Origin of the sequence: Pseudomonas sp. SWRI22, from assembly GCF_014268395.2 — a bacterium.
Lineage (GTDB): Bacteria > Pseudomonadota > Gammaproteobacteria > Pseudomonadales > Pseudomonadaceae > Aquipseudomonas > Aquipseudomonas paracarnis.
This window is the reverse complement of sequence record NZ_JABWQK020000001.1, coordinates 980,143-1,093,396: the sequence shown is the minus strand read 5'-3', so window position 1 is coordinate 1,093,396 and position 113,254 is coordinate 980,143. Positions and strand designations below refer to the sequence as shown.

The window sequence follows — 113,254 nt, the reverse complement described above, 5'->3', positions numbered from 1 at the left end:
TGATGAGATGGAGCAGATCGCAGGTTATCGGCCAGCGGTTGTAGTTGATCCTGCCTTTGTCAGAGAGGATGAAGTTAAAGAACTTTACGGCAGTCCAGCCAAACTCTTTGATACGGTAGGTAAAATTGATGTGCCTAGCTTGCACGATACATTGCTATCAATGTATCAGCAGAAGGCATTTGTTTAATATCGTGGCTGGTAACAGGTCGGTGCTCTAGTGCGCATATGTTTTTTTGCTAATATGTCTGCTCATGCTAATTGGCGCGAGATGTTTGACAAAGTCGAGTTTTATCGGGTGGATATCCGAATTCTCAAGGAGCTTGGGCATGAAGTTGTTTTGTCCGGGACGCCAGGCACATTAGACTGGAAGGCGGATCTTTATTTTTGTTGGTGGTGGGGGCACTCGCCGCTTCCATTGCTCGCCGGGAAGCTACGCCGTCGGCCGGTGATAGTGACTGGAGCTTTTGATTATTCTACCTGCCGGAAGGAAATTCCGGGTCTCTGTTACCTAGATCGGCCTTTGTGGCAGAAGGCGGTACTGCGTACCTCTTTGTTGTTAGCTGATCGAAACCTGTTTATCTCAAGATCAGAGTGTGAAGAGGTTACCGCTAACCTGCGTGTCAGAAATCCAGTGTACGCAACGCTAGCGATTGACACCGATTACTATTCTCCTGGCGAGGCTCCAACTGTTGAGTCGGATTATTTTTTCACGGTAACTTGGACGAGCCGTACCAATGCCATTCGCAAAGGGCTCATTCCGACGATAGAGGCGTTCGCGCGGGTTTCGGCTAGTGCCAGCCATCTTCGACTGGTTGTTGCTGGTAAGCATGGTGATTATCTGCAGGAGCTAAAGGCCCTGACACAGCGCTTGGGCATAGAAGAGAAGGTAGAGTTTGTCGGAATGATTTCTGATGAAGAGAAACTGCACCATTATCGAAATTGCCTGGCCTATGTTCAGCCAACGCTTTACGAAGGTTTCGGGCATGCAATCGGTGAAGCACTGGCGTGTGGGGCGCGAGTTATAACTTCTCCACGGGGGGCGGTGCCAGAAGTTGCGGGTGACTTCGCTTACTGGGTCCAGCCAGACAGCCCAGAGGAAATTGCATCCGCCATGGAGGCTGTTGTCGCAACGCCGGTTTGTGCTGAAGACGCCAAAGCCAGACACCAATGGATTTCCTCGAACTATTCCATCGCAGCTCGTCGTTCGGCGCTGAAAAGTGTTCTGGATTCCTTGTCGCTGGCGAAATAAGGAGAGTTCCAGTGAGAGTACACATAAAAGTCGATGGTGGTACCGCGTGTTGAGTCGTCTGATCGGCATGTTTGAAAACTCGAGGCTATTACAGCTTGTTGTTATCACCGCCTGCATTCAAGGTGGGGTAATAATAAGTCAGTTTTTAATCACGCCTTGGGTTGACCCATCAGTTGTTGGCATGGTGCGCTCGCTGGAAACAATTATTGCTCTTGTTATCCTTGCAGGTAGCTTGGGTATGCAGAGTATCGCCATTCGTGATACCGCGGCAAGTAATGGCACTACTGATAAAAATGAAGTGCTTCGACAGGTTTTTCTGCTAGTAGTTATAGCATCAATCGGTGTCATTGCCTGTATATATGTTGCAAATAAGTTCGTGTGGAACTCTGTAATGAGCTCCTACGTGTTTACCACCTGTGGCTTAGTGCTGTTAACTAACTTGCTCCGTGTAACTACGGGGTTTGCGCAGGGTGCGAAGGTGATACGTGAGATTTACTTCGCACTGATGTTGGTTACGGGTGTCAGCATTGTTCTGCATGTTGTGTTGACCAAGTTTTTTGGTATCGAAGGCTGGATGACGGCTCGTTATATTGGAGAGTTGCTCTGTCTTGTTGCTGTGTGGTGGAAGCTGCGGTCGTATATTTTTAGCGCGCTGGATTTTCGCTTGGTAAACAGGCGTGAGTTGATGATGACCGCGAAGTCCGGGGTGACTGTCAATGCAAGTCTATTTGTGCGTTTGATGGTCGATAGTTTGCCCGTACTTATGTTGACTGCTTATCATGTGAAAATTGATGAGATCGGTTTTTTTGGTATAGCTTTGTTGAGTCTTAGTCTTGGTTTGCTTCCACTGACAATCATCGCGCAAAGGGCTATCCCAGATTTGGTGGAAGTAGTCAACGATAAAGAGATGCTGCGTGAAAGGCATCATGCGTTCTTCAGAAGTATGTTGAAGATATCCTCTTCGGTTGCGTTGTTGTTGATAGTGATTTCCCTTGTATGGTTTTTGCTTGTGGGAGGTGTTTACAAACAGGCAGCTATCTATATGTTTGTGCTGGCATTAACGCTGCCGTTGAAAGCTATTGCTCTTGTGAGTGGTACTATGTTGCTTGCATTGCGTGTATTTAGTTTGAGTTTGAAAGTCAATATAGTCGAAGGGCTGAGCGTTGCTTTGATTTTATACTTGAGCATTATGCCTTTTGGGGCGTGGGCGGGTGTTTTGGGGTATGCAACGGGTGTTGTTTTGTCCTCTATGCTGCTTTTGGTTGCGGTGAGACTCCGTCTCGCTGATTTATGACTCTAGAGGATAATGCCTTGGAAGATAAATATTCGGAGCAAGGGCGTTTACGAACGCCTATTGGAAAGAGAGTATTTGATTGTTTTGGTTTTGGTTTTTTCTTTATGGTGATCTGGTTTGCCGGCGTGATCGTTCCGCTGTATCCATTCATTATGGGGTTCGATGGGTTTAGTCTGTATTGGAATTTCAACTATTCGGATAAAAGTAGTTCTATAGATTATGCTGTTTTGTTATATGTTCTGGCTTTGGTTTTTGTTTTAATGGGCTGTTGGTTAGGGCGAAAGACTCACTTGAATTTTCCCGTTAGGGTTCGCTACATAGTGAGCTCCAGAATCTTCTCTCAAAGGTCTACAATATTTACGTTAATGGCACTGCTGGCCTTTGCAGCCATTCTTATAATCCTCGGAGGGGTATGGGGGCTGCTTTATGGCGCGAGCGATAGAATAAGAGCATTTGCAGGGTTGAACGGCCTGTTTCTTCTTCAGAATCTGTTTCTGTCTGTCTCGCTTGCCTGGTTTATACGCCTGACGGGCAGTAAAAAAAGAACGCTGTCCGAACGCTTTTGTTTTTGGTTATATTTTTTTAGTGGTTTGTTTATTTGCGCGCTTCAAGGTCAGAAGTCGACAATTTTCATTATTGTATTGGCGATGATTGTCGTTAGGCATTATCGTGTTAAACGTGTCAACCTCATAAAAGGGGCTGTGCTTGGCGGAGTGATGTTTGTCTCTTTAATGGCGTATCATCTTTTTAAGCAAGAATTTCTTGTGGCTGGCAAGTTCTTTTTTATTAACGAAGAGCAAGGTGTTTTTCTATCCTTCATTCACTTTTTGGCGACTCAGTTCACAGGCAACCTAATGCAGTTGCAAACAATGACTGTGCTGGTAGATGCGATGCCTGAAAGGCTTGAATGGCAAAACGGAACAACTCTGTTGATGCTCGTGTTGATTTTGATCCCTTCGGGTCTTTTTCCCGATAAGCCGCTCACTGCCGCGGGTGTATTTACAGAAGCCTTTTGGCCAGATAAATGGCTTTTGCAGGGCACGACAATGCCACCGGGTATTTTTGGTGAGCTTTACATGAATTTTGGTACCTTAGGTGTACTGTTTGGCGGTTTTTTCCTTGGGCTTATAGGAGGACGGCTTTATGGCGCGGTTATCTATAACCCTCAAAGTGATCGAGCGCTAGGTCTATATGCATTGGCGGTGGCTTCCCTGCTTCACCTTTTTCGAGGCGAATTGGCTTCGGTCGCTCTTCTCATAGCGTCTATATTAATACCTTTTTTGTTCTTGAGCTCAAAGCGCGACGAGCCTGTTAACAACCCAATTTAGAGAAATTGATATGTGTGGAATTTTGGGCTACATCCATAACGGAACGCGAGAGTCTATTGATTTCTCTTCAGCGCTTTCGTTTATTCGACGTCGCGGGCCAGATGATCAAGGTGTTTGGTCTGATACCGACGTTGGTGTATGGCTGGGTCAGGTGCGCCTTTCCATTCTTGATACGACTTCAGCCGGGCATCAACCGATGGTCTCTGCCGATGGGCGAGTGGTGATGGTGTTTAATGGTGAAATCTATAACTTTCGTGAGTTAAGAGCTCATCTCGAAGCTGCGGGAGATCATTTTTCCAGCCAGTCAGATTCCGAAGTATTGCTCGCGCTCTTCTGTCGCTACGGAATCGAGTGTTTGAATCGGTTAAACGGGATTTTCGCGGTCGTATTCTGGGAACGTGATACTCAAACACTTTGGGTGGCCCGGGATCAGCTCGGTGTCAAACCGCTTTATATCCATTCCAATAATGGTTGCTTTGCATTTTCAAGTGAAATGAAAGGCTTGATCAGAGGAGGCTTCAGTAAAACTGAAATTGACCCGCAAGCCGTGCTCGCGCACCTTGGTTTTCTTTGGTCGCCAGGCGATCGCACGATTGTGCGGGATATCAAAAAAGTTTTACCTGGCCAAGCCTTATGTGTCCGTAATGGGCATATCGAGAAGAGCTGGTTCTATTATGAACTGCCTATTTCAGAGAAACCTCTGAAAAAAACGGTTGCCGATGTCGCTGTCGATGTCGCCGATGCAGTCAGGACTGCCGTCCAGCGTCAGTTGGTGTCTGATGTACCGTTGGGTTCATTCTTGTCAGGCGGGTTGGATTCCAGCGCCATAGTTGCGTTCGCCGCACAGGAAATACGCGATAAAGGGCGGTTGCAGTGCTTCAGTATTCGTGTCGACAATGGATCCACTGCAAACGAAGGCTTCGCGGATGACCTTCCGTACGCACAGCGCGTTGCCAAGCATCTGGACGTCGACCTACATGTTGTAGGCGTCGGTGATGAGATGATGGATCGTCTACCAGAAATGGTTTATCTGCTTGATGAGCCTACGCCGGATCCAGCTGCATTGAATGCGTTGTTCATTTCCGAGCTGGCAAGCCAGAACGGCATTAAGGTTCTGTTGTCCGGTGCTGGGGGGGATGACATTTTTACCGGCTATCGCCGTCATTTCGCTTTGGCGCAAGAGCGTTGGTGGGGAGGGATGCCTCGCCCGCTGCGCTCGGTACTGGCCCGTAGTTCAAGTTTGCTTCCGGCATCCTCTCCGCTGTCTCGCCGTCTCGGGAAGGCTTTTCGATACGCGGACTTGCCGGCAAATGATCGCTTGATCAGTTATTTCCTTTGGCTTGAGCCTGATCAGGCTTATAGTTTGTTAGCCCCGGACTTGCGACGTGAGTTGGCAGCAGATGATCTGTTTGCCCCCATGCGAGAAACACTCTCGCGGCTACCTTCGGATGCTACGCCCATGGATAAAATGCTTACCCTGGAGTGCAAGCATTTTCTCACCGATCACAATCTCAATTACACCGATAAAATGGGTATGGCGACGGGCGTTGAAGTGCGTGTACCGCTGCTGGATCTTGATTTGGTACGCCTGGCAGGTTCATTGCCTTCGGATATCAAACAAAAAGGTCGGGAGGGGAAATGGATTTTCAAGAAAGCCATGGAACCCTATCTGCCTCACGATGTTATCTACCGACCCAAGACCGGCTTCGGTGTGCCGCTTCGCAACTGGTTGCAAGGACGTTTGAAGCCTTTGGTCGATGAGGTGCTTTCTCCTGCATCCCTGCTTAAGAGGGGGATTTTCGACCCTAAGGCAGTGGCGCATCTGATCGATGCAGATCGTTCTGGTCGAATAGACGCTGCCTATACGTTGTTCGGCATCGTTTGCATGGAACTCTGGTGCAAGCAGTACCTGGACGGCAATTTCGCCCTCGACGGTTGAGTGGGCGCCGACGCCCCGACCATATCCGATGGTAGGATAGACAGCTCTATACAAGTTTCTCAGTGATGAGTGAATTTTTAACTTTATTGGTGTGAATGCATGAAGCAGGTTGTTCAGAACATGGCTAGCGGTGAGACGTCATTGGTTAACGCGCCGGCTCCCGCTGTTCGCAGTGGCGCGCTAAAGATCAATACAACCAATACGCTGATTTCTGCCGGCACGGAACGCATGCTGGTAGGGTTTGGGCGGGCCAACTGGTTGGAAAAAGCTCGCCAGCAACCTGACAAGGTTCGTATGGTTCTGCAAAAGGTTCAGACTGATGGCTTGGCGACAACCGTCGAAGCCGTTCGCTCGAAGCTTGCACAACCGTTGCCCCTTGGATATTGCAATGTAGGTGTCGTGGGTGCCGTCGGGAAGGATGTGACCGGCTTCAAGCCCGGCGACCGTGTTGTTTCCAATGGTCCTCATGCCGATATCGTTGTTGTTCCCAAGAATCTGTGTGCCTTGATTCCGGACTCGGTGAGCGATGAAGCCGCCTCGTTTACGGTGTTGGCCAGTATTGGCTTGCAGGGTATCCGGCTCGCTCAACCGACACTGGGGGAAACCTTCGTAGTCACCGGCGTTGGTCTGATCGGATTGATGACGGTTCAACTGCTGCGGGCTCAAGGCTGTCGAGTACTTGCCATTGACTTCGATGAACAAAAGCTGGCTTTGGCTCGCAGTTATGGTGCCGAAACATGCAATCCCGGCAAGGGAGAGGATGTCGTTTCTGCGGGGATGACGTTCAGCCGCGGAAGAGGAGTGGATGGCGTCATTATCACGGCATCTACCAAGTCTTCCGATCCTGTCACCCAAGCGGCACATATGTGTCGCAAACGGGGACGTATTGTTCTGGTCGGGGTAACCGGGCTTGAGTTGAGTCGAGCTGACTTCTATGAAAAGGAACTGACATTTCAGGTTTCATGTTCTTACGGGCCCGGGCGCTATGATCCAAGTTACGAAGATCAAGGCAACGACTTCCCGATAGGTTTTGTCCGTTGGACTGAACAGCGCAACTTCGAAGCCGTCCTGGATATGCTCGCCAGCGGCCAATTGGAGGTCAACTCGCTGATCTCCCATCGGGTTGCATTCGAAGAAGCAGCGGATGCCTATCAGACGCTTACGACGGATAATTCGGCGCTGGGCATCATTCTTCAATACACCTCCCAAGATACCGAGCGAAACATCAAGGAAGTAGTACTGGCACCCGGTGCGGCGGCCAGTTTCGACCCCGTCAAACCTGTTGTTGGCTTCATTGGCGCAGGAAACTATGCATCAAGAATGCTGATACCGGCATTTAAGGCCGCAGGTGCTCAGTTCCATACGATTGTTACTGCCGGCGGTATCAATGGTGTCATTCACGGTAGCAAGGCAGGATTTGCACAGGCCTCGACTGATATCAATGCGATGCTTGGCGAGCGTACGATCAACACCGTCGCAATTGTCACTCGTCACGACAGCCATGCTCATTTTGTCAGCCAGGCGTTGGAGGCAGGTAAACATGTCTTCGTCGAAAAGCCTTTGGCAATTGAAGCCCAGGATCTGGTAACGGTTGAAGAAGCCTATCGAAATGCCGTTGAAAAAGGGCTCAAGCCACATTTGATGGTTGGGTTCAATCGACGTTTTTCGCCTCAGGTACAAAAGATGAAGGCGTTGCTTGCGGCTGTCAAAGAACCCAAGTCTTTCATCATGACGATGAATGCCGGAGCGATTCCCTCGAATCACTGGACCCAGGACCCCTCAGTCGGCGGTGGCCGTATTATTGGCGAAGCGTGTCATTTCATTGATCTGATGCGCTTTCTGGCAGGTAGCAAAATTGTTTCGATCCAGGCCCGTAGAATGGGGGATACGCCAGCTGTAGCAATTACTGAAGATAAAGCGGCAATTACCCTCGGGTTTGAGGATGGCTCTTTCGGCACAATCCACTATCTGGCCAATGGCGCTTCAAGCTTTCCAAAAGAGCGGGTTGAAGTCTTCGCTGCTGGACGTGTCCTGCAATTGGATAACTTCCGCAAGTTGAAAGGTTTCGGTTGGCCGGGCTTCAGCAAGCTGAATCTCTGGAAGCAGAACAAGGGGCAAAGCGAGTGTGCTGCGGCTTTCCTGGCCGCGGTGGAAAATGGGACTGTCACGCCGATCACCTCTGATGAAATATTCGAAGTGGCACGCGTGAGCATTGAAGTTGCCCGGATTCTGCGCGAGCAATGAGCCTTCTTCTTGTTAAGGCCAAAACTGCGCTAGCTCTCGGTTTTGGCAATCTGGCGCGTGCATTGGGCTACCGGCTTGGGGTCAAGACGGGCTTGAACCCGGTCCGACGCCTTCGGGCTGAAGTTCCCCTGGGGCCGTTTTTTGCGGAAAGTGCTAGACAGGCCGCCTCGTTACCATGTGCATCCCAATGGGATTCCCAGGTCCGATATTTCGGGGCATGGGAATGCCCGATATCTGACGCACATCCTGATTGGCATTTGAATCCTCTGAATGGAGTTCGAGTGCCTGATCCTGGACGGGAATGGTGGCGGATTCCTGATTTTGATGCCGCTGTCGGTGATATAAAGAATATCTGGGAAGCGTCGCGCTTTGACTGGACGTTGACCTTTGCCCAGAAGTCCTGTGTTGGCGGCTCTGCGGGAACTGTACAGTTAAACGCTTGGCTGGCGGATTGGTGCGTCAATAATCCTCCCTATTGCGGTCCTAACTGGAAGTGCGGCCAGGAGGCGTCCATTCGAGTCCTGCACTTGGCAATGAGTTCGGTCATTCTCGAACAGTTTGCCAGCCCATTACCAGGTCTCGTGGACCTGGTTCTGCTGCATCTCCAGCGTATTGAGCCGACGCTGAGCTATGCGATGGCTCAGGATAATAACCACGGGACTTCGGAGGCGGCTGCGCTTTTTGTCGGCGGCAGTTGGTTGACGTTAAGTGGTCGCCCTGAGGGCGAACGCTGGCAGCGTTTGGGGCGCAGATGGCTTGAAAATCGTGCCGCTCGGTTGATTGAGCAAGACGGCAGCTTCAGTCAGTACTCCGTCAATTATCACCGAGTGATGCTCGACACGTTTTCCATGGTTGAAGTCTGGAGAAAAAAACTGGCGCTCCCGGCGTTTTCTGCCACCTTCGAGCTCAGGGCTCGCGCAGCCGCGCATTGGTTATTTTCGTTAGTCGACGAGCATACGGGTGATGCTCCGAACATTGGCGCAAATGATGGCGCCCGACTGCTCCCACTGACGGATACGGACTATCGCGATTTCAGGCCTGCCGTCCAGTTGTCCATGGCGTTGTTTGCCGGAAAGAGAGCCTACGAAGCTGCAGGTGAGTGGGATCTGCCACTGCGCTGGCTGCTGCTGCCGAGTCCATCGGCTGTAGCGGCACGGCCAGCTAGTCAACTGTTTGATCATGGTGGTTATGCATTGTTACGGCGTGAGCAGACCTACGCCGTATTGCGCTATCCGCGATTCCGATTTCGGCCCAGCCAGGCAGATGCCCTGCATGTGGATCTATGGCGTGCAGGTATTAACTTGCTCCGGGACGCAGGTACTTTCAGCTACAACACCTCAGCGCAGTGGCTGAGTTATTTTCCTGGAACCGCCAGCCACAACACGCTTCAATTTGATGGGCGAGACCAGATGCCCAGGCTCAGCCGGTTTCTTTTTGGGGAATGGCTGCGAACGCGCGAGGTCGAAAGCCTGGTTGACCAGGTTGCCGCCAGCTCATGTGGCGCCACGTATGTCGATGGTAGCGGAGTCCGTCACGAGCGGCACGTCAGTCTGACGGATGTCGGCTTGCAGGTCAGAGATGAATTTACCGGGTTCAAGGATCGTGCAGTTCTACGATGGCGCTTGCAGCCGGGGGACTGGCGGCTTGAAGGCGACGTTCTGACCAACGGCTCGCATCGAATATCGGTCATTGGCAGCATGCCTATCGTTCGTCGAGAGCTCGTCCAGGGTTGGGAGTCTCGTTACTACTTACAAAAAACTGAAGTGCCGGTGCTAGAGGTTGAGGTGACTTCGGCGGGCGTTTTGACTACGGAGTATCACTGGTAGACATGAAAGTCCTTTATTTTCATCAGCATTTTTCGACTCCGAAAGGAGCGACCGGTATTCGGTCTTATGAGATGGCTTGTCGTCTGGTTGCCAGGGGGCACCAGGTGACAATGGTCTGTGGCAGCTATGGTGGTGGCCAAACCGGGCTGGAAAGCCCTTTCGTTGGTGGAAAACGCCAAGGTATGGTCGATGGTATCGAGATCATTGAATTTGACTTGGCGTACTCCAACAGCGATGGCCTGTTTGTCCGAGCGCTGAGCTTTTTGAAGTTTGCGGTGCGCAGTATCGGTATTGCGTTAACCGAGCGTTACGACCTGGTTTTTGCGACCACTACGCCGTTGACAGCTGGTATCCCCGGGATATTCGCCCGGTGGTTTCGCAATAAGCCTTTTATATTCGAGGTTCGGGATCTCTGGCCCGAGCTGCCGAAAGCGATGGGCGTCATTCGTAATCCAGTGATCCTTGCTGCCATGTCTTTCCTTGAGTGGGCGAGTTATCGTTCGGCTCACCGCCTCATTGGCTTGTCACCCGGTATTGTGAAAGGTATTGCGCACCGCGGTGTAGCACATGATCGAATCGAAATGATTCCAAACGGTTGTGACCTTGATATTTTCAATACGCATGCTGAGCCATGGTTGCCGGCTGGCGTGGATAAAAATCATCTGGTTGCGGTTTTTGCCGGCACTCACGGGGTGGCCAACAACCTGGATGCGGTACTGGATGCAGCTCGAGAACTGAAACTGCGAAAGCGCGATGATATCCGGCTGGTTTTGATCGGGCAGGGCAAGCTTAAACCCGCGCTTCAAAAACGCGCAGCGCAAGAACACTTGGACAATGTGATATTTCACGACCCGGTGAACAAGGCCCGGTTGTCAGGTTTGATGGCCAGCGCAGATCTGGGCCTGCAAATATTGGCAAACGTACCAGCCTTTTACTACGGTACGTCGCCTAACAAGTTTTTCGACTATATCGCTTCGGGGTTACCTGTTTTAAATAACTATCCTGGCTGGCTTGCTGAGATGATCGCCAAGGAAAACTGCGGTTTTGTCGTACCTCCCGACGATGCTGCGCTGTTCGCAGATGCTTTGATACAGGCGGCAGATGATCGTAACGACCTGCTGGACAAGGGCGCACGCGGTAGAGAATTGGCGGTCAGAGAGTTTGACCGACGCAAGTTGGCCGATCGATTTGTGGATTGGCTGGAGGGTGTTGCCAGATGATCAAGCGTGGGTTTGATTTATTTGCGTCCTTGCTTGGACTAATTCTGCTTTCCCCGGTCATAGCAGTAATTGCATGGAACATCCGCAAGAAACTGGGATCTCCCGTTCTGTTTCGTCAGGTACGTCCAGGTCGTCATGGCAAACCATTCGAAATGATCAAGTTCCGCACGATGCGAGATGCTCATGATGCGAACGGCGAGCCTTTACCAGACTCACAACGCATGACAGTCTTTGGGAGTTTCCTGCGGTCCAGTAGCCTGGATGAATTGCCCGAGTTGTGGAATGTGGTTAAAGGCGATATGAGTCTTGTGGGCCCTCGTCCGCTGCTTATGGAATATCTGCCTCTCTACAACGCAGAGCAGTACCGTCGTCATGAGGTGCGCCCGGGCGTGAGTGGTTGGGCGCAAGTCAACGGGCGCAATGCAATCGAATGGGAAGAAAAGTTCAAGCTGGATACCTGGTACGTTGATAATCAGTCTTTTTGGCTGGATATTAAGGTCATTTTCCTGACAATCAAAAAAGTTCTGGTACGTGACGGTATCAGTGCCGAGGGCGAAGCTACAGCATCGAAGTTTACGGGCTCCAAGTCATGAGCCGCCTTGCGGTATTAGGTGCAAGCGGCCATGGCAAAGTCGTCGCGGATACAGCCGAATGCTGTGGATGGGACATCATTGAGTTCTTCGATGACGCGTGGCCTGGCTTGGTGCGAAATGGTGCCTGGAATGTCGTAGGCAACACCGAGAGGCTGATGGCCGCTGTGCATGAATATGACGGAGTGCTGGTGGCGATCGGCAACAATCGGGTCCGCCAAGCAAAACTGGGCCAACTAAAGGCGGCGGGCGCTAAACTGGTTACGCTGCGCCATCCGGGTTCAACAGTCAGCCGGTATGCCACGGTTGGTGAGGGATCGGTGATTTTTGCTGGAGCGGTTGTGAATGCCGATGCGAGAGTTGGCAGTGGCGCTATTCTCAATACGGGCTGCAGTGTTGACCACGATTGTCTATTGGGGTCGTGTGTGCACATCAGCCCCGGCGCCCGGCTTGCAGGGGGCGTCTGCGTTCAGGATATGAGCTGGATAGGCATAGGCGCCTGCGTACGACAACTTGTGAGCATCGGTTCAAAGGTCATGGTTGGCGCTGGAGCCGTAGTAGTCAGAGACGTGCCAGACGAGGTTACAGTCGCCGGAGTACCGGCCAGGTTATTGCACGGTTCTTGAAAAGTCGTCGCTGCGTGAACAACGTGTCGAGCGAATTGCAACGGGGCTCATGTTGACGAGTCTTTCATATTTTCGAATGAAAACTGACGGGTACTGGTTGTGTTGAATTCACCATTTTCTCCTTGGCCTTCTTTTACTGAAGAAGAGGCTGATGCCGTACGTGATGTGGTTCTGTCCAATAAGGTTAACTACTGGACCGGTACACAGGGGCGTGAGTTTGAAAAGGACTTCGCGGCATGGGCGGGAACCGAATTCGCCATCGGGCTGGCCAACGGAACGGTTGCCCTGGACCTTGCCTTGAAGGCCTTGGGCATTGGTGCCGGCGATGAAGTAATTGTCACCTCACGCACTTTTCTTGCTTCTGTTTCAAGCATTGTAAATGCCGGGGCTGTTCCGGTTTTCGCTGATGTGGATCGCGATTCTCAGAACTTCAGCGCGCAGACTATCCGCGCTGTGCTGACTCCTCGCACCCGAGCCCTAATCTGTGTGCATTTGGCCGGCTGGCCTTGTGACATGGATCCGATCATGGCTTTGGCCGAGGAGTTCGATCTTAAAGTGATCGAAGATTGTGCCCAAGCTCATGGTGCTCGTTATAAGGGGCGCCCAGTGGGGTCAATTGGCCACATCGCAGCCTGGTCCTTTTGTCAGGACAAGATCATGACGACAGGCGGCGAGGGCGGAATGGTCACAACCAACGATCGTAAGCTCTGGTCGGATATGTGGTCGTTCAAGGATCATGGCAAAAGCTGGGAGGCAGTCTATGAACGTGACCATCCCCCTGGCTTTCGCTGGTTGCACGAAAGCTTCGGTACGAACTGGAGAATGCTAGAGGTTCAGGCCGTAATCGGTCGGATTCAACTCAAACGCATGACAGATTGGCAAGCCAGTCGGCTTGCGAATGCGGGTCAGATATGGGAGTGCGCCAGCCAACTCAAGGGTTTGCGTGTGCCAATCGCGCCTGAGGGTAGTGTTCACGCGGCGTATAAGTGTTACGTGTTTGTCGAGCCTCAGGCACTCAAGGCCGGGTGGGATCGTGATCGTATTCTGGCGGAGATTTCGGCGCGAGAAGTTCCGGTATTTTCTGGGTCCTGCTCCGAGGTCTATCTCGAGAAGGCGTTTGACAATACTGGCTGGCGGCCAGCGAGCCGGTTGCCGGTGGCGAGGGAACTCGGCGAAACGAGTATGATGTTTCTTGTGCACCCAACGCTGACGCGGTCTGAAATTGAAAAAACATGTTCGGTCCTAAAAGCGGTCATGCAGCTAGCTACCGAGGAGTAATCGGTTAGTACATGGGTAGTGGCGTGTGTTTTTCCAATGCTTAAGGATTTTCTTAACGTCTTGGTCAACGAGAATCCTCCAAAAGTTTTCTTGCCGTTACCCAACAAGGCGCAGGTGTGATCTTAGGAGTAGCAGAAGTGTTTCAAGGTGTTATGGATAAGTTAAGAGTCTTTTTATTGGGGCTGACGCGACGGCAAAAACGCGCCTTTCAAGTAGTGACCGACGTTTTTCTCGTCTGGTTTGCTCTGTGGATGGCCTTTGTTGTTCGCTTAGGGGTTGATGAGTTGATCAATCCGTTCAAGGAGTACCTTTGGTTGTTCTTGAGCGCCACAATCGTTGCTATTCCTCTGTTTGTGCGTTTTGGCATGTACCGCGCGGTAATGCGCTACTTCGGCAACGACGCATTAATTGCTATTATTAAAGCGGTGAGTTTGTCGGCATTAATTCTCGCTCTGATAGTTTATTGGAACAACAATCAGCAAGCCTTCGTTCCGCGCTCGGTCATCTTCAATTACTGGGGATTGAGCATGATTATGATTGGAGGCCTACGTCTTGCGATGCGTCAATATTTTCTAGGCGATTGGTTTGCTGCTGCACAGCATGTTCCGTTCACTAGCCGAGACGATGGATTACCGAGGGTGGCTATTTATGGGGCTGGCGCAGCGGGTAATCAATTGGTTGCGGCCTTACGAATGGGTAGACTCATGCGTCCTGTCGCGTTTATTGATGATGATAGCAGTATTGCTGATCGGGTCATTTCGGGGCTGCATGTTTATAAACCCAAGCATATCCAACAGATGGTTGATATGACTGGCGCTCAGCAAATACTTCTTGCAATCCCTTCTGCCAATCGTGGGCGCCGCCGAGAAATATTGAGTTTTCTTGAGGGTTTTTCCCTTCACGTACAAAGCGTACCCGGGTTTATGGATCTGGCCAGTGGGCGAGTGAAGGTTGATGATATTCAGGAAGTTGATATAGCCGACTTGCTGGGTCGAGACTCCGTGCCTCCGCAAGATGATTTGTTGGAACATTGTATCAAGGGGAAGTCGGTTCTGATAACCGGGGCCGGCGGTTCGATAGGATCGGAACTTTGTCGACAAATTCTTGCTCTTCAGCCGACAACATTACTGCTTTATGAACATAGTGAGTTCAATCTCTACAGCATTTTGCAAGAGTTGGAACAGCGGGTTTTACGCGAGTCTTTGACTGTAAGATTATTACCTATCCTAGGGTCTGTCCGTAACCAGGAAAAACTCTTGGATGTCATGAATACTTGGCATGTTGATACGGTATATCATGCAGCAGCCTATAAACATGTACCTATGGTTGAGCACAATATTGCTGAAGGAGTAATGAATAATCTGATAGGCACATTGAGCACTGCGCAGGCGGCTTTAAGAGCGAAAGTAGCGAATTTTGTGCTTATTTCTACTGATAAGGCTGTGCGTCCAACCAATGTAATGGGGAGTACCAAGCGTCTTGCTGAAATGACGCTGCAGGCATTGAGCAAGGAGATGGCTCCGGTCTTGTTTGGTGATAAAGCCAATGTTTCCTATATTAATAAAACCCGCTTCACAATGGTGCGTTTTGGGAACGTTTTGGGTTCTTCCGGGTCAGTGATTCCGTTGTTTCACAAGCAAATCAAGTCGGGTGGGCCAATAACAGTTACACATCCAAAAATCACTCGTTATTTCATGAGTATTCCCGAAGCCGCCCAATTGGTTATCCAGGCCGGCTCAATGGGACAGGGCGGGGACGTATTTGTTCTGGATATGGGCGAGCCAGTGAAAATCGTTGAGCTGGCAGAAAAAATGGTTCATTTATCGGGTCTGAGTATTCGCTCTGATAAGGCCCCTCAAGGTGATATCTCCATCGAGTTTACTGGGCTGCGACCGGGCGAGAAGCTCTATGAAGAACTTTTAATTGGTGACAATGTTGTAATGACGTCACACCCGATGATTATGAGTGCTAGTGAGGACTATTTGTCTTGGGATATATTGAAGGCACGTCTGACAGAATTGCTTAATGCTGTTGAGAAGGACGATTACAGCCGCGTACGTCAGCTTCTACGTGAAACAGTCAGTGGTTACTCTCCTGACGGTGAAATCGTCGATTGGATATATCAGCAACGACGACTTGATCCCTGATTTTTCCTCTAATTCAGGCGTTCGTGGTGACTTCATAAGTAAAATTTTTTTGTTTGCTTAGAGCCAACTCTCCTCCAACCTCTTCGATCTCTTGGGATTGTCGAGAGGTTGGGGGGCATTGATTTGATTCGCAGCGCTTGGGTGATTCTCTCACTAATTCTAGTTTGATCGGCCTGGTGCAATTTTATGACCTGACTTTTAAACACACCCAGTTACTTATCAGTTTTTGACAGTCTCTAGCAATCACCTAAGTTAGAAAAGCAGCTTCGGAAAAGCTGCTTTTTTCTCTTACCGATATCATGGAGCGTCACCAATGCAAAACCTGTACATCTCATCCCTCATCTTCGCCTTCCTCACCAGCCTCTCCGTCGCCACCACCGCCGCGCCGTCCATCAAGCCGGAACCTCCGACCCCCATCTCCACCCAGATGACCAAGACCGAGCAATCCACCAAGGTCAACCTCAACGCCGCCGACGCCGAGACCCTGCGTCGCGATCTATTCGGCATTGGTGCTTCCAAGGCGAAGGCAATCATCGCCTATCGCGAAAGCAACGGCCCGTTCACCGCGGTGGATGAGTTACTGGAAGTAAAAGGCATCGGCAAGGCACTGCTGGAGAAGAATCGCGACAGGTTGGTTATTGATTGAAGATGTAATAAAAACGCAGAAGGCCGGTCATTGACCGGCCTTTTCTTTATCGGACCTAGCGCCTGGTAATTCGCAGGCAGCATTGGCACGAAACGTGGTTACCTCTTACTTAGTGATTGTTCAACAATCTTGAGGTAACGATGACTCTCACTTTGTCTTTAGCCGATCAGATCGCCCTGGAGCTTCGCGCCGACATTATCGGTGGACGGCTATTGCCAGGCATGCCGCTGGTCGAGGTTGATCTGGTCAAGGCCTACAACTCATCACGCAATACGATTCGAGAGGCGCTGCATCGTCTGGGCCAGGAGGGCCTTACTCGCTATATCCGCAATAAGGGCGTGATGGTTCGGCGCCTGGAGCGGGCAGAAGTAAGTGACCTCTTCGTCGTCCGCCGCACCCTGGAGTTGCAGGCGATTGCCCACAGCAGGCCGCTGACGGACGTTCAATCGACACGTATGCAAAGCGCCATTGACGCCACCCACTTGGCCCGGGAGCGCGAAGATTGGCGAGCCGTGGCCACCCACAGTCTTATGTTCCACCAACAGATCGTCGCCTTGATGGGCAGCCCATTGTTCGACGATTTTTTCGCCCAGGTGATTGCCCAGTTGCGCCTGGTGTTCTGCGCCGCGCCTGACGAGCAATGTTTCCAGTCACCCTGGCTGGAGCGTGACCATGAGATATACACATTGCTAACCCGCAACCAAACCCAGGCCGCCAGCGAGGCGATGAGCCTGTACCTGGACGATTCAGAACACCTTTCCCTCGCCCTGTTTGATCACCCTTGATAGAGGACATGCCCCATGTACAAAGACTACCCGGCCGCGTACCAGGTCAGCAAAGGTTCGGCGTTGCAGGTGGATACGGCGTTCTATGAGCGTATTCGTGATCAGAAAAGCCAGCGCACGTTGATCGAACAGTTCGAGGTGCCGATCCGCACGGGAAGGGCGTGGAAGGTACCGGCCGGGCATGTGTTTCGTGTGACCACGCCGGTGGGGCCTCAGGTGGGGGATTTCAATGTGTGGAACGCCAACGACCCGCGCGAACGTTTGTGGGCCGCGCGCACTCGGCAGCTTCAAGGCGCCCATGTCAGCACCCATGATCGGTTGTGGTCGAACCTGCCCTTTTTAAGGCCCTTGGTCACGATCACCGATGACAGCCTGGCCAGCTACGGCATTGATGAGCACGGTGGGCGTTTGCATGATTTGTTGGGCACGCGGTGCGACCCCTATGTGAACCGTATGTTGACCGGTGAGGACTTTCATCACCATTGCCACTCGAACCTGACCCGTGCGGTATTGCCCCACGGACTGACGGAGTTCGATGTGCATGACGTGTTGAATATTTTCCAGTGCACCGGGCTCAATCACGATGACATGTACTTTATGAAGGCCTGTCCGGCGCAGAAGGGCGATTACCTGGAGTTCTTTGCCGAGATTGATTTGTTGTGTGCATTGTCGACGTGCCCGGGTGGGGACTTGTCGTTGCCGATGTGGGGGCCGGAGGCGCAGGACCCGTTGACGGTGTGTCGTCCGTTGGGGATCGAGATCTATAGGCTGGAGGATGAGTTGCTCAGTGGCTGGAGCCAGCCGGAGCGTGCTGCCTATAAGGGGCAACATGGGTTGCATATTGCCAAGGCGGATTGGGAGTAGGGGGGGCTGCTTCGCAGCCCAGCGGGAGCAAGCTCCCTCGCCACGGGGTTACACGCGTTTTATCTGTCTTGCGTATCCTTGGCGTCCGCCTGCGCATTTCGCTCGGCCACGCGTTTGCGTTGTTCGTCGGTGAGTTCGACTTTGTTGGCGCTGTCACGCAGCATCATCAGGCCACCGACGATCGACCCGATCGCTACTACCATAATCAACCATGCATACCACGGCATAAGGCTCTCCTTGAGGCAGATGTCCGTGGGAAAGCTTCCCACGGTAATGACTGCTTTGAGTCACGGGCTTTCTGAGTAGTTCAGTGTAGGCCCGTTCTGCCTCATAGGCGCTATTGTCCGGTCAACATCGCATCTGCCGGCGCATCGACACGGTCTTGTGCGGTCAGCTGGAAGTAGATGAAGCCCACTGCCATAAAACCCAGGAAGATCAGCCCGATCAACGCATTGAACCAGGCCATCGCCACCAGGCATACCACCGCCAGCACCAGCGCAATGCCTGGCACGATGGGGTAACCCGGCGCGCGGAAGGTGCGTTCCAGCAACGGCTCGGTCTTACGCAGTTTGAACAGGCTGAGCATGCTCATGATGTACATGACGATGGCACCGAACACCGCCATGGTAATCATCGCGGCGGTCAGGGTCATGCCGCCCAGGTTGATCAGGCCGTCGCTGTAGATGGCGGCGATACCCACCACGCCGCCGGCGAGGATGGCCCGGTGCGGTGTCTGGAAACGTGAGAGTTTGGCCAGGAAAGACGGCAGGTAACCGGCACGGGCCAGGGCGAAGAACTGGCGCGAGTAGCCGAGGATGATGCCGTGGAAGCTTGCCACCAGGCCGAACAGGCCAATCCATACCAGCATGTGCAGCCAGCCGGAGCTGTCGCCCACCACGGTTTTCATCGCCTGGGGCAGTGGGTCGTTGATGTTCGAGAGGGTGCGCCAGTCACCCACACCACCGGCGAAGAACATCACGCCCATGGCCAGGATCACCAGGGTGAGGATGCCGCTGATGTAGGCCTTCGGAATGGTGCGCTTGGGGTCCTTGGCTTCTTCGGCGGCCATGGCAGCGCCTTCAATGGCGAGGAAGAACCAGATGGCGAAGGGAATGGCGGCAAACATCCCGGCAATCGCCGGGGCGCCGAAGGTGTCGGAACCGGCCCAGCCGTTGAGGGCGAAGTGGCTGAAGCTGAACGCAGGGGCGACCACCCCCATGAACACCAGCAGTTCGGCGACGGCGAGCACGCAGACGACCAACTCAAAGGTGGCGGCGAGTTTCACCCCGAGGATATTCAGGCCCATGAACACGATATAAGCGCCGACGGCGGCGTGCTTGGGGTCGAGTGCCGGGAACTGCACGTTCAGGTACGCACCAATGGCCAGGGCAATCGCGGGCGGGGCGAAGACGAACTCGATCAAGGTGGCCAAGCCGGCAATCAAGCCGCCTTTCTCACCGAAGGCGCGACGGCTGTAGGCAAAGGGGCCTCCTGCGTGGGGAATCGCAGTGGTCAGTTCGGTGAAGCTGAAGATGAAGCAGGTGTACATCGCGGCGACCATCAACGAGGTCACCAGAAAGCCCTAGGTACCGGCGACGCCCCAGCCGTAGCTCCAGCCGAAATACTCGCCGGAGATCACCAGCCCCACGGCAATACCCCATAGATGCAAGGTACCCAATGTGGGTTTGAGTTGTGTGTTCATTGTGCTGCGCTCCTTGAACTGTTTGGAATGATTCAAGGTGTTGCAGTGGCTATGCCAAGCCTCAGAACTATGTCGTAAAGCAATGCCTATGTCGCCGAAGGGACGGTTTGGCGTTTGAATGCGGCATGAGTTGCACCACATAAGTGCGGTGGTGCCTTGGCGGGCGCTTTCGCGGGCAAGCCCGCTCCCACACTTGACCGAGTTTTAACTGAAAGAACGCAGTCGAATGTGGGAGCCGGGCTTGCCCGCGAAGAGGCCCTCCCAGCCACGGCAAACCCCGCTGTAAACCCCGCATAAACCCACTCTTTACGCCATCTTTACGCCCCACCCAGTCCCTCGCTCTCGTTCCTTTACACCGCTCCTGCGGACAATGCCCCCACACGCGGCAATCGCCGCAAGACGGGGAAATTTCCATGAGCGTTCTGGACGGAGTGTCACTGCTATTGGCCGTGGCGCTGTTCATTTATCTGCTGGTTGCGCTGTTACGCGCGGATCGGAACTAGGAGCGGGCTATGCACAGTTATGACTATTGGCTGATCATCGCCTTCTTTGCCGTGGTACTGGTGCCGGCACCCTTTTTGGGGCGGTTCTACTACAAGGTGATGGAAGGCCAGCGCACTTGGCTCACCCCGGTACTGGGGCCTGTCGAGAAAGCCTGTTATCGCCTCTCGGGTGTGGATGCGCAGCAGGAGCAGAGCTGGCAGAAATACATGCTGGCCTTGCTCGCATTCAATCTGGCGGGCTTCTTTTTGTTGTTCTCGATCCTGTTATTCCAGGGCTCCCTGCCACTGAACCCGCAAAAACTGCCGGGCCAGGAATGGACCCTGGCGTTCAACACCGCCGTCAGTTTCATGACCAATACCAACTGGCAGAACTACAGCGGCGAAGCGTCCCTAAGTTATCTAAGTCAGATGGCCGGCCTCACGGTGCAGAACTTCGTCAGTGCGGCGACCGGTCTCGCCGTTCTGGTCGCCTTGTGCCGTGGGATCGGGCGCAAATCTGCCCAGACCCTGGGCAACTTCTGGGTCGACATGACCCGCGCCACCCTCTACGGCCTGCTGCCGTTGTGCCTGGTGCTCGCACTGTTCCTGGTATGGCAGGGCGTGCCGCAAACCTTCGCTCACTATGTGGATGCCATCACGCTGCAGGGCGTGGACCAGGTGATTCCGCTGGGGCCGGCCGCCAGCCAGATTGCGATCAAGCAACTGGGCACCAACGGCGGTGGCTTCTTCGGCGTGAACTCGGCGCATCCGTTTGAAGACCCGACAGCCTGGGCCAACCTGTTTGAAGTGGCCTCGATCATCCTGATCCCGGTAGCGTTGGTGTTTACCTTCGGCCATTACGTCAAAGACCTGCGTCAGAGCCGGGCGATCCTCGCGTGCATGCTGGCGTTGTTCCTGATCGGCGGCGCGACGTCGCTGTGGTCCGAGTACCAGCCCAACCCAACCCTGAACAACCCGGCGGTGGAGCAAACCGCACCGTTGGAAGGCAAGGAAACACGCTTCGGCACCACCGGTACCGTGCTGTGGTCGGTGACCACCACTGCGGCGTCCAACGGTTCGGTCAATGGCATGCAGGACAGCCTCAGCCCCCTGAGTGGGATGGTCGCGCTGGTCAACATGATGGTCGGCGAAGTGATCTTCGGCGGCGTGGGTGCCGGTATGTACGGCATGTTGCTCAACGTGTTGATCGCGGTGTTCCTCGCCGGCTTGATGATCGGCCGCACCCCCGAATACCTGGGCAAGAAACTCCAGGCCAAGGAAGTGCAATTGCTGGTGGTGACTCTGCTCGTTATGCCGGTCGGCGTATTGGTCTTGAGTGCCATCGCCGCCAGCCTGCCCGGCCCGGCAGGTGCCATCAGCAACCCTGGCCCCCATGGCTTCAGCCAGTTGCTCTACGCCTATACCTCGGCCAGTGCCAACAACGGTTCGGCGTTTGCCGGCCTCGGCGCCAATACCCCATTCCATAACCTGATGCTCGGCCTGGGCATGTTGATCGGCCGCTTTGGCTACATCCTCCCGGTACTGGCCCTGGCCGGCAGCCTGGCGATGAAGAAGGCCGCACCGATTGGCCAGAACAGCTTCCCCACCCATGGCGCGCTGTTCGTGACCTTGTTGACCGTGACCATTTTGTTGGTGGGCGGCCTGACTTTCCTGCCGACGCTGGCGTTGGGCCCCATCGCTGAACACTTGAGCATGGGCTTCTAGTTAAGGGATATGAAAATGAATATGCCTGCAAAAAACGCGGCCCCGGTCAAACCCCTGGAGCCTGCCAAAACCGCCATCTCGGCCCTGTGGCGCCCGGCGCTGGTCCAGGCGTTCGTCAAGCTGGACCCACGCCAACTGCAACGCTCGCCAGTGATGCTGGTGGTCGAACTGACCGCCATCCTCACCACCGTGTTGTGCTTCGTGCCCGACACCACCGTGCCCACTTTTGTAGCGGTGCAAATCGCCGTGTGGCTGTGGTTCACCGTGCTGTTCGCCAACTTCGCCGAAGCCCTGGCCGAAGGCCGCGGAAAGGCCCGCGCCGACAGCCTCAAGGCTGGCAGCGAAGGCTTGAGCGCCCGACGCCAGGAAGCCGATGGCAGCTTCAAGGTGGTGCCGGCCACCAGCCTGCGCAAGGGCGATGTGGTACGTGTTGCCGCCGGGGAAATGATCCCCGGTGACGGCGAGGTCGTCGAAGGGATTGCGGCGGTCAACGAAGCGGCGATTACCGGCGAATCCGCCCCGGTGATCCGCGAGTCTGGCGGCGACCGTTCGGCCGTCACCGGCAACACGCGGCTGGTGTCGGACTGGCTGCTCATCCGCATCACCGCCAACCCGGGCGAGTCCACCCTGGACCGCATGATCGCGCTGGTGGAAGGCGCCAAACGCCAGAAAACCCCCAACGAAGTCGCGCTGGATATCCTGCTGATCGGCCTGACCCTGATCTTTCTGCTGGTGGTCGTGACCCTGCAGCCGTTCGCCCACTTTGCCAATGGCAGCTTGCCGCTGGTGTTCCTGGTCGCACTGCTGGTGACGCTGATTCCCACCACCATTGGCGGCCTGTTGTCGGCCATCGGGATTGCCGGCATGGACCGCCTGGTACGCCTCAACGTGATTGCCAAGTCCGGCCGCGCCGTGGAAGCGGCGGGGGACGTGCATGTGTTACTGCTGGACAAGACCGGCACCATCACCTTCGGCAACCGTCGTTGCTCGGCCGTGGTCGCTGCACCTGGTGTCAGTGGCCGCGAATTGGCCGAAGGCGCGTTGCTGGCGTCCCTGGCCGATGACACGGCGGAAGGCAAGTCCATCGTTGAATACCTGCGCGCCTTGCACCCCCAGGCCGAGCCGAGCCTGGATGCGTTGACCGCCGTGCCCTTCAGCGCCGAGACCCGTTTGTCCGGTGTCGACTATCAGGGCCGTGTGTTCCGTAAAGGCGCGGTGGACTCGCTGCTGGCGTTTATCGGCCAGCAACGCAGCGACCTGCTGCCTGCGTTGTCGCGGGAAATCGACAAGATCGCCCAAAGCGGCGGCACGCCCTTGCTGGTGTGCGCCGATGGCAAGTTACTGGGGGCGATCCATCTCAAAGACGTGGTCAAGCCAGGTATTCGTGAGCGTTTTGCCGAGTTGCGCAAGTTGGGGATTCGCACCGTGATGGTCACTGGCGACAACCCGCTGACCGCCGCCGCGATTGCCGCTGAAGCGGGTGTGGACGATGTGCTGGCCGAAGCCACGCCAGAGAAGAAACTCGCGCGTATTCGCCATGAGCAGAACGATGGTCGCCTGGTTGCCATGTGCGGCGACGGCGCCAACGACGCCCCGGCGCTGGCCCAGGCTGACGTCGGCATGGCGATGAACGACGGCACCCAGGCCGCGCGCGAAGCCGCCAACATGGTCGACCTCGACAGCGACCCGACCAAGCTGCTGGACGTGGTGCAGATCGGCAAGGAGTTGCTGGTGACTCGCGGCGCGCTGACGACCTTTTCCATCGCCAACGACGTGGCCAAGTACTTCGCGATCCTGCCGGCGCTGTTCGCCTCGATCTACCCGCAACTGGGCGTGCTCAACATCATGCACTTGCAGAGCCCACAGAGCGCGATCCTCTCGGCTATCGTGTTCAACGCGCTGATTATCGTGGTGCTGATCCCGTTGGCCCTGCGCGGCGTGCGCGTGCAGGCCGCGAGTGCGGCGGCGTTGTTGCGGCGCAATCTGCTGATCTACGGGCTGGGCGGATTGTTGGTGCCGTTCGTGGGGATCAAGGCCATCGACATGTTGCTGACCGCGCTGCACCTGGTCTGACCTGATCGTTCCCACGCTCCGCTGATTGTTCCCACGCTCCGCGTGGGAACGCCGCCGCCCCGGACGCTCCGCGTCCCACCGCACCACTGAATTGAGGAGTCTGAAATGTCCAACATCATCCGCCCAGCCCTGAGCTTGCTGGTACTCATGACCCTGATCACCGGCGTGGCCTACCCGCTGGTAGTCACTGGCGTGGCCCAAGTGGCCTTCCCCGATCAAGCCAATGGCAGCCTGGTGCGCGACGCCAGCGGCAAGGTGCGCGGCTCCAGCCTGATCGCCCAGGACTTTACCGGCGACAGCTGGTTTCACCCACGCCCGTCAGCCGGTGCTTTTGCCACAGTGTCCAGCAGTGCCAGTAACCTGGGCCCCAGCAATCCGGCCTTGGCGACACGCATATTCGAGGATGCCGGCAAACAGTCAGTGCCTGGCCAGGGCCCGGTGCCACTGGCCTCGCTGACAACCTCTGGCAGCGGCCTTGATCCACACTTGCCACCGCAGGCGATTGCCTATCAACTGGCGCGAGTGGCGGCGGCGCGAAATATGCCGGTGTCGACCTTGCAGCGGTTGCTGGATGAGCACATCGAAAGCCCTCTGGTAGGCCCGCCTGTAGTAAACGTACTGGCCTTGAACATGGCTTTGGAAGCGTTGTAAGCCAGGCGATCGCCATCGCGGGCAAGCCCGGCTCCCACAGTGGAATGCATTCCAAATGTGGGAGCCGGGCTTGCCCGCGATGGCGGCCTTGAAGACTCTCTATCAATACCTGAAGGAACCCCCGAGCATGAGCGACGCCGGCCGCGCCGATGCCCTGTTAGCCGATCTGCCCCGGGACGGCCGTGGCCGGCTCAAAGTCTTCCTTGGCGCCGCGCCCGGTGTGGGCAAGACCTACGCCATGCTCCAGGCGGCCCATACCCAACTGCGCCAGGGCGTGCGCCTGATCGCTGGGGTGGTTGAAACCCACGGCCGCGCCGAGACCGAAGCCTTGCTCAGCGGCCTGCCGCAACAACCGCTGTTGCGCAGCGAATACCGTGGCGTGATGCTCGAAGAAATGGACCTCGACGGCCTGCTCGCCGCCAAGCCAAAGCTGGTGCTGGTGGACGAACTGGCTCACAGCAACGCTCCCGGCAGCCGCCATGAAAAGCGCTGGCAAGACATCCAGGAACTGCTCGCCGCCGGCATCAACGTGTTCACTACGGTCAACGTCCAGCACCTGGAAAGCCTCAATGACCAAGTGCGTGGCATCACCGGCGTGCAAGTGCGCGAAACCCTGCCGGACTGGGTGCTGCAAGAGGCCGACGAACTGCTGCTGATCGACCTTCCGTCTCGCGAGCTGCTCGAGCGCCTGCGTGACGGCAAGGTGTATGTGCCCGAACAGGCGCGTGCGGCCATCGATGCGTTTTTCACCCAGACCAACCTCATGGCCCTGCGCGAACTGGCCATGCAAACCGCCGCCGCCCACGTCGACGATGACCTGGCCCAGGGTTACCGCCAACTCGGCCAGGCCGCGCCGGCAGTGCGTGGGCGCCTGTTGGTCGGTGTGGATGGCGATGCCCAAGCCGAACGCCTGGTGCGCCATGCCAGCCGCGTGGCTCAGCGTCGGCATTTGCCCTGGAGCCTGGTGCACATCGACAACGGCCGTGCGCGGGATGAGCAATCGCGCCTGCGCCTGCAAAACGCCCAGCAACTGGCAGAGCGGCTGGGCGGGGAAGTGGTGTTGCTGCGCGCCGGGGAAGTGGCCAAGACCCTGATCCAGCACGCCGCCGAACGCCGTGCCAGTTTAGTGCTGGTAGGGCAGTCACGGATGCGCTGGCGGCGGCGCCTGTTCGGCGGCGGCTTGGCGGCACGCCTGTTGCGCAATGCCCGCGGCTTGGAAATCAACGTCCTCGACAGCGATGACATGCCTGCACCGCCACGCCTGCCGGAGGTGCGCGGGTTGGTGTGGTTCGATTACGCCTTGGCGGTGGTGGCGACCCTCGCCGCTGCCGCAGTGGCCTGGGCCGTGTCCAGCGCGTTGGCGCTGCCGAACATCTCGCTGGTGTTTCTTGCCGCCGTGCTGTTGGTGGCGGTGCGCAGCAGCCTGGGGCCGTCCCTGGTGTGTGCGGCACTGTCGTTTTTGACTTACGATTTTCTGTTTATTCCGCCGAATTTTTCCTTCGCCATCCAGCGCGAAGAAGACGTGTTGACCCTGTTGTTCTTCCTGTTGATGGCAGCGTTGACCGGCAACCTCGCCGCACGCCAGCGCCGCCAGTTGCAGGCGTTGCGCGATACCCAGGAAGAAACCAGCGAACTGCTCGACCTGTCGCGCAAGCTCACCGCTGCCACCGACCGCCAAGCCGTCATCAGCGCCGCCGCCCACCATCTGCAAGGTTGGAACGAACTCGACCTGTGCCTGGTCAATCGCGATGGACAGGGAGGCTGGAAGGTCGAGACCGGTGGCTCGTTGACCCTTACCGAAGCAGAACGCGCCGCCGCCGACTGGGCCTGGCAGCATGATCAGCCGGCCGGCATGGGCACCGGCACCTTGCCGTTTGGGCGTTGGTGGTGGTGGCCGCTGTCGGGTGAAGAGGGGCCCTTGGGGTTGCTGGGTGTCAGTGCCAAGCCTGGCCTGGAATTGAGCGGGCAACGTCGTCGCTTACTCACCGCGTTGAGCCAACCGCTGGCCCAGGCGCTGGCGCGGGCACAACTGGGGCAGGAGCTGGAATCGGCGCGCCTGCACGGCGAAACCGAACAACTGCGCAGCGCTTTGCTCGCGTCGGTGTCCCACGACTTGCGCACGCCATTGACGTCCATGCGCGGCAGCATTGACAGCCTGCTGGCCCTGGGTGAAGCCATCCCGCTGGAGGATCGCCGCGAATTGCTCGAAGGCACTCGCGATGAGGCCGAGCGCCTCGACCGTTATATCCAGAATCTGCTGGACATGACACGCCTGGGCCACGGTGCGCTGAAACTGGCACGCGATTGGGTGTCGCCCGGCGATATTGTCGGCAGTGCCCTTGGGCGATTGCGCGCCGTGCTGGCGCCGTTGCAGATGAGCACCGATGTGCCGCCGGAACTGCCCTTGTTGTATGTGCATGCGGCGCTGATTGAGCAGGCCCTGGTCAATGTGCTGGAAAACGCCGCACGGTTTTCGCCGCCCCAGGGCCGCTTGCAGTTGCGCGCGGGCGTGCAGGATGAGCAGTTGTTTTTTGCCGTAGCGGATGAAGGGCCAGGCATTCCCGAGGAGGAGCGTGCGAAGATCTTCGACATGTTCTACACCGCTGCCCGCGGTGATCGAGGCGGGCAGGGCACCGGCCTCGGCTTGGCGATCTGCCAGGGCATGGTCGGTGCGCACGGTGGGCATATCAGCGTGGCCGATGGCATTGACGGGCGGGGCACCTGCATCACCTTGTTTTTACCGCTGCCCACACAACCTGCCTTGGAGTAAACCTTGTAGGAGCGAGCTTGCTCGCGAAGGTCGTTAACGATAATGATGGCTTCCTGAATGCACGCGTTGCCTAGAGGTTTTTCGCGAGCAAGCTCGCTCCTACAGAGAGGGTGATTTTTTAATGGGTTTTAATGAGACACCATGAGCCAGACCGCGACGATTCTTGTCATTGATGACGAACCGCAGATCCGCAAATTCCTGCGCATCAGCCTGGCTTCCCAAGGCTATAAGGTAATCGAAGCCGGCACCGGCAACGAAGGCCTGGCGCAGGCGGCCTTGAGCAAACCGGATCTGCTGGTACTCGACCTGGGCCTGCCCGACATGGACGGCCAACAGGTGCTGCGCGAGTTTCGCGAGTGGTCGAGCGTGCCGGTGCTGGTGCTGTCGGTGCGGGCCAGCGAAGGTCAGAAGGTCGAGGCCCTCGACGGTGGCGCCAATGACTACGTGACCAAACCGTTCGGCATCCAGGAGTTTCTTGCCCGGGTGCGTGCGCTGTTGCGCCAGGCACCGGCCGGAGAGGCTCAGGAAGCCGCCTTGAGTTTTGGCCCGCTGACGGTCGACCTGGCCTATCGCCGCGTTTTGCTGGACGGTGCCGAAGTGGCGCTGACCCGCAAGGAATACGCAGTGCTGGCGCAGTTGGCACGCCACCCGGGGCGGGTGATTACCCAACAGCAACTGCTCAAGGACATCTGGGGGCCAACCCATACCGAGGACAGCCACTACCTGCGGATCGTGGTGGGGCACTTGCGCCAGAAGCTGGCGGATGACCCGACCCAGCCACGGTTTATCGTGACTGAGGCGGGGGTGGGGTATCGGTTGCTAAGTGCCTGAACGTTTGGTGCCTGTGCTGGCGCCATCGCAGGCAAGCCAGCTCCCACAGCTGAAATGCATTTCCCTGTGGGAGCCGGGCTTGCCCGCGATGAGGCCATCCGCAACACTTACACGCTCAACTCTGCTCACTCTCATACCGATCCAACGTATCACTGGCAATCTCCCGCCCCAAAGCGATCAATTCCGGCGCTTTATAGAACTCGAAAAAGCGGCACACCCGCTTTGGCACGTTGATCAGCACATCGGGCGGATACCCAGCGATCTTGTACTGTGCCAATGAGGTTTGCATCACCTCGAAACTCTGGTTGATCAGATCCAGCAACGAGGCAGGCCCGACGTTGTCGATGATGAACGAGCCGGTGGCCGACTTCGGTGCACCGGCTTTCTCGGGCGCCGCGGCAGGTTGCTGGGCTTCGGGTTCGGCAGACTCCAGCCACGGGTTGATTTCGGCGGCCTGGGCCTGCAAGGCTTCTTGTTCCAGCTTCATCAACTGCTCGGCCTGCTTGCGGCGAAATGGCAGGTGGGAGCCCAGTGACTTGGCCAGGCTGTTGAAGCGGCTCTTGAACGCCGGCGGGCGCGGAATCACCGGCAATTGGTAGTGTTTCTGGTTGGTGGCATTGAGGTTGACCGCAATGATCAAGTCGCAATGGCTCGACACCACCGGAACGATGGGCAGCGGGTTGAGCAGGCCGCCGTCCACCAGCATGCGGTTGCCCTGCATCACCGGTGTGAACAGGCTGGGGATGGCCGCTGAGGCGCGCATGGCCTGGTGCAGGCAGCCTTCCTGAAACCAGATCTCCTGTTGGTTGGTGAGGTCGGTGGCGACGGCGGTGTAGGGGATGCGCAGCTCCTCGATATTGATATCGCCGACAATCTTGCGGATTTGCCCGAACACCTTCTCACCGCGAATCGCTCCCAGGCGAAAGCTCACATCTACCAGGCGCAATACGTCGAGGTAGTCCAGGCTTTCGATCCAGTTGCGGTACTCGTCGAGCTTGCCGGCGGCGTAGATTCCACCCACCACGGCGCCCATGGAACAGCCGGCGATACAGGCGATGTCATAGCCGCGTCGTTCGATTTCTTCGATCACCCCGATATGGGCGTAGCCCCTGGCCCCACCGGAGCCCAGCACTAAGGCAACACGTTTCTTCATGGCCAGATCCTTCGCAAAACAGGGGCCCACAATGCACCCATCAAGGGGCCTGCTTCAATCCTTGCTGACAGCGCGCAATATTTTTCCAGGCTGGCGATCAGCCTCGGGTATGCTCTGGCAATAGGTACTACTGATTTCAGGCTAAGGACAAGGCACTTTTCCCTGTAGGCAACGTCTACAGGCTACGACTGAATTTGTATATTTGAGGTGTCATCAATGAAAGCCTGGATCTGTGTGCCTGTGATCGTGTTGGCCTTGGCTGGCTGTGCCGGGAAAACCGCGTATCGCGACAGCTGTGGCTCGCAATTGGACGCCGCCTGGAAAGAGCTGGACCTGGCCAAGGCCGAAGGTTTTGCTGGCACTGTCAGCTACTCCAAGGCTTTGTCGCTGTTGACTGGCGCCAAGACTCAGCAGCAGTTTGAAGCGTTCGAGGGTTGCTCCAACAAGGCCGAAAAGGCGCGGTTCTACATTCGTGAGTCTCGCGCCGGGCGATGACCCTGCGGCGGATAGGATTTTTCATCGGAAAGTGAGGGCAGGATGTCAGCGTTGGTCAATCAGTTAGTCGCTCAGGTCATTGGCCTGGAAGTAGGGTTACTGAGCTGCCAGGCTCGCCTCGCCGCCGTCACTGACGATGAAGCCTTGCATGATTTGCGCACCACGGTACGCCGCCTGCGCAGCCTGTTGCGCCCTTTGCGCGGGCTGCCCGGTGTCGAACAGCTTGAATTGGCCGCCAGCACGGTTGGCCAACTGACTACGCCGCTACGCGACCGAGAGGTGCTGGCGGCGTATTTGCATCAGCACGGTTATCACGACGCGGCTGATCGACGCCTGCGTCTGCAGCCCGAGGCTTATCGCCAGGTGGCGCAAAGCCCGGAGTTGGCGCACTTGCTGCTGATTCTGGATGCGTTCCCACGGTTTATCCGCGCGTCCCAGCATCAGAAACTGCTCAAGGGCTTGCGCCCGCGCATCCAGAAACGCCTGGCCAAGCAATGGCAGGCACTCGATGGCGCCTTGAAGGACCCCGATCATGACCGCCACCGGCTACGGTTGCTGATCAAACGTGTGCGCTATGCCGCCGAGGCGTATCCCGAGCTGGACAAATTACCCACCAACGCCCTGTCGCACTTGAAGAAGGCCCAGAGTGCGCTGGGTAACTGGCATGACTGTTGGCAGTGGCTGGCCCAGGCCGGCCATGAGCCAGACCTGCAACCCTGCGTAGCAGTGTGGCAGCGCACCATGCTCAAGGCGCAAGGCAAGGCCGACCGTGTGCTGGACACGCTCAGCTCCGAGTGTTTTTAAACCGGTCCGGTTTTTGGCCGGAATGGGCGCTGTGCCTGTGCAATTCGATGGTTAAGATTCCTCCACGATTTTCTTGATGTGAGGTCGCCATGCGCTTTAGTGATTTGCTCGACGCTGCCCGTAGCAATCCGCTGGATGTCACCATCCCTGCCGAATGGGCCCAGGGCCGGGCCACCTTTGGCGGGCTGGTCGCTGCCTTGCAGTACGAGGCGCTGCGCGCCCAGGTGCCGGCGGACCGACCGCTGCGCTCGCTGGCCATCACCTTTGTCGGCCCGGTAGCGCCGGATGTAACTGCCAGCTATCAAGTCGAAGTGCTGCGCGAAGGCAAGGCGGTCAGCCAGTTGCTGGGGCGCGTGGTGCAGAACGGTGAAGTGGCGACCCTGGTCCAGGCCAGTTTTGGCGCCTCTCGCCCCTCCGAAATTGACGTGGCAAGTGAGCCGCCACCGGTATTCAAACATTGGGATGAGTGCCAGGAACTGCCCTATATCAAGGGTGTTACCCCCGAATTCATGCGGCATCTGGCGATGCGCTGGAGTGTCGGTGGCCTGCCGTTTACCGGCAATAAATCCCGCGACATGGGCGGCTGGGTACGGTTGCGGGGGGATGTGAAAGAGGAGCCATTGACCGAGGCGCATATCCTCGCCCTGGTCGACGCCTGGCCACCGGCGTTGCTGCCACACCTGAAAAAGCCCGCGCCGGGCAGCACCCTGACCTGGACCATCGAGTTCATCCAGCCGCTGCAAGACCTGACTACGCTCGACTGGTGCCAGTACCACGTCAACATCGAACACGCCCGCGACGGCTATGGCCACGCTGCCGCTGCCTTGTGGAGCCCGACCGGCGAGTTGATCGCCCTCAGCCGCCAGACCGTGGTGGTGTTCGCCTGAACCCGCCGGTCAGTGGTGGTGCCGCTGCCGCCAGGCGCGCCACCAGCCACCGCTGAGCACAAAGCGCGGGAAGGTCACGAACTGCTCAACCACCAGGCGCTGCACCGCATCTTTGCGATCACTGAACGGCTCACTGGCCTGGGCTTCCAGGCTATGGCCGTGACGCTGCAACGCCAGGCCCGCGACAATACCAATCACGCCGACGGCGAAGCTGGCCAGGCTAAGGCTGAACACGCCCGACACGATCAGCAGAAAACCGACGATAAACAGCGGCACGGCAATCAGGTGCAACGCCAGGTTGGTTGGGTGCTGATGGTTCTGTGGGTACTGACGCCATTGCCAGGCGGGGAGATTGGGGTGACGTTTGCCCATGGTGGTGAGTCCTCTGTCCGTTGAAACAACTTGGACAGAGTTTAGGTGGAGGTGGGCGAGGTGGCGAATTGGGGCTGGCTATGGGGCTCATAGTAATTATGCGATTTTTGCTCTATCTAGAAAAAATAATCGTCTGGACCATTTATGTATACATTCGGATCGCAAAGTGAAATGAATTTAGCCTTGAATTCAATTAGAGAATTTTCATTCTTTGCTTGGAAATGAAAAAGATCATTTTGCTTAGTGATATCAACAAGAAACACCTCTTTAATGGGGATGTTGTGTATTTTTAATTCGCGAATGCCATGACAATCGATGCCCATTCTGCAGGTGTTATAGCCTTTCCCTTCCCATTTTTTTGGCAAAGTATCTGGAAATTCGGGTATGTCGAATCCTAATCCCACAGAAGGTCGATCATTTTCTATTTGCAAAGAAAAAAGAGCAATTTGGCCGATTTCTACAGGCGTGCTAAAAATTTTTTCAAAAAAAATATTATGATCAAGTTCGTTCCAGTATTTCATCGACTTCTCCTAAAGTTGTAATGGTCCTTGCCGCCGTCTACGGTTCCGTTTCGAGGCTTGTCTATTGGTCGCAAATTGAAATGCGCTTTTTGGTCACCTATGCCGTCTGGTCTGCCGAATTTATGCCCGGCAGAATGGTCCTGAATAAGAACCTTCGAGCCGTCTGCTCTCGTGAATTGATAAACCCTTGAATTTATGGTTCTACCGCTTTCATCCAATATATTGTCATCATTCAAATCAGTCATTTTTTCTATTTTGTACTGTGTCGTTCTTCCTGAGCTCGGGTGTGTCATCACATCGGGGTTTTGAGTCATAGGTACATTGGCATCCCTTTTTGCTTGCCTGAACGCCCCTTTACGAGAGACATCAGGTATATCCGGTTCTGCAGGCAAAGAGCAGATCGGTTTTTTCTTTCCTGAGCCAGGACAATTTGCGCTCAACCCTAGAGGATCAACCCACCCCGTAGGGTTGGGCACATATTGGTACCCGTTGATCCCACCCGCCAACCTCACCGGGTCCGGCGTCAGGTAGCGACCAATATCCGGATTGTAGTAGCGATGGCGGTTGTAGTGCAGGCCGCTTTCCGCATCGAAATACTGCCCTTGAAACCGTAGTGGATTGTCGACTTTGCCCACGTCGAGCCGGGCGATCTGGCCGTAGGCGCGGTAGTGGGCGGACCAGACGATTTCGCCCTCGGGGCGGGTCAGCTCTTGCGGGGTGCCGAGGTGGTCGAGTTGGTAGTGGTAGGGCTTGGTTTCTTTTGGGCCGAAACCGTCCAACAGTGCCAGTGGGCGGAAGCTGCCGGGTTCGTAGAGGTAGCTGCGATGGCGTTCTGCATGGTGTTCGGCAATTAGCTTGTCGCCTTGCCAGAAAAACTCTGTGGTTATGTCATCCACGGTCTTGCTGATGCGCCGCCCAAATGGATCGTAGCGATAGCTGGCGGTCTGGCCGTTGGGTTGCGTGACGCTGATGAGCCGATGCTGGCAGTCATAGCGGTACTCAGTAACAAGTTGCTGGCCTTTGCCGCGCCGTTCGCGGATGAGGTTGCCGAAGGCGTCGTAGTCGTAATGGCGGTCGCCCTGGATCATCAGACGATTCGCCGCGACGATGTCCGGGCCGGGGCGGTCTTGCATCAGCAGGTTGCCGGCGGGGTTGTGGCCGAAGCGTTCCTGTACGTCCTGGGAGTGGTCGGCGCGGGTCAGGCGATTAAGCGGGTCGTAGCGGTAAAGCTGTTCGCCTTTGCGGGTGTCGAGCAGGCGGGTAAGGTTGCCGGTTTTGTCGTAGTCATATTGGCGTTGGTAGAAATAGTTTTGCTGCTGCGTAACGGCGTGGGCGTGCAGACGATTCTGGTCGTCGTAGTGGTAGTGGCTGAGCAGTTGGCCTTGCTGGCGTTGGTGTTCACGGCCGCTCTTGAATAGGTGCGAGGTAAGCACTTCACCGTTGAGTTCGACGGTGGCGAGGTGGCCGCCTTTGTCGTGGTTGAAGGTGAGGCGGTTATTGTCCGGCAGGCACAGGTTTTTCAGTTGCCCGCAGGCGTCGTAGCCGTAGCGCAGGGTGCCCCAGCCTTGGTGTTCGGCGGTGAGGCGGTTTTGGCGGTCGTATTCGTAGGCCAACGCCCAGTGGCCGTCCTCGACGCTGAGGAGGTTGCCTTGGCGGTCGTAGGTATAGTCGACAACGTTGCTGTCGGGCAGGGTTTTTCGTACGAGGCGTCCGGCGTGGTCGCGCTCGTAACTGGTGATTAGCTGACTGTTATCGTCGCCGTATTCGGTCTTCTCCAGCAGGTTGCCGTTGAGGTCGTAGGCATAGGCGGTGCGCTGGCCGTCGAAGCCGGTTTCCTGGCGGATCAGGCCATTGAGGTGGTAGTCGAGTTGGTAGGTTTCGCCGGCTTCGTTTTCGATCTCGGTGAGCAGCAGCCGCACGTTGTCGTAGCGATACTTGACCTGGGTGCCGTCGGCGTTGAAGCGGCGGCTGATCAGGTGCAGGCCGTCTGCGTATTCGTAGCGGGTGACGTGGCCGAGTTCGTCGCGTTCGGCGATGATTTTGCCGTAGGGGTTGTAGCTGAATTCCCTACAACTACCGCCTGGCAATACAAGACGAATCAACCTGCCGACGCTGTCCCATTCATAGACTGTCTGCGCGCCGTGTTCATCCTCACGGGCAACTTGCCGCCCCAGATCGTCATAGCGATAACGCTTGATCCCGCCATTGGGCAATTGCTCCTCAAGCAGTTGCCCGCGTTCGTTCCACACCAGTCGATGGCAACTGTGATCCGGGTACCAAATCCCAGTCAGTTGCCCGTGCTTGTTGTAGCTGTAGTCAGTAACCTCTCCATCGGGATCGGTCCTACGCGTAACATCGCCTTGTTCATTACGCTCGTATTTCCAGACCGCCTGCCCACGCCTGACAACCCTTACAAAACCGTTGTCATGCTCGTAGGACGTTGGCTCATCATCCCCCGGAAACAGCGCCACCAAGCGTCCGGCGTCGTCATATTGATAGGCCGTCACCGCGCCCATCGGGTCTTGCTCGACGGTCAGCCGGCCCTTGGCATCGTAGGATTTGTAATGCTGAGCGCCATCCGGATCGATGCGCTGCACCAAGCGCGTCCGGTCGTCATGGACATAGACTTCCTGGCTACCATCGGCGTTATGCACGGTGACGTGGCCGTCATCGCCCCAGGCATAACGCGTGTCCATCTGCGAGAAGCTCGCCCAATGCCGGACGCAACGCGCCGCCTTGCCAGACCGTTCCCACGCCCAGAAGAAACTCGCCCCACCGGCCAACTGCCGCTCAAGAATGACGTGCTGATCGTCGTACCGATAACGCTCGCTTTCCCCGACAGCATTGGTCGCGCAGACCAGTCGTCCGTGTTCGTCGTAGGCGTAGGAAACAAGGTTCTGTTCGGTTTCCCAAACGTAGGGCTCACGCCCTTTGGCGCGATGAACCTGGTAGTCCACCGCGACGATGCGACCCAACTCATAACGCAGCAGCAACGAACGACCGGCGCCATTATCCAACCGCTCAATCCGCCCAGAACGATCCCGGCAAAGGCGCAGCCGGTTGTCATATGCATCGCTGATGGTTGTCAGTACACCGTCGCGAAAGTGATAAAAACGCGAGGCCTGGGCCAGCACCAGTTCATCAGGAGCCGAGCCTAAATAGATCGCCGCTTCGGCCAGGCTATTGGTGATCGCGGGCCGAGAATCGGTGGGCAAGGGCAGGGTGGTCGAGCGATTCTCATGGTCGATCCACACCACCGAATCGCCCGACACACAAAGCCTGTGAGCCAGCGCATGGCTCCAACCAAACCCCAACCCACAATCGACCTCCACCGCGCTAGTGCGATACAGCCGCGTCCACTCAAACGGCAAAATCCCGTCCAGCGCGCCGTCGGTGAGTGTCAGCAATTCCTCGCCGGTGACCATCGACACCGGGCAGCCGTGAGTGACTGTTTTATCCGCTGGCGCCGCCGCATCGCCCTTCGGATTCGACGCCACAGCTGGCACATCATCGACAGGCTCCTGACGGACCAACGTCGTGCGCTGGGTCTTGCCACGCACCATTGGCACCGGGTTCGAAACCAGCGTGTCGCCCGCCTTCAACGGCACAGCCGGCACTGCCTTGACCGGCGTCGCCGCACTGCTCAGCAACACCGGCTTGGCGGCCTCGACATGGGTTTCCAGCCGAGGCCCCGCCACCTGCTTGACCAGCAACTCCAATAACGCCCGCGCCCGCCCGGATTTGACGTGACTGAGCGTCTGCGCGCCCAGGCGAAGCTGGACCCCAATGCCTCGCGTGGCCCAGATCAGCAACAGATTGATCAAGACTTCGCCGGTGATTTCACCCAGCAGTTCGTACATATCGGGTGGCGGCAGCATGCGTACCCAGGCCACCAGCGCCGACAGGTAGATAAACAACAGCGGCTCGTCACTGAGTACCAGCAACCCCTTGGCCAGCGTGTCTCTGCCCAGTTTGAGCAGCGCGTTCAGCTCGGTCTGGGACAGGTATTTCAGCAACGTTTCGCTGTTGGTCTTGAGGTTGGCGAGCAGGTCGTACAGCTCGGTGATGTTGTCCCACAGGTTATAAAGCGCGTTGCCCAGCCCGGCAGCAAAGGCCACGCCCTGTAAGGCACTGCGCTTGTAAGCCGGCGCTTTGGCAAAGTCTGCCCATCGAGGCTTGAAGTGCTCGGCCCATGCCGTGCGCAAATCCGTTTCCAGCCCGGCGATCACAGACTCATAGGACGCATACAGCGCCTGGACGTGAACCTTGGAAACAGTGGGATAAAAGGTGATTTCGTACTGTTGGTCGCGGCTACAGTCGCTGACTTCAAGAATGCCGCTGGGGCCAATGGTCCGATGCAGTGGCGCGCCTACCGGGCTGCCGTCCTGTGCAACGGCTTGCAGCATCACGGGCGTGTTGCCGATAGGCACGAACTGTGTGCTTTCGAACAGGTGCACCAGGGTCAACCCGCCCTGGGCTTTGCATTGAGCGACCGTGCGACTGGGTTTTTTGGAGGAAATTGGCGCGACCAGTGCGACGTCTTCCCCAACCTTGAACACCTGATCCACGCTAAGTGCCGACCCACTTAAAAAGCTGTCGGCCCACTTATCAAAGATATTCAGGCAGGTGCGAAAATCCGCGAATACGCGCTCGATGTTCGGCGCTTCGGGATCCATGGGCACCAGCACCAGGTTGGCCAGCACCGAGATCAAGAGACAGCCCCATTCATCAGGGCTCTAACGAACACCACCATCAGCAATCCCTCGCACTGTTTGATCAGGCGAGGGACTTTGCAGCGGTTGTCAGGTAAAAGAAGTCGGCGTTATTCGCGGGGATGGCGAGGAAGTTTCGTCTTAACTTCAGGTAAACCGAGGCTTGGTCGTAGGAGTCGGATTACAGCTGGAACAGTCTTACAACTTCAACTGCCCAATCGCCTTGCTCAACTCCCCGGCCAACGTCGCCAGTTCATTGCTGGTAGTCGCCGATGCCACGGTTTGATGTACGGTGTTTTCGGTCACATCGCGAATGCTCACCACGGCGCGGTTCATCTCTTCGGCAACATGGCTTTGCTGCTCGGCGGCCACGGCGATCTGGGTGTTGCTTTCGCGCATCTGTGCCACGGCCCCGGTGATTTCAGCCAAGGCCACACCAGCTTCCTGGGCCTGCTGGACGCAGTCATCGGCCTTGAATGAGCTTTCCTGCATAAAGTCCACGGCGTCGCGGGTACCGGCTTGCAGCGCCGAGACCATGCGGGTGATTTCGTCGGTGGAGCTTTGCACACGCTTGGCCAGGTTGCGCACTTCGTCGGCGACTACCGCGAAACCGCGACCCATTTCCCCGGCGTGGGCGGCTTCGATGGCGGCGTTGAGGGCAAGCAGGTTGGTCTGTTCGGCGATGCTGTGGATCACCCCGACCACGCCGTTGATTTTCTGGCTGTCTTCGGCCAGTTTCTGGATCATTTCGGCGGTCTGCTGTACCCCACTGGACAGCCCGGCGATCGAACGCTGTACCCGGGTGACCACTGCCTGGCCGCTGCCGGCGAGGGTGTCGGCGGACTGCGACAAGTCACGGGTGGCGCCTGCGTGCTGGGCGATGTGGTAGACGGTGGCGGTCATTTCGTTGATGGCGGTGGCGGCCTGGTCGGTTTCGCTTTGCTGGCCCAGCATGCCGTGTTGCACCTCGTTCATGCTGCTGGCCAGGCGTGCGGCGCCGTCGTCCAGTTGCCGGGCGGTGCGTGCCACGGTATTGACCACGCGCTGGTAACCGGCTTGCATGGCGTTGAAGGCGCTGGCCATCTGGCCGACTTCATCCTTGCAGGCCAACGGCACTCGCGCCGACAGGTCACCAGTTTTTTCAACGTGCAGCATTACATCCTTGAGGGTGTTGAGCTGACTGAGCAGGAAGCGGATCAACAACTGCGAGGCGCCGAGCATGGCCAGCATCAGGACTGCCACGGCAACGGCGTAATTGGCGAAGCGTTCACTGAACACCTGGCTCAGGCTCGGCGCGTAGGCGAGGACTGCGACCTGCTGGCCGTCGGCCCGGCTGATCACCTCGGCGCCGATCAGCGGGTTTTCACCGAACAACGGCATGGGGTTGAGTTCAGTCCAGCCGTTGGCAGTGTTCAGGGCGGGCAGGTCCTGGGGGATCTGGCCTTTGGAAAATGCGAGCCAGTGCTCACCAGTGGGCAACGTTCTGTCGGCTGGCCAGGCGCTGAGCAAGCGTCCTTGGGCCTGGGCCGATGCTTGCGACGCCTGGCTGCGCGCCTGTTGTTCAAGCTGTACCGCGTACAGCACCAGCAGCAGGGTGGTGATGAAGGCGACCGCGTTGACGGCCCAGAATTTGTATTTGAGCGAGATATTGCTAAGCCAGGCACCCATGGAAGGTTTTCTCTGATAGCGGAAACATTATTGGCAAGGTGCCATTATTGTGCCGCTATTCAGAAAAGCGCTTTTGACATGGGTCAATGCGCCGCATCAGTCGATGGCAGGCAAGCCAAAAAAGCGCCGGGCGCAGGCGGTGCTGTGCAACGCCAGATCTTCCATCGTTTCGTTACGGTGCAGGGCCACTTCGCGCAGTACTTCGGGCAGGTACGCCGGCTCATTGCGACCATTCTTCGGCTTGGGGCGCAGGGTGCGTGGTAGCAGATAGGGCGCATCGCTTTCCAGCATCAGACGGCCACCGGGAATTTCCCTGACCAGCGAATGCAGGTGGGTGCCACGGCGTTCGTCGCAGATCCAACCCGTGATGCCAATGTGCAAATCCAGGTCCAGGTAGCTGAACAGCGCTGCCTGTTCGCCAGTGAAGCAGTGCACCACGGCGGCTGGCAGGTGGTCGCGGTAGTCCTTGAGGATCTCCAGCAGACGCTGGTTGGCATCGCGCTCATGGAGAAACACGGGCAGTTGCAGCTCGACGGCCAGGGCGAGGTGTTCTTCGAGGACTTTTTCCTGCTGGGGGCGAGGGGAGAAGTCCCGGTTGAAATCCAGGCCGCATTCACCCACGGCGCGCACTCGGCTGTCGCCCAGCAAGCTGCGCAGGCGTTGGGCGCTGTCGCTGTTCCAGTCGCTGGCAGAGTGAGGGTGAATACCGGCGGTGCTGAACAGGCGCTGGCCGCTTTCGTCGAGCTTTACACACAGTTGCAGGGCCTGTTCGCTGCCCTCGACGCTGGTGCCGGTGAGTACCAATTGCTGCACGCCAGCGGCGTAAGCGCGTTCGAGAACGGCCGTGTGCCTCTCGTCGAAACTGGGGTTGGTCAGGTTGACGCCAATATCAATGAGTTGCATGGTGCTATCTCCGCCTGCGGCCGGAAAGCATATCAGAGCTGTAGATTGATAAGAAAAACCAAGAACTACAACGCGTTAACGCTGTCTTTGAACGTCGCAAGCGACATTGTGGTGGGCCGATTGCCTACCACCGTGGCGCCGTTGCACGCCTTGCCAGCGCATAAAGCGCTCTGTTTCTGACCACCAGCACGTCGTTATTCGCGAAGGTGCTGGCCAGTTTTCTTTTCGGAGAGCGGATGATCCGACCCTCGGCGTTGCTTATGTTGTGCCTGACGTTGCTGCTGCCCATGGCGGCGGTCGCACGTCTGGATGGGCCGCTGCAAGTGGCCAAGCCCGGCAAGGTCCGCGACCTCGCGCAAATTCGCTCCAGCCGCACTCTGCGCGTATTGGTCAACCAGAGCCGCAACAGTTCCGGTGAAGTGCAGGGCCAGGCCATCGGTGTCGAATACCATCGGTTGCGTGCCTTCGAGCAGTACCTCAATGGCCATGCCCGTGATGGGCAGGCCATCAATCTCAAGATCATCCCCAAGGCCAAGGACCAGTTACTCGGCGCGCTGGCCCGTGGCGAGGGCGACCTGGTGGCGCCCGGTGAGTTGCTGGACGTGAAGGGCGTGCACAAGGTCAGCGCCAGCGACCCGATTGTCAGCGATGTGCCGTTGTGGCTGGTGGGCGTCAAGGGTGAACGACGCTTTACCAGGCTGGAGCAACTGTCAGGTCGCACGCTGACGCTGACCACGGGCAGTGCGGCGGCGGATGCCATCAGTCAGGTCAATCAAAAACTGGCTCTGCACAAGCGCCCCCCCGTGAAAGTCGAATGGGTTGACCCCAGCCTGGCGGTGGAAGACGTCCTGGAGATGGTGCAGGCCGGGATTTTTCACCTGACGATCGTGGAAAAACCCATTGCCCAACGCTGGTCGAAAATTCTGCCCAAGTTGCGCTTTGACAAGCAGGTGGTGATCAGCGAGCCGGGCGACGAGTTCTGGTTTGTGCGCCAGGATGCCTCGATGCTGCGCGCCAGCATTGATCGGTTTCTCAAGACCTATCACACGCCTTCCGACCAGGATGTGGCATTCCAGCGTATCTATCGACGCCTCTACCAGGTCCGTAACCCGTTGGCGCGGGCTGACCGCCAGCGCCTGGAAAAACTGCGCCCGGTCCTGCAAAAACATGCACGTGAGCAAGGTATGGACTGGCTGAACCTGGCGGCGTTGGCGTTCAAGGAGTCTTCCCTGGACCCAGGCGCACGCAACAGCGGCGGCCCTACCGGCCTGATGCAGATCACGCCGTCGGCGGCCCAACGGGTGGGGGTCAACAATATCGAGACGCTCGACAATAATGTGCAAGCGGGGGCACGTTACCTGGCGATGATCCGCCGCAAGTTTTTCGCCAGCCCCAAGCTCAATGAGCGTGAGCGCATGGCCTTTATGCTAGCGGCGTACAACATGGGGCCGGAGCGAGTACAGGGCATGCGTACCGAGGCCAAGCGCCGTGGGCTTAACCCCAATCAGTGGTTCTTCCAGGTTGAACGCATTGCCATGGAGCAGGTAGGGATGGGCGGCGTCAGCTATGTTAATAGCGTCAACAAGTATTATTTGGCGTTCGATCGGCAGCGGGAGTCTCTGGAGCCGCCCGCGGCTAAAATTGCATCGCGTAAATAATCGAATTTTTAGATGTCAATTAGGCAATATTTTGGCTTTTATCATTGCTTAAACTGATTAATATAGCGGCCAACCAACCCCTACCTGGAAAAGGATTTACCCCCATGAGCCCAATGATTACCCGTGTACTGTCCACTCGCGCCGGTTATGGCCTGACTATTCTGCGCATTTTCGTCGGCATCATCTTCGCTGCCCACGGTTCGCAAAAACTCTTCGGCTGGTTTGGCGGTGGTGGCCTGGCGGGCACCGCACAATGGATGGAAAGCATCGGCCTGGCGCCGGGCACGCTGATGGCGCTGCTGTCGGGCGGTACCGAGTTCTTCGCCGGCCTGGCCCTGATCATCGGTTTGTTGGTTCGCCCTGCCGCATTGGGCCTGACCTTCCTGACACTGGTGGCGATTTTCTCTGTACACATCCACAACGGGCTGTTCATGGCCAACAACGGTTATGAGTTCGCACTGGCGTTGCTCGGCGGCGCGTTGGCGGTGTTGTTGGAAGGTGCGGGCAAATTGTCTCTCGACCGCGCGATCACTCACTGATCGTTTAGCAAGCTGCACAGAAGGCCCGCTGATGCGGGCCTTTTCGTTGCCCGGGATTCTTGACACTGCCCCACCGGCTTCTCTAGGATGCTGCTCATGCGCCGATTTAAACAGCTAATTGCGGGGCGCCACTGGGACTCAATGCAGCCCGACAGAAGCACGCTTGCTCACGCAGGGCGTTCTTCGAAATACCGCTAAAGCGCTGGTTCGGTGTTGCCTCTCACCTGCCCGCAGACTTTTGAGGCAGAGACACGACACGATGAATGCACTGCGCCCTCTCATACGCTTGGCCCCGATCACCGCGGACCTGACTCAACGCAATCCGAAAATCCTTCTGGGCGGTAAGCACCAGCCGACGCTGCTGCGTTATCTGGACGGCTGGCCACGCCGTTCCGGTCGACCTTCGGCGTTCCTGATCCAGTTTGTTGAAGACGGCGATTCCCTGGCCCGTTTTGCCAGCGATAGTTTCGACCTGGCAGTGATCCAGGCACCGAATGCCAGCAATGCCGTTGAGGTGATCCATCAACTGACACGCATTGCCCGCCAAGGCCTGATTACCCGTCGCTGAGCGAGTGGTGATAGGCCGCCAACGTAAATGTTCGACGCCTTCGCTGGTATAGGAAAAGTACCCAGGCAATCAGGCACAGCAGCAGCGGTATCGTGGCGACCATCAGCCATTGCAGATATCGTTCGAAACGCAGCAGCGGGGCGTATGCCTGGGTCTTTAGCGCCTGCAACTCGATGGGCAATTGCAGGCGCTCTTTGTTGAGTGCCTGCAATTGGGTAGTGGTATCCACCGCTTGAGTCATGAGGCTGGTGTGGGGTGGGTTCAACCTGCGCCATGCTTGTTCTGTCTGCTCAAGTCGTCGCTCCATCGCAGTCGCACTTTTGCGATAAGCCTGTGCGGCTTCGTCGCGCATGTGTTCTAGCCTGCGCAATGGTTGGCGCATCACACGGGATTGAATATTTCTGAGTGCCTCGGGCGCCGCCAGATTATCCAACGTGTTCAATACAAACTGCGCGTTGCCGTTGGGCAGGGCGTTATTGAGCGTGTCCGCGAGCAAGTCGGTGTCGGCGACGATCACCATCTGGATCTGTTCTGCCCTCTGCAGCCCGGGCGGCTGGTCCTCCAGGCCGTCGGGAAACGCTGAATAAGCAGGCCCTTCAAGGCGGGCGGCGATGACATGACGCTGCCCTGAAGTCGCTGATTCATCTATGAGTGAGTCGAACGTGGTAGCGGAAGCAAAGCGTTCTGCGTCCACCAATGCCGATTGGCGTGAGCTCAGCAGAAGCGGGGTCAACAGCGAGCGGCTTTTGGGGGCCAAGGAGAGCGCGCCGCTGCTCGATACGATGACCGAATGCAGTCCCCAGGTACTGATATCCGTCCTGGTCATTGCCTGCCTTGGCAGATGTAGCCTGGCCGGGTGCAGTACCGCGGGCATTCCGGTGTCGGGCGTTGCTGATGAGGCATAAAGATTATCGACCAGCAACTTGTCCGCAGGCATCTGGATACCCCATGCGGTCAGCAGCGCATCCAGCCTGGCGTTTGTGGATATGGCGTCGGCGCCTATCTCGCTCACCGGGTCGATGAACATCATCAGCTTGCCGCCTTTGAGTACCCATTGCTCAAGGGCATATAGGGCTCGACCAGATAGAGCGTGTGGCTGTACAACCATCAGTGTGTTCACGGAGGGCGGTACTTGGGTGATGTTCGCTGCCAATTCCACCACATTGAATTGCTCGCGCATCAACTCCAGTAACCCTCCGGCCGATTTGCCCAAGGGCAGTCCCGACAGTAGGCCAACAGTGGGGCGGTCAGGGTGCATCAACTTGTAGATCAGGTGGCTGATTTCATACTCGAGCAATGATTCATGCTCAGGGTTGAACGCTTGGATGCGTTGGGCGCCCTGGCCGGCACGCGTACCGATAAGGCCAAGGAATCCTTGTGTGTCATCAAGGCCAAACAAGCTGGCTTTATAGGCGTCCTCAGAGAACGGGGTGGGGTTGATAATATGTAAGTTGATCATGCCGTTGGCAGCTTTTTCGAATTCCTTGAGCAAGTCTTCCACGCGCCGGCCATAACGTTTCAATACCGGTTTTTTTTGCGGTGCATTGAGGGTGTTGAAGAAATATAAGTCCAGTTGGCTTTCAAGTGAAACGAGTAATTGCCGCGCCGATGGCGATAGGGTGTGGGTGTTTTCTTGGGAAAAGTCCCAACGGACAGTTGGCAGTTTGGGTACCCAGACTAAATTGAATGCCAGAAACAGTAGTGATATGACAATCAATGTCATACCCGCGCGAAAAGCGGATCCCATCAGTGGCGTTCCTATGTCAGCTGTTTCTGTAGTTGAGTGTGAGGGTGGTCGCAAACAGAAAAGCCAAGATCATGCTTATGAAGTACAGGCAGTCATGCAATGTCAACTTGCCGTTATCCATCGCGCTGAAGCGGGAAATCGGATCAAGGGATATCAAACTGTCGATAATCCATATGGGGGTCTGCTGTTCCAGCGCATCCAACATTGAAGATATCCCACTGGCGGCCAGCAACAAGCACAGCGTCAAGAGGGAAATCATAACGCGTTGGTTCGTCAGCACACAGGCAAAGCAACCCACAGAGAGATAGCTTCCCGCCAACAACCAACTGGCGAAGAACTGTGATGCGATAACGGTATTGTCGGGGGTGCCAAGATAATTGACAGCCATTACCAAAGGAAAATTAAGCATCAAAGCGATGCCACAGACGATCCATGCCGCCATAAACTTTCCAACCACTCGCTGCGTCGGAGTGACAGGTAAGGATTTCAATGTGTCGCAAAAGCCAACGTTGGATTCGTCGGACCATAACTGCGTCGATAAAATCGGTACCAGTAGCAGATAGAGCCAAGGATGCAGTTCGAAGAATGCCTGCAAATCGCTGCTGTTTTGTTCCAGCCAGTGATGGCTGTGCAACCCCAGCGTCGCACCCAGCACGAGAAAAACCGCCACACTCATATAAGTGCTCGGTGATGAGGCAAAGCTGGCGAGTTGTCGTTTGAAAATGATGGTTAGCAGTCTCAAGTATTTACCTCATGGCTCAGATGGTGAACGACATCGTTCAGGCGACCCGGCTCCAGATTCATTGACGTTATGTTCCAGCCACGGTGGGTGATGAGCGCGTTGATTGAAGGGAAGATGGAGTGCCCGGGCATGGCCAGAACAGTCACCTTGCCGGGGGCATGCCGGTCTTCTTCGATGCCTGCGACGCCAGGTAATACGGCAAGCGCCAGCAAATCCAGCGGGGTGTCCGCCGCCAGGGTCACCGCTTGGAAATGCCGGGAGCTGCGTTGCAGATCCGGCAGTGAAGCGTCGGCCACCAGGCGGCCGTCGGCGATGACCAAGGCACGGGTGCAGGTATCCGCTAACTCTTGGTAACGGCGGGAGGCGATGATGATCGTCATTTCCTCGGTCAGGGATTGGATGAGTGCCCTGAACTTGAGCCGTTGATCAGGGCATAGTCCCTCCGTAGGCTCATCCAGCAGAAGCAGGCTTGGGGAGTGCAGGAGTGCCTGGGCCATTGCGACTCTGCGCTTCAAGCCAAGTGGAAGCACATCGATCGGGCAGTTGAGCACGGGCAGCAGTTCCAGTCGCGTGACTACTTGCTCGACTCGACTGCGCTTTTCAACACCGCTCAAACCGCGAATAGCGGCAATAAAATTGAGCATATGCCTGACGGACATCCTGTGATGATTGAGACCGTCCTGGAGTTGATAGCCAACGACTTTTTTGGCTTGGAGTGAATGGGTCTGGGTACTGAAGCCTTGGATAGTGATTTGTCCTGAAGTAGGTTTGATTGCCCCGGCAATCAAACTCAGCAGTGCTGTTTTTCCTGCACCACTCTCTCCCAGCAGGGCCACACACTCCTGGCGCTGGGCGCAGAAGGAGAGGTTGGTGATAACGCTTTTTTTGCCCAGCTGTTTTGTCAAGTTGCTTATCTCGATCATATTTTTACCGAATAAGTTTTGCAGGGCGTGTGAGAGGTGCCGGCCGTATGGGAGAGAGCTTTAAAAAGGGTACGTTCAATAAAGTGGCTTGGGAACGCGAGACGTAACTAATAAGAAGAATCCTACGTTCGGCTCGATAATTCGCTGAAACAATTGTTTTGTTTGGAAGACTTATTAAAGCTCGGATGTTTATCTGGTGTTTATATAAGGTTTTTTCTTTTGTAATGAGGCCTGATTGCCATGATGCTTCTACGTACTCTTGTTCTTGAACGTAACGACGAAGACGCGCCCGTTAACGGCGCGTTGCTGTGTGGGTTCGCTGTCACGCAAACCGGGTCCAACTTTCTCGTGTATAGCCTGGATGAGGAGACCGAACCCGGTCACTCCCGGGTCTATATCGCGGTATTACGTAAAAAGCTCGAACGCTATTTTCTGGGGGGGGTTGATTCAAAAGAGGACCTGCAATCAGCGATGCAGGTCTTCAAGCAGATCCTGATGATGGCGGCCGCGTCAGGTTCGAAGGCAAGCTCGATTGGCGACGCTGAGGTTCCCTTTCACTTTATTGACTTGAAGGGCTGCCGGCTGCCGCCTGCCAGGCCCGAGGATCATCACTCGGTGATCATCAAGAAGGCATTGGTCATGAAGGTGATCACCTTGGGTATGTCTGCGCCGGCGTTGCCTGCGATCGAAAGCAGCGCAGTGATCGTGCCGTCCATTCGCTTTTCGTCGCAAATGGTTGCGCCTCCCCGAAATCCGCGCGCACCCACGGCTGTGCCGCAGCCTGTGGATGAAGACACCTTTGAAGAGCCGACGCAGTCGCTGGCCGCGATACCGCAGTTGCAGGTCAAGACCAGTGCGCCGCCTGTCCCGGATGAACAAAATGACAGCCAGTTTGAGCCAAACAACCTGCGGCTGGAGCCACCCGAGCCCGACCACTTGGACCCGCCTGCCCACCTGGAGCATACCTCTTTGCTTGAAATGGACAGCGCGCTGAGCAATCTGGCCAAGGTCGCCCAAGAGTTGACGCAAAAAAAATGCGCCGTCCTCGAGAAAGAACAAATGCTTGAACAGTGGCAGGCGTCCCTGCAACAGCAGCAGAGCCAACTGGATGAAAAAGGCCGTGAACTTGAGCAGCGCCATACCTATTTGCAGAAGCAGGGGTTGGAGGTCAGTCAGAAAGCCGAAAAGCTGACAATGATGATGTTGCAGTTGTCCGGCATGCGCCAGCGCATGCAGGGCATGCTGCTTGAGTTGGATCAAGTCCTGGAGGGCCATGGGTGAGGTTACAGGGGGCGCCGGCCTGGATACTTTCCAGGGTTCATTTATCATCAGTCCCAGCCAGCCGCTGCCTGGGCATGATGCCCTGGCGTATCGGCACCATTAGACATTGCCTGGGGATGTGAGCGTTTGAGTACCAAGCTGATTACCAAAGAGGGTCATGAAGCGCTGAAAAAAGAGCTGGATTACCTATGGCGTGAAAAACGTCCGGATACCACGCGTAAAGTGACCTGGGCAGCCTCCCTGGGAGATCGCAGTGAAAACGCCGATTACCAGTACAACAAGAAGCTGCTGCGCGAGATCGACCGACGGGTGCGTTACCTGCGCAAGCGCCTGGAAGACATGCGGGTGGTGGAGTACATGCCCGAGCAGGAGGGAAAGGTGTTTTTCGGCGCATGGGTCGAAATCGAAAACGAACAGGGCGAGGCCAAGCGTTTTCGCATCGTGGGTTATGACGAGATCTACGACCGTATGGATTACATCTCCATCGACTCACCCATGGCACGGGCCCTGCTGCGCAAGGAGGTGGATGACGAGGCAGTCGTACAGACCCCAGGCGGAGAGGTGTGCTGGTGGATCACCAAGATCGAATATGTAAAGCCGGCCTGATGGCACGTACCCTTGGCAGAGTACGCGCCATCGGGGGTCAGCTTTCGCGCAGAACGGTCAGCGGGCTGGCATTCAGTGCGCGGCGCGTGCCAAATACCCCGGCAGCGCCAATCAGCAAGGCACCGATTACGGGCAGCAGTAACAACCACGGGTGGGGATGCCACGCCAGGTCAAATGCATAGCGGTACAGCACCCAGGTCACCAGTTCGGTGCCCAGTGCCGCCAACAAGCCGCTGACGGCGCCCAGCAGGCCGAACTCAATGCGTCGGGCCTTGACCAGCAACTTACGCTCGGCACCCAAGGCGCGTAGCAATGCACCCTGGCGGATTCGTTCATCCAGGGTGGCCTGCAGGCCAGAGAACAACACCGCCATGCCCGCCGCGAGGACAAACAACAGCACGTATTCGACTGCCAGCGTTACTTGGGCAAGGATGCTGCGCAACTGCTCCAGCAGGGCCTCGACCTGCAGGATAGTGACCGCCGGGAAGGCCCGTGACAGGTCGACGATCTGTTGGTCATGGCCGGGAGCCAGATAGAAGCTGGTGAGGTAGGTCGCGGGCAGATCCTTCAAGGTGCCCGGTTGGAAAATCATGAAGAAGTTGGGCTGGAAGTTATCCCAGTTGATGGTACGCAGGCTGGTGACCCGCGCTTCACGGTTTTCCCCGCCGATGGTGAACAACAGATGGTCGTTGAGCTTGAGCTTCAAGCTCTCGGCCACTTTGGCTTCCACCGACACGCCAGGAACCCCGTCAGTGGGTTGCGCCGACCACCAGGTACCTGCCGTCAGGACGTTACCCGCTGGCAGGTCGGCTGCCCAAGTCAGGCTCAGGTCACGTTGAGTGGCACGGTCGCCACTGGAGTCCTTGCTGACAATCTCCTGCACGGCTTCGCCATTGATGCTGATCAAGCGCCCTGGCACCACCGGGTAGAGCGGCGCTGCTTGTGCCTGGACGTCCAGCAGCCGGGCGCCAAAGGCGTCCTTGTCGGCTGGCAGGATATTCAGCGCGAAGTAGTTGGGCGCATCCTTGGGCAACTGGTTTTGCCAGGTGTCGAGCAATTCGCCCCGCAACAGCGCGATCAACCCCATGGACAACAGGATCAAGCCAAAGGCCAGGGATTGGCCCGCTGCCGCCAACGGGTGACGCAACAATTGGCCCAGGCCCAGGCGCCACGGCAGGGAGGCGCGAGCCAGTAACCGCCGCAGGCTCTGTAGCAACAACAGCAGCAAGCCACCCAGGAGCAGCGCAGCGACTACACCGCCGCCGAGTAATGCGAAGGTCAATACCAGGTCCAGGCTCAGGCGCCACATGATCAGGCCCAAGGCAAACAGTGCCGCGCCGTAGACCATCCAAGTGCTTGAAGGAATAGGCAGTAAATCGCGACGCAATACCCGCAGCGGCGGTACCCGGCCCAGTGCGGCCAGCGGTGGGAGGGCGAAGCCGGCGAGGGCGACCAGTCCGGTGCCGATCCCGGCAACAGCCGGCAGCAACCCGCCTGGCGGTACGTCGGCGGGCAACAGGTCGTGCAGGAAGTAGAACAGGCCAAATTGCGCCAGCCAGCCGAGCAGGGCGCCGGCCAGGCTCGCCAGCAAGCCCAGCACGCTCAGTTGTAGGCTGAACAGCAGCATGGCTTCACGGCGCGACAGGCCCAGGCAGCGCAGCAACGCGCTGGCATCGAACCGTCGACTGGCGAAGCGGTTGGCCGACAGCGCCACGGCCACGCCAGCCAGCAGCACGGCCACCAGGCTGGCCATGTTCAGGTAACGTTCGGCCTTGCCCAGCGCGCCGCCGATTTGCTGGTTGCCATCGCGGGAGTCCTGCAGCCGCTGGTTGGAAGCCAGGCCCGGTTTGACCAGGTCGCGATAGGTTTGCAGCGCAGTGCTGCCTTGTGGCGCACGCCATAGTTCGCGGTAGCTCACACGGCTGCCTGGCTGGACGACACCGGTGGCGTCCAGGTCCGCCAGGTTGATCATGACCCTGGGCGTGAGGCTGTAGAAGTTCCCGGCCCGGTCGGGCTCGTAGGTCAGGATGCGCGCCAGGCGCAGGGTCTTCATGCCGACATCGATGCTGTCGCCGATTTTCAGGTCCAGCGCCGTCAGCAATCGTGCTTCCACCCAGGCGTCACCGGGTTTGGGACCACCGCCAGGGGTTTGCGTACCGAATGGCTCGGTGCTGCTTTTAAGCTCGCCGCGCAAGGGGTACTGCTCGTTGACCGCCTTGATGCTGGAGAGCTGGATGCCATTATCGGTGGCGATAACGCTGGAGAACTCCACGATACGAGCGTGATCCAGGCCCAGTTCGGTCCCGGATTTGATTTGCTCGGGCCGGGCCGGCGAGCTGCCTTCGAGCACCAGGTCGGCGCCGAGGAATTCGGTGGCGCGCAGCAGCATGGCGCCGTTGAGGCGTGCACCAAAGTAGCCGATGGCGGTGCTGGCAGCCACGGCCACCAGCAGGGCAAAGAACAGCACGCGCAATTCGCCGGCGCGGGCATCGCGCAGTAACTGACGCATGGCAAGGCTGAACAGACGCAATAGCGGCAAACGTGCCATCAAGGCTCCAGGGGCGCGACCATCAGGCCGGCTTCAAGGCGGATCAGGCGTCGGCAACGGTGGGCCAGGCGCTCGTCGTGGGTGACCAGTACCAGGGTCGTACCGCTCTCTTTATTCAACTCGAACAGCAGATCGCTGATGCGCTCGCCAGTGTGGCTGTCGAGGTTGCCGGTGGGCTCGTCGGCAAACAGCACGTCCGGTTCGGCGGCAAACGCGCGGGCTATCGCCACGCGTTGTTGTTCGCCACCGGACAGCTGACGGGGCGAGTGGGTCAGGCGCTGGCCCAGGCCTACGCGCTCCAGCAGGTGTTTGGCTCGCTCGCGGGCGTCCTGGCGACCGTCCAGCTCCAGCGGCAGCATCACGTTTTCCAGTGCATTCAAGCTGTCGAGCAATTGGAAGGATTGGAATACGAAGCCCACATGTTCGGCACGGATGCGTGCGCGCTGGTCTTCGTCGAGGGTGCTCAGGGCTTGCCCGGCCAGGGTGACTTCGCCGCTGCTGGGCAAGTCGAGGCCGGCCAGCAGGCCCAGTAGCGTGGATTTGCCGGAACCGGAGCTGCCGACGATAGCCAGGCTATCGCCCTTGTTCAGTTCCAGGCTCAGTTCGTGCAGGATAGTCAGTTCACCTTCCGCGCTGGGAACCACTTTGCTAAGGTTTCGCGCGGTGAGAATGCTTGCGCCCATGGAGAATCCGATGCGAGTGTGGTTTTTGAGTGCTGGCCTGGCCTTGATGTGCATGGCCCAGAACGCAGCGGCGGGTACAGTCCTGATCGTTGGCGATAGTATCAGTGCCGGTTTCGGCCTGGATACCCGCAAAGGGTGGGTCGCGTTGCTGGAGCAACGGCTCAAGCAGGAGGGTTTTGACGATAAAGTGGTCAATGCTTCCATCAGTGGCGACACCAGCGCGGGAGGCCTCGCGCGGCTGCCCGCGGCGCTTGCAACGCACAAACCGGACGTTGTGGTGATCGAGTTGGGTGGCAACGATGGGTTGCGCGGCCAGCCGCCTGCGCAATTGCAACAAAATCTTGCTTCGATGATCCGGCAGTCCCGGGACAGCGGCGCCAAGGTGCTGCTGTTGGGCATGCAGATTCCGCCCAATTACGGCAAGCGCTATGTCGAAGCCTTTGCCAAGGTATTCGGTGATGTGGCACAGAAAGAAAAGGTGCCGTTTGTGCCGTTTTTCCTCGAGGGCGTGGGTGGCCATCCGGAGTTGATGCAGGCTGACGGGCTACACCCGGCAGTCGCGGCGCAAGACAAGTTGCTGGAAAATGTCTGGCCAACGCTAAAACCGCTGTTATGACGCTTTTCTACCGGCAGGCTTTCGGCTAAGGTGGCGCCCCCCCGATTTGGAGCCCTCGATGTCGCGCCCTGCCTGGTCCCTGTTTAACTACCAACTGATCGAGCCGGACGAGCAGCTGGACCTGTTCGCCTGCCAGGAAGTGCGGGTGCATTTGGTGGCGCGTCAATTGGAGCTGGGCGGCTCGATCGATCGCACGCTCTGCGGCACTCTATTGCCGGCACAGCCACGCTGGTCATCGGTCAACCGCTCGATTTTCCAAGACCAGCGACTCTGCCCGTTATGCCGGGCAATTCTCGAATCGCAAAAGCGCGGCACTCCGCCGATCTGGCCGGAGCTGCGCTTCGAGTTATAGAAGCAGCTGCAAGCATCAAGCTGTAAGCTGTAAGCTAGCGGCTGAAAGCTTGTAGCTCGCTTTTAACCTACCCGTCGTCTTGCGAAGGATTTTCCGGATGTTGTCGCGCCTTTCCGTCGTCACCTGCTGCCTGTCTCTTGCTGCGCTTTGTGCGGCGGGTTCGGCTGCGGCCTTGCAGTTGCCCTTGCCGCCGCCCGGTGAGGACATTGTTGGCCAGGTCCAAGTGATCAAGGCCAAGTACGAAGACACCTTTGCCGACCTTGGCACCACCTACGACCTGGGCTATTCGGAAATGGTTGCGGCCAACCCGGGTGTCGATGCCTGGTTGCCAGGTGCGGGCACCGAGATTGTGCTGCCGACACGCTTTATCCTGCCGCCCGGGCCGCGGGAAGGCATTGTGATCAACCTGGCGGAATACCGGCTCTACTACTATCCAAAAGGCCAAAACGTCGTCTATACCTTCCCCCTGGGCATTGGCCGGGAAGGCTGGGGTTCGCCGATCGCCCATACCAGTATCATCGCCAAGACGCCGAACCCGACCTGGACGCCACCGGCCTCGATCAAGGCCGAACACGCCGCCAACGGTGACCCGCTGCCCAACGTGGTGCCTGCCGGCCCGGACAACCCGCTGGGGCCCTTCAAGTTCACCCTGGGCACGCCGGGTTACCTGATTCACGGCTCCAACATGAAGTTTGGTATCGGCACGCGCACCAGCCACGGTTGCTTCCGCATGTTCAATAACAACGTGTTGGAAATGGCGGGCATGGTGCCGGTAGGCACGTCAGTGCGCATCATCAATGATGCGTACAAGTTCGGCAGCAGTGGTGGCAAGGTTTACCTTGAGGCTCACACGCCGTTGAACGATGACGGTACGCCCTCGGTGGTCGACAAGCACACCGCGGTCATCAATGCGTTGCTCAAGCGCGAAGACCTGTCCAATAACCTGCGGGTCAACTGGGACCAGGTGCGTGATGTGGTCGCCGCCGAGGATGGCTTGCCGACCGAAATTGGAGTGCCAGGCGCGGCGCCCGTGGCCTCCAGTACCCCAGCCGACCTGCTGTAGGAGCGAGCTTGCTCGCGAAAAACCTGAGGGCGCCGCTGACATTCAGGACGCCCGCGTTATCGTTGACCATCTTCGCGAGCAAGCGCGCTCTACAGGTGGCGCGGGCCAAATCAAAGGCAAAAAAAAGCCGACCCATAAATGGATCGGCTTGATAACAACCCCGAAGGATTATTACTTGCGGCTTGCTTTTTCAAGCATGCGCAGAGCGCGCTCGTTAGCTTCGTCAGCAGTCTGTTGTGCTTTTTGAGCAGCAGCCAGAGCTTCATCAGCTTTACGGTAGGCTTCGTCTGCACGGGCCTGGGAGCGAGCTGCTGCGTCTTCAGTTGCAGTCAGACGAGCTTCGGTTTCTTTGGAGACGCTGCTGCAACCGGTAGCCAGAACTGCGGCCAGAGCCAGAGCAGAGAATTTCAGAACGTTGTTCATCGTGTTCCCCTTCAAGGACTTTCAATTTAATGGCTACTTTCTCAGAGTGAGCTAATAGCCGGCGTACATACTACCCATTACTTGTAGTAAGTAAACTGACGTTGCGCAAGAAGCAAAAAAAATTCTTGTGCCGAATCTATTTTGGCTAATCTTTTGGCGGTCTGTATGAAAACTGTCCAGATTTTTGCACCTCGACGAACATTGGATCCAGGCTGAAAGGGCCGGCCCGCATGTGTTAAGCCTTGTAAACAGATGAAATTTTATATAACGAAGCGGGGCACTTTGGTTGCGCTTGGCTTTACTGCGCAAGGCATCTTTCGCGCATCTAGAGGTGACTTTAAGTGCGCCAGTTCGTCTCAAGGTTCAACTGCCGGCAATGTTCAGGCTATCGGTCACCGGTTGATCGAGGCCCTTTCTATATCCACCAGCGGCAGGGGATGACGAGTGCGCCTTGAGCAATTTCAGGATTGGTGCCTACTATTCCCTATGTGCTGGTTGTGAGCGCTCACGGTTTTCTCGCTGTCGAAACCGGCACGGGGTGGCGTAGATGTTCCTTCGCCGGAAAAACATCGGTAAGGTAGGGTCGTTAATTCAGACCCGCGAGGAGTAGTGATGAGCGAGGCGTTGTCCATCCACCATGACCAGGCTGGTCATCAGTTCGAGACCAATGTGGACGGTCATCGTGCCTACCTGACCTACATGGACCTCGGGAAGCAGACCCTGGATATCTATCGCACCTTCGTGCCTAACGCACTGCGGGGGCGAGGCATTGCGGCTGCGTTGACCGAGGAAGCCTTGAAGTTTGCCGAAGAGGCTGGCTACACGGTGATCCCCTCATGCTCCTATGTCGAACGCTATATGGAGCGCCACCAGCGCCATGCTGCGAAGTTGTAACTGACCAGTTGCCAATAAAAAACGCCGGGCTTGGCCCGGCGTTTTTGTGTGCGCGAAACAGGTATTGGCTCAGGTGCGTTTGCGCTGGGGCAACACGTCCTTGAGTTTGGCATGCATGCTGCGCAGGGTGGTCTCAGTGGCCGACCAGTCGATGCAGGCATCGGTGATCGACACGCCGTATTGCAAATCGGCCAAGTCTTTTGGAATCGCCTGGCAACCCCAGTTCAAATGGCTCTCGACCATCAAGCCGATGATCGACTGGTTGCCCTCCAGGATCTGGTTGGCAACGTTCTCCATCACCAGCGGCTGCAACGCCGGGTCTTTGTTGGAGTTGGCGTGGCTGCAGTCAACCATGATGTTTGGCTTGATCTTGGCCTTGTTCAGTGCCTGTTCGCACAATGCGACGCTGACCGAGTCATAGTTGGGCTTGCCGTTGCCGCCACGCAGCACCACGTGACCGTAGGCGTTGCCCTTGGTCGTCACGATGGACACGCCGCCTTCCTGGTTGATACCCAGGAAACGGTGAGGGCTGGAGACCGATTGCAGCGCATTGATCGCCACGGTCAGGCCGCCGTCGGTGCCGTTCTTGAAGCCTACGGCCGAGGACAGGCCGGACGCCATTTCGCGGTGGGTCTGGGATTCGGTGGTACGTGCGCCGATGGCCGACCAGCTGATCAGGTCCTGCAGGTATTGCGGGGAGATCGGGTCGAGGGCTTCGGTTGCGGTGGGCAGGCCCATTTCAGCCAGGTCCAGCAGCAGCTTGCGACCGATGTGCAAGCCATCCTGGATTTTGAAGGAGTCGTCCAGGTATGGGTCGTTGATCAAGCCTTTCCAGCCGACGGTGGTACGCGGTTTCTCGAAATACACGCGCATGACCAGGTACAAGGTGTCGGACACCTCTGCCGCCAGCACCTTGAGGCGCTCGGCATATTCGTGGGCGGCCTTGAGGTCGTGGATAGAGCAGGGCCCGATCACCACGAACAGGCGGTGGTCGGTGCCGTCGAGAATGTCACGGATGACTTCGCGGCCCTTGGTGACGGTCTGCAGGGCAGCGTCGCTCAGGGGGATTTCGCGCTTGAGCTGATCGGGGGTGATCAGGGTCTCGTTGGATTCAACGTTAAGGTCATTGATCGGTAAATCAGCCATCGTGTTACTCGCCAGGGTCACGGGTGCCGGCCGCCAGCTATCCCCGTGCGGCGGGCACAGCATGATTTGAATGCAGGGGGGAGGAACCTTAGCGCGTAACACGGGCCCGCGACAATGGGCAAAGCCCGGTTTAATCCAGCGCTGGCTACACAATCGCCTCATGGGAGAACTCGCCAGCATGGCGCGACACCCAGTCACGGGCCATGGCTTCAAGTTGCGCAGGCGTTGGCTCGGCATCTTCGTGCAGGCGGCAGTAACGCTCGATCTGGCACACTTGCTCACCCATTCGCGCACCGAACAAGGCGTGTTCATCGGTAAAGCAAATACCGATGCGATAGCCCTGTTCGACTTTGCGGCACCAGGCGACATAGCCCGGATAACGGGCGCTGGGCCCCAGGGAAGGGATATGCAGATCAACCGCCGTGCCGGCGCGCCAGGCACGTGGCCAATTGCAGGCGACGCCGCCGCGGCCGATAGTATGCAGGCGTTGGCGGGGCAGGGCGGGAGAGGGACGTTGGATCAACTCGACAGCGACATCATCAGGGTGAGGTAAAAAACGACCCATGTACACGGACTCCGAGCGCCGTCCAGTTGACGGCAATGGCAGCAGTATAGTGAAGGAACTGGAATTGACCGACCTGGATATTGACCAGCAATTGCTGGGATTGCCAGGTATTTCGCTGGTAGTGTTCACCAGTGTCGGTTGTGCCAGTTGCCGCTGGGCACGCCAGCAGTTGCCTGGCTGGCACTTGCCGGTGGACCGCGTGTGCTGGGTGGGTGCCGGGCACAACGGCGGTGCGGTGGAACGCTACCAGATCTTTCATTTGCCGGCGTTGTTCTTGGTGTGCGAGGGTCAATTCCTTGGGCAATTACAGGCACGTCTTACAGCATCCGACCTCGCCGAATGCGTAAACCAGGCGCTCAATCGAATACTAGAGGATTTGCCATGACAGCAGTTGCAGCCCCGTCGCCACGCATTGGCATTATCGGTACCGGTGCCATTGGTGGTTACTACGGACTGATGCTGGCGCGTGCCAGCTTCGATGTGCATTTCCTGTTGCGCAGCGAATATGCCGCGGTGAGCAGGCATGGCCTGCACGTCAACAGTACGGTGCATGGGCAACTGCACCTGCATCCGGTGCAGGCCTATGCCAGCGCCGCCGACATGCCGCCGTGCGACTGGCTACTGGTGGGCACCAAGTCCACCGGCAATGTGGACCTGGCGCCAACCATCGCCCAGGTGGCGGCGCCGGACGCCAAAGTGGTGCTCTTGCAAAACGGCCTCGATGTCGAAGACAGCCTGCGTGAACACCTGCCGCCGTCGCTACATCTGTTGGGCGGCCTGTGCTACATCGGTGTGCACCGCTCGGCCCCCGGTGTGGTCGAGCATCAGGCGCTGGGCCGGGTCAACCTGGGCTATCACAGTGGCACGGCGGCCAACGATGAGGTGCGGCAACAGGCGATTGTCGAAGCCGGCGCCGGGCTGTTTCATCAAGCTGGCATCGAGTCCCAGGCCATGGCCAATGTGCATCTGGCGCGTTGGCACAAGCTGGTCTGGAACGTGCCGTTCAATGGCCTCTCTGTGTTGCTGGGTACGGGCACCACGGCCATGATGGCAGATGAGTCCAGCCGCGAGTTGATCCAGGCGCTGATGGCCGAGGTGGTGCAGGGCGCTCATGCCTGCGGGCATGAAATTCCTGCCAGTTACGCTGGGCAGATGTTCGCCATGACAGAAACCATGGACGACTACCTGCCCAGCATGTACCACGACCATCTGCACAAGCGGCCGCTGGAGCTGGCGGCCATCTACGCCCGCCCCTTGGCCGCTGCCAAAGCGGCCGGTTGCGAACTGCCACGCATGCAGGCGCTCTATCAGGCCTTGAGTTTTATTGATCGGCACAACCGCTGATTGGGGGGAACTACCATGGTGAAGGGATTGGCTGACAAACTGGTGCTGGCGATTTCCTCACGAGCGCTGTTCGACCTGAGTGACAGCCACAAGGTTTATCTGGCTGAAGGGGTCGAGGCTTACCGCAAATACCAGATCGAGCACGAGGAAGAAACCCTCGAGCCTGGCGATGCCTTCCCGCTGGTCAAGAAGCTGCTGAGCCTGAATGCCAGCCTGGGGCGTGCGCGGGTCGAGGTGGTGTTGGTGTCGCGCAACAGTGCCGATACCGGGCTGCGGGTGTTCAACTCGATCCAGCATTACGGCCTGGATATTTCCCGCGCCGCTTTCGTAGGCGGGCGTAGTCCCTATCCCTATTTGGCCGCCTTCGGTTGTCATCTGTTTCTCTCCACCCATGCTGAAGATGTGCGCAGTGCCCTCGATGCCGGGTTTGCGGCCGCGACGATTTTGTCCGGCGGCCCGCGCCGCGCTTCCAGCGAAGAGCTGCGCATCGCATTCGATGGCGATGCCGTGCTGTTCTCCGATGAGTCCGAGCGTGTCTACCAGGCCGGCGGGCTGGCAGCCTTCCAGGCCAGCGAGCGAGAGTCGGCGCGCCAGCCTTTGCACGGCGGTCCGTTCAAGGGCTTCCTGGCGGCACTGAACCTGTTGCAACGCGAGCTTGCCGATGAGGCCTGCCCGATCCGTACCGCGTTGGTCACCGCACGTTCGGCACCGTCCCATGAACGCGTGATCCGCACGTTGCGCGAGTGGGATATCCGCCTGGACGAGTCGCTGTTCCTCGGTGGCCTGGAAAAATCCGCGTTTCTGGAAGCCTTTGCCGCCGATGTGTTTTTCGATGACCAGGCCGGCCATTGCGAGAAAGCCAGGGAGGTAGTGGCCACCGGGCACGTGCCCCATGGCATCAGCAATGAGTTGAGAATCCAGACCGAGAGCTAGCTGCTAAGCTCATTCAATTCCCGCCATCCTGGCAGTCCAGGAGGTTTTATGATTCGCTCGATGCTGTTTGCCACGGACCTCGGTCTGTATGCACCCTATGTGATGCAACATGCAGTGGCGCTGGCGCGAACGTTCAAGGCTGACCTGTATGTGATCCACGTGGTCGAGCCCATTGGCTTGTTCGCCGAATCGGTGTTGCAGAGCTACCTTGATGAAACCGCCTTGAGCGAATGGCAGAGCAAGGGGCTGAGCACGGTGATGGCGACGATTGAACAGCGCGTGCTGGACAGCTTTCGCGAGGAGTGGGAGGAAGGGGAGCAGGACCTGCAATGGATTCGCTCGGTCAAGGTTATCCAAGGGGACCCTTGCGAGGTGATTCTCGACCAGTTGCGAAAACTGTCCGTCGACTTGCTGGTCGTAGGCAGTCATAGCCAGGCAACCGGCGTGGCCGTCCCCCTTGGGCGTACCGCCGCACGGGTGTTGCAGTTGTCCCCGGTGCCGGTTTACCTGGTGCCGTCGCTGCAGCGTCGGCGCAGTGACGATAGTTGATCGGTAAAAACGATAAAAAGTTCTAGATTTATCCGTTAAACCTTTAATATAGTTATATACCGTCGCTGATACCCGTGGCGTCTATCTGCTTTGAGGGATTCATATGAAGCTTCAACAACTGCGCTACATCTGGGAAGTGGCGCACCACGACCTCAACGTTTCCGCTACCGCTCAAAGCCTCTATACCTCGCAGCCTGGTATCAGCAAGCAGATCCGCCTGCTCGAAGACGAGTTGGGCGTCGAAGTCTTCGCACGCAGCGGCAAACACTTGACCCGCGTCACTCCAGCCGGCGAGCGCATCATCACCACCGCCGGCGAGATCCTGCGTAAAGTCGAAAGCATCAAGCAGATCGCCCAGGAGTTCTCCAACGAGAAGAAAGGCACCTTGTCGATCGCCACCACTCACACCCAGGCGCGCTATGCATTGCCGCCGGTGATCCGTGATTTCATCAAGCAATACCCGGACGTAGCGCTGCACATGCACCAGGGTTCGCCGATGCAGATTGCCGAGATGGCCGCTGACGGCACCGTCGATTTTGCCATCGCCACCGAGGCCCTGGAATTGTTCGGCGACCTGGTAATGATGCCCTGCTACCGTTGGAACCGCTGCGTGGTTGTGCCCCAGGGGCACCCTTTGGCCAAGCTGCCGAAGCTGACCCTGGAAGCCTTGGCTGAATACCCGATCGTGACCTACGTGTTCGGCTTTACCGGCCGTTCCAAGCTCGACGAAGCGTTCAGCCATCGCGGCCTCACGCCCAAGGTGGTGTTCACAGCTGCCGATGCCGACGTGATCAAGACCTATGTGCGCCTCGGCCTGGGCGTCGGGATCGTCGCCAAGATGGCGGTCGACACCAACCTGGACAAAGACCTGGTGGTGCTGGATGCCAGCGAACTGTTCGAGTCCAGCGTGACCAAGATCGGTTTCCGTCGCGGTACCTTCCTGCGCGGCTTCATGTGCGACTTCATCGAGAAGTTCGCACCGCACCTGACCCGCGAAGTAATGGCCAAGGCGATCCAGTGCCACAACAAGCAAGAGCTGGAAGAGTTGTTCGACGGCGTTGAATTGCCCGTCCACTGACCGCGGTGACCCTGTAGGAGCGAGCTTGCTCGCGAAGACCGCCAACGTTAACGCGGGGCGCCAGGTAGCATGCAGCGCCCTTGCGTTTCTTCGCGAGCAAGCTCGCTCCTACAGGGAAGCTGCAGGTTATCTGGCCTCGGTAACCGTAAAGTGCTGCCGAGCGCCGGCCACCAGAATCTCTACCTCTTCATCGATACGCTTGCCCAACAGGCCTTTGCCCAACGGCGAGCGCGGCGTGATGACGGTCACCGGTTGCCCGACCACATCCACTTTCAAACCCGCCGCATCCGGCGCCAGGAACAGCCATTGCTGACGACCGTCCTCGTCTTCCAGGCCCACCAGCGTGCCTATCTCTATCCCGCGTCGATCATCGTATGCACGTAGCTGCAGTTGCTGGCACAGCACCAGCGATTGCTTGATCTCCTCCACTCGCCGGGCCTGCCCGGTGGCCAGGTACGAAGCCTCCAGGCCGAGGGTGTCGTATTTGTTCTCGGCAATGTTTTCTTCGTGGGTCGCGGTTTCGTAGGCGGTCTGCGCGGCGCGTTGGACGATGTCGAGGTCGACGGTGAGCTTTTCCAGGATCAACTGGAGCACGGCGTGTTTATTCATGGCGGTATCTGGCATCAATCGCAGAATTGCAGGACATTGGCCCGCGTCTTTTCATTGGGGGCGTTCTGGTCTTGTTGCAGCCAGAACTGGCATTTGGGGTTGGACAGGTTACGCGCGTTGCTTCGGGCCTGGTCCAGGGCCTGTTGTTGTTCCTGTTTTTGCAGGTTTTGTTGGTACTGTTCGAACAGACGGCTCGGTGGCTGCGGCTCAACCATCGCCGGTTTGCCCAATTGCTGAACCGCCTGTGCCACCGGCGCCAGGCTCTGGGGGAACAGGTAGCGAGACGCCAGCCAGGTGGTCAGCGCAATGGCGATAAACCCTAGCCACACGCCTGCGGCAATCGCGATGCAGAGTTTGAGCAGCGATAACGGACGGTCAGACATAAGGGCCTCCTGGCAGGCATTGACGGCATGACGGTGATTGTCGCACAGCCTCCGTGCAGAATAATCGCGATCAAGCCTTCTGCATCCACGCATTTATGCGGACAATCGAACCTTTGATCGATGGAGCCCGGAATGAAAGCCCGCTGGGATATTTTTTGCAGTGTCGTCGACAACTACGGCGACATCGGCGTGACCTGGCGCTTGGCCCGGCAGTTGGTGGTGGAGCATGGCTGTGACGTGCGCTTGTGGGTCGATGACCTGCGCGCCTTCGAACGCATGTGCCCGGACATTGATGTGCAGGTGGGCCAGCAATGGCAAGAGGGCGTCGAAGTGCGTCACTGGCCGGCCGAATGGCCAGGCGCGCACCCGGCCGATGTGGTGATTGCTGCGTTCGCCTGCCAGCTACCGCCTGAGTACATGGACTGCATGGCCGAGCGAGAGCGTGCGCCATTGTGGATGAACCTGGATTACCTCAGCGCTGAAGACTGGGTGGTGGGTTGTCATCGCTTGCCTTCGGTGAAGTACAAAGGCGTGCAGAAATACTTTTTCTTCCCCGGGTTTCGCCCTGGCACCGGCGGCCTGTTGCGTGAAGCCGGCTTGTTGGAGCGACGCCGGGCATTTCAGCAGGACGCCGCCGCGCAGCAACAGTTCCTGCAAAGCCTGGGTGTTGCTCCGACGGCCGGCGCGCGTTTGATGTCGCTGTTTGCCTATGAGAATGACGGGTTGGCCGGCTGGCTGGACGTGCTGGCAGCCGATGGGCGTGGGACGCACTTGCTGGTGCCGGAAGGGCGCATTCTGGGGGATGTGCAATGCTGGCTGGGGGTGAGCAGTTTGTCGGCGGGAGACATTCAGGTGCGCGGCGCGCTGACCGTTCAGGTCATTGCATTCGTGCGTCAGGAGCAATATGACCGATTGCTATGGTGCTGCGAATTCAACGCCGTACGGGGCGAAGACTCGTTCGTGCGTGCCCAGTGGGCGGGGAGGCCAATGCTATGGCACATCTACCGCCAGGACGAAGACATCCACCTGGACAAGCTCGATGCCTTCCTGGAACTGTACACTGCTGCACTTTCACCGGCCGCCAAGGCTGCCGTCGTCACGCTTTGGCAAGCCTGGAACGCTGATGGCGATATGGCACAGTCCTGGAAAATGCTGCTGGAACACTGGCCCGAGGTCACCCAGCACGCTGAGAAGTGGTGTCTGGAACAAGGCTTGCAGGCCGATCTTGCGACGGCGCTGGTACAGTTTTATGAAAGTTGGATATGATACGCCACCTTGATTTTTGTCAATCCCATCCAAATTTCGGATATACGCAATGAAAACTGGTAAAGAACTGAAACCCGGTACAGTGATCCGTCTCGAAAACGACCCTTGGCTGGTTCAGAAAGCTGAGTTCACCAAGTCTGGTCGTAACAGCGCAATCATGAAGACCAAGCTGAAGAACCTGCTGACCGGTTACAAGACCGAGATCGTCTACAGCGCAGATGACAAACTGGACGACGTAATCCTCGACCGCAAAGAAGCGACCCTGTCCTTCATCAGCGGCGACACCTACACGTTCATGGACACTACCGACTACACCATGTACGAGCTGAACGCTGAAGATATCGAAGCCGTTCTGCCGTTCATCGAAGAAGGCATGGAAGACGTCTGCGAAGCTATCTTCTTCGAAGATCGCCTGGTTTCCGTAGAGCTGCCGACCACCATCGTGCGTCAGGTTGACTACACCGAAGGTTCCGCTCGCGGTGACACTTCCGGCAAGGTGATGAAGCCTGCCAAACTGAAGAACGGTACCGAGCTGAGCGTTGCAGACTTCATCGAAATCGGCGACATGATCGAGATCGACACCCGTGAAGGTGGTTCGTACAAAGGTCGCGCCAAGAAGTAATTCTGGCCCCGGCGATACGAAAAAAGCCCGACTTTGAGTCGGGCTTTTTCATGGGCGTCTGTTTTTCAGACCGTTACATGCAAGCGCACATCAACGTTGCCACGGGTGGCGTTGGAGTACGGGCAGACCTGGTGCGCGGCGTCGACCAGGCTTTGCGCGTCATCCTGGGCCAGGCCCGGCAGGCTGACATGCAGGTCGATATCCAGGCCGAAGCCGCCAGGGATCTGGCCGATGCCAACGTGGGCGGTGATCGAAGCGTCATCCGGGATTTTGCGTTTGGTCTGGCTGGCAACGAATTTCAGTGCGCCGATAAAGCAGGCGGAGTAGCCGGCAGCAAACAATTGCTCGGGGTTAGTGGCCTGGCCACCGGCGCCACCCAACTCCTTGGGAGTCGACAGTTTGACGTCGAGGATATTGTCGCTGGAAACGGCGCGACCATCACGGCCGCCAGTGGCGGTGGCTACTGCGGTATAGAGCGTTTGCATGGGGCGTTCCTCTGTATGTTTAGCGCTAAACATTTGCGCGCTAAGTAGTTGGTGAGGCGAATGTATAGCGCTAATGTTTAGTGCGCAAGTTAATTTTTCAGTTTTTTGGCTGATTGAAAAAATTGAGGGCACCGCAGAGCAAAAAGTGGGAGCTGGCTTGCCTGCGATTGCGGTGTGTCAGTCAATGCATTGTTGACTGATGTACCGCAATCCCAGCATAGGTATCTACATAACTCTGTTAGCTCAACGGTAACCACGATGCGAAGCGAGCCGCTCTTTATCTTGATCTGCTTTTGATCTTAGGCGCCCCGTTAAACCACGCTGGCGGATTACGGGCACACCGAGCCTGGGCGAGGTGCCGAGTGGTGGGGCAAGAGCGTTTTGCTTACTTTTGTCTGGGCCGGCATTCCGGCTTTTCAAAAGTGAGCCGCTGTAAAAGCGGAACCCTAAGTGGCCGTTACCGCAGGAATGGATATGTACACGGTCCAACTGTGTTGACTGTCAGGCCGTCTTCGCAGGCAAGCCAGCTCCCACCTTGGATCGCGGGGCATCAGTTATATCTGTGTCGGCTGCCAGGCCGTCACGGGAGCAAGCTCCCTCGCCACAGATTTAGCGTCGTGCCGAAGTTGTGTAGATAGCTATGGCCATCGCAGGCAAGCCAGCTCCCACTTTTTAGGTGTGTGTTGCGTCAGAGGCTGGTTTGCAGATTGGCGCGCAACGCGATCAGGTCTCCTTGCAGCTTGCGCAATTGCTCCAGCGCCATCCCACTGGCGCCCAGGATGCATTGTGGAACATCCTTGGCCTTCTCCTGCAAGGCGCGCCCGGTGTCGGTCAGTTCCACGACTACCACTCGTTCATCTTCGCGGCTGCGGGTACGGCTGAGCAGGCCCTCGGCTTCCAGGCGCTTGAGCAGTGGCGTCATGGAGCCTGGGTCCGTCAGCAGGCGGCTGCTGATTTCGCTGACGGTCAATTCATCCTCTTCCCACAGCACCATCATGGCCAGGTATTGCGGATAGGTCAGGCCGATGGCTTGGAGCAGCGGCTTGTAGACCTTGGTCATCAGCAATGAAGTAGAGTGCAGGGCGAAGCACAGCTGGTTGTCCAGCAACAGCGATTCGCAAGGATCAGGGTTTTTGCTCATGGTGGCGTCTCGAAAAAGCATGTCTGGGCTGGAATCTAGCGGGCAAATCTTTAATGCGCCAGGTAATTCTTGCCGGAGGCGTCAGACCAAGCCACTTTGCAATGCCAGATCCCAAGGCGGCACCGGGCTGAAACGGGATTTAAGATATTCAAGCAACAATCGGCTGCGCGCATTGGGCTGTTGCTCCAGGCGCAGCGCATAAATGCCGGCGGTTTCCGGGCTCGGCAAACCGTCTTCACAAAACAGCGGCAACAGCTCACCGCGTACCAGGTATTCACTGGCCAACCAGGTCGGCAGATGAGCGATGCCCAGCCCGGCCAGTGCACCCGAAAGCAGGGCTTCGGCATTGTTGGCGCTCATGCGGATGCGCCGGGGGCGATAGGTGGTGCGGCGCCCGTCCAGTTCGAAGCGCCAGGCAAACATTGGCGCCAGCCCGTCCCAGTCCAGGCCATCATGTTCGCTCAGCTCTCGAGGATGGGCCGGCGTGCCACGGCTTTTCAGGTACGCGGGGCTGGCGCAGGCGATACGCACAATGCTCGCCAACGGCGTAGCGACCAGCCGGGTATCGACAATATGCCCAGCGCGCAAAACCAGATCGACCTTGCCCAGATGCGCGCCCTGCATATCGACAAAGCTGTCGATCAAGTGCAGGTGCACGTCCAGTCCTGGGTACAGGTTTAAAAAGTCCGCAATGACCGGCGCCAGATGCCGGCGGCCGAATGCTGCGGGCGCATCGACCCGGATCAACCCCTCCGGCGCATGGCTCAGCGAGACCGCTTCAGCCCGCGCCAGCTGCAACTCGCTGACAATCCGTCGTGCCCGCTCGGCAAAGGCCAGGCCCGCCGAGGTGGGCACTACTGCATGGGTGCTGCGTTGGAACAGGCGGCTGCCCACTGAGTTCTCCAGGCTGTCGATACGCCGGGCCACGGCGGAAGGTGTCAGCGGATGGCGGCGCGCGGCGGCGGAAAAGCTCCCGGCTTCCAGCACATCCAGAAACAGGCTGAGTTGGTCGGTCAAGGTGTTGGGGTTCATGGCTCGACGCTTATGCGAGATTGGCACAGCCATTGTGCGTTGCTGTGCGTTTCCGCGCCAGAGCCGACTGCGTAGCATGCAAAGCTTGGAATTGCGGAGTAGCGAGCGGTGTGGGATCTAGTGATGTACTTGGCATTGGGTGCGGCGTTGGGCACCGTGGGTGGGCTGTTTGGCATCGGCGGCGGGCTCATTGCTATCCCGGTACTCGGCGTGTTGTTCGGGCTGGATCAGCAAATTGCCCAGGGCACCGCTTTGGTCATGGTCGTGCCGAACGTGATGCTCGCCCTGTGGCGCTATCACCAACGTAACCGCATCGAGTTGCGTCACGCCTTACCCTTGGGTGTGACCGGCTTTTGCTTTGCCTGGCTGGGATCGATCTGGGCGGTGGGGCTGGATGCGGGCGCCATGCGCATTGGTTTTATTGCGTTCTTGGTGGCGCTGTCTGCCTACAACCTGCTGCGCATGTTCACCCGCAACGCGCCGCCCACCACGCAAATGCGTTATTCCTGGCCCTGGCTTGGCGTCTTGGGCGCGGCATCCGGCTCCATGGGCGGGCTGTTCGGGGTCGGCGGCGCGGTGGTGGCCACACCGGTACTCACCAGTGTGTTCGGCACTACTCAAGTGGTTGCCCAAGGGTTGTCGTTGGCCTTGGCGTTGCCCAGTACCGGTGTGACCCTGGTCACCTATGCCTGGCACCACGAGGTGGACTGGATGATCGGCCTACCGCTGGCGGTGGGTGGCCTGCTGAGTATCAGTTGGGGCGTGAAAGTGGCTCATGCCTTGCCGGAGCGCCTGTTGCGCGGCCTGTTCTGTGGCTTTTTGGTGGTGTGCGCGGTGATGCTTACCTTTAAAGTTTGAAGCCTTCGACGATGTAGTCCGCCAGGCACTCGGTGATCGGCGAGGTCATCTGCGGGTTACGCAGCAAGCGCAGGTTCATCGACGGCAAAGGCGGGAAGCCTTCGTCGCTGCCGAGCACTCGCAGGTCGTCGGTGACCAGGCTTTCCATGCTGACCATCGCCGCCAGGCCCGCACTCACCACCGCCAGGATCGCTGCTCCGTTAGAGCTGTGATAGGCCAGGCGATAATCTCGCCCGGCCGCGTCCAATGCCGCACGTGCCCAATGGGTGTACAGGCACTCGTCGCCGGACACCGCCAGAGGCAGGGCATCGTGCTCCTCCACACAAAAGCACGGTGATGCTGCCCATACCATGCGTTCGGTACGCAACAACTCACCCAGATCATTGCCGGGCTCGCGGCTGATCACGGTCAGCGCCAAGTCCCGCCGTTGCATCAATACGGTCGATGCTTCGCAGTGCATTTCGATTTGAATCAGTGGGTAGGCTTTGGAGAACTGTTTCAGGATCCCTGGCAGAAAGCGCATCAGATAGTCATCCGGCGTGCCGATGCGCACCAATCCCACCATATGCGGCTCGCGCAGGGTATTGAACACTTCACTGTGCAATTTCAGGATGCGCCGCGCATAACCCAGCAGCACCTGGCCTTCGGGCGTGAGCCGTACCTGCCGGCCATCGCGCTCGAACAGTTTGCGCTGCAACACGTCTTCTTCCAGACGCTTCATCTGCATGCTGACCGCCGATTGAGTGCGATTGACCGTCTCGCCGGCACGGGTGAAACCGCCCTGGTCGGCAATGGCGACGAAGGTGCGCAGCACGTCTGTGTCGATGCTGAGATAGGCGGACAATTGATCAATCTCCGAGATGTAATGCATAAGAAACATTCGTTGGATTGATCATAATGCCAGGCACACACTGTCGTCATCCCCACTGGAGGGCGAGAAGATGAAAGGTCAAAAAGGTTTCATATCGACGGATAACTGGCCGTTTTCCGGGCTGTTTCACACATTCGCGCGTTGGCAACTGTTGCATCAGGAGCGGCAGATGCTGGCGACCTTGAGCGATGACGCACTCAAGGACATCGGGCTCAATCGCGCCGACGTCGCGCAGGAAAGCCATCGGCATTTCTGGGAAGACCCGCTGCGAAAATAAGCCCGGATGCAGTAGGGTAGGGCGCGAGCCTCAATGGAGATCGCCATGCCCGCCGACCTGTGTATTTCACTCAAGCAAGCTCGACGCATGGCGCTGGCTGCCCAGGGGTTTTCCGGGCGCCAGGCGCCTGCACAGATAAAGGCCACGCACCTCAACCGCTTGATCGAGCGCCTGGGCGTTTTACAGATCGACTCGGTCAATGCGCTGGTGCGTTCCCACTACCTGCCCGTGTTTTCTCGCCTTGGTTCTTATTCCCCATCGATTCTTGAGCAGGCGGCCTGGAGCCTGGGGCGGCGGCGTTCTCTGTTTGAATACTGGGGGCATGAGGCGTCGCTGCTGCCCTTGGCGCTGTACCCGTTGATGGGTTGGCGTATGGAGCGCGCCCGGCAAGGGCAGGGGATCTATTCGCAGATGGCACGTTTTGGCCGTGAGCAGCAGGCGACGATTCAGCGCGTGTTGCGCACCGTCGAACAGCAGGGCGCCGTGGGGGCGGGTAGCTTGTCGACCCGCGAGGAGCGTGCCGGTCCCTGGTGGGATTGGAGTGATGAAAAGCACGCGCTGGAATGGCTGTTCGCCGCTGGCCTGGTCACGGTTGCCGGTCGTCGAGGGTTTGAGCGGCTTTATGATCTGCCCGAGCGTGTTATTCCCGCAGAGGTGCTCAGGGTCTCCATGAGTGAAGGTGAAGCGCAGCGTGGCTTGCTGTTGCACAGTGCGACTGCATTGGGTGTCGCCACCGAAAAAGACCTGCGCGATTATTTCCGCCTCGACCCCGCCGACAGCCGCAACCGCTTGGCCGAGCTGGTTGAGGATGGGCAACTGCTGGCGTGCCAGGTGCGGGGCTGGAAACAACCAGCGTATTGCCTGGCGGCGCCCAAACTGCCGCGCAACGTGCCGGCCAGTGCATTGTTGTCGCCGTTCGATTCGCTGATATGGGAGCGCAGCCGCACCGAGCGTTTGTTCGACTTTCGCTATCGCCTGGAGATCTACACGCCGCAAGAAAGACGCGTGTATGGCTATTACGTCCTACCGTTTCTCCACAACGAACGCATTGCCGCACGCGTCGACCTGCGGGCCGAGCGTGCCCATGGGCGCCTGGCCGTGCATGCCGTGCACGAGGAAGAACCTGGGCTGGATGAGGAAGGTATGTTGGCGCTGGCCTTGAACCTGCGAAAGATGGCCGACTGGCTAGGGCTGGAACAGATCCAGCTCAATTGCCAGCGGCCCAGTGCTGCCCGGTTGAGGGCTGCGATGCTGAACCGGGATGTCAGCTTTTAAGGTCCTATCGCGGGCAAGCCCGGCTCCCACAGAGAAACGCGTGCAAATGTGGGAGCCGGGCTTGCCCGCGATGGCGTCATCCCCGTCGATAAAACGTCAGCGCTTTACCTGTTTCAAGGTCTCGGCAATCAGGAACGCCAACTCCAGCGACTGATCGGCATTCATCCGTGGGTCGCAATGGGTGTGGTAGCGGTCTGACAGGCCATCTTCGGTGATCGGTCGTGCGCCGCCGATGCATTCGGTGACGTTCTGCCCGGTCATCTCGATATGGATCCCGCCGGCATAGCTGCCTTCTGCCTGGTGCACCTGGAAGAAATCCTTCACTTCGCCAAGGATCTGCGCAAAGTCGCGGGTCTTGTAGCCACTGCTGGCCTTGATGGTATTGCCGTGCATTGGGTCGCAACTCCACAGCACCTGCTTGCCCTCGCGCTGCACGGCACGGATCAGGTTGGGCAAATGGTCGCCGACCTTGCCTGCACCCATACGGGCAATGAGGTTGAGGCGGCCGGGGTCGTTATCCGGGTTGAGGATGTCGATCAGGCGGATCAGGTCCTCCGGGTTCATGCTCGGTCCGACTTTCACGCCGATCGGGTTGTTCACCCCGCGCAGGAACTCGACATGGGCGCCGTCCAACTGACGGGTACGGTCGCCGATCCACAGCATATGCGCCGAGCAGTCGTAGTAATCGTTGGTCAGGCTGTCGCGGCGTACGAAGGCTTGTTCATAGTTGAGCAGCAACGCTTCGTGGGCGGTGAAGAAGCTGGTTTCGCGCAATTGCGGCGAGCTGTCCATGCCACAGGCGCGCATGAAGGCCAGGGTTTCGTCGATGCGGTCGGCCAGTTGGCTGTACTTTTCGGCGAGGGCGGAGTTGGCGATGAAATCCAGGTTCCATTTGTGCACTTGGTGCAGGTCGGCAAAACCGCCCTGGGCAAAGGCGCGCAGCAGGTTGAGGGTGGCGGTGGACTGGTGGTAGGACTGCAACAGGCGGTCCGGGTCTGGCACGCGGCTTTTTTCGTCGAAGCCGATGCCGTTGACGATATCGCCACGGTAGGCGGGCAGGGTGATGCCGTCGATGGTTTCATCGTTGGCCGAACGTGGCTTGGCGAACTGGCCGGCCATGCGCCCAACTTTCACCACCGGGCAACCGGCGGCGAAGGTCATGACAATGGCCATCTGCAGCAGCACCTTGAAGGTGTCGCGGATCTTCGCGGCGGAAAACTCGGCGAAGCTCTCGGCGCAATCGCCACCTTGCAGCAGGAAGGCACGACCCTGGGTCACTTCGGCAAACTGACGGCGCAATTCGCGGGCTTCGCCGGCAAACACCAGGGGCGGGTAGCTCGCCAGGCTCTGCTCCACTTGCTCCAAGTGCGCGGCGTCCGGGTATCGGGGTTGCTGCTGGATCGGCAGGGCTCGCCAGCTATCGGGACTCCAGGGGTGGCTCATCATGAACTCGTTTGCAGGTGGATGTTAGGGCGTCAATGTTAGCAGCAATTAGTGCGTGACCTGTGGTTGCCGCTTGGCCGACAATCGCGCCTTTGTCGTGCGGTAAACCCTTTAGGAGTAGTGATGAGCGAGGAGCGTGTCGAGCGCCTGCTGGCCGAAGTCCATGATGAATTCGGCATGATCCGTGTGCTTGAAGTGGCTGATTACCGCTTTCTCGAATTTGGCGACGCCATCGAGCAAAGCTGTGTGTTCACCGCTGACCCGAGCTGGCTGGAGTACGACTACACCCGCGCGATGCTGATCGGCGCGTTGTGCCATGAACAGCCGGAAAGTGCGTTGTTCCTCGGCCTGGGCGCGGGCACGTTGACCCAGGCATGCCTCAAGTTCCTGGCGCTGGAGGATGTCGAAGCCATTGAGCTGCGCCCCGATGTGCCGCGCCTGGCGATTGAATATCTGGGGCTGGATGACGATCCGCGCTTGTACATCCGCATTGGTGACGCGCTGCAATTGCTCGACAGTGCTGAATCGGCCGATTTGATTTTCGTCGACCTCTACACCGATGTCGGCCCGGGCGTGGGGCATCTGGCCTGGACCTTCCTGGAAAACTGTCAGAAGAAACTCAACCCCGGCGGCTGGCTGGTGATCAATCAGTGGGCCACCGATGACGGCAAACCGCTGGGGGCGGCGTTGCTGCGTGGGTTGTACCACCGGCATTATTGGGAGCTGCCGGTGAAGGAGGGCAATGTGATTCTATTGGTGCCTTCGGAGCTGGATCAGGTGTTGGACCTGGATGCGCTGTCAGCCCGCGCCGAAGCCTTGGCGCCGCGATTGGGGTATTCGTTGCAGCCGTTGATCAAGGCGATTCGGCCAGCAACTTAGTTGTCAGTTCGGACGCTTTCGCGGGCAAGCCCACAGTCGAATTGCACTCTGTGTTGAAATGCAATCCCCTGTGGGAGCGGGCTTGCCCGCGAAGAGGCCCCTCACTGGCGACGACTAATTCAGTTTGTTCAAATCCCCTTGAACACCCCGGGCCGCTTCTCGACCATCGCCCGAACACCCTCCTTGGCGTCCTCACTGTTGAGCAGTTTATCCACCATGGGCGGCAGCGCGGCGGCTGCGACGGCCTCACCCTCCATGCGCGCCAGGCGTGCCGACATCAACGTTGCCTGCACACCCAGCGGCGCCTGGCGCGCAATGCGGTTGGCCAATTCAATGGCACGGGGCAACAGGTCTTCACTGGCCATCACTTCCTGCACCAACCCCAGGCGCAGGGCCTCATGGGCGTCGAATTCGTCGCCGGTGAGCAGCCAACGCATCGCATTGCCCCAGCCGGCAATCTGATGAAAGCGCAATGTCGCGCCGCCAAACGGAAAGATGCCGCGTTGCACCTCCATCTGGGCGAAGCGGGTATTGCTGGCGCAGAGGTTGATATCCGCCGCCAGCATCAACTCGATACCAATGGTCAGGCAGTAACCTTGGGCGACGACGATCACCGGCTTGCTCACGCGCGGGCCGGCAAACACCCCCCACGGGTCGCACCCTCCCAGCGGCGGTTGCCAGCCGCCGGCCATTACGCCGCTGACATTGGCCAGGTCCAGTCCTGCGGTGAAGTGATCGCCATGGGCAAACACCACGGCCACCCGTGCGTCATCGTTTCGATCAAATTCGCCATAGGCCAGGCTCAGTTCATTGAGCAAATCCAGGTCAAAGGCGTTGCGCTTGGCCACGCGGTCCAGGCCTAGCAATAGAACATGGCCCTCAAGTGCGCGGCTGACACGGCTACTGCTGGCTTGATTCATCGGTTGTGCCCTCGGGGCGCAGGTGAGGTTTCAGACCAAAGGGTCTCAATGGGTGGGTGAACCGTTTAAGCTCGATGACCAACAGGGCCGGGCCTTTGAAAAATAGACCCTGGCGCACGGATCTGCAAAGCGCGTGACCCAGTGCGGTTTATCGGCGCCTGGCGATAAAAAAAGCTCCCTTTTTCAGCTATTTCCGGTATAGTGCGCGCCGGCCTTTAACCGGGCCGCGTTTAGGTAGCGCAATTCCCCGAAGTCAGCTTCGGCTGCACGTCCGCACAGCGGACTCTTCCTTGACGAATCTTTTTCATTCATTCGTTTTCGCAAATCCCCGCCGACAAAGCAGCCAGGGCGACTCTTGAGTCTCAACACGGCATGCGCAGCTTTGGAGCATGGGTCTTTGCGGATGCACTTAGAGGCAGACCCATGACCCAGGAAACCGGCGGCTTCGCCGCTTTTAATCTTAACCCGAATATTCTTGCAGCCGTCGCAGCGACCGGCTACGAAGAACCTTCGGCGATTCAGCAGCAATCGATCCCGATCATCATGGCCGGTAAGGACATGATTGGCCAGGCGCAAACCGGTACCGGTAAAACCGCCGCGTTCGCCCTGCCTATTCTGCATTGCATCGATCCTGCCAAGCGCGAGCCGCAAGCCCTGATCCTGGCGCCAACCCGTGAGTTGGCGCTGCAAGTAGCAACCGCCTTTGAAACCTACGCCAAGCAAATGCCGGGTGTAACTGTTGTGGCCGTTTACGGCGGCGCGCCTATGGGCCCACAACTCAAGGCAATCCGTAATGGCGCACAGATCGTTGTCGCCACTCCGGGCCGTCTGTGCGACCACCTGCGTCGTGACGAAAAAGTCCTGTCGACCGTGAACCACCTGGTTCTGGACGAAGCTGACGAAATGTTGAAGCTGGGCTTCATGGATGACCTGGAAGTCATCTTCAAGGCGCTGCCAGCGACCCGTCAGACCGTACTGTTCTCGGCTACCCTGCCGCAGTCCATCCGTGCCATTGCCGAACGCCATCTGCGCGATCCGGAGCACGTGAAGATCCAGACCAAGACCCAGACCGTTACCGCGATCGAACAGGCTCACCTGTTGGTTCACGCTGACCAGAAGACCTCGGCTGTATTGAGCCTGCTGGAAGTCGAAGACTTCGACGCCCTGATCATGTTCGTGCGCACCAAGCAAGCGACCCTGGACCTGGCCAGCGCCCTGGAAGCCAAAGGCTACAAAGCCGCTGCGCTGAACGGTGACATTGCCCAGAACCAGCGTGAGCGCGTGATCGACTCCCTCAAGGATGGCCGTCTGGACATCGTTGTGGCGACCGACGTTGCTGCCCGTGGCCTCGACGTTCCACGTATCACCCACGTGTTCAACGTTGACATGCCTTACGATCCAGAGTCCTACGTTCACCGTATCGGCCGTACTGGCCGTGCCGGTCGCGAAGGTCGTGCGTTGCTGCTGGTGACTCCACGTGAGCGCCGCATGCTGCAAGTGATCGAGCGTGTTACCGGCCAGAAAGTTGCCGAAGTCCGCCTGCCGGATGCCCAGGCCGTTCTCGATGCGCGCATCAAGAAACTGACCAACAGCCTGGCGCCACTGGTGGCTGACGCTGAATCGACCCACGGCGACCTGCTGGACCGCCTGACCGCCGATATCGGTTGCACCCCGCGTGCCCTGGCTGCAGCCCTGCTGCGCAAAGCTACCAATGGTCAGGCCCTGACCCTGGCAGCCATCGAAAAAGAACGTCCACTGGTTCCGAACAGCGCGCCACGCGGTGATCGTCCAGAGCGTTCCGGTGACCGTCCAGACCGTGGTGACCGTGAGCGTCGTGCTCCAGTGCCATTGGCTGAAGGCCGTGCTCGTTGCCGTACCGCGCTGGGTGCGCGTGATGGTATCGCTGCCAAGAACCTGCTGGGCGCTATCCTCAACGAGGGTGGCCTGGCACGTGAAGCCATCGGTCGCATCCAGGTGCGTGACAGCTTCTCCCTGGTGGAGTTGCCGGAAGACGGCCTGGAAAAACTGCTGGCCAAGCTGAAAGACACTCGCGTTGCCGGTAAGCAGCTCAAGCTGCGTCGCTACCGCGAAGATTGATCCGCCCTTGGGCTGATTGATCGCACATAAAAAATCCCCGACTGGTTCGGGGATTTTTTTTCGCCTCATGTTTTAGGCTCCGACGCGATCAACTGTGAGAGCAGGCAAGCCAGCTCCCACAGGTATAACGGTTTCAGCCAAAGCGATAGATATCCATGCCCAAGGCACCCAGTGTGAAGCCTTGGTGCGCAACGCTGAAATCTGCGCCCGCACCCCGCGCAAAGTACAGCGGCAGCAAATGTTCATCGCTGGGATGGCTGCGCACGGCATGTGGCGCCTGGCGGCGATAGTCATGCAAGGCGGCGTCGTCATTGGCCGCGAGTCTGTCGACCACCCAGTCACGAAATTCCCGGGCCCACGATGTGATCGTCTCCGGCCCGGCGCGCCAATCCAGTTCGCCCAGGTTGTGGGTGATGCTGCCGGAGCCGATCAGCAGCACACCCTGTTCGCGCAGGCTCGCGAGTGCATGCCCGACTCGAGTCTGCAAAGCCGGGCCCAGGCGGCTGGGCAAGGACACTTGTACCACCGGGTTGTCCGCTGCCGGGTACATCAGCGACAGCGGGACCCAGGTGCCGTGGTCGAAGGGGCGTTGCTCGTCAATACGTGCAGCCAGGCCGTCGGCGTGCAGCAGTTCGACGATCTCACTGGCCAACTGCGGGTCACCCGGCGCAGGGTATTGCACCGCAAACAGCTCGCGCGGAAAGCCACCGAAGTCGTGCCAGGTTTCGGGGGCAGCACTGCCGCTGACCAGCAGGTCCGGGCTTTCCCAATGCGCCGACACCACCACAATGGCTTTGGGCCGTGGCAGTTCGGCAGCCAGGCGCTGCAGCGCAGGACCGCTGGCACCGGGTTGCAAGGCCAGCATGGGCGAGCCGTGGGAGATAAACAGGCTGGGGAGCATGAGCAGGGTCCTGAGGGTTAAGATGGAGTCATCTTCAATCAGATCATCGATCTAAATCTAATATAAGTTTTAGCGCCTTTTGATCGAATTTTCGGAGTGATTCATGCAGCCTGAATTTTGGCAGGACCGCTGGGCGAGCAATCAGATCGGCTTCCATCAGCGCGAGGTCAATCCCTATTTGCAACGGCACTGGCCCGTGCTGGGGTTGCCCGAGGGGGCAAAGGTGCTGGTACCGTTGTGTGGCAAAAGCCTGGACTTGGTATGGCTCAAGAGCCAGGGGTACCCGGTAATGGGCGTGGAGCTGTCGGAGCAGGCGGTTGAGGCGTTCTTCAGCGAGCAGGAGCTTGTGCCGCACATCAGTCAGCAGGGCGCCTTCAAGGTCTACCAGGCCAGCATGATCGAGCTGTGGTGTGGCGATTTCTTTAGCCTCGATGCCGGGGCGCTGGCCGGTTGCAGCGCCGTTTATGACCGCGCAGCGTTGATAGCATTGCCGCCACTGATGCGCGCGCAATACGCAGAGCACCTGAATGCCTTGCTGCCCTCAGGCTGCCAGGGTTTGCTGATTACCCTCGATTACGACCAAGGGCAGAAGGCCGGCCCACCCTTTGCTGTCACGGACGAGGAAGTGGAGGTGCTATTTGCACTGCATTGGGCGTTGGAGCGGCTGGAGGAGCGGGACATCCTGAGGGAGAGCGGAAAGTTCCTGCAGGACGGTGTTACTCGCCTTGAAGAGCGTGCTTATCGGCTGACCAGGCGCTAAAAGGGTTTTTCCTTTTGTAGGAGCGAGGGGGACGCCTAGTTCTTGCTCGCGAAAGACGTCAACGATAACGCGTGCTTGCTAAATGAACGCGGCGCCTGCGAGTTTTTCGCGAGCAAGCTCGCTCCTACAGAGAGCGGTGAAATCAGCAGGCACAAAAAAGGGGCGATCAGATCGCCCCTTGTCGAGTCATCCGCTATCAGCCCCGGCGACGCAGTGCGTCAATCCGCTCTTCCAGCGGCGGGTGGCTCATGAACAGGCGAGCCAGGCCCTGCTTGATGCCGCCGTTGATGCCGAAGGCGGTCAGGCTGTCGGGCATATGCACCGGCAGGCCCTGTTCGGAGCGCAAGCGTTGCAGCGCGCCGATCATTGCGCTGGTGCCCGCCAGGCGTGCGCCGGCTTCATCTGCGCGGAACTCGCGTTTGCGCGAGAACCACATCACGATGGCGCTGGCCAGGAAGCCCAGGACCAGCTCGGCGAAAATGGTCGCCACGAAGTAGGCAATACCACGGCCTTCTTCGTTCTTGAAGATGACCTTGTCGACGAAGTTGCCGATGATCCGCGCAAAGAACATCACGAAGGTGTTCACCACGCCCTGTACCAGCGCCAGGGTGACCATGTCACCGTTGGCCACGTGCCCGATCTCGTGGGCCAGCACCGCCTTGACTTCGTCGGGCGAAAACCGCTCCAGCAGGCCCTGGCTCACGGCCACCAGCGCGTCGTTCTTGTTCCAGCCGGTCGCAAAGGCGTTGGCCTCATAAGCCGGGAAAATCCCGACTTCGGGCATTTTGATGCCTGCTTCTTGAGACAACTGCTCCACGGTTTGCATCAGCCATTGTTCATGGCGAGTGCGTGGTTGCGTGATGATCTGGGTGCTGGTGCTCATCTTTGCCATCCACTTGGAGATGAACAGCGAGAACAGCGAACCGGCAAAACCAAAGACTGCACAGAAAATCAGCAGCTGATTGAGGTTCAGATCAACCCCATTGGCCGCCATGAACCCGTTGAAGCCAAAAAGGCTCAGGGTGACGCTGGCAATCAGTACGACTGCCAGGTTAGTGGCCAAGAACAGCAGGATGCGCATCATGGTTGTAGAATTCTCCTCATGCTTAATATGTCGCTCACTGCGGGGTATATAAGGTGCGGCATGGGGTGATTCAACCGGGGGACTATTTCAAACTGTGTCCTACACCGTTGGCGTAGGGCCTTGAAGGGATTTTCCGACCTGTATTGTCAGCCTTGCTCGACCCGATGCTACCCTGTCGCCCCGTGATTATAGGGGGCACGTCATAGGCAGGGGCCAAATGAAGTACAACCGCAAGTAAGTGACACAGAAGTGTTGCCAGATAATCGCTGTACGACCCTTTGAGAGTCGTACAGCGTCAATTGCCTTACTGGCGATAGGACTTCAGGAAGTTACCGATGCGACCAATCGCCATCTCCAGGTCATCCACACGTGGCAATGTCACCACGCGGAAGTGATCCGGCCATGGCCAGTTGAAGGCGGTACCTTGCACGACCAGCAGTTTTTCTGACAGCAGCAGGTCGAGCACGAACTTCTCGTCGTTGAGGATCGGGCAGACTTTCGGGTCGATCCGCGGGAACGCGTAAAGCGCGCCCATGGGCTTCACACAGCTCACGCCGGGGATAGCGTTGAGCAGCTCCCAAGTGCGGTTACGTTGCTCCAGCAGGCGACCTTGGGGCAGGATCAGGTCGTTGATGCTCTGGTAGCCGCCGAGGGCGGTCTGGATCGCGTGCTGGCTCGGTACGTTGGCGCACAGGCGCATGTTGGCCAGCATGTCGATGCCTTCGATGTAGCTTTGCGCATTGTGCTTGGGGCCGGAGATGGCGATCCAGCCGGAGCGGAAACCCGCCACGCGGTAGGACTTGGACAGGCCATTGAAGGTCAGGCACAGCAGGTCCGGGGCCAGGGAGGCGGTGCAGATATGCACGGCGTCATCGTAGAGGATCTTGTCGTAGATCTCGTCGGAGAACACCACCAGGTTGTGCTGACGCGCCAGTTCCAGCATGCCCAGCAATACTTCCCTGGAGTACACGGCGCCAGTGGGGTTGTTCGGGTTGATGATCACCAGGGCCTTGGTGTTGGGCGTGATCTTGGCCTTGATGTCGGCCAGGTCCGGGAACCAGTCGGCGCCCTCATCACACAGGTAATGCACCGGGTGGCCGCCCGCCAAGGTCACGGCGGCGGTCCACAGCGGGTAATCCGGGGCTGGCACCAGGACTTCATCGCCATTGTTGAGCAACGCCTGCATGGACATCACGATCAGCTCGGACACGCCGTTGCCCAGGTAGATGTCCTCGATGCCGACGCCTTCGACCTGCTTCTGCTGGTAGTACTGCATCACCGCCTTGCGCGCGCTGAACAGGCCCTTGGAGTCGCTGTAACCCTGGGCGGTCGGCAGGTTGCGGATCACATCCTGAAGGATTTCGTCCGGCGCTTCGAAACCAAACGGCGCCGGGTTGCCAATGTTCAGCTTGAGGATGCGATGGCCTTCCTCTTCCAGGCGTTTGGCGTGCTTGAGCACCGGGCCGCGAATGTCATAGCAGACGTTGGCGAGCTTGTTCGATTTGCTGACCTGCATGGCGATGTGATCCTGAAAATGAACGATCCCGACGGCGTAGGCACTACCGTAGGGTGAAGCCTGCACGGCCCGCACCCATAAATACGTTTGAATGCCGATGGCGCGGGTGCCAGACTGGCGTTTTGAAGAGGCGCAATCATACGTGCCGCCTGATCCATGGAAAAGACACAGATCAGGGTTTTTCAGTTGCCGAGGTGTACCGATGGATAAGTTGCAGAAAACTGTAGATGAATGGAAGGCGATGCTCGATCCGGAGCAGTACAACGTGTGCCGTCTCAAGGGTACCGAGCGACCGTTCAGCGGCAAGTACAACGCCACCAAGACCGACGGCGTCTACCACTGCATCTGCTGCAACGAGCCGCTGTTCGATTCCAAGGCGAAGTTTGATTCCGGCTGTGGCTGGCCCAGTTTCTATGAGCCGATCGCCGACAGCGCGATGGTCGAGATCCGCGATGTCAGCCACGGCATGATTCGCACCGAAGTCACCTGCGCCAAGTGTGATGCACACTTGGGGCATGTGTTCCCGGACGGCCCACCGCCGACGGGCCTGCGCTACTGCATCAATTCGGTATGCCTGGAGCTGGTGCCGCGCTAGGCTTGCATGGTCCCTGTAGGAGCGAGCTTGCTCGCGAAAAACGTCAACGATACGGCGGGTTTCCTGAATGAACGCGGCGTCTGATAGTTTTTCGCGAGCAAGCTCGCTCCTACAAATAAGGCTCTTCTTTCCCTGACTTGAGGCATTGCCATGAGCGACTCCCTGCTGAGCATCCCTTGCACCACTATCAAGGGTGAGCAAAAGACCTTGGCCGACTTTGCCGGCAAGGCCATTCTGGTGGTCAACACCGCGAGCAAATGCGGCTTCACACCGCAGTACAAGGGCCTCGAGCAACTTTGGCAGCAATACAAGGACCAGGGCCTGGTGGTGCTCGGCTTTCCCTGCAACCAGTTCGGCAAGCAGGAACCCGGCAATGAAGGCGCGATATCCGAGTTCTGCGAGCTGAACTTCGGCGTCAGTTTTCCGCTGTTCAAGAAAATCGACGTCAATGGCAGCGATGCCCACCCGTTGTTTGTGCAGTTGAAAAAACAGGCCCCGGGGCTGCTGGGTTCCAAGAACATCAAGTGGAACTTCACCAAGTTTCTCATTGGCCGTGATGGCAAGCAGGTCAAGCGTTTTGCGCCAACCACCAAGCCCCAGGACTTGACCCAGGAGATCGAAGCCCTGCTCAAATGACCGCAATATTGCGGGTACCCATCAGAGGCTGGTTGTCTTCGGTACCCACAGTTCCAGTAAGGCGTTGAGTTCTTCACGGCGAAACGGCTTGGCCAGGTAATCGTTCATTCCAGCGGCCCGGCAACGCTCGCGTTCTTCGGCCATCGCGTTGGCGGTCAAGGCAACAATGGGCAAGTCCGGCCAACGCCCGCTCCGGCGAATTTGTCGGCTGGCCTCATAGCCATCCATCACAGGCATATTGCAGTCCATCAACACCAAGTCGAAGCGCTGGTCCTCCAGAAGCTTGAGGGCTTCGCCGCCATGGGCCGCGACGATCACCTCACACCCGAGCTTGCTGAGCATGCCTTTGGCCACCAGTTGATTGACCGCGTTGTCCTCCACCAGCAGGATGCGCGCGCGGTGCGCAAGCGGTGCGGTTTCTATCTGGACCGGGTCGAGCACCAGTTGCGCGCCGCTGCGCAGGTTGCGTTGCAGGATCTGGTACAGCGCGTTGCGGCTCAATGGGCGCGCTTGTTGCTGCAGCGGCGCCAGGGCCGTGACTTCTTCGCTGGGCAAAAAGTTGCCATAGGCGGTAACCAGCAGAATCGGCGCGCTGATGCCCGGGCGCAAGCGGAACAAGCATTCAGGGCAGTCGGTGATCAACAGGTCGGGCGCCAGCCCGCTCAAATCATCGTCCTGGGAATAGCAGCGCGGTGTCAGCCCCCAAGAGGGCAATAGCGTGGTGAGCAGCTCCGTCAGCCCGCCGCCGGCGTTGGTGATGGCGATCACCTCGCCCGTGAGCGGTGCATAGCGCATGGCAGGCAAATGCGCGGGCAGTGGGAGGTCGGCGCAGAACTGGCTGCCAAAGCCCACCTCCGAGCTGATACTCAAGCGGCCTTGCATGGCTTCGCACAGGTTATGAGTCAACGCCAGGCCCAATCCCGTCCCGCCAAACTGGCGGGTAATGCCAGCGCCGGCCTGGGTGAACGGCTGGAAGATTTTCACCTGGGCTTCCTGGGCGATGCCAATGCCGGTATCGCACACTTCAATGCTGACCCGGCCTTCTAGGGCGCGCAGACGCACATCGACGCGGCCAAAGCGGGTGAACTTCAAGGCGTTGGAGAGCAAGTTGCTGACGATCTGCCGCACACGGGTAGGGTCGCCGACCACCTGGGCGGGAAATTGCGGGTCGATCAGGCAGGTCAGCTCCACGCTCGGAGCGGCATTTTGCGAGAGCAGGTTGGCGGTATCTTCCACCAATGAGCCCAGGTCGAACGGGATATGCTCCAGTTCCAGCTGGCCGGCGTCGAACTTGGACAGGTCAAGAATATCGTTGAGCAACTCCACCAGCACTTTGCCTGAGTCATGGGCAATGGACAGTTGCTGGCGCTGTTCGGCGGTCAGCGGGCTATCCAGTGAGAGGGCAATCATGCCCAGCAACCCATTGAGCGGCGTACGAATTTCATGGCTCATATTGGCCAGGAATGCTGCCCGTGCCTGAGCCATGCCCAGCGCAGTCATTTGCGCCGCCTCCAGCTCATCGTTGGACTGGCTCAAGCGTTGGTTGCTGGCCTTGAGTTCGAGGGTGCGCGCAGAAACGATATTTTCCAGTTGCCCCAAATACTCCGTGAGGCGATCTTCGGCATGGCGCCGTTGCTGGATCTCGGTTTCCATGTTTTCGAATTGTTGGTTGGCGACGCTGACCAGCACGCCGATTTCATCGTGTTCATGCCCCGGTGGGCAATCCAGGCGCGCCTGTTTGCGTGTGCTCAGCTCGCGGATAATGCGCACCAGCGGTTGGGTGAGCATTACGTAGAACAGGCCGAGCAAAATCCCGGTGAGCAGCAGGCTGCGGGCGAAGCCGTTGAGCAGAGTGATCTCGGCGCGATGCAGGAAACGGCTGCCAAAGGCATAAGTATCGACGTCCAGGCGTAGCACACCAAGGGAGTCGTTGGGCATATGGCTGAGAAACAGTCGGTCTTCGAACTGGCGATTGGCACCAAACAGAAAATCGCTGACCGGCCGATAGTTGCTTTCCTTGCGCGGACGGTTGACGTCGGCCAGCACCACGCCATTGTTGTCGATCAACTGCGCGCGGATGATGGCGGGGGAGTGCAGCAGGCCCAAGGTCAGTTCCTGGGCGAGTTCGGCATCGATGTTGTAGGCGATTCTTGACGCCGGGTTATGGCTGATTTCAATCAGTGAGCGTATTTCACGGTTGATGGATGCGTCTTCACTGGCATAATCAATGCCGATTTGGATCAGACTGAGCAGGGTTCCCAAGACGAAACCGACCAGCACAGTTAATCTGGCTTGTTTATAAGACAAGCGGTGGGCGAACTTGATATCCATCGAGTGTTGAACCACTTAGCGTTTCCCTTCGCCCGGCAAGCATAGCTGAACATCCACAAGCTTTGGCTCGCCCGGCATGAATCGTTTGTTTGGTGCAGCCCTACAGTTTGCCGCAGGGTTGCCAATACGCCATCTTTTGCAAGAAGTTGCCAGAGGAATAGCTGTGGATTCTCGATTGAATGCCTTTCTTGAGCGCGCCGATGCGGTGCTGGCTCGCCTGGAACCGTTGTTACCCGCCCCACGCCAGGCGATCGACTGGCACCAATGCCTGGCCGCCCGCTGGCAGCGCGAAGGTCGCAATGGCTTCCTGTTACCGTTGGAAGTGAGCCTGGACATGCGCCTGTCGGACCTGATCGGTGTCGACAAACAACGTGAACAACTGGCGCGCAACACCCAACAGTTCCTTGATGGGTTACCCGCCAACCACGCCCTGTTATGGGGTTCGCGTGGCACCGGCAAGTCTTCCATGGTCCGGGCCTTGCTCGCCCAGCACGCCAACGCCGGCCTGCGTCTTATCGAGATCGAGCGTGACCACCTGGCTGACCTGCCGCGGGTGGTCGAGCAACTGGTCAAGCTACCACAACGCTTCATTTTGTTTTGCGATGACCTATCGTTCGAGGCCGGCGAAGGTGACTATCGCGTGCTCAAGAGCGTGCTGGATGGTTCCCTGGAACAGGCGCCGGAAAACGTGCTGCTGTACGCCACGTCCAACCGTCGCCACCTTGTGCCGGAAAACCAGAGCGACAATGACAACTGGAAACGCGTGGACGGCGAATTGCACCCGAGCGAGGCGGTTGAAGACAAGATTGCCTTGTCGGATCGTTTTGGCTTGTGGTTGTCATTCTACCCTTTTACCCAGGAACATTTCCTGGATGTGGTGGAACACTGGATCGGTGAGTTGGCCAGCAAGGCCGGCTTGCAGTGGCAACGCGATGAGCAGCTTGACGTTCTCGCGGTGCGTTGGGCCACTGGGCGCGGCAACCGCAATGGCCGGTGCGCCTACCAATTCGCCCGTTACTGGGTGGGTCTTAAATTGCTGGAACGTCAACCATGATCGATTTACAACAGGCCGGCAGCGGCCTTGATGGCTATGCCATGCTCTGCGCGCAACTGGAGTCACTGCTGGTTGATGAGCGCGATTTTATTGCCAACAGTGCGCAGTTTTCCGCGTTCCTGTTCAACCAGTTGGATGACTTGAACTGGGCTGGCTTTTATCTCAATCGTAACGAAGAGCTGGTGCTTGGGCCCTTTCAGGGGCAGATCGCCTGTGTGCGCATTCCGTTTGGTCGCGGCGTGTGTGGTGCGGCTGCGGCCTCACGGAAAACCCAGCGCGTGGAGGACGTGCACGCGTTCCCAGGCCATATCGCCTGCGACAGCGCTTCGAATAGTGAATTGGTGGTGCCATTGGTCAAGGACGGCCAACTGATTGGTGTCCTTGACCTCGACAGCCCATTGCTGGGCCGCTTTACCCCTCAGGACCAGGAGGGGATTGAGCGGCTGGCGGAGATTTTCCTGCAGTTGACCGACTGCTGAAGCGGTGGGTACTTATGCTGGTCGCGGTAGGAGCGCATTTGCTCGCTCCCGCCACGACGGGCCCTGTTGCTATGGGGCTTGCAGCTCATCGAGTTGAACCCGCAGCATCTTCTCCAATTCCAGCATGAGCTGTTCCAGGGCCCTGATGCCGCTTTCGATCACGGCCCACTCCTCATTGCGAGAACAGGTTTGCTCCAAGGCTTCGCATTGCCCCGCCAACGAATGGGCTTGAACGATGCGGGCGGCACCCTTGATCTTGTGGGCTTGCTCAATGATGTCCGAGGGGGGCGCGTGTCGATCCCGCAGTTCGATAAGGACCTTGCGGTCGTGAAGGCTGCTGCTCAGCAGCTCCTCCAGCAAGCGTCGGCTCAACTGTGGATCACCGCCGGTCAGCGCTTCCAGGCATTCGAGGTCCAGCCGTTGGGGCACGGTTTCAGGGGCGATATGTGCCAGTTGGCGCTCTAATACGGTAAGGCTGATGGGTTTGAACAGGCAGTCATCCATGCCGGCTTGCACGCACCGTTGCCTTTCCTCCGGCTGGGCGTTGGCGGTAAAACCCAGTACCACGCAGGGCACCAATTGTTCGCGTTGCTCATATTCACGGATTGAACGACTCAGTTCGTAGCCATTCATGATGGGCATGTTGCAGTCGGCAATTACCAGGTCGAAATGCTCTTTACGCCAGGCCTGGAACCCTGCGGCTCCGTGCTCGGCAGCGATGAATTTATGCCCCAGGTAGCCCAATTGCTGGCACATCAGCAGGCGATTCGCCGGATGGTCGTCTACCACCAGTACGTTAAGCACCCGTGCGGTGGCCGGCGTTGGCGGCGTGTGTTCACCCACCGCCTGGATCGCTTGCAGGCGAGGCATGCTCAGGTTGACGTGCACCTGGGTGCCGACCATGGGCACGCTGCTCAGGCTCAATTGGCCGCCCATCATCGCGCACAGGCTGCGGCAGATCACCAGACCCAGGCCCGCGCCACTGCGCGCCAGTTGCCCTGAGTTGTCCGCCTGGGCAAAGGGTTCGAACAGGCGTTGTTGGTCATCCCGGCTGATGCCGATGCCGGTGTCTTCCACCACCAGTTTCAGCTCGATCTGCTCCGGGGCCTGGGTAGGCTGCAGCTCGACCTTGATCTTGACCTGCCCTTGTTCGGTGAACTTGATCGCGTTGCTCACAAGGTTCGATAGCACCTGCTTGAAGCGCAGCGGGTCTATCAGCACCTCGATATCGTTCAGGTCGGGTTTGAACTCCAGCAGCAGGCTGAGGGTTTTCTGCCGTGCGAGACCGTCGAAGACGCGCACCACTGATTCAATTACCTCCCGCAGGTTGACGCGCTCCGGCGCCAGGCTGAGGCGGCCGGACTCGATACGCGCGATGTCGAGAATGTCACCGATCAGCTCCAGCAGGTCTCTGGCCGAGTTGTACGCCACCTCGATCGCCGGACGGTCAAGGTGTCCTTGGTCGGCGCGCTTGAGCGTCAGTTCGAGCATGCCGATCACAGCGTTCATCGGGGTACGAATCTCGTGGCTCATGGTAGCCAGGAACGTGCTCTTGGCGCGGTTGGCTTCGTCGGCGCGCTCCTTGGCAGCGCGTAGTTCATCGAATAGCTGGCGTCGGTCACTGATATCGATCCAGCCACCGATGATGCCCTGGACTTCACCCGTAGAGTCGCGGTAGGGAAGGATCCAGTGATAGATGGTCAGTTTCTTGTCGTGGATATGCAGGCTGCGATCGAGGATCAGCGGGTTACCCTCGGCCACCACACGCAGATAGTCAGCATGATACTGGGCTGCCTCCGACGCCAGCGCCATGGTCATCTGGGTCACGCTTTTGCCGATCACCTCTTCGCGCTTGACGTCGAACACCTGCAGGTAGCTGTCGTTACAGGTCTGCAACAACCCATTGCGGTCGCGCACGTAGATCGGATGGGGCGTCTCATTGACCAGTGCACGCATGAACTCGAACTGATCGTTGAGGGCACGTTCGGCCATTTTTCGATGCTTGATCTGGCGACGCATGTAGGCGTTCCAGGCTAGGGATATCAACAGCAACAGCCCGGTGCCGATGATGATTCGCGCGATCAGTTGATGGTAATTACGCCAGTAGCTGTCCGATGCGGCGGTGTAGCCACGCCAGCGACTGTTGATTACGCCCATTTCATCCGGGGCAATGCTGAGCAGCGCCTTGTCGAGTATCGAGCTCAACTCCGTGGCTTGGCGCGAGGTAGCAAGAGAGAAGGTCGCTGGGGTCGTGCCGATGCTGGCGCTTATTTGCAATTTATCCTGGAAGACCTGGGATGACAGGAAATAGTTGGCGATCACCAAGGTATTCACTGCCCCATCCACTTGTCCCTGTGCTAGCAGCTCCGATGCTCTGAACGTATCACTGGTTTCCACCAGTTGAACCTGCGGGAAGTCTTTGCTCAAGGTCGCGGCCAGTGGGTTGCCTCGGGTGATTGCCAGACGCTTTCCTGCCATCTGCTCCATGTTCGAGGGGGCACCTTGCTCTCTGCGTGTCAACAATACATAGGAGTTTTCCAGGTAGGGGCGGCTGAAATTAAGCTGCGAATCTCGTTCGTTGCTGGGCACGATGGCACCGATCATATCGACTTTCTGGGTCGCGACCTGGTCGATCATCGCGCTGACATCGCGCCCGCGCTGCACCGAAAAACGCAGGCCGGTGCGCAAGCGAATCAACTCAAGCAAGTCGGCGGTGATGCCGCGAAAGTTGCCGTCTGCATCGAAGAACGTCAGGGGCGCGAAAGTTTCGTTGACGACCACGGTGACCACCGGATGCTCTTTGAGCCAGCGCTCTTCGCGCTGGGTCAGTTGCAGCTTCTTGTCGGTCAGCAGGATGTCGCTGCCGGCGCTCCAGCGCTTGGCAATACTGTCCCTTTCGTTGATGGGCACTGAGGCCAGGGCTGAATCGACAATGCTGAGGAGCATCCGGTTGTCCTGGCGCGTGGCAAAACTGAAACCATAAGCTTCATGTTTGCCGAAGTTGGCCATGCGAATGTTCTTGAGATAGCCCTTGTTGATCATGTAATGGGTGGAAATGGTGTCACCGAGAAACACATCCGCCTGGTCGAAGGCCACTGCATTCAAGGCATTCTGATAGGACGGGTAGGCGCGGATGCTCGCCTTGGGGTACAGCTTCTCCACCTCATTGAGCGGCAGGTAGTGATAGACAAGGCTCAGGCGCAGCCCATCGAGGCCTTCGCTGAGGCTGCGGGTTTCTCCCTCGCGCGTGACCAGCACCGGCTGGTCCACGGCATAAGGTTCGGAGAGGATAAGATTTGGCGTCGCAGCTTCAAACCCGTTTGAGGAGCCCAGCAGGTCAATTTCCCCGTCTTCCAGGGCGCGAATGGCCGCCGCTCGGGAGGGGTAGCGCATCACATTGATTGGCAGGGAGAGTGCCTTGGCCAGTAATCCTGCGTAGTCGGCGGTAAGGCCTTCGTAGTCATGGCCGCTGGAAGTGAGGTCGAAGGGCGGGTAATCAGGTGTGGATGTCCCCAGCGTGAGTTCACGTTTGTTCTGCAGCCACTGGCGCTGGGCCTTGTCAAAATGAGTGTCCAGTTGAACAGCTCCCGCACGACTCAAGAGGGTGAAACGTTCCGGGCTGGTTTGGTGCTCCGCCAGCACGGTAGTGCTGAAGTACAAACCGGCACTTAATATAATCAGATAGTCCTTTATACGCCTGGGCATCCGCTTTCTCACACTAGCGCGTTTCGTTTTGCCATCTCGATGAGTTCTACCAAGGATTTGGCTTTGAGTTTCTGCATGAGTCTCTTTTTATAAGTACTGACCGTCTTGTTACTTAAAAACATACCTTTGGCAATTTCCTTGTTAGTGCGACCTTGCGCAAAAAGTTGCAGGACCATCAACTCTCGGTCATTAACTGACTTGAACAGTTCCAGCTCCTGGACATCCATGCCTTCGGCTCCGGGGCCACTCAATGCCTGACTGGGGAAGTAGTTGTAGCCGGACAGGACAGCGCGAATGGCGCTCAGCAATTCGCTCAGGTCACCCTCCTTGCACACGTAGCCTTCGGCGCCCGAGCGCATGCACCGCGTAGCAAATAGCGTTGGGCACTGGGCCGTGAGCACCAGGGTCTTCATGGAGGTGTTCATGGCATTGAATCGGCAGAGCACCTCGAGACCGTCGAGTTTCGGGATGCTGATATCCAGAATCACCAAGTCTGGAAGGCACTCACGGACCATTTGTATGGCATCGCACCCGTTGTCTGTTTCGCCGACGACCTTGTAACCTTCGTGCTCCAGCAACATTCGAATAGCAAGCCGGATAACGGGGTGGTCATCGATAATAAAAACTGAGTTCATAATCACATTCCATGCAGGTGCAAATAAAGCGGGCACATTAGCTCAGAAGATAAGGGCACGGCATGAAGCGCACGAGCAGTAGATGCAAAACAGGAAAGTTCCTACAATTAAAAAGGTATACGCCTACAAGTTGATGGGTAGTCGTGACAGAGCATGTGAGCGCTTCGAGCGCAATCGTGGCATGGTGATAGGCTTGAGTTTTTACGGCGGGCTTCGTAGCGTATTTCGTCGAAGAAGATGTTTAAAGTCCTACGTAGGGGGGGTAAAAGTTAAGCCGATTAACTTTTCAAGTTCGTCCTTGTTCAACGGTTTTGATAAATAGCCAAGAAACGGAAGACTTCGTTGCGAGGCTTGTTTTGTCAGGCTCATCAGTTCTGGCGTGGGTAACCCGCTTAACAGAATAGCGCTGGTAATGAAGCGCCGACGGCTGGCGATTTCCACTAGTTCAAGTCCGGGCAGGTCGGGCAGGCATTGGTCGCACAACATCAGGTCAAAGGGATGTTCGGACTGGCTCATTGTGCGTATGGCCTGCTCTGCGTTTTCCACCGCAGTCAGTTGATCGAAGCCGAAGCTGTTGAGCAGGCATTGGGTGGCCAGAAGTTGAAACGGGTGATCCTCCACCAAAAGAATACGAAGAGAGTATCTGGGCATAGAAAGCACACAGTGAGGCAAGCGTCGATGGGGGCAGTAGAATTGCTCGGTCGGTTGGGAACGCGTGATTATTCTTCGGATGCTTGTACGAATTCGATCAGTCCGCTCTGTTCCCATCGTAGGGCAATTCGTTTCAGGGAACAGGCGGTCGGATGCAAGCGTTACTGAGGGCTGGAACGCCCAGTCATTTCCCGTGCCATTTCGGTGGCGTAGCTGTCGGTCATACCGGCAATGAAGTCGATCATTCGCAGGAACGAGGCGTGCAGTGGCCAGGCGGGGTCCGGCGCGCTGTTGCCCAGCAAATCGAGAATGCGCCGATTCTTGAACGACGGTGTTCGCCCGCCATGTTGTTCAAGGGCCGCGCCGCAGAACGCGTTCAGCAGGATTTCCAAGGTGGTGTAAGCGCCGATTTCATGCAATGTCTTGCGCTTGTCCTGGAAAATTTTCTTGCGCGCCATGTCTTTGGCATCCAGCACGCAGCGCTTTGCCGGGCCGTGCATATGCTCCACCAGGTCTCCCTGCAGCGTGCCGGCCAGCAGGGCGTCCTGCTGTTCGACAAACGCCTGCGCAGCCGCATTGGTCAGGTGCTCGATGGCTTTGCCACGCAGGATCGCCAGCTTGCGTCGGCGAGAGTCCAATGGGCCCAGCTGGCGATAGGTTTGTGGCAGGTCATCACCGACCAGGTCGAGCAACAACGACTCCACTTCGCTGTACTGCAGAAGCTCCATTTCCAGGCCATCTTCCAGGTCGATCAACGCGTAGCAGATGTCGTCGGCTGCCTCCATCAGGTAGACGAGCGGGTGACGCGCCCACCGTTGTTCCTCTAACTGGGGCAAGCCAAGCTTGTGGGCGATCTGCTCAAGAATTGGCAACTCGCTCTGGTAACAGCCGAACTTGTGTTTCTTGTAGCCCAGCGAGTCGGCGTGACGGGCAGTCCAGGGGTATTTGAGGTACGTGCCCAAGGTGGCGTAGGTCAGCCGCGTGCCGCCGTCGAACTGGTGGTATTCAAGTTGGGTGAGTACCCGAAAGCCCTGGGCATTGCCTTCGAAGTTAAGGAAGTCATTGCGTTCGGCGCTGCTCATGCCATCCAGCCAACCTCGCCCGGCGGCCTGTTGGAACCAGTGGCGAATGGCGTCTTCGCCGGAATGCCCGAATGGCGGGTTGCCGATGTCATGGGCCAGGCAGGCCGATTGCACCACCATGCCCAGGTCGCTGGGGTCGCACCAGTCGGGCAGGGCGCTGCGCAGGGTTTCGCCCACGCGCATGCCGAGTGAGCGCCCCACGCAGCTGACTTCCAGGGAGTGGGTCAAGCGTGTGTGGATATGGTCGTTGCTCGAAACCGGATGCACTTGGGTCTTGCGTCCCAGGCGCCGGAATGCGCCGGAGAAAATAATGCGGTCGTGATCTTTGTGGAAGGGGCTGCGGCCCAGTTCTTCAGGGCTGTGCAGGGGTTTTCCAAGACGTTCGCGGGTTAGCAGGGTGGGCCAATCCAAGGCGCAGGCTCTCCGTAGTGTGAATGACAGTTCCAGCTTCCCGGTTCGGCCTTCAAGGGCAGGCGAATCCAGCGGTCGGCCGCGTCGGTATCAATTAACAGGCAGCGCAAAAAACCGCAATGACCAGCAGGTGTCTGGTCATTGCGGTCATCGGCTAACGAGGGTCAGCTTTTGCGCGAAGAGCCTTGCATGGCCAACTTGATCAGGGGGATCAAGCCGGCCCCCAGCCGCACCAGGCGCGTGATGCTGCTGATACTGCCGCCCTTGGCGCCCTTGCCGGTAAAGAAGCCCATCAGCGTAACCGCCGCCACACCCCACAACGGCGCGTGCTTGATGCCCAGGCTGTCCTGCCAGTTGTGGCGCATGTTGCGCATTTTGTGCAGGGGCGCCATGAGTTGTTGGGACTCATGACGGATTTCCTGGCGGTGCATTTCCATGCGCAGGCGAATCAAGGCTTTGCGCATTTCCCGGCGAGAAGTATTTTGCGGGATCTCAGTCATGCTCATGGCAGCAGGCGCTCCCGGTCATTGGCCAGTTCTTCGAGCGTGGCGTGGAAGGGCGTGGACTCATCGAATACCGCCGCCTTCAAGCGCACACCGCAGAACGCAGCGGCCAGGCTGTAGAACACGCAGAGGCAGATGATGCCGGTCAGGCGATAGCCCGTGTCCCAAACCAGGATCATCACCAGCGTCGACAACCCCACCAGCAACAGCAGGGCAAACACCAACGCCAGGCCGGCAAACAGCAAAAGGCTGACGGTACGGGCCTTTTGCTCTTGTAATTCAATGCCGAACAACTCGACATGACTGTGCAGCAAGCCCAGCACAGCTGCGCCCAGGCGTCGGGAAGTTGAACCGCTTGCTGAGGAATGTGCGCTCGTGGATGAGCTGGATTCGCCAATAGACATGGTTAGCGCCTTGTAGCCAATAGACCGATCAAAAAGCCTACGCCGGCAGCAATGCCGACTGACTGCCATGGGTTGGCTTGCACGTAGTCTTCGGTGGCGGTGATTGCCGCCTGGCCGCGCTCGCGCAATGAGTCTTCGGTCAGTTGCAGGGTCTCGCGGGCCTTGAGCAGGCTCTCGTGGATCTTGGTGCGCAACTCGTCAGCCTGGTCACCGGCCAGCACGGCAGTGTCGTCCAGCAGCTTTTCGGTATCGCTGACCAGGGTTTGAAAATCCTCCATCAGTATCTCTTGAGCAGTCTTTGCTGTTTTACCGGCCATGGTTATCTCCGTGGGTAGCTGATCTGTACGTGTGGTTTCGAGTCGCGGCGTTCGCTGAAGGTTCATTGCAATTGTGTGGTACAGCTTTTGCTTTGCCTTGGTGCGCAGGCCTTGGAGCCTGCGCTGAATCCGGGCGGTCGAGGTGAAAACCTTGGAAAACCTTACCCTAAATCACTTAATTTCGCGGAAAAACCCTTTCGGCAACGGCCTGTTGTGTTGATCGCTGCGCTAAAGCGGTTCACGCCCTCTGAAGAAAGGCGGAGCCGGCGGTGCCAATTTAGTGCGCTAAACCCTGGCTTGAACCGCTTTGGTGCTTTTTGCCTTGATGCAGGCCTGCCAACCTCCATGGAAAACTTGCAAAGCGCGGTGGACACCCTCGTCCACAGCTCCAATACCTTGTTCATTCTGATTGGCGCGGTCATGGTGCTGGCCATGCACGCCGGCTTTGCCTTCCTTGAAGTTGGCACGGTACGGCAGAAGAACCAAGTCAACGCCTTGTCGAAAATCCTCAGTGATTTCGCGATTTCAACGCTGGCCTATTTCTTTATAGGCTATTGGATCTCCTACGGTGTGAGCTTCCTGCAACCGGCCGCGGTGATCAGCGCCGATCATGGCTACGGCCTGGTGAAGTTTTTCTTCCTGCTGACGTTTGCCGCGGCGATTCCGGCAATTATTTCCGGCGGGATTGCCGAGCGTGCGAAGTTTGCCCCGCAGCTGTGTGCCACCGCGCTGATCGTGGCGTTTATCTACCCGTTCTTCGAAGGCCTGGTATGGAACGGCAACCTTGGCCTGCAAGCATGGCTGCTCGCAACCTTTGGCGCCAGCTTCCACGACTTTGCCGGTTCCGTGGTTGTTCACGCCATGGGCGGCTGGCTGGCGCTGGCGGCGGTGTTGCTGCTGGGCCCGCGCAATGGGCGTTATCGTGAAGGGCGCCTGGTGGCGTTTGCGCCGTCGAGCATTCCTTTCCTGGCGCTGGGCTCGTGGATTCTGATCGTGGGCTGGTTCGGCTTTAACGTGATGAGCGCGCAAACCCTCAATGGCGTCAGTGGTCTGGTGGCCGTCAATTCGCTGATGGCCATGGTCGGCGGCACCGTGGCTGCCCTGGTAATTGGCCGTAACGATCCCGGTTTTCTGCACAACGGTCCGTTGGCCGGGTTGGTGGCAGTCTGCGCCGGTTCCGACCTGATGCATCCGGTGGGCGCGCTGGTCACGGGCGTGGTCGCTGGCGGCTTGTTCGTGTGGTGCTTTATCGCTGCCCAGGTGCGCTGGAAGATCGACGACGTGCTGGGCGTGTGGCCGTTGCATGGCTTGTGTGGCGTGTGGGGCGGCATTGCCTGCGGCATCTTCGGGCAGGCTGCCCTGGGTGGACTGGGCGGCGTGAGCCTGATCAGCCAGTTGATCGGCACCGGGCTGGGCGTGGCGGTAGCATTTGGCGGCGGCTTGCTGGTGTACGGCGTGATCAAGCGCGTGCAAGGGCTGCGCTTGAGCCAGGAACAGGAGTATTACGGTGCGGACCTGTCGATCCACAAGATCGGCGCGGTCAGTCAGGACTGATCGGCGCGTCTTCGTCAGTGTGTGGCGGTGGGTAGAAACCGTGCAGCAGGCGATAGTGGTTGCGCCGTACTTCATTCACTCGCGCCTGCACCTGTTGGTCCGGCAGGCCCAGCAGGATCAGGGCGTGGGAGGCGAGCATCAGGCTCGACTCCAGCAACTCGGGCACCACCTCGCTGGCGCCCGCGGCCTTGAGTTCAGCCAACTGGCTGTCATCGCGTGTGCGCACCAGGATCGGCACGTCTGGGTTGATCTGCCGCGCCTCCTTGAGCACCACCAGGGCGACATCGCTGTTGTCCACCGCGATCACCGCCAACCGCGCCCGTTCCAGGCCGACGGCGCTGAGCAATGCACCACGGCGGCAGTCGCCGTAATGCACACTGCTGTCCTCGGTGGCGGCTTCCTGCACCCGTTCGGGGTCATCATCCAGGGCGATAAACGCCTGTTGTTCGCGGCGCATAAAGCGCCCGATGGACTGGCCTACCCGGCCATACCCGCAAATCACCACGTGTCCGTGCAATTGAGCGTTGAGCGCGGTGATGTGTTCCAGTTGCACTTGCTGGTTGGGCTTGCGATGCAGGCGCAGCGCGATGGCCGGTGCCGCACGTAACAGCAGCGGTGTCAGCAGCATCGAGCAGAAGGTGGCAGCCAGTAGCAGGCCGTTGAACTCATCGGGAATCAACCGGCTCTGCTGCATCTGCGCCATCAGCGCAAAACAGAACTCGCCGCCCTGGGCCAGCGCCAGACCGCTGCGCCAGGCTGTTTCGGTGTCACTGTTACGCCACTTGACCAGCGCCGCGACCACGCTGCCTTTGACCAGCATCAGCGTGAGCGTCAGGCCGAGGATCAACAGGCTGTGGCTGACGAACAACTGCAGATCGATGAGCATGCCGATGCTGACAAAAAACAGGCCCAGCAGGATGTCGCGAAACGGGCGGATATCGGCTTCGATCTGGTGTCGGTAATGACTTTCCCCCAGCAGCATGCCGGCCAGGAATGCACCGAGGGCAGGGGACAGGCCCAGCAGGTGGGTGAGCCAGGCGGTGAGCAAGACAATCACCAGCGCCAGCAGCACAAACAGTTCCGCCGAATGAGACGCGGCGACTTCACGGAACAGGCGCGGCAGCAACCAGCGGCTGGCGAACAACAGGCCCACGAACAGCACCACGGTCTTGCCCAAGGTCAGCGGCAGCGCCCAGTACCAGGCTTGGTCGCTGCTGCCGGCAAATACCGGTACCAATGTCAGCAGCAACACCGCTACGACATCCTGGAACAGCAACACGCCGATCGCATTCTGGCCATGACTGCTGAAGATTTCCCCGAGGCTGGTCAATTCCTTGCTGACAATGGCCGTGGACGATAACGCCAGCCCTGCGCCCAGCAATAACGCGATGCCAGGCGCGAGGCCTAAGCTCATCAACAAAACACCCAGCAGTGCCCCGCACCCCAGCACCTGCAGGCTGCCCAGGCCAAATACCACGCTGCGCAGCGCCAACATTTTCGACAGGGAAAACTCAAGCCCCAGGGAAAACAGCAGGAACACCACGCCCATCTCGGCCAGGTCCGGCAGGTCTTCGTTGTCATTGACCCAGTCCAGCGCGGTGGGGCCCACTGCCAGGCCTACGCACAGGTAGCCCAGCACGGGCGGCAGCTGCAGCCGGCGAAACAGTGCAATCACCACCAGGGATGAGGCCAGAATAATCAGCAGGTTGGCGAACACAGGCATCTCCGTTGCGGGGCGAGCGGCAAAAAGCCGCAAGAATCGCTGAATCAGTTATAGGCCATGGTGATCTGGATCAGGCTTTTTGCACCGTAGGAGCGAGCTTGCTCGCGAAAAACGTCAACGATAACGCGGGGTTCCTGAGTGAACGCGGCGCGCGGGAGTTTTTCGCGAGCAAGCTCGCTCCTACAGGGGCTTGTTGGGATTAGAATGGACGTTCGTTTCTTGTTCGAGTCTTTTCATCATGCTTCCTGAATGCCAGCTGTTCGGCACCCTGGGTTGCCATCTGTGTGAGATTGCCGAAGCCGAAGTCATGCCGCTCGTCGAGCACGGGTTGTTGGTGGAGTTGGTGGATATCGCCGATCCGGAGGACCTGACAGACGTCTACGGCCTGCGGATTCCGGTGCTTCGCCGCACGGACACCGGGGCGGAACTGGACTGGCCGTTCGACACCGCGCAGGTGGTTACCTTCCTGCGCTGAGATTTATGCGATGGCGGCTTTCCAAATATTAAGTTACTGTATATTCGTACAGCGATTGAATAGAGGGAACGCCCGTGGTGAATGTTGAACAACTTAAAAGCAGCGTCAATCGCATGTCCGCCGATGTGGTGCGTGACGCGGTGAACGAACTGCGCCTCGATGGCCTGGTCACGGAAGGCAAGACGCCGTTTAACAAAGTGCATTTCAACACCTGCTTCGCGGAAATCGAGGCGCTGTTCCAGCGCGCCGGTTATCACAAGCAGCTGGATGTGGTGGGTTATCAGGGCTTGCTCTACGCGTTGTATGACCCGGGTCGTTGGGAAGCGGTGGACGTGCTGCGCTGGCTCAAGGAATTCACCGAGGCGGCAAGCGCCTCGCCAGTGCTGCGAGCTCAACTGGCCAAGGCCTGAGATAGGCCCTAGGCAATCGCGCGCCATGGGCGATAATGCCCGCCTGTTTTCCAGGCTTTGAGCGTCGGCATGTCCACTTCCGTTTTTTCCCCCTCCCAGCACCAAGCCAGCACCCTGTACTTGCCGCCGGGCTCCTGGGTGACGGTGCTCGATTGCCTGTGCGCACACTTTCCGGCCATCGGCCGCGAACAATGGTTGGACCGCATTGCCCGCGGCCGGGTGCTGGATGTCAATGGCAGCCCGATCAGCCTGGGCCTGGGCTACAAGGAAGGCTTGTGCATCTATTACTTTCGCGAAGTGCCCAACGAGAAAGTGATTCCGGTGCTGGAAAACATCCTGTACGCGGATGAGCACCTGGTGGTGGCGGACAAACCGCATTTCCTGCCAGTGACACCCGCTGGCGAGTACGTCGAGCACACCTTGTTGCGACGCTTGATCCGGCGCCTGGACAATCCCGCCCTGGTGCCCCTGCATCGCATCGACCGACATACGGCGGGGTTGGTGCTGTTCTCCGCCAACCCGCACAGCCGTTCGGCCTATCAGCAATTGTTTCCCACGCGACGTATCGACAAATTCTACGAAGCCATCGCTCCGGCCTTGCCGCACCTCAGCTTCCCGTTGGTGCACAAAAGCCGTTTGGTGGATGGCGAACCTTTCTTTCGCATGCAGGAAGGGCCGGGTGCCAGCAACACCGAGACGGCGGTAGAGGTGCGCGAGAAAAACGCTGATCTATGGCGCTACGGCCTGTTCCCGGTGACCGGCAAGAAGCACCAGCTGCGCGTGCATATGACGGCGCTCGGGGCAAGCATCTGTAATGACCCGTTCTACCCCGAAGTGATCAAGGATGCCGAGGACGATTACGCCAAGCCACTCAAGCTGCTGGCCCAGGGCGTGCGCTTTATCGACCCGGTAAGCGGTGAACAACGCAGCTTCCGCAGCCAGATCACCCTGGACTGGTAAACCCCAGGAACAACAAGGCCCGCGCGAGGCGGGCCTTGTGTGCAAGCGCTGAGGCTTACAGGTCTTTAACGGTGCGAACCTGATCTTTATTGATACGGGTGTGCTTGCCGTCCAGTTGTTCGAATTCGTAGAAGCCCGAATCTTCATCGTACTTCGGGGTGTCGACGGCCTGGATTTCGCGACCGTCATTCAGGGTGATCACTGTTGGCGAAGCGCAACCGGCGAGGGTGGCGAGGCCCAGTGCAAGCATGAGAGCGGCGATGGTCCGTTGAGTCATGAGTTTGTCTCCGAGAGAATACTTTTAAATTGCTGACCTTGTGACGTACGGGACGCCGGCAAAGTTCCTTGTGCAGGGTTCATTCTGACATGCCAGCCCCGGGGTGCAACAGCTCGGGCGTATTAAGATTGGCCAGGCGCGGGTCATCGGCCGGACATTCCAGCGCCACGGCACCCAGTTGCAGCCACAGCTTGCGCGGGCTGCGCTCCCCCGCTTGCCACGCCTGTTCCACCTGGTTTTTCAGGCGAGTGGGGATGACGCACAGCAAGGGTTCCCAGAAGTCACCCTGGCGCACCATCACCGGTAGCTGCCGATTGCGTCGTGCGGTCGCACGCAGGTCGGCGAGCAGTCGCGCATCGATCTGCGGCACATCGCAAGGCAATATCAGCAGATGCTCATGGCGTGCGGCGAAGAGTCCTGCACGGATACCTGCCAGCGGGCCGGGGAAGTCCGGGTTGTCATCGCTCACCTGTTGGTCGGCATAGAGCGCGTAGCGTTCATGGTTGCGGTTGCACGAGATGATCAGGTCATCGGTGAGCGGCCGGGCCAACTGGTGCAGGTGGGCGATCAAGGGCTGACCTTGCCATTCCAGCAGCCCTTTGTCCTGCCCGCCCATGCGTTGGCCGCGACCACCGGCCAGCAACAGGATCGAACACGGCAGGGAAGAAAATTCAAACGTCATGGTGGTTGCGCTGCGGCAGGGAAACAGGGGCCTGTGATATAACATCGGGCTGTTCCTTCGACAACCGGACCGTGCCATGAAAGCCAAGGCCGATGCGCCCTTTGTACCCCTGAATATTGCTGTATTGACGGTCAGCGACACCCGCACCCTGGAGACCGACACCTCCGGCCAGGTCTTCGTCGATCGTCTTGCCGCCGCCGGCCACCGCCTGGCCGAGCGCGTGCTGCTCAAGGACGACCTTTACAAGATTCGCGCCCAGGTGGCCCACTGGATCGCCGAAGACGTGGTGCAGGTGGTGCTGATTACCGGCGGCACCGGCTTCACCGGTCGCGACAGTACCCCTGAAGCAGTGAGCTGCCTGCTCGACAAGCAGGTCGATGGTTTTGGCGAGCTGTTCCGCCAGATCTCCGTGGCCGATATCGGCACCTCCACCGTGCAATCGCGCGCCTTGGCGGGGTTGGCCAATGGCACTCTTGTGTGCTGCCTGCCAGGGTCCACCAATGCCGTGCGCACCGGTTGGGACGGCATCCTCGCCGAGCAGTTGGATAACCGTCACCGCCCATGCAACTTCGTTCCGCATCTGAAGCTGGCCGAACCTTGTGAATCCCGTGGATAAGCCCGGCAAGACCGGCGCCCTGATGCCGGTGGAAGCAGCCCTGCAGCGTTTGCTCGACATGGCCGCCGCCGCGCCGATCCGCGAGCAGGAAGTACTGCCTCTGGCTGAGTGTGATGGCCGGGTATTGGCCCTGGACCTGATCTCCACACTCGACCTGCCACCGTGGCCCAACAGTGCCATGGACGGCTACGCCGTGCGCCTGGCGGACTGGACCGGCGAGCCCTTGGTGGTGAGCCAGCGGATTTTCGCCGGCACTGCCCCTGAACCCTTGGCGGCCGGCACCTGTGCACGCATCTTTACCGGCGCGCCGGTGCCCCAAGGCGCTGACTGCGTGCAGATGCAGGAAAACGCCGTGGTGCATACCGACCAGCGCGTGAGTTTCACCGAGCCATTGCAGATGGGCGACAACATCCGGCCTCAGGGCCAAGAGACCACGGTCGGCGAGACCGTACTCAGTGCCGGCACCCGCCTGGGCCCTATCGAACTCGGTTTGGCCGCGTCTCTTGGACGTGATCGACTCGAGGTGGTGCGGCGCGTACGCGTGGCCGTGTTGTCGACCGGCGATGAATTGATCGAGCCAGGGTTGCCGCTCGGCCCTGGGCAGATCTACAACAGCAACCGTCGCGTGCTGTGCAGTTGGCTGGTGCGCATGGGCTGCGAAGTGATTGATGCCGGGATTCTACCGGATGATCTGGAACAGACCCGCGCGCGCCTGGCGGGGCTGGGCAGTGTTGACCTGATCCTCTCGACCGGCGGTGTGTCGGTGGGCGAAGCGGACTTCCTCGGCATTGCCCTGCGGGAAGAGGGTGAGCTGGCGCTGTGGAAGCTGGCGATCAAACCGGGCAAGCCGCTGACCTTCGGGCATTTTCGTGGCGTGCCGGTGATCGGCCTGCCGGGAAACCCGGCCTCGACCCTGGTGACTTTTGCGCTGCTGGCGCGCCCGTATCTGCTGCGCCGTCAAGGGGTGCAGGAGGTGCAGCCGCTGCGCTTCGAAGTGCCGGCAGGGTTCGTCTGGCCCAAGCCCGGCAACCGCCGCGAGTACCTGCGCGGGCGGATCGAACAGGGCAAGGCGATCATCTACCGCAACCAAAGCTCCGGGGTGCTGCGCAGTGCGGCGTGGGCTGAAGGCTTTGTGGAGGTGCTGGAAGGGACCACGCTGGCCATCGGCGACCGGGTCAACTTCATTCCTTTGAGCGAAGTCCTTAACTGACCGCGCGCTAAAAATGTGGGAGCTGGTTGGCCTGCGATAGCCATAGGTATTTACACAACCTCTGAACGACGCAAAACCTGTGGCGAGGGAGCTCGCTCCCGTGACGACCGACCAGCCGACGCTTATTTACCTGCCGCCCCGCGCTCCCACATTTGGATCGTGGTGCGTCAGGGAGATTTGCGTCGGTTGGTAGGCCGTCACGGGAGCAAGCTCCCTCGCCACAGATCCAGCGTCGCGCCGAAGTTGTGTAGGTACCGATGGCTATCGCAGCCAAGCCGGCTCCCACATTTGGATGTGTATGTGCCCTATGAGCAATCAGTAATCGTCACCCTGCTCAGTGACATCCCGCTCCACCGGCCCCGCCTCCGGGTCGTAGCCGGCCGGGAACTTGCCCTTCAACGTCCAGGCAAACGCAATGATCTCGGCAATCGTGCGGTACAACTCTTCCGGAATGCTGTCCCCCAGTTCCATGCGCGCCAGCAGCTTTACCAACTCGGCGTTTTCATAGATCGGTACTTCATTCTCCCGTGCCAGCTTGAGGATGGCTTCGGCCAGGGCATCATCGCCTTTGGCTGTCAGGGTAGGGGCCTGTTGGCCGTCGTACTTGAGGGCGATGGCCTGGCGGGGCGGGTCGGCGTTTTTCATGCGGTTTCGTCCACCCAGCGTTGCTCCAGTCCGGTTTTTGGCCCGCGTGGCGGGGTGCCCAGATGGCAATCCAGGTCGCCGACGTTGAGCCCGGATGAGACCAGGCGCTCACGCAAGTTGCCCAAGTGGCTTTCGATCAGGCTGGCCGTGAAAGGGCGGCTGGCCCATAGCTGGCTGGACAGTTTGCCCTGGGACAGCTGCGCCTGAACTTGCAACGGCCCCAGCGGCTCCATGTCAAAGGCCAGTTCGACGCGCCAAAGCATTTGTTTCGGATCTTTTTTATCCTTGCGCTCGGGCTGGTCCTTGTCTGGCGCGGGCTCCTCGCGTTGGAACTTGACCTGCAGCGGCACGATGTCTTGCAGGGTGCGCATGGGAATCTCCAATTGCCAGGTCGTTTGCAGGCGTCCGTCGGCGGTGGTGCCGGTCTGTTCCAGGCTCGACAGTTGATGGCTCTGCAAGCGCGAGATCGCCCCAGCGGCCAGGCGTAGCAGGTTTTCCAGGTCGCCTTCACCTTCCAGTTTTGCCATCAGTCTTTCGGGCAGCGGGAAGCCGGCGGGTATCTGCCGGGCGCCGACCTGGCCGAGGGTGTTCAGCGGGCTGCGCACAAAGTGCGGCAACACCTGGGCCAGGGTATTGGCGGCGAGGATCGCATTCAGGTTGGTGCTGGCGGGCAGGGCGGGCAGCAGGTCTGCGACCAGGCGTAACAGCGCGCCTTTCATGTCCAACGGTGGGATTTGCGGGTTCTGGCCGGCGAGCAGTTTGGCTTCCAGAAAGGCGCCGCTGTTCTGCACCACCTGGGCCAGCACCTTGGGATTGCTGACCTGTGCCAGATCGGGCAAGGCCGCCAACAATCGCTCGGCGGCCGCCCGCAGTTCGGCCGATGTGCTGTCGCCACGGGGCAGGTTTTGCAAGGCGGTGAACACCGCATCCAGCGAGCCTTGGCGACTTTGCTGAGTGGCAAGTTGCTGCGTCACGGCCAGTTGGTCCTTCAGGCCGCTTAGCGGTACGAAGTTCAGGGTCTGCGCGTTCTGCACCACGGCGCTGAGCAAGCTGCCCACCCTCAGCGGCTGAGGGCTTTCCAGGGTCAGGGTGGCACCGGCCAGGGCGTTATTGAGCACACTCACCAGCGAGCGATAGATCGCCGGTTGTGCCGTGCCCTGGGGCAGCATCTGCGTGGTCAGCACCTTGGCTTGCAACAACGTACCCACCGGCATCTGGTGGGTGTCGAGGCGAGTGAGAGCGGCCACGTTGGCACTCATGGCTTGCTGCAAGGTAAGGGCCAGGTTGCCCGCAGGCGTCTGGCTCACCGCCACATTGCTGCCCAGAGGCAAGGGCTGGGCACTGCTGGCCTGCACCAGCGCCTGGCGACCGCCTTCGAGGGTCAGTTTGAGCAGTAACTGAAAGGCCTCGCCGCCTTGTTTAAGCGCGATGACCTCAGCGTTCACGGTTTTCCCCGGGTCGATCAACCCGGCCTGCGGCTCCAGCAGTTTGAGCAATGCGCCGGCCCCAGGCAGCGGAGTGGGCCCGGGTGCGAAGGTTGGCGGCAGTGGAGGAAGGTTGATCTCGCCGGTCATCGTGCGCATCGTCTCTGGGGAAATTGCCCTCTTTAGAGTAGGGCATCGCATGTATAATGCCGCCCGTCTGCAAAGAGAGCGGTAAAAACCTCACAACTATTTGATCCAGCTCTCTAAAATCGGTCGCCAAAGCCGTTATTGTGCATCTCTCTATAACGGCCGCTGCACCGCCGACTTGAACCGTAAAGGCCCGCGATCTTTTGACCAGCCCTCTTCTTGAAGCCGTAGCGCTTGCCTGTGAACGCGACCTGCGCCTGCTGTTCGAGCAACTCGACCTGCGGCTGACGGGTGGGGACATGGTGCAAATCAGTGGCCCCAATGGCAGCGGCAAGACCAGCCTGCTGCGCCTGCTGGCCGGGCTGATGCAGCCGACGGCCGGCGTGGTGCATCTCAACGGCAAGCCCTTGAACGAACAGCGTAGCGAGCTGGCGCGCAACCTGATCTGGATCGGCCACGCCGCCGGCATCAAAGACGTACTCACTGCTGAAGAAAACCTCAGTTGGCTCAGCGCCCTGCATCATCCTGCTTCCCGTGACGCCATCTGGCAGGCCCTGGCCGCGGTGGGCCTCAAGGGCTTTGAGGACGTTCCCTGCCACACCCTGTCCGCCGGCCAGCAGCGCCGCGTGGCCTTGGCCCGCTTGTACTTGCCCGGCCCGCCGTTGTGGATTCTCGACGAACCTTTCACCGCCCTCGACAAACAAGGCGTGGTTCAACTCGAAGCACACCTGGCCCAGCACTGCGAGCAAGGCGGCCTGGTGGTGCTCACCACCCACCACACCTTGGCGCGTATGCCTGCTGGCTACCGTGAGCTGGACCTGGGGCGGTGGTCGCTATGAGTGTGTTCGCCCTGTTGGTCGCCCGCGAAGCCCGGCTGTTGTGCCGTCGCCCCGCCGAACTGGCCAACCCGCTGGTGTTCTTTGCCATCGTGATCGCGCTGTTCCCGCTGGCGGTTGGCCCGGAGACTAAACTGTTGCAAACCTTGTCCCCAGGACTGGTGTGGGTCGCCGCGCTTTTATCGGTTCTGCTCTCGCTGGACGGGCTGTTTCGCAGTGATTTCGAAGACGGTTCCCTGGAGCAGTGGGTCCTTTCGTCGCACCCGTTGCCACTTTTGGTACTGGCCAAGGTGCTGGCACACTGGGTTTTTTCCGGCTTGGCGCTAGTCTTGCTCTCGCCACTGCTTGCCATGATGCTTGGGTTGCCCGTTGAATGCCTGCCGGTGCTGCTCCTGTCTTTGTTACTCGGCACGCCGGTGCTCAGCCTGTTGGGGGCGGTGGGCGCAGCGTTGACGGTCGGCTTGAAGCGTGGCGGGCTGTTGCTGGCCCTGTTGATTCTGCCTTTGTATATCCCGGTGTTGATCCTGGGCAGTGGCGCGTTGCAAGCCGCGCTCATGGGTATGCCGGCGACCGGTTACCTCTTGTGGCTGGGTAGCCTGACCGCCCTGGCGGTAACCCTGACACCTTTTGCTATAGCCGCCGGCCTGAAAATCAGCGTCGGTGAATAATGAGGTCTGACCCGGCGTCAATGACGCTGAGTCAGTAAAGACCCTGAGCTTTTCGCCACGACGAAAAGCACCGTGATGGAAACAGCAATGAACTGGACCTGGTTTCACAAGCTCGGCTCGCCCAAATGGTTTTATGGCATCAGTGGCAAGCTGCTGCCGTGGTTGAGTATCGCCGCCATCCTGCTGATCGGCACTGGCCTGGTCTGGGGCCTGGCCTTTGCGCCGCCGGACTATCAGCAAGGCAACAGCTTTCGCATCATCTATATCCACGTACCTGCCGCGATGCTGGCCCAGTCCTGCTATGTGATGCTGGCGGTGTGTGGCATCGTCGGCCTGGTATGGAAGATGAAGCTGGCCGACGTGGCCCTGCAATGCGCCGCGCCGATCGGTGCATGGATGACCGCCGTGGCACTGGTGACCGGTGCGATCTGGGGCAAACCGACCTGGGGCTCGTGGTGGGTGTGGGATGCGCGCCTGACCTCGATGCTGATCCTGCTGTTCCTGTATTTCGGCCTGATTGCCCTGGGCAACGCCATCAGCAACCGTGAAAGCGCCGCCAAGGCTTGCGCGGTGCTGGCGATTGTCGGCGTGATCAACATCCCGATCATCAAGTACTCGGTGGACTGGTGGAACACCCTGCACCAAGGCGCCACCTTCACCCTCACCGAAAAACCGGCGATGCCCGTGGAGATGTGGGCGCCGTTGCTGTTGATGGTGCTGGGCTTCTACTGTTTCTTCGGCGCCGTATTGCTGCTGCGCATGCGCCTTGAAGTGCTCAAGCGTGAAGCCCGTACCAGTTGGGTGAAAGTCGAAGTGCAAAATTGCCTGGGAGCACGTGGATGAGTTTTGCTTCTTTCAGCGATTTTCTCGCCATGGGCCACCACGCCCTGTATGTCTGGACGGCCTATGGCATCTGCCTGGCGGTGCTGGCCCTCAACGTCGCCGCGCCGATCCTGGCCCGCAAGCGTTACCTGCAACAAGAGGCGCGACGTCTGCGCCGGGAGACCGAAAAGTGAATCCGCTGCGTAGAAAGCGTCTGTTGATCATCCTTGCCATCCTGGCCGGCGTCGGCATTGCCGTGACCCTGGCCCTGAGCGCCCTGCAGCAGAACATCAACCTGTTCTACACGCCCACCCAGATCGCCAATGGCGAGGCACCGGTCGATACGCGCATCCGCGCTGGCGGCATGGTAGAGCAGGGCTCGTTGAAGCGTTCCGGCGATTCGTTGGACGTGACCTTCGTCGTCACCGATTTCAACAAGGCCGTGACCATCACCTATCGCGGCATCCTCCCGGACCTGTTCCGGGAAGGCCAGGGCATTGTCGCCCTGGGCAAGCTCAACGCCGATGGCGTGGTAGTGGCTGACGAAGTGCTGGCCAAGCACGATGAAAAATACATGCCGCCCGAGGTCACCAAAGCCTTGAAAGACAGCGGCCAAACCGCTCCCGCCACCCAAGTCAAGGAGGGCTGAGCCATGACGTCCGCACTGTTTATTCCGGAGCTGGGCCAGTTGGCGATGATCCTCGCGCTGTGCTTTGCCGTGGTCCAGGCCGTGGTGCCCTTGCTCGGTGCCTGGCGCGGCGACCGCCTGTGGATGAGCCTGGCGCAGCCGGCCGCCTGGGGCCAGTTTGCCTTCTTGCTGTTCGCCTTTGGGTGCCTGACCTACGCCTTCATGACCGACGATTTTTCGGTCGCCTACGTTGCCAACAACTCCAACAGCGCTTTGCCCTGGTACTACAAGTTCAGCGCCGTGTGGGGTGCCCACGAAGGTTCATTGCTGTTGTGGGCCTTGATCCTCGGCGGCTGGACCTTCGCCGTCTCGGTGTTCTCGCGCCAATTGCCGCAAGTGATGCTGGCGAGGGTGCTGGCGGTGATGGGCATGATCAGCATCGGCTTCCTGCTGTTCCTGATCATGACCTCCAACCCGTTCACCCGCATCCTGCCGCAGATCCCGGTGGACGGTCACGATCTCAACCCGTTGCTGCAGGATATCGGCCTGATCGTGCACCCGCCGATGCTCTACATGGGTTATGTGGGGTTCTCCGTGGCCTTCGCGTTTGCCATCGCCGCCTTGCTCGGCGGTCGTCTCGACGCCGCCTGGGCGCGCTGGTCACGGCCATGGACCATCGTTGCCTGGGCCTTCCTCGGTATCGGTATCACCCTGGGCTCATGGTGGGCCTACTACGAACTCGGCTGGGGCGGCTGGTGGTTCTGGGACCCAGTGGAAAACGCCTCCTTCATGCCGTGGCTGGTGGGTACCGCGCTGATTCACTCCCTGGCCGTCACCGAAAAACGTGGCGTGTTCAAGAGCTGGACGGTACTGCTCGCCATCGCGGCGTTTTCCCTCAGCCTGCTCGGCACTTTCCTGGTGCGCTCGGGCGTGCTGACCTCGGTGCATGCGTTTGCCTCAGACCCTGAGCGCGGCGTGTTCATCCTGATCTTCCTGCTGTTTGTCGTCGGCGGCTCGCTCACCCTGTTTGCCTTGCGCGCGCCGGTGGTCAAGAGCCAGGTCGGTTTCAACCTGTGGTCGCGGGAAACCCTGTTGTTGGGCAATAACCTGGTGCTGGTGGTAGCCGCGTCGATGATCCTGCTCGGCACCCTCTACCCGCTGGTGCTGGACGCCTTGAGCGGCGCCAAGCTGTCCGTGGGGCCGCCGTACTTCAATGCGTTGTTCATCCCGCTGATGGGCCTGTTGATGGTGGTGATGGCGGTCGGCGTGCTGGTGCGCTGGAAAGACACCCCGGTGAAATGGCTGGTGGGCATGCTGATGCCGGTGCTGCTCGGCAGCGTGGCCCTGGCGGTGATCGCCGGTTTCGCCTACGGCGACTTCAATTGGGCGGTACTCGCGACGTTCCTGCTGGCAGCCTGGGTGTTGCTCGCGGGGGCGCGGGACATCGTCGACAAAACGCGCCACAAGGGTTTGCTCAAGGGCCTGCCCACCCTGACCCGCAGCTACTGGGGCATGCAGATCGCCCACATTGGTATCGCGGTGTGCGCCCTTGGGGTAGTGCTGTCCAGCCAGAACAGCGCCGAGCGCGACCTGCGCCTGGCGCCGGGCGAGTCCATGGACCTGGCCGGTTACCACTTCATCTTCGAAGGTGCCAAGCACTTCGAAGGGCCGAACTTCACTTCCGACAAAGGCACGGTGCGCGTAGTGCGCAATGGCAAGGAAATCGCCGTGCTGCACCCGGAGAAACGCCTGTACACCGTGCAGAGTTCGATGATGACCGAGGCTGGTATCGACGCCGGTTTCACCCGTGACCTGTATGTGGCCCTCGGTGAACCCTTGGGAGACGGGGCCTGGGCCGTGCGCGTGCATGTCAAACCCTTCGTACGCTGGATCTGGTTCGGCGGTTTGCTCACCGGGTTCGGCGGGTTGCTCGCAGCGCTGGACCGGCGCTATCGGGTCAAGGTCAAGAGCCGGGTGCGTGAAGCGCTTGGCCTTTCGGGAGCTGCGGTATGAAGCGTTGGTTGATGGTTGTGCCGCTGGCGTTGTTTCTGCTGGTGGCGGTGTTCCTGTATCGCGGGTTGTACCTGGACCCTGCCGAGCTGCCTTCGGCGATGATTGGCAAGCCGTTCCCCGCCTTCAACCTGCCAACGGTGCAGGGTGACAAGACCCTGACCCAGGCAGACTTGCAGGGCAAGCCGGCGCTGGTCAACGTGTGGGCCACCTGGTGCATCTCTTGCCGCGTCGAACACCCGGTGTTGAACAAGCTGGCCGAGAAGGGTGTGGTGATCTACGGCATCAACTACAAGGACGACAATGCGTCGGCCTTGAAGTGGTTGGCGGAATTTCATAACCCGTACCAGCTGGATATCCGCGACGAAGACGGCAACCTGGGATTGAACCTGGGTGTGTACGGCGCACCGGAAACTTTCTTCATCGACGCCAAAGGTGTGATCCGCGACAAGTTCGTCGGCGTGATCGACGAAACGGTGTGGCGCGAGCAACTGGCCGCCAAGTACCAGGCCCTGGTCGATGAGGCCAAGCCATGAAGCGTTGGTTGACCGCTGCCGTTTTAGCCCTGGGCCTGGCCGGCGTGGCCCACGCCGCCATCGACACCTATGAATTCGCCAACGACGCGCAGCGTGAGCGTTTCCGCGACCTGACCAAGGAACTGCGCTGCCCCAAATGCCAGAATCAGGACATCGCCGACTCCAACGCCCCGATTGCCACCGACCTGCGCAGAGAGATTTTCCGCATGCTGGGGGAGGGCAAGGACGACCAGCAGATCATCGACTTCATGGTCGACCGCTACGGTGATTTCGTACGCTACAAACCGGCACTCACCGGCAAGACCGCGCTGCTGTGGTTTGGCCCGGCCGGGCTGTTGCTGGCCGGCGTGGTGGTAATGGCCGTGATCGTGCGTCGGCGCCGTGTCGCACCGATTGATGGCGCCGATGCGCTGTCCCCTGAAGAGCGTAAACGCCTCGACCAATTGCTGGACACCAAGACTGATGATTGATTTCTGGCTCGCAGCCGGTTTGCTGCTACTGATTGCCCTGAGTTTCCTGTTGATCCCTGTGTTGCGTGGCCGTCGTGCCCAGCGTGAAGAGGATCGCACCGCGTTGAACGTGGCGCTGTACCAGGAACGCGTCGCCGAGCTGCAAGCGCAGCAGGACGAAGGTGTGTTGAATACCGCGCAACTTGATACCGGCCGCGCCGAAGCGGCCCGCGAGTTGCTGGCCGACACCGAAGGTGTGGAAAAACCCCGCGAATCGCGGTTAGGCAAACCGCTGCCGTTTTTGGCGGCGTTTCTGGTGCCTGTGCTGGGCGTGGCGCTGTACCTGCATTATGGCGCGAGCGACAAGGTTGAACTGACCCGTGAGTTTTCCCAACCGCCGGTGTCCATGGCCGACATGACCCGTCGCCTGGAACGCGCCGCCGCTGCACAACCGGATTCGGCAGAAGGTTTGTACTTCCTTGGGCGCGCCTATATGGCCCAGGACCGTGCCGGCGATGCCGCCAAAGTCTTTGAACGTACGGTTGCGTTGGCCGGGCGCCAACCGGAACTGCTCGGGCAATGGGCCCAGGCGCAGTACTTTGCTGACAACAAACAGTGGTCGCCTCAGGTTCAGGCGCTGACCGACGAAGCCTTGAAGCTCGATCCCAAGGAAGTCACCAGTCTTGGCCTGTTGGGTATCGCTGCCTTTGAGGGCCAGCGTTATCAGGAAGCCATCGACTACTGGAACCGCCTGCTCGCGCAACTGCCGCCAGAAGACAATTCCCGTGTCGCCCTGCAAGGCGGGATTGATCGCGCGGCAGAGAAGCTCAAGGAGAGCGGTGGCAGCGTCGCCCAGGCGCCCAAGGCGCTACTGACCGTGCGGGTGGACTTATCTGCCGAAGTGAAGGCCAACGTCCTGCCAGGCGACAGCGTGTTCATCTTTGCCCGCGCCGTAAACGGCCCCCCGGCGCCCTTGGCTGCCAAGCGTGTGACCGTCGACGCATTGCCGGTCACCGTCGAACTGGGCGATGCCGACGCGATGATGCCGCAGTTGAAACTGTCCAACTTCCCCGAAGTCCAACTGGTTGCGCGCATATCCCGGGCCGGCCAACCGACCACTGGCGAATGGATCGGCCGCAGCCAACCGTTGGGCAGCAGCACCGCTGCGTTGCAGCAACTGACCATCGACACTCCGGACCAGTAATTCTGAGGACACACCCATGACCGCATTTGCACGCATCACCTTGCTCAGCCTGGTACTCGGCCTGAGCGCCTGTGCGGTCCACCGCCCACCTCCGGCGCCGACCGGCCCGACTATTCCACCGTCTGGCCCCTCGACCCAGCCGAACACCAAGCCCAGCACCAAACCTTCCGGCCCGGTGACGCCACCGGCCAAACCCCTGCCAAGCAAGTCGCCGACCTTTGCTCCACCGCCGGGCGCCGCCAGCCACTGGGACGGCAAGATGCAGGTGTACGTGCTCGACGATCAGCCTGATACCTTCTACCGCCAGCGCACTTACTACCGTTGGAGCAACGGCTGGAGCCGCTCCATCAGCCCCAACGGGCCATGGGAAGAGACCAACGTGCAAGGCGTGCCGCCGGGGTTGAGCAAGCAATACGCGCAATGACAAAAGGCGGCCTGAGGGTTAATGCCAGTCAGTTAAGACAGAATCGGTAACTGTGGCGAGGGAGCTTGCTCCCGCTGGGGCGCGAAGCGGCCCCAAAAATGGGACTGCTACGCAGTCCAGCGGGAGCAAGCTCCCTCGCCACAAGTCACTGGTTGTCTGCTCTAGCTCTTAACTGACTGGCATTAGGGCAAGCGCGCGAAGGCGGAGTGTCAGTCACTGAATCTACAACTGAACCACCGCTATCGCAGGCAAGCCAGCTCCCACACGGGTCATGCATTACCCACAGAATCAGCGTCTGGTACAGATCCCCTGTGGGAGCGGGCTTGCCCGCGAAAGCGGTCTGACAGCCCCGCCAGGATGTTGGATCAGACCGAGTACATACCCGTTCAGGTAAGGACCACAAAGTTGTGTAGATACCTAAGCCTCTAAGGCAAACCCCACTGCGGCCTGCGCATGCAACGCGGTGGTGTCCAGCAGCGGCAGGGCGCTGTGTTCGGGCTGGATCAGCAAGCAGATTTCCGTACAGCCGAGGATGATCGCCTGGGCGCCTTGTGCAGCGAGTGCCTGGATCACCCGCTGATACACCTGGCGTGACGCGTCACTGATGATGCCCACGCACAGTTCTTCATAGATGATTCGGTGCACCTCCTGGCGTTCATCCGCGTCTGGCACCAGCACGGTAAGCCCCTGGGCGGCAAGGCGGGACTTGAGGAAGTCCTGCTCCATGGTGAATGCGGTACCCAGCAAGCCTACCGTCAGGGTCCCGGCCTCCAGAGCCGCCGCCGCCGTGGCATCAGCAATATGCAGGAAGGGGATCGACACCGCCGCCTCAATACGCGGTGCCACCAAGTGCATGGTGTTGGTACACAGCACCACACAATCAGCGCCCCCGGCCTGCAAGCGCCGTGCGGCATCTTCCAGGATCAGCGCGGCATCGTCCCAACGCCCGGCATGCTGAGCCTGTTCCACCGGGCCGAAATCTACGCTGTACATCAACACTTGCGCCGAGCGCAGCGGGCCAAGATGGTCGCGCACGCGCTGGTTTATAAGGCGGTAATACTCGGCGCTGGACTCCCAGCTCATGCCGCCGATAAGGCCGATGGTGCGCATAGGGTGCTCCTGAAAAAGGATGAGCCTTCACCTTACCCACTCGAGGCTGATGAGTCATACGCAGTTGCCGACCCATTCACCGGAACAGTTCAAGCAACGTGGGTGATCGGTCATCGTCCGGTGCTGAGCGACTCGTCCATACCTGTGAGAAATGACAGTATATTTTGCTGAAAACCCCATATCTAATCAGCACGAACGACCGAGCAGCCCCTGAGCGCTCATGATGGCGACGCTCCGTTTTCCCCTACGCCGAAAGACCGCCATTGCCGAGTGACCTTCGGATACCTCTCACATCCAGAGTTTTTGATTTCAAATAAGGTCAGCCCTACTGAAAGTTTGATTCCAGAGGAGCTTTTCATGGCACCGCAACACTGTGAAGGCGACACCGATACCCGCCACAACAGTCATTCGTCACCGGCGCCGCTCACGATTCCCGATATCCAGCTACCTTTCGCCGTTGCACCGCCGCGTGCCGACACTGAACGGCTGCGTGCGCATGCGCTTGCTTGGGCGCAGCGATACGGTTTGATCGGCAGGCGTGGCGCGCATCGGTTGACCACCACGGCACTGCTCGACCTGGGAATAGCATTGTGCGGGCGGGCGCCCACGCACCGAGCGCAGACTCTGGTGTGCTGGTACCTGTGGGCGCTTACGCTGGATGACCGTATTGATGACGGACCCTGGGCGGAAAACGGCGCGCTGGAGCATTTCATCGCCGCCGTGCAGGCGTTGACCGACAGCGGCGATGCTGTGCCGTCACGTGAACGCGACCGGTTCGAGGACCCGATGCTGGCTGTTCTGGTCGATGACTTGTGGCCCGAGACCCAGCGTTGGGGCAGCGGGCCTTGGCGGCAGAGGCTGGCGGGGCACTTGATCCAGCATCTGCGCGCGCAGGCGGCGCAGGTACGCATGCGAGAAACCGATACGGCGCTCGCCCTGGCTGAGTATCTGCCGTTGCGCCGGGATTCCTTCGGCGCCCTGTTCTTTTTTGATCTGATCGATGGTGCCGAAGCCCTGGACCCGCACGTGCATCCTGCGCAGGTGGAAACATGGAGCAGGTTGCGTAAGCACGCTGCCGATATCATTGCGTGGACGAACGATATCCACTCGGTTGCCAAAGATGTGGTGTGTGGCGAGCGCTTCAATCTGGTGTCGATACTCGGGCACACCGCCGGCCTGGACTGGCCTGGCGCGATAGAAGCAGCCCATCAGATGGTCAACACGGCAGTTGCTCAATTCACGGCAGCCGCTACCGAGCATGCCCATTACCCGCCGTGCGCTGCGACCGATCCGGACCGGTTGCGTCAGGTTGTCCGGGCGGCGGGGGACTGGCATCGCAGCGTTTCGCGCTATCACCTACAGGCCGATGGGTGCGCGGTACAGCACAGCCGACAAGTGGACCTGGCGCTGACTCCGCCGACCCTCAAGTCCCGCCAGTTCGAAATCGACCCGTACCCCTTGTATGAGCGTTTACGCACCACACTGCCGATCGCGTACGACGAGCCCACCGATGTTTGGCTGGTCAGTCGGCATGTGGATGTCAAAGCCGCGTTGACCCACCCAGGGGCAAGCAATCGCAACTACACCTGGCAGATTGGGCCGCTGCTGGGGCACACCATTGTGACCATGGACGGCTGCGAACACGCCCAGCACCGAGCATTGCTCACCCCGTCGTTTCGCAGCAAGGCGCTGGTGGCGCTCGAAGCGTCTGTCACCGCAGTGACCGCAGACTTGCTGGCGCGTATGCAGGGCCGGCCTCAGGTCGACCTGATTGCCGATTTCACCGCTGCGCTGCCGGTGCGAGTGATGGCTCATGCATTGGGCCTCCCGGCACACACACGAGAGGAGGTGGAGCGGCTCAAGCGTTGGTGTGCCATCGGCTTCGCGTACATGGGCAACTATCGTCAGGACCCAGCACTGTTGACCGGCGGGTTATCCAACCGGGACAGTTTTTACGACTTTATCCAGCCCTACATCGACGCTCGGCGTATAGAACCCAAGGACGACTTGATTTCACAACTTCTGGCGGCACGTATCGACGACCAGCCGTTGTCCGAGTCCTTTGTACGGTCCTATTGCGCGATCCTGATGACGGCAGGCAGCGAGACCAGTCACGGCGCCCTGGCGAATCTGATCGTCAACCTGTTGAGCGAACCTGGCGTGAAAGAGGCGGTGATCGCTGATCCAGCACTGATGGACAACGCCCTCACCGAAACCCTGCGACGCAACCCGCCTTTGCAACTTGTACTTCGGGAGGCGACTGAACCGCTGCAACTGCCGTCGGGAACAATTCCTGGTGGCGCAACCCTGGCCTGCCTGATCGGTTCAGCCAATCGTGATCCGGCCCGGTTCAGCGACCCGGACACCTTCAATATGTTGCGCGCCGAACAGGCGACCAGCCATTTCGCTTTCGGAGCGGGGCGCCACTTCTGCCTGGGCTCCATGCTCGCTCGGATGGAGATCACGATTGGCGCGCGCATGCTGCTGCAGACCTTTCCCAACCTGCGCTGGGCTCCGGGGTTCAAGCCCGAAGAGCGCGGGTTTCTCAATCGCTGCCCTGATCAATTGGAGGTCGTGCTTTGACCACATCTGTTTCCACCGAGCAACCCGGCTACACCCGCAGCTATCTCGCGGACCAACACGCAGGCCAATTGGCGAGGTTGCAAACCTTGGAGAGCGCCTTTGACCCGTTAAGCCATAAGGTTTTTGAACGATTGGATCTGCCGGACGCGCCCGCCATCCTTGATCTGGGCGCCGGTGCCGGATCGCTCGCCGGCTGGTTGAGCCAGCGATATCCCGACGCAACGGTTACCGCCACGGATATCGATACTCGCCTCCTGGTCGACATTCCCGGCATCAAGGTGATGACCCACAATGTCACGACCGATGATTTTCCTGCGGCATCGTTTGACGTGGTGCACGCCCGGGCGTTGCTGTGCCACCTCACTGACCGCGAGGAGATAGTGACGCGAGCCGCCACTTGGTTACGTCCCGGAGGCTGGTTGGTGATCGAAGATGTGAGCCTGCAACCGAGCCTCAGAACGACGAACCCGTTGCTGCGCAAAGTCGCCCAGGCCGGAATCACACTGTTGGAGCAGTCCATCGGGTCTGACATGTTCTGGGCCGATCGACTGCCTGATCGGCTACGTGACCGGGGGCTTGTCAACGTGGGGCATCGC

Annotated in this window: 108 protein-coding genes and 1 pseudogene (2 of these 109 running past the window's edge); 68 read left to right on the top strand and 41 right to left on the bottom strand. The window is 58.7% G+C overall.

The window, feature by feature from the left end; genetic code table 11:
- The 15 genes from HU730_RS04625 to HU730_RS04555 all read left to right on the top strand — a co-directional run.
- Positions 1–187, top strand: partial view of a GDP-mannose 4,6-dehydratase gene (locus HU730_RS04625; protein WP_034126696.1) — the 3' end only. It extends 728 nt beyond the left edge of the window; 187 of the gene's 915 nt are visible here — the last part of the coding sequence; its start codon lies off the left edge, out of view; its stop codon occupies positions 185–187.
- A gap of 81 nt (positions 188–268) precedes the next feature.
- A complete protein-coding gene (locus HU730_RS26575) occupies positions 269–1,249 on the top strand; it encodes a glycosyltransferase (protein WP_230633838.1) in 981 nt (326 codons plus the stop codon).
- A gap of 46 nt (positions 1,250–1,295) precedes the next feature.
- On the top strand, positions 1,296–2,543 hold the full coding sequence (locus HU730_RS04615) for a membrane protein (protein ID WP_034126697.1): 1,248 nt from the start codon (positions 1,296–1,298) through the stop codon (positions 2,541–2,543).
- 17 nt (positions 2,544–2,560) lie between these two features.
- On the top strand, positions 2,561–3,871 hold the full coding sequence (locus tag HU730_RS04610; protein ID WP_230633839.1) for an oligosaccharide repeat unit polymerase: 1,311 nt from the start codon (positions 2,561–2,563) through the stop codon (positions 3,869–3,871).
- Between the two features lie 10 nt (positions 3,872–3,881).
- On the top strand, positions 3,882–5,810 hold the full coding sequence (gene asnB, locus HU730_RS04605; RefSeq protein ID WP_034126698.1) for an asparagine synthase (glutamine-hydrolyzing): 1,929 nt from the start codon (positions 3,882–3,884) through the stop codon (positions 5,808–5,810).
- Positions 5,811–5,909: 99 nt separating this feature from the next.
- Complete coding sequence (locus HU730_RS04600) at positions 5,910–8,054, top strand: bi-domain-containing oxidoreductase (RefSeq protein WP_034126699.1); 2,145 nt, start codon at positions 5,910–5,912, stop codon at positions 8,052–8,054.
- Positions 8,055–8,335: 281 nt separating this feature from the next.
- Positions 8,336–9,880: a heparinase II/III-family protein gene (locus HU730_RS04595; protein ID WP_230633840.1), complete on the top strand. Its 1,545-nt coding sequence runs from the start codon at positions 8,336–8,338 to the stop codon at positions 9,878–9,880.
- A 2-nt stretch (positions 9,881–9,882) separates the two neighbouring features.
- Positions 9,883–11,100: a glycosyltransferase family 4 protein gene (locus tag HU730_RS04590; RefSeq protein ID WP_034126701.1), complete on the top strand. Its 1,218-nt coding sequence runs from the start codon at positions 9,883–9,885 to the stop codon at positions 11,098–11,100.
- A complete protein-coding gene (locus HU730_RS04585; protein ID WP_034126702.1) occupies positions 11,097–11,693 on the top strand; it encodes a sugar transferase in 597 nt (198 codons plus the stop codon). Before HU730_RS04590 ends, HU730_RS04585 begins: the two co-directional genes overlap by 4 nt.
- Entirely contained in the window at positions 11,690–12,316 is a 627-nt protein-coding gene (locus HU730_RS04580) for an acetyltransferase (protein ID WP_034126703.1), read from the top strand. The genes HU730_RS04585 and HU730_RS04580 overlap by 4 nt, the downstream gene beginning before the upstream one ends.
- Positions 12,317–12,415: 99 nt before the next feature.
- A complete protein-coding gene (locus tag HU730_RS04575; RefSeq protein WP_034126704.1) occupies positions 12,416–13,594 on the top strand; it encodes a DegT/DnrJ/EryC1/StrS aminotransferase family protein in 1,179 nt (392 codons plus the stop codon).
- Positions 13,595–13,746: 152 nt separating this feature from the next.
- On the top strand, positions 13,747–15,741 hold the full coding sequence (locus HU730_RS04570; RefSeq protein ID WP_034126705.1) for a nucleoside-diphosphate sugar epimerase/dehydratase: 1,995 nt from the start codon (positions 13,747–13,749) through the stop codon (positions 15,739–15,741).
- Between the two features lie 313 nt (positions 15,742–16,054).
- Complete coding sequence (locus HU730_RS04565) at positions 16,055–16,387, top strand: ComEA family DNA-binding protein (protein WP_034126706.1); 333 nt, start codon at positions 16,055–16,057, stop codon at positions 16,385–16,387.
- Positions 16,388–16,527: 140 nt separating this feature from the next.
- Positions 16,528–17,172: a GntR family transcriptional regulator gene (locus HU730_RS04560; RefSeq protein ID WP_186526636.1), complete on the top strand. Its 645-nt coding sequence runs from the start codon at positions 16,528–16,530 to the stop codon at positions 17,170–17,172.
- A gap of 15 nt (positions 17,173–17,187) precedes the next feature.
- Positions 17,188–18,036 carry a DUF1989 domain-containing protein gene (locus HU730_RS04555; protein ID WP_034126708.1) on the top strand — a complete coding sequence of 283 codons (849 nt, stop codon included), beginning with the start codon at positions 17,188–17,190 and terminating at the stop codon, positions 18,034–18,036.
- A gap of 59 nt (positions 18,037–18,095) precedes the next feature.
- Here the strand turns inward: HU730_RS04555 and HU730_RS04550 are convergent, their stop codons facing one another.
- Positions 18,096–18,263, bottom strand: coding sequence for a DUF2897 family protein (locus tag HU730_RS04550; RefSeq protein WP_080757701.1), 168 nt, complete (start codon positions 18,261–18,263; stop codon positions 18,096–18,098).
- Between the two features lie 110 nt (positions 18,264–18,373).
- Positions 18,374–19,738: pseudogene (eat, locus tag HU730_RS04545) on the bottom strand (ethanolamine permease).
- 413 nt (positions 19,739–20,151) lie between these two features.
- On the opposite strand from eat, the gene kdpF reads away from it, so the two are divergent.
- The 6 genes from kdpF to HU730_RS04515 all read left to right on the top strand — a co-directional run bounded on the left by kdpF (position 20,152) and on the right by HU730_RS04515 (position 28,270).
- Positions 20,152–20,241, top strand: coding sequence for a K(+)-transporting ATPase subunit F (gene kdpF / locus HU730_RS04540; protein WP_003218754.1), 90 nt, complete (start codon positions 20,152–20,154; stop codon positions 20,239–20,241).
- A gap of 9 nt (positions 20,242–20,250) precedes the next feature.
- A complete protein-coding gene (kdpA, locus tag HU730_RS04535) occupies positions 20,251–21,945 on the top strand; it encodes a potassium-transporting ATPase subunit KdpA (protein ID WP_127882130.1) in 1,695 nt (564 codons plus the stop codon).
- A gap of 15 nt (positions 21,946–21,960) precedes the next feature.
- Positions 21,961–24,018 (top strand): potassium-transporting ATPase subunit KdpB, encoded by a 2,058-nt coding sequence (kdpB, locus tag HU730_RS04530; protein WP_169918940.1) that lies wholly within the window; start codon positions 21,961–21,963, stop codon positions 24,016–24,018.
- A gap of 105 nt (positions 24,019–24,123) precedes the next feature.
- Positions 24,124–24,669 (top strand): potassium-transporting ATPase subunit KdpC, encoded by a 546-nt coding sequence (kdpC, locus tag HU730_RS04525; protein ID WP_057975733.1) that lies wholly within the window; start codon positions 24,124–24,126, stop codon positions 24,667–24,669.
- Between the two features lie 127 nt (positions 24,670–24,796).
- A complete protein-coding gene (locus HU730_RS04520; protein ID WP_186526637.1) occupies positions 24,797–27,439 on the top strand; it encodes a sensor histidine kinase KdpD in 2,643 nt (880 codons plus the stop codon).
- Between the two features lie 141 nt (positions 27,440–27,580).
- The gene (locus tag HU730_RS04515; protein ID WP_034126713.1) at positions 27,581–28,270 is read left to right on the top strand and encodes a response regulator; all 690 of its coding nucleotides are present in this window, start codon (positions 27,581–27,583) and stop codon (positions 28,268–28,270) included.
- Positions 28,271–28,385: 115 nt separating this feature from the next.
- On the opposite strand, the gene HU730_RS04510 is transcribed toward HU730_RS04515, so the two are convergent.
- A complete protein-coding gene (locus HU730_RS04510) occupies positions 28,386–29,423 on the bottom strand; it encodes a patatin-like phospholipase family protein (RefSeq protein WP_054898472.1) in 1,038 nt (345 codons plus the stop codon).
- A 216-nt stretch (positions 29,424–29,639) separates the two neighbouring features.
- Here HU730_RS04510 and HU730_RS04505 point away from each other — a divergent pair, with 216 nt between their 5' ends.
- The 3 genes from HU730_RS04505 (at position 29,640) to HU730_RS04495 (ending at position 31,609) form a co-directional block, all read left to right on the top strand.
- Positions 29,640–29,918 carry a hypothetical protein gene (locus HU730_RS04505; RefSeq protein WP_003189839.1) on the top strand — a complete coding sequence of 93 codons (279 nt, stop codon included), beginning with the start codon at positions 29,640–29,642 and terminating at the stop codon, positions 29,916–29,918.
- Between the two features lie 42 nt (positions 29,919–29,960).
- A complete protein-coding gene (locus tag HU730_RS04500) occupies positions 29,961–30,722 on the top strand; it encodes a CHAD domain-containing protein (protein ID WP_034126714.1) in 762 nt (253 codons plus the stop codon).
- A gap of 89 nt (positions 30,723–30,811) precedes the next feature.
- Complete coding sequence (locus HU730_RS04495; RefSeq protein WP_034126715.1) at positions 30,812–31,609, top strand: thioesterase family protein; 798 nt, start codon at positions 30,812–30,814, stop codon at positions 31,607–31,609.
- A 9-nt stretch (positions 31,610–31,618) separates the two neighbouring features.
- Here the strand turns inward: HU730_RS04495 and HU730_RS04490 are convergent, their stop codons facing one another.
- From HU730_RS04490 to HU730_RS04470, 5 genes are all read right to left on the bottom strand, one after another.
- Positions 31,619–31,981 (bottom strand): Mpo1-like protein, encoded by a 363-nt coding sequence (locus tag HU730_RS04490; RefSeq protein ID WP_003189844.1) that lies wholly within the window; start codon positions 31,979–31,981, stop codon positions 31,619–31,621.
- 116 nt (positions 31,982–32,097) lie between these two features.
- Positions 32,098–32,502, bottom strand: coding sequence for an Imm50 family immunity protein (locus HU730_RS04485; protein WP_034126716.1), 405 nt, complete (start codon positions 32,500–32,502; stop codon positions 32,098–32,100).
- Positions 32,499–37,214, bottom strand: coding sequence for an RHS repeat-associated core domain-containing protein (locus HU730_RS04480; RefSeq protein WP_186526638.1), 4,716 nt, complete (start codon positions 37,212–37,214; stop codon positions 32,499–32,501). The genes HU730_RS04485 and HU730_RS04480 overlap by 4 nt, the downstream gene beginning before the upstream one ends.
- A gap of 198 nt (positions 37,215–37,412) precedes the next feature.
- Complete coding sequence (locus HU730_RS04475) at positions 37,413–38,882, bottom strand: methyl-accepting chemotaxis protein (protein WP_186526639.1); 1,470 nt, start codon at positions 38,880–38,882, stop codon at positions 37,413–37,415.
- Between the two features lie 96 nt (positions 38,883–38,978).
- The gene (locus tag HU730_RS04470) at positions 38,979–39,785 is read right to left on the bottom strand and encodes a TatD family hydrolase (protein ID WP_186526640.1); all 807 of its coding nucleotides are present in this window, start codon (positions 39,783–39,785) and stop codon (positions 38,979–38,981) included.
- Positions 39,786–40,021: 236 nt separating this feature from the next.
- Here HU730_RS04470 and HU730_RS04465 point away from each other — a divergent pair, with 236 nt between their 5' ends.
- From HU730_RS04465 to HU730_RS04455, 3 genes are all read left to right on the top strand, one after another.
- Complete coding sequence (locus tag HU730_RS04465; RefSeq protein WP_034126720.1) at positions 40,022–41,443, top strand: transglycosylase SLT domain-containing protein; 1,422 nt, start codon at positions 40,022–40,024, stop codon at positions 41,441–41,443.
- 104 nt (positions 41,444–41,547) lie between these two features.
- The gene (locus HU730_RS04460) at positions 41,548–41,982 is read left to right on the top strand and encodes a DoxX family protein (protein WP_186526641.1); all 435 of its coding nucleotides are present in this window, start codon (positions 41,548–41,550) and stop codon (positions 41,980–41,982) included.
- 259 nt (positions 41,983–42,241) lie between these two features.
- Positions 42,242–42,550, top strand: a complete 309-nt coding sequence (locus tag HU730_RS04455) for a hypothetical protein (RefSeq protein ID WP_034126721.1) — start codon at positions 42,242–42,244, stop codon at positions 42,548–42,550.
- Here HU730_RS04455 and HU730_RS04450 read toward each other — a convergent pair.
- Genes HU730_RS04450 through HU730_RS04440 form a run of 3 tightly spaced genes read right to left on the bottom strand, consistent with a single transcriptional unit; the run spans position 42,537 to position 45,962 of the window.
- Positions 42,537–44,297, bottom strand: a complete 1,761-nt coding sequence (locus HU730_RS04450; RefSeq protein WP_186526642.1) for a Gldg family protein — start codon at positions 44,295–44,297, stop codon at positions 42,537–42,539. The two genes, HU730_RS04455 and HU730_RS04450, sit on opposite strands and share 14 nt — an antisense overlap.
- 16 nt (positions 44,298–44,313) lie before the next feature.
- Positions 44,314–45,039 (bottom strand): ABC transporter permease, encoded by a 726-nt coding sequence (locus HU730_RS04445; protein ID WP_186526643.1) that lies wholly within the window; start codon positions 45,037–45,039, stop codon positions 44,314–44,316.
- Complete coding sequence (locus tag HU730_RS04440) at positions 45,036–45,962, bottom strand: ABC transporter ATP-binding protein (RefSeq protein WP_186526644.1); 927 nt, start codon at positions 45,960–45,962, stop codon at positions 45,036–45,038. The genes HU730_RS04445 and HU730_RS04440 overlap by 4 nt, the downstream gene beginning before the upstream one ends.
- 240 nt (positions 45,963–46,202) lie before the next feature.
- On the opposite strand from HU730_RS04440, the gene HU730_RS04435 reads away from it, so the two are divergent.
- Positions 46,203–47,243, top strand: a complete 1,041-nt coding sequence (locus HU730_RS04435) for a hypothetical protein (RefSeq protein ID WP_186526645.1) — start codon at positions 46,203–46,205, stop codon at positions 47,241–47,243.
- A gap of 126 nt (positions 47,244–47,369) precedes the next feature.
- A complete protein-coding gene (gene greB / locus HU730_RS04430) occupies positions 47,370–47,849 on the top strand; it encodes a transcription elongation factor GreB (RefSeq protein ID WP_054897905.1) in 480 nt (159 codons plus the stop codon).
- 37 nt (positions 47,850–47,886) lie between these two features.
- On the opposite strand, the gene HU730_RS04425 is transcribed toward greB, so the two are convergent.
- A complete protein-coding gene (locus tag HU730_RS04425) occupies positions 47,887–50,397 on the bottom strand; it encodes an ABC transporter permease (protein ID WP_186526646.1) in 2,511 nt (836 codons plus the stop codon).
- Complete coding sequence (locus HU730_RS04420) at positions 50,397–51,080, bottom strand: ABC transporter ATP-binding protein (protein WP_003189864.1); 684 nt, start codon at positions 51,078–51,080, stop codon at positions 50,397–50,399. The genes HU730_RS04425 and HU730_RS04420 overlap by 1 nt, the downstream gene beginning before the upstream one ends.
- Positions 51,081–51,090: 10 nt before the next feature.
- Here HU730_RS04420 and HU730_RS04415 point away from each other — a divergent pair, with 10 nt between their 5' ends.
- The 3 genes from HU730_RS04415 (at position 51,091) to HU730_RS04405 (ending at position 53,111) form a co-directional block, all read left to right on the top strand.
- Entirely contained in the window at positions 51,091–51,696 is a 606-nt protein-coding gene (locus HU730_RS04415; RefSeq protein WP_060765040.1) for an arylesterase, read from the top strand.
- A gap of 58 nt (positions 51,697–51,754) precedes the next feature.
- On the top strand, positions 51,755–52,048 hold the full coding sequence (locus tag HU730_RS04410) for a hypothetical protein (RefSeq protein WP_003189866.1): 294 nt from the start codon (positions 51,755–51,757) through the stop codon (positions 52,046–52,048).
- A 97-nt stretch (positions 52,049–52,145) separates the two neighbouring features.
- The gene (locus HU730_RS04405) at positions 52,146–53,111 is read left to right on the top strand and encodes a L,D-transpeptidase family protein (protein ID WP_003189867.1); all 966 of its coding nucleotides are present in this window, start codon (positions 52,146–52,148) and stop codon (positions 53,109–53,111) included.
- A 171-nt stretch (positions 53,112–53,282) separates the two neighbouring features.
- Here HU730_RS04405 and oprI read toward each other — a convergent pair whose 3' ends face one another.
- The gene (oprI, locus tag HU730_RS04400) at positions 53,283–53,534 is read right to left on the bottom strand and encodes an outer membrane lipoprotei OprI (RefSeq protein ID WP_003172710.1); all 252 of its coding nucleotides are present in this window, start codon (positions 53,532–53,534) and stop codon (positions 53,283–53,285) included.
- Between the two features lie 612 nt (positions 53,535–54,146).
- On the opposite strand from oprI, the gene HU730_RS04395 reads away from it, so the two are divergent.
- Positions 54,147–54,428 carry a GNAT family N-acetyltransferase gene (locus tag HU730_RS04395; protein ID WP_003189869.1) on the top strand — a complete coding sequence of 94 codons (282 nt, stop codon included), beginning with the start codon at positions 54,147–54,149 and terminating at the stop codon, positions 54,426–54,428.
- A gap of 69 nt (positions 54,429–54,497) precedes the next feature.
- On the opposite strand, the gene HU730_RS04390 is transcribed toward HU730_RS04395, so the two are convergent.
- On the bottom strand, positions 54,498–55,574 hold the full coding sequence (locus tag HU730_RS04390; protein ID WP_003189871.1) for a 3-deoxy-7-phosphoheptulonate synthase: 1,077 nt from the start codon (positions 55,572–55,574) through the stop codon (positions 54,498–54,500).
- Between the two features lie 145 nt (positions 55,575–55,719).
- Positions 55,720–56,139, bottom strand: coding sequence for a pilus assembly protein PilZ (locus HU730_RS04385; RefSeq protein WP_034126729.1), 420 nt, complete (start codon positions 56,137–56,139; stop codon positions 55,720–55,722).
- On the opposite strand from HU730_RS04385, the gene HU730_RS04380 reads away from it, so the two are divergent.
- From HU730_RS04380 to cysB, 5 genes are all read left to right on the top strand, one after another.
- Complete coding sequence (locus HU730_RS04380) at positions 56,138–56,524, top strand: thioredoxin (RefSeq protein ID WP_186526647.1); 387 nt, start codon at positions 56,138–56,140, stop codon at positions 56,522–56,524. The two genes, HU730_RS04385 and HU730_RS04380, sit on opposite strands and share 2 nt — an antisense overlap.
- The gene (locus HU730_RS04375) at positions 56,521–57,483 is read left to right on the top strand and encodes a putative 2-dehydropantoate 2-reductase (protein WP_186526648.1); all 963 of its coding nucleotides are present in this window, start codon (positions 56,521–56,523) and stop codon (positions 57,481–57,483) included. The genes HU730_RS04380 and HU730_RS04375 overlap by 4 nt, the downstream gene beginning before the upstream one ends.
- Before the next feature lie 15 nt (positions 57,484–57,498).
- A complete protein-coding gene (locus HU730_RS04370) occupies positions 57,499–58,416 on the top strand; it encodes a 5'-nucleotidase (protein ID WP_186526649.1) in 918 nt (305 codons plus the stop codon).
- Between the two features lie 48 nt (positions 58,417–58,464).
- On the top strand, positions 58,465–58,965 hold the full coding sequence (locus tag HU730_RS04365; RefSeq protein ID WP_034126733.1) for a universal stress protein: 501 nt from the start codon (positions 58,465–58,467) through the stop codon (positions 58,963–58,965).
- Positions 58,966–59,068: 103 nt separating this feature from the next.
- The gene (cysB, locus tag HU730_RS04360) at positions 59,069–60,043 is read left to right on the top strand and encodes an HTH-type transcriptional regulator CysB (protein WP_003189876.1); all 975 of its coding nucleotides are present in this window, start codon (positions 59,069–59,071) and stop codon (positions 60,041–60,043) included.
- Positions 60,044–60,169: 126 nt separating this feature from the next.
- On the opposite strand, the gene HU730_RS04355 is transcribed toward cysB, so the two are convergent.
- Together HU730_RS04355 and HU730_RS04350 are read right to left on the bottom strand one after the other, a co-directional pair.
- Complete coding sequence (locus HU730_RS04355) at positions 60,170–60,652, bottom strand: GreA/GreB family elongation factor (protein WP_034127037.1); 483 nt, start codon at positions 60,650–60,652, stop codon at positions 60,170–60,172.
- Positions 60,653–60,666: 14 nt separating this feature from the next.
- Positions 60,667–61,035: a hypothetical protein gene (locus HU730_RS04350; protein ID WP_034126734.1), complete on the bottom strand. Its 369-nt coding sequence runs from the start codon at positions 61,033–61,035 to the stop codon at positions 60,667–60,669.
- 132 nt (positions 61,036–61,167) lie between these two features.
- On the opposite strand from HU730_RS04350, the gene earP reads away from it, so the two are divergent.
- Both earP and HU730_RS04340 read left to right on the top strand, forming a co-directional pair.
- Positions 61,168–62,301 carry an elongation factor P maturation arginine rhamnosyltransferase EarP gene (gene earP / locus HU730_RS04345; protein ID WP_186526650.1) on the top strand — a complete coding sequence of 378 codons (1,134 nt, stop codon included), beginning with the start codon at positions 61,168–61,170 and terminating at the stop codon, positions 62,299–62,301.
- A 49-nt stretch (positions 62,302–62,350) separates the two neighbouring features.
- Entirely contained in the window at positions 62,351–62,923 is a 573-nt protein-coding gene (locus HU730_RS04340; protein WP_032892737.1) for an elongation factor P, read from the top strand.
- Positions 62,924–62,988: 65 nt separating this feature from the next.
- On the opposite strand, the gene HU730_RS04335 is transcribed toward HU730_RS04340, so the two are convergent.
- The 3 genes from HU730_RS04335 to HU730_RS04325 form a co-directional block, all read right to left on the bottom strand.
- Positions 62,989–63,408 (bottom strand): organic hydroperoxide resistance protein, encoded by a 420-nt coding sequence (locus HU730_RS04335; RefSeq protein WP_034126737.1) that lies wholly within the window; start codon positions 63,406–63,408, stop codon positions 62,989–62,991.
- Between the two features lie 688 nt (positions 63,409–64,096).
- Positions 64,097–64,549 (bottom strand): MarR family transcriptional regulator, encoded by a 453-nt coding sequence (locus HU730_RS04330; RefSeq protein ID WP_034127142.1) that lies wholly within the window; start codon positions 64,547–64,549, stop codon positions 64,097–64,099.
- A gap of 81 nt (positions 64,550–64,630) precedes the next feature.
- The gene (locus HU730_RS04325; protein WP_072448175.1) at positions 64,631–65,581 is read right to left on the bottom strand and encodes a LysR family transcriptional regulator; all 951 of its coding nucleotides are present in this window, start codon (positions 65,579–65,581) and stop codon (positions 64,631–64,633) included.
- 108 nt (positions 65,582–65,689) lie between these two features.
- Between HU730_RS04325 and HU730_RS04320 the strand changes: the two genes are divergently transcribed.
- Positions 65,690–66,439: a sulfite exporter TauE/SafE family protein gene (locus HU730_RS04320; protein WP_034127144.1), complete on the top strand. Its 750-nt coding sequence runs from the start codon at positions 65,690–65,692 to the stop codon at positions 66,437–66,439.
- Here the strand turns inward: HU730_RS04320 and HU730_RS04315 are convergent.
- Complete coding sequence (locus HU730_RS04315; protein WP_186526651.1) at positions 66,429–67,310, bottom strand: LysR family transcriptional regulator; 882 nt, start codon at positions 67,308–67,310, stop codon at positions 66,429–66,431. The two genes, HU730_RS04320 and HU730_RS04315, sit on opposite strands and share 11 nt — an antisense overlap.
- 70 nt (positions 67,311–67,380) lie before the next feature.
- On the opposite strand from HU730_RS04315, the gene HU730_RS04310 reads away from it, so the two are divergent.
- Both HU730_RS04310 and HU730_RS04305 read left to right on the top strand, forming a co-directional pair.
- A complete protein-coding gene (locus HU730_RS04310) occupies positions 67,381–67,587 on the top strand; it encodes a DUF1127 domain-containing protein (RefSeq protein WP_034127146.1) in 207 nt (68 codons plus the stop codon).
- Positions 67,588–67,632: 45 nt separating this feature from the next.
- Positions 67,633–68,862, top strand: a complete 1,230-nt coding sequence (locus HU730_RS04305; protein ID WP_186526652.1) for a winged helix-turn-helix domain-containing protein — start codon at positions 67,633–67,635, stop codon at positions 68,860–68,862.
- A 96-nt stretch (positions 68,863–68,958) separates the two neighbouring features.
- On the opposite strand, the gene HU730_RS04300 is transcribed toward HU730_RS04305, so the two are convergent.
- Positions 68,959–70,305 carry a 3-deoxy-7-phosphoheptulonate synthase class II gene (locus HU730_RS04300; protein WP_054897897.1) on the bottom strand — a complete coding sequence of 449 codons (1,347 nt, stop codon included), beginning with the start codon at positions 70,303–70,305 and terminating at the stop codon, positions 68,959–68,961.
- A gap of 123 nt (positions 70,306–70,428) precedes the next feature.
- Here HU730_RS04300 and HU730_RS04295 point away from each other — a divergent pair, with 123 nt between their 5' ends.
- On the top strand, positions 70,429–71,184 hold the full coding sequence (locus HU730_RS04295) for a spermidine synthase (protein WP_034127149.1): 756 nt from the start codon (positions 70,429–70,431) through the stop codon (positions 71,182–71,184).
- A 128-nt stretch (positions 71,185–71,312) separates the two neighbouring features.
- On the opposite strand, the gene HU730_RS04290 is transcribed toward HU730_RS04295, so the two are convergent.
- The gene (locus tag HU730_RS04290) at positions 71,313–72,104 is read right to left on the bottom strand and encodes a crotonase/enoyl-CoA hydratase family protein (RefSeq protein WP_186526653.1); all 792 of its coding nucleotides are present in this window, start codon (positions 72,102–72,104) and stop codon (positions 71,313–71,315) included.
- Positions 72,105–72,527: 423 nt separating this feature from the next.
- Between HU730_RS04290 and HU730_RS04285 the strand changes: the two genes are divergently transcribed.
- Positions 72,528–74,201 (top strand): DEAD/DEAH box helicase, encoded by a 1,674-nt coding sequence (locus HU730_RS04285; RefSeq protein ID WP_014717677.1) that lies wholly within the window; start codon positions 72,528–72,530, stop codon positions 74,199–74,201.
- 133 nt (positions 74,202–74,334) lie between these two features.
- On the opposite strand, the gene HU730_RS04280 is transcribed toward HU730_RS04285, so the two are convergent.
- Positions 74,335–75,102, bottom strand: coding sequence for a class III extradiol ring-cleavage dioxygenase (locus tag HU730_RS04280; RefSeq protein WP_186526654.1), 768 nt, complete (start codon positions 75,100–75,102; stop codon positions 74,335–74,337).
- A 103-nt stretch (positions 75,103–75,205) separates the two neighbouring features.
- Between HU730_RS04280 and HU730_RS04275 the strand changes: the two genes are divergently transcribed.
- On the top strand, positions 75,206–75,862 hold the full coding sequence (locus HU730_RS04275) for a thiopurine S-methyltransferase (RefSeq protein ID WP_186526655.1): 657 nt from the start codon (positions 75,206–75,208) through the stop codon (positions 75,860–75,862).
- A gap of 196 nt (positions 75,863–76,058) precedes the next feature.
- Here the strand turns inward: HU730_RS04275 and htpX are convergent, their stop codons facing one another.
- Positions 76,059–76,946 (bottom strand): protease HtpX, encoded by an 888-nt coding sequence (htpX, locus tag HU730_RS04270; RefSeq protein WP_003189904.1) that lies wholly within the window; start codon positions 76,944–76,946, stop codon positions 76,059–76,061.
- A gap of 304 nt (positions 76,947–77,250) precedes the next feature.
- Positions 77,251–78,462, bottom strand: a complete 1,212-nt coding sequence (locus HU730_RS04265; protein ID WP_044273990.1) for a pyridoxal phosphate-dependent aminotransferase — start codon at positions 78,460–78,462, stop codon at positions 77,251–77,253.
- Between the two features lie 202 nt (positions 78,463–78,664).
- Here HU730_RS04265 and msrB point away from each other — a divergent pair, with 202 nt between their 5' ends.
- Both msrB and HU730_RS04255 read left to right on the top strand, forming a co-directional pair.
- Positions 78,665–79,057, top strand: coding sequence for a peptide-methionine (R)-S-oxide reductase MsrB (msrB, locus tag HU730_RS04260; RefSeq protein WP_034127154.1), 393 nt, complete (start codon positions 78,665–78,667; stop codon positions 79,055–79,057).
- Between the two features lie 150 nt (positions 79,058–79,207).
- Positions 79,208–79,693, top strand: coding sequence for a glutathione peroxidase (locus HU730_RS04255; RefSeq protein WP_034127155.1), 486 nt, complete (start codon positions 79,208–79,210; stop codon positions 79,691–79,693).
- A 21-nt stretch (positions 79,694–79,714) separates the two neighbouring features.
- Here the strand turns inward: HU730_RS04255 and HU730_RS04250 are convergent, their stop codons facing one another.
- On the bottom strand, positions 79,715–82,024 hold the full coding sequence (locus HU730_RS04250; RefSeq protein WP_186526676.1) for a response regulator: 2,310 nt from the start codon (positions 82,022–82,024) through the stop codon (positions 79,715–79,717).
- A 163-nt stretch (positions 82,025–82,187) separates the two neighbouring features.
- Between HU730_RS04250 and HU730_RS04245 the strand changes: the two genes are divergently transcribed.
- Together HU730_RS04245 and HU730_RS04240 are read left to right on the top strand one after the other, a co-directional pair.
- Positions 82,188–83,078 carry an ATP-binding protein gene (locus tag HU730_RS04245; protein ID WP_034127157.1) on the top strand — a complete coding sequence of 297 codons (891 nt, stop codon included), beginning with the start codon at positions 82,188–82,190 and terminating at the stop codon, positions 83,076–83,078.
- A complete protein-coding gene (locus HU730_RS04240; RefSeq protein ID WP_127881383.1) occupies positions 83,075–83,557 on the top strand; it encodes a GAF domain-containing protein in 483 nt (160 codons plus the stop codon). Before HU730_RS04245 ends, HU730_RS04240 begins: the two co-directional genes overlap by 4 nt.
- 69 nt (positions 83,558–83,626) lie before the next feature.
- Here HU730_RS04240 and HU730_RS04235 read toward each other — a convergent pair whose 3' ends face one another.
- The 7 genes from HU730_RS04235 to HU730_RS04205 form a co-directional block, all read right to left on the bottom strand.
- Positions 83,627–87,262 carry a transporter substrate-binding domain-containing protein gene (locus HU730_RS04235; protein ID WP_034127159.1) on the bottom strand — a complete coding sequence of 1,212 codons (3,636 nt, stop codon included), beginning with the start codon at positions 87,260–87,262 and terminating at the stop codon, positions 83,627–83,629.
- An 8-nt stretch (positions 87,263–87,270) separates the two neighbouring features.
- Positions 87,271–87,897 carry a response regulator transcription factor gene (locus tag HU730_RS04230; protein ID WP_034127160.1) on the bottom strand — a complete coding sequence of 209 codons (627 nt, stop codon included), beginning with the start codon at positions 87,895–87,897 and terminating at the stop codon, positions 87,271–87,273.
- 249 nt (positions 87,898–88,146) lie between these two features.
- Positions 88,147–88,548 carry a response regulator gene (locus tag HU730_RS04225; protein WP_057976674.1) on the bottom strand — a complete coding sequence of 134 codons (402 nt, stop codon included), beginning with the start codon at positions 88,546–88,548 and terminating at the stop codon, positions 88,147–88,149.
- 161 nt (positions 88,549–88,709) lie between these two features.
- Positions 88,710–90,041 (bottom strand): deoxyguanosinetriphosphate triphosphohydrolase, encoded by a 1,332-nt coding sequence (locus HU730_RS04220; RefSeq protein WP_034127162.1) that lies wholly within the window; start codon positions 90,039–90,041, stop codon positions 88,710–88,712.
- A gap of 164 nt (positions 90,042–90,205) precedes the next feature.
- Positions 90,206–90,547 carry a hypothetical protein gene (locus HU730_RS04215; RefSeq protein ID WP_034127163.1) on the bottom strand — a complete coding sequence of 114 codons (342 nt, stop codon included), beginning with the start codon at positions 90,545–90,547 and terminating at the stop codon, positions 90,206–90,208.
- Complete coding sequence (locus tag HU730_RS04210; RefSeq protein ID WP_005786473.1) at positions 90,544–90,948, bottom strand: phage holin family protein; 405 nt, start codon at positions 90,946–90,948, stop codon at positions 90,544–90,546. Before HU730_RS04210 ends, HU730_RS04215 begins: the two co-directional genes overlap by 4 nt.
- A 2-nt stretch (positions 90,949–90,950) precedes the next feature.
- Positions 90,951–91,265 (bottom strand): YqjD family protein, encoded by a 315-nt coding sequence (locus HU730_RS04205; protein ID WP_003189926.1) that lies wholly within the window; start codon positions 91,263–91,265, stop codon positions 90,951–90,953.
- 345 nt (positions 91,266–91,610) lie between these two features.
- On the opposite strand from HU730_RS04205, the gene HU730_RS04200 reads away from it, so the two are divergent.
- The gene (locus HU730_RS04200) at positions 91,611–92,819 is read left to right on the top strand and encodes an ammonium transporter (RefSeq protein WP_057976677.1); all 1,209 of its coding nucleotides are present in this window, start codon (positions 91,611–91,613) and stop codon (positions 92,817–92,819) included.
- Here HU730_RS04200 and HU730_RS04195 read toward each other — a convergent pair.
- On the bottom strand, positions 92,806–94,542 hold the full coding sequence (locus tag HU730_RS04195) for a monovalent cation:proton antiporter-2 (CPA2) family protein (protein ID WP_186526656.1): 1,737 nt from the start codon (positions 94,540–94,542) through the stop codon (positions 92,806–92,808). The two genes, HU730_RS04200 and HU730_RS04195, sit on opposite strands and share 14 nt — an antisense overlap.
- A 238-nt stretch (positions 94,543–94,780) precedes the next feature.
- Here HU730_RS04195 and HU730_RS04190 point away from each other — a divergent pair, with 238 nt between their 5' ends.
- The 3 genes from HU730_RS04190 to HU730_RS04180 all read left to right on the top strand — a co-directional run bounded on the left by HU730_RS04190 (position 94,781) and on the right by HU730_RS04180 (position 96,387).
- Entirely contained in the window at positions 94,781–95,017 is a 237-nt protein-coding gene (locus tag HU730_RS04190) for a glutaredoxin family protein (RefSeq protein ID WP_034127166.1), read from the top strand.
- A 74-nt stretch (positions 95,018–95,091) separates the two neighbouring features.
- Positions 95,092–95,427 carry a hypothetical protein gene (locus HU730_RS04185; RefSeq protein WP_003189932.1) on the top strand — a complete coding sequence of 112 codons (336 nt, stop codon included), beginning with the start codon at positions 95,092–95,094 and terminating at the stop codon, positions 95,425–95,427.
- Positions 95,428–95,496: 69 nt separating this feature from the next.
- Positions 95,497–96,387, top strand: a complete 891-nt coding sequence (locus HU730_RS04180; protein WP_054920131.1) for a pseudouridine synthase — start codon at positions 95,497–95,499, stop codon at positions 96,385–96,387.
- A 55-nt stretch (positions 96,388–96,442) separates the two neighbouring features.
- Here the strand turns inward: HU730_RS04180 and HU730_RS04175 are convergent, their stop codons facing one another.
- Together HU730_RS04175 and mobA are read right to left on the bottom strand one after the other, a co-directional pair.
- Positions 96,443–96,664, bottom strand: coding sequence for a YgdI/YgdR family lipoprotein (locus HU730_RS04175; RefSeq protein WP_003189935.1), 222 nt, complete (start codon positions 96,662–96,664; stop codon positions 96,443–96,445).
- A 79-nt stretch (positions 96,665–96,743) separates the two neighbouring features.
- Positions 96,744–97,346: a molybdenum cofactor guanylyltransferase MobA gene (gene mobA / locus HU730_RS04170; protein WP_054920148.1), complete on the bottom strand. Its 603-nt coding sequence runs from the start codon at positions 97,344–97,346 to the stop codon at positions 96,744–96,746.
- Between the two features lie 76 nt (positions 97,347–97,422).
- Between mobA and moaB the strand changes: the two genes are divergently transcribed.
- Both moaB and glp read left to right on the top strand, forming a co-directional pair.
- Complete coding sequence (gene moaB, locus HU730_RS04165) at positions 97,423–97,962, top strand: molybdenum cofactor biosynthesis protein B (protein WP_034127168.1); 540 nt, start codon at positions 97,423–97,425, stop codon at positions 97,960–97,962.
- Positions 97,946–99,172 carry a gephyrin-like molybdotransferase Glp gene (gene glp, locus HU730_RS04160; protein WP_057976687.1) on the top strand — a complete coding sequence of 409 codons (1,227 nt, stop codon included), beginning with the start codon at positions 97,946–97,948 and terminating at the stop codon, positions 99,170–99,172. Before moaB ends, glp begins: the two co-directional genes overlap by 17 nt.
- Before the next feature lie 315 nt (positions 99,173–99,487).
- Here the strand turns inward: glp and HU730_RS04155 are convergent, their stop codons facing one another.
- Both HU730_RS04155 and HU730_RS04150 read right to left on the bottom strand, forming a co-directional pair.
- Positions 99,488–99,817, bottom strand: coding sequence for an EscU/YscU/HrcU family type III secretion system export apparatus switch protein (locus tag HU730_RS04155; RefSeq protein ID WP_034127170.1), 330 nt, complete (start codon positions 99,815–99,817; stop codon positions 99,488–99,490).
- Positions 99,814–101,391 (bottom strand): flagellar hook-length control protein FliK, encoded by a 1,578-nt coding sequence (locus HU730_RS04150; protein WP_186526657.1) that lies wholly within the window; start codon positions 101,389–101,391, stop codon positions 99,814–99,816. The genes HU730_RS04155 and HU730_RS04150 overlap by 4 nt, the downstream gene beginning before the upstream one ends.
- Positions 101,392–101,591: 200 nt before the next feature.
- On the opposite strand from HU730_RS04150, the gene ccmA reads away from it, so the two are divergent.
- The 10 genes from ccmA to HU730_RS04100 all read left to right on the top strand — a co-directional run bounded on the left by ccmA (position 101,592) and on the right by HU730_RS04100 (position 108,965).
- A complete protein-coding gene (gene ccmA / locus HU730_RS04145) occupies positions 101,592–102,227 on the top strand; it encodes a cytochrome c biogenesis heme-transporting ATPase CcmA (RefSeq protein ID WP_034127172.1) in 636 nt (211 codons plus the stop codon).
- The gene (gene ccmB / locus HU730_RS04140) at positions 102,224–102,892 is read left to right on the top strand and encodes a heme exporter protein CcmB (RefSeq protein WP_014717701.1); all 669 of its coding nucleotides are present in this window, start codon (positions 102,224–102,226) and stop codon (positions 102,890–102,892) included. The genes ccmA and ccmB overlap by 4 nt, the downstream gene beginning before the upstream one ends.
- An 87-nt stretch (positions 102,893–102,979) precedes the next feature.
- Positions 102,980–103,735, top strand: a complete 756-nt coding sequence (locus HU730_RS04135; protein ID WP_186526658.1) for a heme ABC transporter permease — start codon at positions 102,980–102,982, stop codon at positions 103,733–103,735.
- Entirely contained in the window at positions 103,732–103,908 is a 177-nt protein-coding gene (gene ccmD, locus HU730_RS04130) for a heme exporter protein CcmD (RefSeq protein WP_034127174.1), read from the top strand. Before HU730_RS04135 ends, ccmD begins: the two co-directional genes overlap by 4 nt.
- Entirely contained in the window at positions 103,905–104,363 is a 459-nt protein-coding gene (ccmE, locus tag HU730_RS04125) for a cytochrome c maturation protein CcmE (protein WP_034127175.1), read from the top strand. The genes ccmD and ccmE overlap by 4 nt, the downstream gene beginning before the upstream one ends.
- A gap of 3 nt (positions 104,364–104,366) precedes the next feature.
- A complete protein-coding gene (locus HU730_RS04120; protein ID WP_034127176.1) occupies positions 104,367–106,355 on the top strand; it encodes a heme lyase CcmF/NrfE family subunit in 1,989 nt (662 codons plus the stop codon).
- On the top strand, positions 106,352–106,888 hold the full coding sequence (locus HU730_RS04115) for a DsbE family thiol:disulfide interchange protein (protein WP_034127177.1): 537 nt from the start codon (positions 106,352–106,354) through the stop codon (positions 106,886–106,888). Before HU730_RS04120 ends, HU730_RS04115 begins: the two co-directional genes overlap by 4 nt.
- Entirely contained in the window at positions 106,885–107,358 is a 474-nt protein-coding gene (locus tag HU730_RS04110; RefSeq protein WP_020301388.1) for a cytochrome c-type biogenesis protein, read from the top strand. Before HU730_RS04115 ends, HU730_RS04110 begins: the two co-directional genes overlap by 4 nt.
- Positions 107,351–108,541, top strand: coding sequence for a c-type cytochrome biogenesis protein CcmI (ccmI, locus tag HU730_RS04105; protein WP_186526659.1), 1,191 nt, complete (start codon positions 107,351–107,353; stop codon positions 108,539–108,541). Before HU730_RS04110 ends, ccmI begins: the two co-directional genes overlap by 8 nt.
- Positions 108,542–108,557: 16 nt before the next feature.
- Positions 108,558–108,965 carry a lipoprotein gene (locus HU730_RS04100; protein WP_034127179.1) on the top strand — a complete coding sequence of 136 codons (408 nt, stop codon included), beginning with the start codon at positions 108,558–108,560 and terminating at the stop codon, positions 108,963–108,965.
- A gap of 417 nt (positions 108,966–109,382) precedes the next feature.
- Here the strand turns inward: HU730_RS04100 and HU730_RS04095 are convergent, their stop codons facing one another.
- Positions 109,383–110,075: an aspartate/glutamate racemase family protein gene (locus tag HU730_RS04095; protein ID WP_060764746.1), complete on the bottom strand. Its 693-nt coding sequence runs from the start codon at positions 110,073–110,075 to the stop codon at positions 109,383–109,385.
- Between the two features lie 357 nt (positions 110,076–110,432).
- Here HU730_RS04095 and HU730_RS04090 point away from each other — a divergent pair, with 357 nt between their 5' ends.
- Both HU730_RS04090 and HU730_RS04085 read left to right on the top strand, forming a co-directional pair.
- On the top strand, positions 110,433–112,658 hold the full coding sequence (locus HU730_RS04090) for a cytochrome P450 (protein WP_034127467.1): 2,226 nt from the start codon (positions 110,433–110,435) through the stop codon (positions 112,656–112,658).
- Positions 112,655–113,254: the 5' portion of a class I SAM-dependent methyltransferase gene (locus HU730_RS04085; protein ID WP_186527342.1), read on the top strand. Its footprint extends 198 nt past the window's final position; the window shows 600 of its 798 coding nt (coding positions 1–600); its start codon is at positions 112,655–112,657; the stop codon falls past the right edge of the window. The genes HU730_RS04090 and HU730_RS04085 overlap by 4 nt, the downstream gene beginning before the upstream one ends.

Excerpts from the sequence above, each read along its gene's own strand:
- HU730_RS26575 (WP_230633838.1), top strand. The coding sequence starts at position 269 with ATGTTTGACAAAGTCGAGTTTTATCGGGTGGATATCCGAATTCTCAAG.
- asnB (WP_034126698.1), top strand. The coding sequence starts at position 3,882 with ATGTGTGGAATTTTGGGCTACATCCATAACGGAACGCGAGAGTCTATT.
- HU730_RS04600 (WP_034126699.1), top strand. The coding sequence starts at position 5,910 with ATGAAGCAGGTTGTTCAGAACATGGCTAGCGGTGAGACGTCATTGGTT.
- HU730_RS04590 (WP_034126701.1), top strand. The coding sequence starts at position 9,883 with ATGAAAGTCCTTTATTTTCATCAGCATTTTTCGACTCCGAAAGGAGCG.
- HU730_RS04585 (WP_034126702.1), top strand. The coding sequence starts at position 11,097 with ATGATCAAGCGTGGGTTTGATTTATTTGCGTCCTTGCTTGGACTAATT.
- HU730_RS04580 (WP_034126703.1), top strand. The coding sequence starts at position 11,690 with ATGAGCCGCCTTGCGGTATTAGGTGCAAGCGGCCATGGCAAAGTCGTC.
- HU730_RS04570 (WP_034126705.1), top strand. The coding sequence starts at position 13,747 with ATGGATAAGTTAAGAGTCTTTTTATTGGGGCTGACGCGACGGCAAAAA.
- HU730_RS04565 (WP_034126706.1), top strand. The coding sequence starts at position 16,055 with ATGCAAAACCTGTACATCTCATCCCTCATCTTCGCCTTCCTCACCAGC.
- HU730_RS04560 (WP_186526636.1), top strand. The coding sequence starts at position 16,528 with ATGACTCTCACTTTGTCTTTAGCCGATCAGATCGCCCTGGAGCTTCGC.
- HU730_RS04555 (WP_034126708.1), top strand. The coding sequence starts at position 17,188 with ATGTACAAAGACTACCCGGCCGCGTACCAGGTCAGCAAAGGTTCGGCG.
- HU730_RS04550 (WP_080757701.1), bottom strand. The coding sequence starts at position 18,263 with ATGCCGTGGTATGCATGGTTGATTATGGTAGTAGCGATCGGGTCGATC.
- kdpF (WP_003218754.1), top strand. The coding sequence starts at position 20,152 with ATGAGCGTTCTGGACGGAGTGTCACTGCTATTGGCCGTGGCGCTGTTC.
- kdpA (WP_127882130.1), top strand. The coding sequence starts at position 20,251 with ATGCACAGTTATGACTATTGGCTGATCATCGCCTTCTTTGCCGTGGTA.
- kdpB (WP_169918940.1), top strand. The coding sequence starts at position 21,961 with ATGAATATGCCTGCAAAAAACGCGGCCCCGGTCAAACCCCTGGAGCCT.
- kdpC (WP_057975733.1), top strand. The coding sequence starts at position 24,124 with ATGTCCAACATCATCCGCCCAGCCCTGAGCTTGCTGGTACTCATGACC.
- HU730_RS04520 (WP_186526637.1), top strand. The coding sequence starts at position 24,797 with ATGAGCGACGCCGGCCGCGCCGATGCCCTGTTAGCCGATCTGCCCCGG.
- HU730_RS04515 (WP_034126713.1), top strand. The coding sequence starts at position 27,581 with ATGAGCCAGACCGCGACGATTCTTGTCATTGATGACGAACCGCAGATC.
- HU730_RS04510 (WP_054898472.1), bottom strand. The coding sequence starts at position 29,423 with ATGAAGAAACGTGTTGCCTTAGTGCTGGGCTCCGGTGGGGCCAGGGGC.
- HU730_RS04505 (WP_003189839.1), top strand. The coding sequence starts at position 29,640 with ATGAAAGCCTGGATCTGTGTGCCTGTGATCGTGTTGGCCTTGGCTGGC.
- HU730_RS04500 (WP_034126714.1), top strand. The coding sequence starts at position 29,961 with ATGTCAGCGTTGGTCAATCAGTTAGTCGCTCAGGTCATTGGCCTGGAA.
- HU730_RS04495 (WP_034126715.1), top strand. The coding sequence starts at position 30,812 with ATGCGCTTTAGTGATTTGCTCGACGCTGCCCGTAGCAATCCGCTGGAT.
- HU730_RS04490 (WP_003189844.1), bottom strand. The coding sequence starts at position 31,981 with ATGGGCAAACGTCACCCCAATCTCCCCGCCTGGCAATGGCGTCAGTAC.
- HU730_RS04485 (WP_034126716.1), bottom strand. The coding sequence starts at position 32,502 with ATGAAATACTGGAACGAACTTGATCATAATATTTTTTTTGAAAAAATT.
- HU730_RS04475 (WP_186526639.1), bottom strand. The coding sequence starts at position 38,882 with ATGGGTGCCTGGCTTAGCAATATCTCGCTCAAATACAAATTCTGGGCC.
- HU730_RS04470 (WP_186526640.1), bottom strand. The coding sequence starts at position 39,785 with ATGCAACTCATTGATATTGGCGTCAACCTGACCAACCCCAGTTTCGAC.
- HU730_RS04465 (WP_034126720.1), top strand. The coding sequence starts at position 40,022 with ATGATCCGACCCTCGGCGTTGCTTATGTTGTGCCTGACGTTGCTGCTG.
- HU730_RS04460 (WP_186526641.1), top strand. The coding sequence starts at position 41,548 with ATGAGCCCAATGATTACCCGTGTACTGTCCACTCGCGCCGGTTATGGC.
- HU730_RS04455 (WP_034126721.1), top strand. The coding sequence starts at position 42,242 with ATGAATGCACTGCGCCCTCTCATACGCTTGGCCCCGATCACCGCGGAC.
- HU730_RS04450 (WP_186526642.1), bottom strand. The coding sequence starts at position 44,297 with ATGGGATCCGCTTTTCGCGCGGGTATGACATTGATTGTCATATCACTA.
- HU730_RS04440 (WP_186526644.1), bottom strand. The coding sequence starts at position 45,962 with ATGATCGAGATAAGCAACTTGACAAAACAGCTGGGCAAAAAAAGCGTT.
- HU730_RS04435 (WP_186526645.1), top strand. The coding sequence starts at position 46,203 with ATGATGCTTCTACGTACTCTTGTTCTTGAACGTAACGACGAAGACGCG.
- HU730_RS04425 (WP_186526646.1), bottom strand. The coding sequence starts at position 50,397 with ATGGCACGTTTGCCGCTATTGCGTCTGTTCAGCCTTGCCATGCGTCAG.
- HU730_RS04420 (WP_003189864.1), bottom strand. The coding sequence starts at position 51,080 with ATGGGCGCAAGCATTCTCACCGCGCGAAACCTTAGCAAAGTGGTTCCC.
- HU730_RS04415 (WP_060765040.1), top strand. The coding sequence starts at position 51,091 with ATGCGAGTGTGGTTTTTGAGTGCTGGCCTGGCCTTGATGTGCATGGCC.
- HU730_RS04410 (WP_003189866.1), top strand. The coding sequence starts at position 51,755 with ATGTCGCGCCCTGCCTGGTCCCTGTTTAACTACCAACTGATCGAGCCG.
- HU730_RS04405 (WP_003189867.1), top strand. The coding sequence starts at position 52,146 with ATGTTGTCGCGCCTTTCCGTCGTCACCTGCTGCCTGTCTCTTGCTGCG.
- oprI (WP_003172710.1), bottom strand. The coding sequence starts at position 53,534 with ATGAACAACGTTCTGAAATTCTCTGCTCTGGCTCTGGCCGCAGTTCTG.
- HU730_RS04395 (WP_003189869.1), top strand. The coding sequence starts at position 54,147 with ATGAGCGAGGCGTTGTCCATCCACCATGACCAGGCTGGTCATCAGTTC.
- HU730_RS04390 (WP_003189871.1), bottom strand. The coding sequence starts at position 55,574 with ATGGCTGATTTACCGATCAATGACCTTAACGTTGAATCCAACGAGACC.
- HU730_RS04380 (WP_186526647.1), top strand. The coding sequence starts at position 56,138 with ATGTACACGGACTCCGAGCGCCGTCCAGTTGACGGCAATGGCAGCAGT.
- HU730_RS04385 (WP_034126729.1), bottom strand. The coding sequence starts at position 56,139 with ATGGGTCGTTTTTTACCTCACCCTGATGATGTCGCTGTCGAGTTGATC.
- HU730_RS04375 (WP_186526648.1), top strand. The coding sequence starts at position 56,521 with ATGACAGCAGTTGCAGCCCCGTCGCCACGCATTGGCATTATCGGTACC.
- HU730_RS04370 (WP_186526649.1), top strand. The coding sequence starts at position 57,499 with ATGGTGAAGGGATTGGCTGACAAACTGGTGCTGGCGATTTCCTCACGA.
- HU730_RS04365 (WP_034126733.1), top strand. The coding sequence starts at position 58,465 with ATGATTCGCTCGATGCTGTTTGCCACGGACCTCGGTCTGTATGCACCC.
- cysB (WP_003189876.1), top strand. The coding sequence starts at position 59,069 with ATGAAGCTTCAACAACTGCGCTACATCTGGGAAGTGGCGCACCACGAC.
- HU730_RS04355 (WP_034127037.1), bottom strand. The coding sequence starts at position 60,652 with ATGAATAAACACGCCGTGCTCCAGTTGATCCTGGAAAAGCTCACCGTC.
- HU730_RS04350 (WP_034126734.1), bottom strand. The coding sequence starts at position 61,035 with ATGTCTGACCGTCCGTTATCGCTGCTCAAACTCTGCATCGCGATTGCC.
- earP (WP_186526650.1), top strand. The coding sequence starts at position 61,168 with ATGAAAGCCCGCTGGGATATTTTTTGCAGTGTCGTCGACAACTACGGC.
- HU730_RS04340 (WP_032892737.1), top strand. The coding sequence starts at position 62,351 with ATGAAAACTGGTAAAGAACTGAAACCCGGTACAGTGATCCGTCTCGAA.
- HU730_RS04335 (WP_034126737.1), bottom strand. The coding sequence starts at position 63,408 with ATGCAAACGCTCTATACCGCAGTAGCCACCGCCACTGGCGGCCGTGAT.
- HU730_RS04330 (WP_034127142.1), bottom strand. The coding sequence starts at position 64,549 with ATGAGCAAAAACCCTGATCCTTGCGAATCGCTGTTGCTGGACAACCAG.
- HU730_RS04325 (WP_072448175.1), bottom strand. The coding sequence starts at position 65,581 with ATGAACCCCAACACCTTGACCGACCAACTCAGCCTGTTTCTGGATGTG.
- HU730_RS04315 (WP_186526651.1), bottom strand. The coding sequence starts at position 67,310 with ATGCATTACATCTCGGAGATTGATCAATTGTCCGCCTATCTCAGCATC.
- HU730_RS04310 (WP_034127146.1), top strand. The coding sequence starts at position 67,381 with ATGAAAGGTCAAAAAGGTTTCATATCGACGGATAACTGGCCGTTTTCC.
- HU730_RS04305 (WP_186526652.1), top strand. The coding sequence starts at position 67,633 with ATGCCCGCCGACCTGTGTATTTCACTCAAGCAAGCTCGACGCATGGCG.
- HU730_RS04300 (WP_054897897.1), bottom strand. The coding sequence starts at position 70,305 with ATGAGCCACCCCTGGAGTCCCGATAGCTGGCGAGCCCTGCCGATCCAG.
- HU730_RS04295 (WP_034127149.1), top strand. The coding sequence starts at position 70,429 with ATGAGCGAGGAGCGTGTCGAGCGCCTGCTGGCCGAAGTCCATGATGAA.
- HU730_RS04290 (WP_186526653.1), bottom strand. The coding sequence starts at position 72,104 with ATGAATCAAGCCAGCAGTAGCCGTGTCAGCCGCGCACTTGAGGGCCAT.
- HU730_RS04285 (WP_014717677.1), top strand. The coding sequence starts at position 72,528 with ATGACCCAGGAAACCGGCGGCTTCGCCGCTTTTAATCTTAACCCGAAT.
- HU730_RS04280 (WP_186526654.1), bottom strand. The coding sequence starts at position 75,102 with ATGCTCCCCAGCCTGTTTATCTCCCACGGCTCGCCCATGCTGGCCTTG.
- HU730_RS04275 (WP_186526655.1), top strand. The coding sequence starts at position 75,206 with ATGCAGCCTGAATTTTGGCAGGACCGCTGGGCGAGCAATCAGATCGGC.
- htpX (WP_003189904.1), bottom strand. The coding sequence starts at position 76,946 with ATGATGCGCATCCTGCTGTTCTTGGCCACTAACCTGGCAGTCGTACTG.
- HU730_RS04265 (WP_044273990.1), bottom strand. The coding sequence starts at position 78,462 with ATGCAGGTCAGCAAATCGAACAAGCTCGCCAACGTCTGCTATGACATT.
- msrB (WP_034127154.1), top strand. The coding sequence starts at position 78,665 with ATGGATAAGTTGCAGAAAACTGTAGATGAATGGAAGGCGATGCTCGAT.
- HU730_RS04255 (WP_034127155.1), top strand. The coding sequence starts at position 79,208 with ATGAGCGACTCCCTGCTGAGCATCCCTTGCACCACTATCAAGGGTGAG.
- HU730_RS04250 (WP_186526676.1), bottom strand. The coding sequence starts at position 82,024 with ATGGATATCAAGTTCGCCCACCGCTTGTCTTATAAACAAGCCAGATTA.
- HU730_RS04240 (WP_127881383.1), top strand. The coding sequence starts at position 83,075 with ATGATCGATTTACAACAGGCCGGCAGCGGCCTTGATGGCTATGCCATG.
- HU730_RS04235 (WP_034127159.1), bottom strand. The coding sequence starts at position 87,262 with ATGCCCAGGCGTATAAAGGACTATCTGATTATATTAAGTGCCGGTTTG.
- HU730_RS04230 (WP_034127160.1), bottom strand. The coding sequence starts at position 87,897 with ATGAACTCAGTTTTTATTATCGATGACCACCCCGTTATCCGGCTTGCT.
- HU730_RS04225 (WP_057976674.1), bottom strand. The coding sequence starts at position 88,548 with ATGCCCAGATACTCTCTTCGTATTCTTTTGGTGGAGGATCACCCGTTT.
- HU730_RS04215 (WP_034127163.1), bottom strand. The coding sequence starts at position 90,547 with ATGAGCATGACTGAGATCCCGCAAAATACTTCTCGCCGGGAAATGCGC.
- HU730_RS04210 (WP_005786473.1), bottom strand. The coding sequence starts at position 90,948 with ATGTCTATTGGCGAATCCAGCTCATCCACGAGCGCACATTCCTCAGCA.
- HU730_RS04205 (WP_003189926.1), bottom strand. The coding sequence starts at position 91,265 with ATGGCCGGTAAAACAGCAAAGACTGCTCAAGAGATACTGATGGAGGAT.
- HU730_RS04200 (WP_057976677.1), top strand. The coding sequence starts at position 91,611 with ATGGAAAACTTGCAAAGCGCGGTGGACACCCTCGTCCACAGCTCCAAT.
- HU730_RS04195 (WP_186526656.1), bottom strand. The coding sequence starts at position 94,542 with ATGCCTGTGTTCGCCAACCTGCTGATTATTCTGGCCTCATCCCTGGTG.
- HU730_RS04190 (WP_034127166.1), top strand. The coding sequence starts at position 94,781 with ATGCTTCCTGAATGCCAGCTGTTCGGCACCCTGGGTTGCCATCTGTGT.
- HU730_RS04180 (WP_054920131.1), top strand. The coding sequence starts at position 95,497 with ATGTCCACTTCCGTTTTTTCCCCCTCCCAGCACCAAGCCAGCACCCTG.
- HU730_RS04175 (WP_003189935.1), bottom strand. The coding sequence starts at position 96,664 with ATGACTCAACGGACCATCGCCGCTCTCATGCTTGCACTGGGCCTCGCC.
- mobA (WP_054920148.1), bottom strand. The coding sequence starts at position 97,346 with ATGACGTTTGAATTTTCTTCCCTGCCGTGTTCGATCCTGTTGCTGGCC.
- moaB (WP_034127168.1), top strand. The coding sequence starts at position 97,423 with ATGAAAGCCAAGGCCGATGCGCCCTTTGTACCCCTGAATATTGCTGTA.
- HU730_RS04155 (WP_034127170.1), bottom strand. The coding sequence starts at position 99,817 with ATGAAAAACGCCGACCCGCCCCGCCAGGCCATCGCCCTCAAGTACGAC.
- HU730_RS04150 (WP_186526657.1), bottom strand. The coding sequence starts at position 101,391 with ATGACCGGCGAGATCAACCTTCCTCCACTGCCGCCAACCTTCGCACCC.
- ccmB (WP_014717701.1), top strand. The coding sequence starts at position 102,224 with ATGAGTGTGTTCGCCCTGTTGGTCGCCCGCGAAGCCCGGCTGTTGTGC.
- HU730_RS04135 (WP_186526658.1), top strand. The coding sequence starts at position 102,980 with ATGAACTGGACCTGGTTTCACAAGCTCGGCTCGCCCAAATGGTTTTAT.
- ccmD (WP_034127174.1), top strand. The coding sequence starts at position 103,732 with ATGAGTTTTGCTTCTTTCAGCGATTTTCTCGCCATGGGCCACCACGCC.
- HU730_RS04120 (WP_034127176.1), top strand. The coding sequence starts at position 104,367 with ATGACGTCCGCACTGTTTATTCCGGAGCTGGGCCAGTTGGCGATGATC.
- HU730_RS04115 (WP_034127177.1), top strand. The coding sequence starts at position 106,352 with ATGAAGCGTTGGTTGATGGTTGTGCCGCTGGCGTTGTTTCTGCTGGTG.
- HU730_RS04110 (WP_020301388.1), top strand. The coding sequence starts at position 106,885 with ATGAAGCGTTGGTTGACCGCTGCCGTTTTAGCCCTGGGCCTGGCCGGC.
- ccmI (WP_186526659.1), top strand. The coding sequence starts at position 107,351 with ATGATTGATTTCTGGCTCGCAGCCGGTTTGCTGCTACTGATTGCCCTG.
- HU730_RS04100 (WP_034127179.1), top strand. The coding sequence starts at position 108,558 with ATGACCGCATTTGCACGCATCACCTTGCTCAGCCTGGTACTCGGCCTG.
- HU730_RS04095 (WP_060764746.1), bottom strand. The coding sequence starts at position 110,075 with ATGCGCACCATCGGCCTTATCGGCGGCATGAGCTGGGAGTCCAGCGCC.
- HU730_RS04090 (WP_034127467.1), top strand. The coding sequence starts at position 110,433 with ATGGCACCGCAACACTGTGAAGGCGACACCGATACCCGCCACAACAGT.